The following is a 112,784-nucleotide window of genomic DNA, read 5'->3' as shown; positions in this document are numbered from 1 at the left end:
ACTGAACAGGTAGTATCAGCAAGTTGCTTCACTAACTCACTAATTTTCCATTCGTCTTTCATAGGCATCGCAATATAAATACGGTCAATCCCTCCGTCACGTGCTTCCCTGATTAATTGCGCAAAATTACCGGCATAGGGTAAACCGTTTAGATCATTAGAAATCACATCGTCATATACGCCCTTTACGGCAAAACCCAGCCAGGGAGAACGGGCAAAGCTTTTTAATAACGAAATGCCCGCAGGCATGCTGCCCGCGATGCAGACACGGCGATTGTTATAACCATACTTACGCAATGTGCCAGAAACGTAACGGATCACTATGCGGCTGGCGGTAAATCCAATGACAGCCAACAGAAACCATTGCACCATGGCCTCAAGTGACAGAGAGAAATGCGGAAAGCAACGAAGCACCAGCCAGCTTGATGCCGCAGTCACTATCCAGTTTCTGGTGACTGACAATAGCTCAGCATAAATATGTATACCTCGCCACGAGCGATAGAAATTCGTAAAGCCTGCAATCGTCACAAAAGCAATGAAGGCCGTCATCAGTAACAATAAATATTGATCATCAAAAGCAGTGTGATGCAGAACAGAAACCAGATATAGCCCGATAAAAATAACAACCATATCAGAGAGGCGCTGGACAATAGAAATCACTGAGATATTAGAGTGAATGTGGACGCGATGCTGCAATTTATTCATAATCGTCAACCTGCCTGGTTTAGCCGTCAAATGAACTGTTGAATGAAGTTATACTCACAGGTATTTATTCTACGAGGATGATGTTAATAATTTATATTTATAAGAGAAGAGATATCAGCGCTGCAGTTTTAAGTACTGGAAAATAAATAATCGGGTACTTCTGGAGATCAAAAATAATGAACCCATATAAGTGATAACACAGCAGCTACAGATCAGTGCCAACACAAAAAAGTTTTTTATCTCAGATAAAGGGTATTCATATTCAATCGAAAAAATAGTCATCATCATTACGCCAACGGCAATGAATATTTGATAGACTTTGAGGAATACATTGATTAAATTTCCCGATATTGTTTTCATCAGAAAATGCATTAATGGAAAAAACATAAATATGTTGGCGAACATGTAAAATTCTGCAAACGTGGTTATGTCAAATCTTACGCCACACAGGAAGGTTGAAACCATAACAACCGCGTTTAAGACCCCAAGCCTTAACATGATGTTAGTTCGGTTTTTCACCATAAAAACAGCACCAGTAGTACTGAGTACTGACTGAATGATAGCAGTGGGTGCCAGCCATTTCAGTATCTCTGCAGTTTTGAGCCACTGCTCACCAAAGAATATTTTTATTATAGGAAAACTGTAATACCCAATTAACGTCATGAGCGGCGCCGTCAGAGCCAAAACAACAAAGATGGTATTGAGATAGGTTGCCTGGATACGCTTATTATCATCCTGAAAACGACTCAAAACCGGATAAAGCGATCGCGTTGCCACATATGTCATACTTTGCAAAGGAAACAGCATAATGCGGTACGCCAGGTTATATTGCCCCAGTATCGTTGCTGACATATATCGACCGATAATGAAACTATCGGTGTTTCTGGAAAAATAGTTGATGAAGTTGTACAAAGAGAGTTGCGTACTAAATGTAAAGATCTCTTTGATATCGCAGATCCGAATAAAATAACTGAGTGACGGCCGCCATTTGGATAACTGCCAAAATTGTAGTGCTGAGACCAAATTCTGAATTAATGCCTGTGCCACCAGACTGTAAACACCAAAGCCACAATTAGCCAATATGATCGCAATAATAACTGAACAAACAGATGATGTAACTTCTACTCGTGAAATTGACTTGAACTGGTTGTCTCTTTCTAATAATGCCAGGTGAGTTGCGGCGCAACTGGAAAGCGGAAAGGTTAATCCCAGCAGTATGAGAACCTGTACCAGTTCCGGTTGTTGATAGAGTAATGATAGTGGATGCGCAAGGCAGCCAACTAAAGCACACAAGAACGCCCCCAGCAGAACATTAAGCCAAAAGATTGAGTTGATTAACGGGTTACTCAGCTCTTTTTTCTGAATGAGTGCCGCAGAAGTCCCGAGATCCCTTAATAAAACACCCAGATTGATGACGACCACTGCCATCGCCATGATGCCGTACTGCGCAGGGGGAATGATTTTAGCCAAATAGATCAGATTGACAACTTGCACCAGCATTTTTAAAAATTGCGATACTGCATTCCATTTGGCGTTTGACAACACACTCATCGATGCACCAACCTTTCAATTGAAATAACCACATCCGGTTTATTCCTGCCAGGCAAAGAAAAGTTAAACAATAAACACATGGTAATTCTTCCTGATCATCCTCAAAATATTATATCGACAAATCAACAACGTGGATGCTTTCCTTCAAAGTAAATTCTGAATATCAATTCTAAATTTGAGAATCTAAACCTGATAAGTTGCTGAAATGAAATCTTTAACAACCTTAAATAAATCACAAGCTTATTCTTTGAATAATATTTCCCTGATAGCACCCGGTCATAAAGTCTTTCCACTTCCTGAGAGAGTTCATTCTGCTTGTCTGTCACTGGCACTGAGGATTCAATGGTATTGACAACTTGCACACAAATTTTATATTTGGCCTTTTTCAAAATTTCCAGGCGGTTAAAAAAATTGTAATCAACACCATACAAAGCAAACCGATTATCGAACACCTCAATGTTGCACTCAGAAAATTTTTCGACCAAACTCCGGTAGATAACCAGTCCAGAATTCATGGACAGTAAATTATACTGCGAATCAATTTTCATCCCATCCGGGATTTTCCTTGTAACTTTATTTAAACGTGGATAAATGATCTGCTTTGAGATGCTGTCACGTATATTAGGTATTTGTAAATCGACCCCTTCGCTATAACAGTCGATTAAGTTACCAATGTAGTTGCCTTCTAAAAAAGAATCATAACTAAAAAAGATAAATCTATCGTATTGATAATACTCATTGAGCACGCCATTATAGATCCAGCTGAGTGGCCTGACATCAAAGAAATTTTTAACGTTGACTTTCTTAACCTGCAACCCCATATCCTGAATCTTGTCTTGATCAATCGTGCTTATTTCCCCACCGTTGTTCACAATTAGCAGTTCATCTAAACAACGCTCTGATGTCTTTAATGATTCAAGTGTATTTGATTCAAGGGCACTGCAGTCACTTAATACAACCACCATAATCGTACGCATAATAAATCCTGCATCATGAAAATTGACAATTCTTCTAGGAGAGCCGAATACTAAAAACGTAACCTACAATCATTTCTTTTCATAAAGCCAGGAAAGATATCCTCGCATAATGTCTTTCTCATTGCCTGACTCATCAAGCATACCAAAATTTGATTCATAGGCATTGTGTGGAATTTTTACGTCCTGTAACGAGTACCACCAAATGCCTTTTATGAAATCTTGTGATGCAGCCAGTTGATAATATCTTTTCGTATAAGATCTTTGCTGGAAAGGTAATAGCTTACCACGCAGTGAGTTTGAATATCCCATTTCGGAGATATACAAATCTACCTTTCGCCCCGCATTCATAGCCCGGAGATGCTGTTCGAAATCTTCAATTGCTTTAAAATCTGACTCTGGTGTATGCGTGGAATATGGGTGTATAGAAATACCATCCACGTCCTGTAATATCCCGTCCCTGAGCATCACATCTAACCAGTTAATATGGCGTTGTGACAGAGGGTTCATACTGCCTGCAATAATCACAGCATCGGGATTGTGCTGCCTGATGACTTTAGCTGCCATTTTGATCATGGTTGCATATTGATGAGCTGAAATATCATCATAACTTTCGGGATGATTTTTCATGTCGTCGTGCCACCACTCATTATAGATTTCGTAAACCACTTTTTTGCGTGGAAACTGGTCAACATTCCATGCGACAAATTTACTGAATGCCATAAGCTGATCGGCACGGACCGGCTTGTCATTTCCATACAAAGCATTGGTGTTGCCCAACACCAGGAGTGGGGTAATTCCTGCCTGCAAAGAATCGTTAACAAATTGTGACAGTTTCTCGTCAGGTATACGGTAAACCCCCTTCACCTGCTCTACCTGTCGCCATCTAAAACCGCTGCGGTAGGAATTAAAATGATATTTTTTTAGTATCTCAATGGTCTTATCGCCTTGTTCAATCATGCGTTCCGGCTGAAAGAACACCCCGGTATACATAGTGTCAGAGGCTCTGACGCAGCCACTAATAAACACGCCTAGCATTGCCAATAGACATAACTTTTTCATTATGTGACCCGGATAATGAGTTAAGAAAGTTGAATTTATTTGTTTGATTGATTTTTAAAAAGCAGGAAGGCATCAACAAGGTAAAAATAGGGTTTGCTATTAGCACGCAGTCTGGTTAAAAACAATGCGTTACTAACCTTAATACCGTAACTTACCAATTGAGCCTCCAATATATCCTGGTATTTTCCGGACACCCGATTACGTTCGCAAAACAAGGTAAAAGCACGGTTAATTTTATCCTTATTACTGAGTGTAATTCTGTTTAAATCGTGTGAGGTATCCTGAACATACAGAGATTGCCTTAACAGCTTTGCCTTCTTTTGATCGGTATTCATGAGCAGGCGATAGAAAAGGTCCATATCTTGCCATGCTGGCATGTCAGGGGTAAATTTCCCGGCATCCTTTATTCTTTTGGTATAAGTAAAACACTGATTACCTATAATATTCTTGAACAAGAGATCCTGTGGCGTTATTTCATCTGGCATTACCATATCGAGGTATCTCGTTTTTTTATACTGCCCACGTTTAGTCAATGTCAAAAAGTGAGTGTATAAAAAACTGTACTTATTTAATAAATGGCGATTTTCGACAAAGCAGGAAACCCTGCCCGGCAAAAAATAGTCATCATCATCAAGTCCGGTGATAAACTCACCCGTGGCGCTTTCAATAGCCAGATTTCTGCTGATACAGGCTCCGGAATTTACCTCTTTAAGGATGGATTTGACGCGCGGATCTTTTTTAACCAGCTCAGTTAAAAATGCCTGCGTGCCATCAGATGATTTATCATCAACGACTATCACTTCGATGTTTTGGTAGTTTTGACTAAGCACTGATTGCAAAGCACGTTTGAGCAATTCAATTCTGTTATAAGTGGGCACATAGATTGAAACCAGTGGCATATCATTCATTTCATTTTCCTTCAAAATTTCGCGAATATAGATCCAGTGTCATATTGTTCATCCTGTCTCTGGTGTAATTATCAACCAGCTTTTGCATTAATCTTTTCTTCGCGTTATCTAAATCATAAGTGTTGATTCCGGAAAGCAGACTCGCCAGCGAAGCACTGTTGCCGCAATTAAAGAAAAGCTTGCTCACTTTGTTCAACTCTTTAAACGCGACAATATCACTGGTTATGATGGGCAGGTTGAAGCTTATTGCCTCAAGCGGCACCATCGCGAAGCCTTCCCAGCGGGACGGAATAATCAGGCAATTAGCTTTTCTGTAATATTCACTGATCTGTTCTTTCTTGATCCATCCTGTATAGGTAATGGCAATTTTTTTGAACACATAGTGTGATTTGTCACTTGCCTGGTTTACCGAAGAACCCACCATGATAACGTTAAGTTTAAAATCCAGGTTTTTTTCGTCCAGGGTGCGCAGGGCCTCCATTAACGTATCGGTGCCCTTTTGATAATCAAAGCGTCCAACATACAACAGGGTATATTCATCCAGCTTATTATGTGTCAATGCATTCATTGTGCTGGGTAACTCTACCCCATTGCTGATCAAAAAAAGTTTATTGCTGGCGAACCCTTTTTCTAAAGCTTTTATGTATTCAAACTCACCAACACAGATGATGCCCTGCGTAAAGTGTGATAACACCCGCTCGCAGAACGTGAACATCAGGCGTTTTAAAAAAAAGGTATCGACCAGGAATGAAAAGCCATGGGGACAATAGATAACCCGAATTTTTCTATTGCGGAAGAATATCATTATGATTAACCGACCAATAAAGCCAGCGAAAGTACTGTGCAAATGAACAACATTTGGTTCCTGACATTTAACCTGCCGATAAAAACAAGTGGCAAACGATAACAGTCCCGAAAGTCCCCTTTTACTGCGATTAAATGTGGTGATATCAGGCCGCAAACTGGCCGAAAGCTCGGACACATGTTGCTCAGGCACTACGATGCTTAACTTTGCTACCTGGTTATTCTCTTTTTGATAACTCGCCAAACTATCCAGTACCGTGGCAACGCCACCCTTGATGGTCTCAGCAGCATGAAGCACTTTCATCGCTCATTCCTTAAATTATCGCCATTAGAAAATAGTGAACGCATCATTTAATACGTAGGGGTAAATCCCACCAATGTTGCTCGAAATCAACATGATAAAATAAACCAACGCACACAGGGAAAACGCGGCAGTAATGAGTTTATTATTTATTTTATTAATAATGATTGGCAGGATAAGCATTAAATAATAAACAAAATATTGTGCTATTCGCTGCGGTCCTGCCGGGTCAGTTCCCAGCATAGTCACCGGCAACAGTGCTGCTATTCCACATAGATAGCTACATTCCATCACACGGTATTCAATATTTTCTCTTCGTAACGCTTTACCGAATATATAAATAGCTATCGCTATCAGTACATAGAGAACAACAGTCATAAGCCCATTCCTGCCGTTTGTCGCTCCCTCGGTATAGTGCTGATAACGCTCATTACCTGCTGCCATCATAGTGATGATGAGTGAGGTGCTGAACATACCGCATAAAAAAGTGCCTAAAACCTTGAACTCCAGTCTTACTTTCGCATGACAGAGAAAATAAAAAACAAGCATCAACGCAGCACTGATATGAAACTGGCACGCTATCGCAATACAAATGGAGTATTTTAATGGTTTTTTCTCCACTAAAAACTTCAGAGCCAGAAAGCAAATCCCCATTGCGATGGTTTGCCGAACCTGGTTATATAGCGCAAAGTACAGGCCAAACGTGATATAAATATAGAGTGACAATGTATAATCAGGCGAGCGTTTTTTTAAGACCCAAAGCACCGGAAATACACACACCAAAGCCATAATAAAGAAATAAAAAGAATAATCGTTATCTATACCTCTGACCCACATTGCCAAAATCTGATATCCCTTTTCCACATCCGGATTTAGCGTTAGCGGATAGTGATTAAAAGGGAAACGAAAGTCTCGCGTGTAGCTTTTAGCATCCGTGCCAATAGTATAATCCCGCAATGCAGCAATAAGTGTTAATACCAGCAATGGAAAAATAACCGAGCGACCACTTAATGCTTTATCCTGAATGTAAACAAAAGACACGCAAAAAATAGCAGCAAGTAAATATATCAACATAAAATTTCCCGGAGTTTCAGTTTTATTTTTCCACTGAACTTATCTTTGATTAGCTACCAGATGCTCTTTAATCCCTTTTTTAATGCCTGTGAAGTTACCTGGTCTCATCGTATGCGTAAGTATTATTCCCATAACCGTAGGTATAATAATTCCTGAAACTATTAGTGATCATATTGAGTACGCAAGCCTGTACAGTGATATTGCACTGAGTGAAACGTTTAATACTCAGTTCAATTTCGCGCACAGTGTTAGTTTGATAACGCGCCACCAGCAGTAACGTCCCAATGTGTTTTCCAATCAGCACTGCATCGGTAACAGCCAATACAGGCGGTGTATCGATAATCACAAGATCATAATTGTTTGACGCCCATTTTATGAGCTCCGGCAGAATCGGCCCCATCAATCTTTCTGCTGGATTAACCGGGGTTTTTCCTCGTGGTAAGAAATCAAAATCGTAATTATCTTTTTGGACGCGGGTTATCGCCGTTGGAAATGGTGCCTCTCCCGAAAGCACTTCAGCCAGTCCCGTTGCGTTGCTGACCCCGAACACCTTGTGTCCAGTACCCCGGCGCATATCGGCATCAATTAACAGTACTCTTTGCCGCGTCAGCGACATAATGGCAGCGAGGTTTGAGCTAATAAATGTTTTACCCGCCTCTGGTGTTGCGCCAGAGATCATCACCACATTATTATTCGCCTCCTGCATATTGAAATGTAGACTGGTGCGTAAGCTACGAATTGCCTCAATGGCGAGATCCGCTGGATTCTCGGCTGCTAAAAAGTTGAAACTATTTTTCCCCTGCTGGCGGAACGACTTTATACGACCGCCAGGTGTGCTTTTTAACCACTCAGATTTAGGGATACTGGCATAAACATGCAATCCCGCCTGTTCGAGTTGATCGGCTGAATCAATCCCGCGATGAAAGAAAATCCGCAGCAGTATCACGCTAACCGAAAGAATAAACCCGAGCACAGCGCCAGCCAGGGTCAACAGAATTTTCTGCGGCCGGACGGGTTTTGGGGCCGCGACAGCAGCATCAACAATTCGCACATTGCCAATCGCACTTGATTTCGCAATGCTCAACTCCTGCTGGCGATTCAGTAATTGCATATAGACTGCGCGACCTGACTCCACATCGCGGCTGAGACGCAGCACTTCCTGCTGAGTTGATGGCATTAACGATACTTGTTTAGTTAATTTCGCTTTCTGCTGCTCCAGGGTGCTTCTTTTTTCCAGCAACGCTTTATAGGTGGGGTGCTCTTTTGTATAGAGTTGCGAGACTTCAGCCTCACGGAAGGTCAATTCGTTTAGCTGATTATCGACATTGACCACCTGATCGAGAACTGACTTCGCTTCTAACGATAGATCCACCGAGTCTTTCTGCTGGCGGTAAGCATTTAACTTATCTTCAGCATGATCGAGTTCGCTACGCACCTGCGGTAACTGCTGATTTAAAAACTGGAGACTCTTCGCATCCTGAGCGGCTTCACGATCAATATTTTGCGCCAGATAGTGGTAGCTCAGGTTATCGAGAATCCTGCTAATCTTCTCTTTATCATCACCTGTCAGCTCAAGCTCGAGCATCCCGGTATCTTTACCCTGATCAGCCACCGTCAGAATTGACTGCAATCTATCCACCGCAGCCAGTCGGGTGTACTCCTTTACGATAAAGCGTTCCCCCGGCTGGGCATTAATCTGTTCAACTAACAGTGAGAGTCCTGCCTTGTTTAATGGCTGACCGACGCGGCCGGTTGCAGTTTGATCATCATAGTCAACGCTAAAATTCTGACTATCGATAACGGTTATCACCGCTTTACCGGGTTCGATGTCTGTAGTGGTGGATAGACGCAGTTTTGCGACAGTCAACGTGCCCGCCTCTTCCCCTGACAATCTTGCAATCCCTTTACCTACCAGCGGAAAGTATTTTTTATGTACCTGAATGCGTAGATTCAAATCGTCAACCGTTTGCCCTACCACCATTCTCGACTGGATCAGGGAGATTTCCGGTGCCGATATGGGTTGGCTGTCGGGTAACATCTGGCTAAGACTGTCAAGAATGGCATTTCCCTGTTTCTGCTCAACCTGTATTAACGCATCAGCCCGGTAAACCGGCGTCGCCAGCAATCCATACAGTACAGCCAGTAACGTGCAACAGCTGGTAATGGTAATGATGAGTTTCCTGTGGTCCAATAACTCAGCAATGTATCTCCCCAGTTCGCCTTCATCCTGGCTTCTGACACTTTGCTTATTGGTCATCATTGTGGTCATCTTTATTTCCTGATTTTTTATTGCCGAGTCTACTGACCCATTGATCGCAGGCCTGAACGATCAGATTGAGCACTGATTCGTATGCGGCATCACTTTTTTTGTAAGGGTCAGGGATGTCCCGATTGCCGTTCCAGCGCCCCAACAGCATGACTTTTCCCCTTAACTGAGGTGCCATAAGGCAAATCTTTTCCAGTTGCTTCTGTTCCATGACCAGCAATAAGCCATATTGATTGGCCTCAGTGATATCGAAACGTCGGGCGATGTGCCCTTCAAGGGAAATGCCCAGTCTGGCGGCAATGCGTGCAGCGGTGGCATCAGCCGGGTGACCGACCAGCGCCTCAAGACCGACAGAGGCAATTAATTTGTGTGGAAATGCCTGTGACAAAATACGTTCTGCCATCGGTGACCGGCAGATGTTCCCAGCGCAAATGAGCAAAATTGATTCAAACATGGTGATTACCACTGGCGTATATCGCGCACAGCATCGGCAAGGTCATAGACACCACCGATGGTGGGAACCAACTGTGAGATGACACGATTCCAGCGTACAACCGGTGCAGTCGTGACATATACGATGTCATAAGGCTGCAGTTGAAATGCTGTACTCAGAACCATTGCCGCAGCATCTTTGGCATTCAATTGATAAATATTCGCCAGTTTACGGCTGCCTGTATTTTTACGTAGTGGGCGAATAACAAAGATTCCCGATGCATCTGCCATTTCTTGTGACACACCTTGTGCATTACCCAGCGCTTCAGCGAGAGTCATGCCACTTCGGTCCATTTTGAGCGTCGATTGTTTGTTCACTTCCCCCATGACAAAGATCTTGAGATCATCATTACGCGGTACGAATAAAATATCGCCGGGAGACAATAACCGGTTTTGCCGTAAATCCCCCTGCTGCATTAATGCCTGGAGGGAAATCAAACTGTCTTTCCCGTTGTGTGTCAGCACCACATTGCGCCAGTCTGCATCGGGTGCTAAGCCACCTGCAGCATTGATAGCATCCATCACGGTTAACGGGATATTGCTGATCGCCTGCTGACCGGAACGAACCACCTCGCCAGTCACATAAGCTTTTTGGGAACGGAACGCGGCAACACTGACATCCACTTGCGGGCTTTCAATGAAGGTTTTCAGGCGCGACGTTATTTCGTCACGTACCTGTTCAATTGTCCGACCAGCCACCTTAACTTTACCGATGTAAGGGTAAAAAATGGTGCCATCGGTGTTGACCCAGTTGCCAGTATCGCTGGCACTACGATACTGCCCTGCCGGTGTAGTCAATTCAGGATGGTCCCACACTGTCACCATCAACACATCGCCAATACCTATACGGTATTGGTATTGCTTAATTGCATCATCGAGTTGTGTGTTTTCACTTGAAATAACGCTTTTAGGTTTGAGAGATTCAATTAATCCGGGAGTCATAGGTATAACGCTAACATATTCATCAATATTAGTATAAGAATCCATTTGCTCTACCACATCTTTGTTATTGGTAGATAAAGTCTGCCCGGGGATTAGCGTACAAGCGGAAAGTAATGAGACAGCCAGCGCGATTGCGCATAGACGTAAAGATGATTCAATCATGAGTTAAATTATTAGCCTATTAAATAAATTAAATACCCTACTTACCTTTAATAATAAATAAACAGGCATGACAAACATCATCATAAAACTGCATTTTTAATTCCAGAGTTCTCTGGCAACGTATACAAGAGGTTTTTAAAGGCCGACATATCCCGATGAAGCATCGGCAAGTTACTCACTTTTAACTTCCTTAGAGCTGAATTCTTTTGCGCACTAATGGTTTTAGGACTTAATCCTCTCACGCGAGAAATTTCCAAAATGTTTTCGCCCTTAAGTAATGCTCTCATAACATCGATCTCTCGCGGTGTCAGATACATAGTTTGTCTCTCTGCGATTAGTTTGTATATATTATGAAGCAGAGATGTAAGACCCTGACTAAGATTATGGCTCAATATGAAACCAGCAAGAAAACTTTGAATAAAATATATATCATCAGAGTAGACACTGATGTTTTTATACATCCTTATTGTTTTTAGATCTGAACTCATTGAAATGGTTACACCTTCCAGTCCCGCTTTATGAATTTTGAGCAACTCGCTTAGCCCCAGATTAAAATAATGGTCTTCGGATAAGATCCTCATGTCTTTTAACCTCAGTAAAATTCCGTCTGACCTTGAATCGTCGTTACTTCCCAGGGATGGTGCTTGTCGTCGTTGTTGTGCTCGTGTTACTCCCTCCTGCATTCAATGTTGCCAGGGCGACTCCCGTCAGCACTGATATTGCAGAAATCCCGATAGCAAGTGAGCTACCCACTGCGTAGGCTGTAGCAGCATCTCCGGCCGCTACACCATTATTCTGAATATAAGCGGCTCTATCTTTACTGTTAACGTCTTCCGCGATCGCGTTCTTGCTGACAACTACCGCCATCAGAAATACAACAATTAATGAATTCCTCATGATCTTCCCTTTTAAGGTGAGATAAAATTAAGTGAGCTGTAGTAATTTCGGATACGCTACCGCCCCTGGTTTACTGGCACCAATGACCTTTGAAACAAAGCTATTCTTTCCACTTATTTTTACTAACTTAAAATTTAAATACATGCTGCAGTATTTATGGGATACAGAACTTGCAAAGCTAATGGTTATTTGAAATGAATATCAAACCAGGTATCAAGCTGCTCTATCTCTTCCAGAGGCACACTTTTAAAACACTGTCCCTGCATGGCGCTGATCTCTTTTTCAAGAGAAACAATTTCACTTTGATCGCTTATATCGGCAACGATAATAAAGTTGCAGTAGCGCATGACATTTTTAGTGATCACCGGCCATATGACAGATTTAGAATAAGCATTAAAAAAATCGCTGCTTATTCTCACCCCGTCATACAACTTTTCCTGTAAAGCCTTTAGATTCGCGCTGCCCGATCCAAGATCTCCCAACCATAAAATATAATTATTGGATAGAATTTCCAGCAGACGATTATTTTTCCCATCAGAGAGATTCGGGAAATCTTCCGAAATTTCTAAACGTAAAAAAGGCTGTAGTTTTGCTAAGGATGCAATTTCAGCATCCTGTATTAAAAGGCACGCCCTCTCGAAATCAATTTCAATGGAGCATAAAATACCCTTACTCAGGAAATACTCTTTTTTTTTCTCGATCAGATTTAGTTGTTCCCTCAACAGCTCTGCTGTTGTCCTTCCATCTCCCCAATACCCGAAGAGTTTCCCTGGTAAGGCACGCTTCTTTCGAATCCTGACCGCTAGCACCATGCCGTCTCTTCCAACAATCGGCTCAGCAAACCATCCGCGACCTGCATTACAGATTAGTGATTCGGAATGATACATATGCAGCATATTCCATAATGAGCATCAGATTGTTCTCATTTTATGATCACTTTAACCAATCAATAAACCACTTATGATCGGAATAAACTATGTTTTTACCTATCAAATTTGAGATTTTGATCGAGAAATCCATTTTAAACTGCAATTATCAGATTAATAATCCACAAATAATTGAAAATATAGTTATATATATTATTAAATATATTAATAATGACTTATTATTCTGGCAAATAACCATTACCACAAATAATACAAGCACTTAATCAGGCGCTTCTGTGATGGCTTTTCACTTATATCCATACGAATAGTCAGTTATTTAATAAAAACAATCGACAGGAGAACCCTGACAGGATTCATTTAAGAATGGATGCCTGATTAAAAAGCATAAATAACCTTTACGTTTTTATAACGCCGGGTAAATATCATTTTTAAAACCCTTCCCTCATCTATCAATTCGAGTAGTCATTTAAGCTCAGCGTCATGCTAATACTTTGACATGTGAAAACTTTGAAAGATTCTGCACGATTACCATGGTACTCAACCGTTACTCATTAATTTTATCCAGGTAAGAAAGGGTGAACACAACCTGAGGTCCGATCCTTACGCACAGCAGATGACGCATCCTGTCGTCACGCAACTTTCCGACGTTGATGTTTGTGCCATTTGTACTTGTTTGATTGTTCCCGGCAGGTTGCATTTACAATTTCGCTACCTGGCTGCTTTTAAGAGATCCCCGCCCCTGCAGTCCACCCGCCATCCCAGACATTTCTCAGCCTTTTCCTACAACCTGACGCAGGCCGTCTGATATCGGCTCAGCGCGGTTTCCGTTCAAATGGGTTAACCGCGAGCACAGGAGGAAACAATGCTGAACATCTTCACTATGGATAGCGACCGCTGGATTACGGAAGGTCTGCGCCTCTACTTTTCCGGGCAGATGATAAGCTGCCTGACGCTCACCTCGCCGGATGACCCGATCCCTACCGGACGCGGGCGTAACGTGGTGATCAGCGAGCTGCATTTTGCCAGTAAAAACCTGGAAGAGACGCTGCGTAGCCTGCTGCTGATGCAGCTCAAAACACCGGGCGTCGAGCTGGTGATTCTCACCGACATCAGCGATGAAGCCGTACTGAATTACGTGGCCCGCCACCTGAAGAAAGCGCTGATCCTGAGTAAAAAATGCCCGCTGGCGACACTGGTCAGTGCGGTGCTGACGCCGGAAAACGTTGCCGCCGTCGCCGTACCGCACGGCAACGCCGATGTGCTGACCGAGCGCGAGTTCACGCTGCTGCGCTGGCTGGCGGGTCCGCGCCGCATGACGGAGATCGGGCATGCGCTGCACCTCAGCAATAAGACCATCAGCCACTACAAGAACACCATCTCACGCAAGCTGGGCTGTAAAAACCACATGGATTTTTACCATCGCCTTACCAGCTACGGCTTTTAATTCGCGCCACCCGCCTCAATTCAGGATGTTCAGCCCGCTGGACATCCTGCGCCTGCCTCCTTTCCCGTTAAAAAATCAAGACATTCAGCCAACATCCTTACCGTAAAAGGGATGACACCCGGTTTGATTCGCGCATAATGACGGGTCACCTGTACGGGCAGGATGCCCGCTGACATCCCCACTCTGCCGTAACGCAGGATAAAACATAAAAACTGAAGGAAGACTGGCATGGAATTCACCATACGCAACGCGCAGCCTGATGATGCCGAACTGCTGCATCAGCTGGGGCGCATGACCTACAGCGCCCACTTCAAACATATGTGGGTATCCGAAGCCGAGCTGGATGAATTCATCGACAAAGAGTACGGCCTGGCCGAACTGCGCAGCAGCCTGGTGGCCCCCAACGAAAGCTGGCTGATTGCCGAAACTAACAAACCCATCGGCTTTGCCAAAGTGACCTGGAACACGCCGGTACCGGACTCCGGCATGAGCGGTGCCCAGCTGAATAAGCTCTATCTCAATCCGCAGGAAACCGGTAAAAACTATGGCCGGCGCATGTTCGAAAGCATTATCCACGCCGCACGCGATAAGCAGGAAGGCTATCTGTGGCTGGAAGTGATGGGCGAGAACGTGCGCGCACGCAAATTTTATGAAGCCTTTGGCATGCAGCACATCAAAGACATTCCTTTTATTACTGCTTCGCAGCAGAGCATCCTGCAGATTTTAGGCATGGTTATTTAGCGTGGCTCACGGCGCCGGGTCAGCTGTCTGGCCCGGCCGGTTGAGTGCGCTGGAGTGTTTCATTTTATTACTTCACTGCTGAAAAAAGTTTAAATAAGCGCAGCGACATCGCAGAATTATTGTTATTTCAACAAACTAAGATAAAAAATAAAAACGCCTTTTTATGCGCCGTCACGCTTGCGGAAATAGCACCAGCGATTACTATTAAATACGCAACACGCACATGACAGCGCAACAACGTCATGTTATTTATTACTCATGAAGAGGATATATTATGACTCAGCATCGAGGCGGTTCAGGTAATTTCGCAGAAGATAAACAGAAAGCATCAGAAGCCGGTAAAAAAGGCGGACAGCACAGCGGCGGCAACTTTAAAAACGACCGCGAAAAAGCGTCCGAAGCCGGTAAAAAAGGCGGTCAGAGCAGCAATCGCGGCTCGTGATTAGCCGGCCAGCACAGGATGAGGCGGCCATGGCGCAGGGAGCGCGCCGTTACCCCACGGATTATTGTCTTACCCTGCGCTGATTTTCCTCACGTTTAACAGATAACTCTGAAACCGCCTGAATCTGGCAGAAAACGTTATATGATCAATTAACTATTTATTGCCTACAGGAACAGCCTGACGTGATATTGCGCTATTTTACCTCTCTTTTTTCCAGTCCGGAATCATTACTGCAGGTGATGAGCCGCCAGGATATTCGTGAATCCATTCAGGAAGGTGACCGGATTATTATTGACGAAGACGGTAACGCTTCGGTTAATCCCCTCAGTCCGCAGGTACAGCAAGACTTCGCCGATCATATTAAGCGCTTAAAGGATATCTGATGGGAACCGCGATATTTATGGTGCTGATGGTCTGCGGCTACTGGTACACCAGTCGCGATATGTCCAGCCGCCTGAAAATAAAACGCTCCTTTGGCTGGGACGTCTATTTTCTCATTGCGCTGTACGGCTGCATTTTTGTCGTTCAGGGCGTGGTCGCCACCGGCCTGGTCTGGCTGCTACTGCTGGCGGCCTCGGCCATCAATAACAGCCTGGCGCTGTCTGCCGATCTCCATGCGCGCTGGCACGTCGATTTCATGACATGGAGTTTTCTCGGCATTCAGGCACCGGTGGTGATCATGCTGGCGTTTGCCGTGCTGTTTTGTGTGTATCGTTCCAATTCCGGCAGCGCGCGGCTGACCGCCGGCAGTCGCAAAGAGCTATATCAGCGCCTGTCCCGCTCTAACGGTATTGAACAACTGCTGCTGCACTGCATGGAAGAAGGCGAACTGGCCTGGGTCACGCTGAAATCGCGCCGTATCTACATCGGCATGATTCACGCTGCCACCTTTGAATATCCCAGCACCGCCAATATCGTGCTGATTCCGATGCTCAGCGGCTACCGCGATTCGCGCACGCTGAATCTGGCGATTGAGCATAACTACAGTCGCTGGTATCACCAGCACGAGATTAGCTTTGTCTCCAAACCCAAAAGCGCGCTGGAGTTCCGTAAGGTGCTGATGGTCGACCAGATTGAAAGCCTGTCGCTGTTCGATCCGGCCAGCGCCAGCGCACTGGCTATGGGGAAACCTCAGCACACAGAGAAGCGGCAGAATGTTCCGGGCTGAGCCGCGCAGCCACCCTTTACATCCGCGCAGCTGGCAACGGTGGCGCGGGTTCACATGGTAACCGTTAAGGAGTATACAATGACCGATCGTCCCGTTCACGGCGACCAGCCGGATTACGATCCGCGTAAAAACAGCCCCGACCAGAAGCCGAAAGATGACGAAACCAGCGCGCCTGAATCCGGGGATAAACAGGCCGAATAAACCATAAACCGCCTTTTCAGGCGGTTTTTTTCGCGCCCGGGTCGGGTTAGCCCGGCCACAGCCAGTTACGTACTTCCGGCACGTCTTCACCGTATTCGCGCACATAGCGATGGTGCTCCGCGATGCGCTGCTGCAGGTCGTCGAGCAATTCAGGATGGCGATCGGCCAGGCCCGGCACATGCAAAATCGCCGCCTGCGCCAGATGATAGCGGTCCAGCTCGTTGAGCACCGTCATATCAAACGGCGTGGTGGTGGTGCCCTCTTCGTTGAAGCCGTGCACGTGGAAATTGGCGTGATTGCTGCGCTGATAGGTCAGACGATGAATCAGGCTGGGATAGCCATGAAAGGCGAAAATTACCGGTTTGTCGCGGGTAAACAGCGCATCGAAATCTTCTTCCGACTTGCCGTGCGGGTGCTGCTGCTGCGTCTGCAGCGCCAGCAGATCCACCACGTTTACCACGCGAATGCGCAACGTGGGCAGATAGTTTCGCAGCAGATCTACCGCCGCCAGCGTCTCCATGGTGGGCACATCGCCGGCGCAGGCCATCACCACGTCCGGCTCGCCGTCATCGCTCGCCCAGCGCCATTCGCCCATACCCGCCTCACAGTGGGCAATAGCGCTGTCGATGTCCAGCCACTGCGGTGACGGCTGCTTGCCGGCGACAATCACGTTGATGCGATCCCAGGTGCGCAGACAGTGATCGCCCACCCACAGCAGGGTGTTCGCGTCTGGCGGCAGATAAATGCGCACGATATCCGCCTTTTTGTTCGCCACGTGATCGATAAAACCGGGATCCTGATGGCTGTAACCGTTGTGATCCTGGCGCCAGACGTGTGAAGACAACAGATAGTTGAGCGACGAGATCGGCTGGCGCCAGCCCAGTTTGCGCGTCACCTTCAGCCATTTGGCGTGCTGGTTAAACATCGAGTCGACAATATGGATAAAGGCTTCATAGCAGTTGAACAGCCCGTGTCGACCGGTGAGCAGATAGCCCTCCAGCCAGCCCTGACACTGATGCTCGCTGAGAATTTCCATCACCCGGCCGTCACGCGCCAGCTGCTCATCATACGGTTCGATGTCTGCCATCCAGCTGCGGCTGGTGACGTCAAAGATCGGCGTCAGGCGATTCGAGGCGGTCTCATCTGGCCCGAACAGACGGAAGTTATCGGCGTTGCGCTGAAAAATCGCGCTGAGGTAGTGGCCGAACTGCTTAGTGGCTTCGCCGCGCTGGCTGCCCGGCGCGTCGGTGTCGAGCGCAAACTCGCGGATGTCCGGCGTGTTGAGCGTGCGGCGCAGCCGTCCGCCGTTGGCATAGGGTGAGGCGCTCATGCGTTTATCCCCCTGCGGCGCCAGCGCACGCAGTTCCGGCCTGAGTTTACCTGCCTCGTCAAACAGATCTTCCGGCTGATAGCTGCGCAGCCACTGCTCTAACACCTGCCGATGCGACGCGTCTTCGCGACATGCCGCCACCGGCACCTGATGCGCACGCCAGAAATCTTCCACCTTTTTACCGTCCACCTCTTTCGGGCCGGTCCAGCCCTTCGGGCTGCGCAGTACAATCATCGGCCAGCGCGGGATCGCCTGCTCTGCCTGGCCGCTGCGTGCCTGCTGCTGATAAGCGGCAATCTTATCAAACGCGTTATCCAGCGCTGCCGCCATCTGCTGATGCATGTCGGCCGGCTCGTGCCCGCAGACAAACAGCGGCTCATAACCGTAACCGCTGAACAGCTGCTGCAGATCGTCATCACTGCTGCGCCCCAGCAGCGTCGGGTTGGCAATTTTGTAGCCGTTCAGATGCAGAATGGATAGCACCGCACCATCACGCTGCGGATTGAGGAATTTGATGCCGTGCCAGCTGGCGGCAAGCGGCCCGGTTTCGGCTTCGCCGTCACCAATCACGCAGGGTACGATCAGCTGCGGATGATCGAAAACCGCGCCAAACGCATGCGACAGCGAATAGCCCAGCTCGCCGCCTTCATTAATCGAGCCCGGCGTTTCTGGTGCCGCATGGCTGGGAATGCCTCCGGGAAACGAAAACTGCTTAAACAGCCGCTGCATACCGGCGGCATCTTCACTGACGTGCGGATAGATTTCGCTGTAGCTGCCTTCGAGCCAGCTGTTCGCCACCATGCCCGGCCCGCCGTGCCCCGGGCCGCAGATGTACAGCAGATCCACCTCGCGCTGGCGGATGATGCGGTTGAGGTGCGCATAGATAAAGTTCAGGCCGGGCGTCGTGCCCCAGTGGCCGAGCAGACGTGGCTTGATATGCCCGGGCTGCAGTGGTTCGCGTAACAGCGGGTTGGCCATCAGGTAGATTTGCCCGACGGACAGATAATTGGCGGCGCGCCAGTAGCGATCGATCAGCGCCAGTTCATCGGCGGCACTCGGATTGGTCATGCCTCTTCTCCTTTGGTTAGCCATCAGTTAACCCTAATAGAGGATAGGCGATGCTGCGAGCCAGACGGTATTTCTGCACTGTTGCTATTAACCGCTGCGCTTATTCAATCTTTCACGAAAATATAAGCGCAGCGGTAAAAGCTGTACACGTAAATATTTTTTTCATTTTGTGCACTATTTAATGGGTCGTGACCCGCAAAACTGGCGCTTTTTCACTTTTGGTCTATTGTGCCTTTTACAGGTAATACCAGTAGAAAATAGAAAAATAAAAGGATCCTAAAATGGACTATAAAATGTTCGCTAACCGACTGCAGCAGTGGCCGCAGTTACATTTTACGGCGATTGAACTGCAGCAACGCGAGATGGCCTGCGAGATCTACGCCACGGCGGCTGAGCACCAGACCATGAGCCAGCTGTTTATTTGTCGCGTCAGTGATGAAAAAAATGCGCAGGAATTAATCAGGCAGTATCGCAGCTGGCTGCATAAATTTAATCTCGGTCGCAGCAGGCGCGATAATTCCCGCCCGCCGCGCAGCGTGTCGGTGAATGTTCCGGGCGCAATAAGCGCAGCGCTAAAATAGAGTTATCGGCATGCTTAACCATTTTTTAGTTGCATGAATCTGCTACAGCAGCGTATTACTATTCGCGCAGCGTGATAACACCTGGCAATGTGTCTGACTAATAACCTGTGCCATTTTCACTGACAGCAGAAAAAGGTGTTGGGTTGTTATCACCTGTGTAACACTGTACGGATATACAAGTCCCGGAGGTGACGTGAAACAAGTTAACCGTCCTGCACCGGATCTGTATGCGCTGATAGGCATCGCGGTGACGGAATTTATCAGGGAAGGTAGCGTATTCAGGATACATGACGTGACGCAGGTGCTGCATACGATGAAAGCAGAAGCGCGTGATGAGGATTTCCGGCATCGCTGCGATGCCGCAATAAGGCTACTGGCAGATCTTATGCACTGAACCGATCCCCCCTGCGCGGGGACCACTACCTCAGGCGTCGTCTGGCGTATAACCCACCACAATTTCCAGCGTTCTGCGCAGCACACTTGCCTGCGCTTCGTCCTGTGTCGCTTCCAGCGCCATAATCAGACATAGAATGATGGATTTGTTACTGACGCGGCCTTCGCTGGCCAGCACGCTACGAATGACATCATTCAGTACCGCGGCCTCTTCACTCAATGCCACTCCGGCATCGCGAAAATGCGCCGCCAGTTCCGTGTCCGGCAGCGCAGAATAGAGAGAGTGATTCTCCGACATCGTTCTTTTCCCGTACTGTGAGCAATACAGTCAGATTATAATTTAACTGTCAGTCAGTGCTTGCGGCTGCCGCCACCCTGACCGTTGTGGCCAAACAGCGGATGCACATTATCGCGATCCGATTGTTCGCCACGCCGCTTTTGTCCAGCCGTCATGCTCGACCGGACTTCATCGATTGCCGTGCGAATCGCAGCCGCCTGCGCATCATCGCTGGCCTGCTGCTGCATAATGTGGAGCTCATCAAGCAACGCCTGGGTGGTGACCGGCCCGGAACGCTGCAGCAGCGTTAACGCCGCTTCGCCGATGATCTCATCAATAAGAGTCTGGTGTTCGCTTCTGTTCATATCATAAGAAATCTCTGCATGCTGCCTGCCCCGACCGGGAACGCGACAGAAAAACAGCGCCGCTATCCTGCGGCGCGATACAGCCCGTCACAAGTCATACATGCAGTGATACGTTATCAGAATGGCGTTTTCGTGTGTACAACCTGGACGCTTTCGCTTCGCTCTCAGCTCTCGCGTTCAAATAGCAGGCCAATCAGCTGGTGATAATGGTGCTCTTCTTCCGTGGTAGAAGCGAGCTCCAGACGACGCAGCAGCTTAGTACACAGCGATTTACGGTTCAGATTACGGCCTTCACGCAGGATTTCGACCACGACCTGGCCCAGCGTCTCCTGCTGCGAAGGCAGCGTGGCTTTGCTAAAATAGTTGGCAATCGCCTCGACTGAGTTCGGAGTGTATCCGTTCTGGCGCATAAGTGACTCCCGTTAACATTAAATTGTCAGAAAAATGTTCTGGCTAAGTTGTACAAGTTTTTCAAAATCTGTACAAGAGGATAAACAAGAGAATGGGGTTTTTTTATTGCAAAAAGTGCTACCGAAAAGTTATTAACCCATGCATAAATTGAAATTTTTTAACATCGCCAACGCCCGATCAGGTCCACATTAATAATGAGTCGATAACGTATCGCTTCGTTATCGGTGCCACCTAATCTGCCTGTTACTTATTTCCTCTCGCGCTAACAATCGTTATTGGTGGTTGCAACCGCTGCGCTTATCAGATATTACCGCGCGTCATTTTTTCGTTCCCTGCAGCACGGCAGCTGGTGATATAAAATGCGTGCGGCGCAATGGACCACTCCCTGAATTGCGCCGCTGCGTTACCGATTAAGCCGCCTCAGGGAAGCTTAACTGATTACGCTGACTGCATTTATATTAAAGAAGGCAGTTTAAGCTTCCGCCGCTGCGGTTTTGCCGCGACGACTTACTTTTCCACCGCGTCTGCCCGCTTCTACTGCCCTTTCAGGACAGTTTTTAAAATTCCCGCTGCTGACGCTGCCGCCTTTTTTACCCGCTTCGCGAGCACGCTCGGTATTTTCTGCAAAATTACCTGCACCACCACGTCGTTGTGTCATATGTCACCCCATTGATAAAAATAATTAAGTAGTTAAACGACAGAATATCTCCACACAGGAACAATATGGATGGGATTGGAGATAAAACAACATTTAATATGCATATTTGCGCTGACAAAAAGCCATGCGCAAATGGTTATTTTCACCGCTGCGCTTATAGCGGGTTGCTTGTAAAGATTTTTTTTCAAACTTGTACAAAATAATTTTAGTGGTATAAAATCAATTAATTAACAAAAGTGTGATCTTTATCACAAACAAGTATTGAGAGATTATTGCTATTTTTCAGTTTTATCTGAATTTTCCGGGATGATGGAAATATGACCGCTCACTTCCAGCACCGCGTATTTAATTTGATCGATGCGTTCCAGCCCCTGACCTGAACGCGCGGCCTCGAGGATATCTTCCCGACTGATGCCCGACATTTTTAGCCGCTGCGTTAATATCCGGCCATGCTCCACCAAAATCAGCGGTCCTCCCTCCGCCATTTGTTCGAATAGCGGAAAGCGCGCTTTGAGTTTGCCCAGCACAATATCAATAGTGATTAAGGTAATGATGGTGAGGCTGGCACCGGTAACGGAGAAGTCATCACCCAGCAATGCCTGCTGTGTGGCTTCGCTAATAATCAGCAGCAGAATCAAATCGAATGAGGTCATTTGCAGCAGTGTGCGTCGACCGGCAATTTTAAATACCACCATTAACAACAGATAAATGGCGGCTGCGCGTAATACCGTTTCCATAACGCTCTCCTTTTAGGGGTAAATCCACTGCGATACCTTTACCGGTACCTGATGATTGACGTGCACGCTCAGCGCAACCCGTCCCGCCGCCTGCGGCTGGATCCCCAGCCAGATCACATGACCTTCTGCCGCCTCGCTGGCGTAAGTAAGCTGCAGCGTGTTATCCCGCGTGATGGCCTGCTGTGGCTGTGGCTGTAGCGTCTGGATCTGCAAATCGTCTAACGCGCCGCTGCCTAGCGTGACGGTGAAACGTTCGCCGCTCTGCGGTGCCACGCGAATCCGCAGGTTCATATTGCTGTCGATGCGACCAAAACGTTCATAGCGCAGGCTGACGGAACCATCAGCCGACTGCGCCTGCCCGTCACTTAATATGCCTTTGGAAAACAGCCCGCAGGCACCCAGGATCACAATCACCATCAGCACGTATTCACCGATACGCTGTATAACACTCTCCCTGCGTTGCCAGCGCATATCCTCCTGTACCGGATAATCACGGCTGGCTAACTCATCTTTCTTCATGGCGTTATTCCTCTTACAGTTAATTAGCTGACATCTTATCGCTACGGTTATTTCCTCTTCGTCCTGAATTTTAAGCTTAACGGTAAACGCCGGGATCCTTGATAACAGTTTAATTCGGCTAAGCAGCGGTGCAGAAATTACGCCTATAATTCGGATGCCCGCCGCTGGCAATGCCTGTGAGCAGCGCCAGAGACGGGGTTTATTAATTTTACTCTGACAAGGAATACAGAATATGGATGAAGAACTGGTTAATTTAGCGACCGAAGTGGGTAATAAATTACTGGCCGCCGGCCTGAGCGTCACCACCGCCGAATCCTGCACCTCTGGCTGGGTCGGTTCCGCGCTGGCGGCCGCCAGCGACAGCAGCCGCTTTTACAGCAGCGGCTTTATTACTTACACCAATCAGGCGAAGCAGCGCGTGCTGGGCGTCAGCGCGGAGACGCTGGCGCGTGACACCGCCGTCAGTGAAGCCGCGGTACGGGAGATGGCCTGCGGCGCGAAAAAGCTCTCCGGGGATACGCTGGCTATTGCCGTCAGTGGCTATGCCGGCCCGGACGGCGGTGAGGACGGCACGCCAGCCGGCACCGTGTGGTTTGCATGGTGTCTGGCAGATGGCAGCGTGCACACCAGCCGGCAATGGTTTTCAGGTGAAGGTGAAGAAGTGGTGCGCAAAGCAACCCTTTTTAGTCTGGCGGAATTGAACCGTCTGCTCGACGCTATTTAGCGCCGCTTCGCCGTTCAATGATTAAACGTAAATAAATAAGCCGGGCGGATAAAATTCCCACCGGAGGAAAATGTGTTGAGCATAAATAATCATCAGGCGGGTTAAAAGCGAGACCGTAATATGGACCGGCTCGCTAAAAATAGCGTGGTTATTTTACACCACAATCTCCAGCCTTCTCATTAATATAGCGTTAGCGAGGCGTGAAAAATATAACCGTCGCGCTTGTCAGTGAGGCAGCCTGCATTAGTATTAAGTGTGCAAAACATGCATGGCGGCAGATGCGTCATGTTATTTATTACTCATCACGAGGTAATAGTATGACAGAGCATAGAGGCGGTTCAGGTAATTTCGCAGAAGACAAAGAGAAAGCATCTGAAGCGGGTAAAAAAGGCGGACAAAACAGCGGCGGTAATTTCAAAAACGACCGTGAGAAAGCGTCCGAAGCCGGCAAAAAAGGCGGACAGAATAGCCATCGCGATTCCTGATGCGCTGTAACGCAGAGTAAGGAATGTCTCGGAGCAGGGAATGCTCCGTCATCAACAGGATGACAGGGATTTATTGCTTCGTTTCATTCCCTCTCTTAATCGCGTTATCACTAAATGGCTTCAGCCTCCCGTTAATCACCGATTCGGAGAATATTCCATGAAAGTTAAATCGCTACTCGATCTTTTTATTCACGATCTTTCGGACGTTTACAGCGCGGAGAAACAGATCACCCGTGCGTTACCCAAACTGGTCCGGGCAGCCTCCGATGAAAGTTTAAAAAACGCTTTTCAGCAACATCTGGAAGAGACCCAGGGACAAATTGAGCGCCTCGATCAGGTCGTAGAGAGCCACGATGAGCTGCGCATCATGCGTATGAAGTGCCACGCGCTGGAAGGCCTGGTCGAAGAAGCGCAGGAGCTGATTGAATCCACCGAAGCCGGCCCGGTGCGCGATGCTGGCCTGATCGGCGCAGCGCAGAAGGTTGAGCACTACGAAATTGCCACTTACGGCACGCTGGTGGCCATGGCGAAAAAGCTGGAGCTCAACCAGGCCGCAGAGTTGCTGGCTGCCACGCTGGCAGAAGAAAAATCCACCGATGAAAAACTCACGGATATCGCGGAAAAACAGTAACGCGACTGCCGTACAACGGAGGTAGATATGACGACCACATCCGCACTCTCGCATTATCACGACTGGCTGCGCGACGCTCACGCCATGGAAAAACAGGCCGAAACCATGCTCGAGCAGATGGCAAAACGCCTGGAAAACTACCCGCAGCTGCGGGCCCGCATTGAGCAGCATATCGAAGAAACCCGTCAGCAGCAGTCTCTGCTGGAATCCATTCTCGACCGCCACGGTATTTCCCACTCCAGCGTGAAAGACGTGATGGGGAAAATGGCCGCTATGGGCCAGGCCTTTGGCGGTACCTTCGCGGAAGACGAAGTGGTGAAAGGCGCTATCAGCGGCTACGTGTTCGAGAATGCCGAGATTGGCAGTTACACCAGCCTGATTAGCGCCGCCACGCGTGCCGGGGATCAGGAGAGCGTGGCCATTCTCAAACAGATCTGTGAGCAGGAGATCGCGATGGCGGACTGGATGTTAACGCACATGCCTGAACTGACCGATCAGTTCCTGCTGCGCAGCGAAGACCCGGACGCGAAAGCGAAACGCTGATTTTCTCCTTTCGTAAGAGACTTTTTGAGGTGAGCTATGTTTCGACACGTTAAGAAACTGCAGTACACGGTGCGCGTCAGTGCGCCGAACCCGGGCCTGGCCAATCTGCTGCTAGAGCAGTTTGGCGGTCCGCAGGGCGAACTGGCTGCGGCCATGCGCTATTTTACCCAGGGCCTCGGCGATGAGGATTTAGGACGCCGCGACCTGCTGATGGATATCGCTACCGAGGAGCTCAGCCATCTTGAGATTATCGGCTCGCTGGTTGGCATGCTCAATAAAGGCGCCAAAGGCAAGCTGGCCGAAGGCACTGAAGAGGAAGGCGAACTGTATCGCTCAATCACGGGTGCCGGTAACGATAGCCATCTGACTTCAATTCTTTATGGCGGTGGTCCGCCGCTGACCAACTCCGGCGGCGTGCCATGGACCGCGGCTTACGTGGATACTATCGGGGAAGTGACGGCCGATCTGCGTTCAAATATCGCCGCCGAAGCGCGCGCCAAAATCATCTATGAACGCCTGATCAACGTCACTGACGATGTCGGCGTGAAGGATGCGTTAGGCTTCCTGATGACGCGTGAAGCCGCGCACCAGCTTTCGTTTGAGAAAGCGCTGTACTCCATTCGCGACAACTTCCCACCGGGCAAGCTGCCGCCAATTGAGCAGTATGCGCACAACTACTACAACATGTCGGAAGGTGATGACGTGCGTGGTAGCTGGAACTCCGATGACAACTTCGATTATGTGGCCGATCCGCAACCGGCGGTGGATGGCGGCGATGGTCTGCCTTCTGTGACGCTGTCGCCGGATGAGCAGCGCGACATTGACGCGCTGGCCGCACGCACCGCGTCCGATCCGCTGATCGACCCGATTACCGGCGCGGAAGCGGGCAGCAAGAAGGCGCCCTGACGTTCAGTCAGACCAGGCAGTGACACGTTTTTTCTCGCGCAGTAACTGACCCCTGGCCCACGGCGTTTCCCTGACGGGAACGCCGTTTTTTCGTCCTGCTGTCTGTAACCACTCTGTTCTTTTCCCCCACCAGCAACCTGGCCGGACAGATCGATTTCTGCTTCTCATTTTTCCTGCATCTGACCTATACTGTTTTTATATACAGTATTCTCAGGGTGCCGATGATGTATGCATTGGTCGACGTAAACTCTTTCTACGCCAGCTGCGAAACCGTGTTTCGCCCGGATCTGCGCGGCAGGCCGATCGTGGTGCTGTCAAACAATGATGGCTGCATTATCTCGCTGAGCCGTGAAGCGAAGCGGCTGGGCATAAAAATGGGGGCGCCGTGGTTCAAGCATCGCGACGAGCTGATGCGCCATCAGGTGGTGGTGTTTTCATCCAACTATGCGCTGTACGGCGACATGTCGGCGCGCGTGATGGAGACGCTCGACCGGCTGGCGCCGCGCGTAGACGTCTATTCGATTGATGAGGCCTTTCTTGATGTCAGCGGAATTGAAGGCTACACCTCGCTGACGCGCTTTGGACAGCAGGTACGTGACTGCCTGTGGAAAGAGACGCACCTGAAAGTGGGCGTCGGCATCGCGCCAACGAAAACCCTCGCCAAGCTGGCTAACTGGGCGGCCAAACGCTGGACCAAAGCCGAAAACGTCATGGACCTCTCTGATCCGGCGCGCCAGCGCGGCCTGATGCAGCGGGTGGGCGTAGAGGAAGTGTGGGGCGTCGGCCGCCGTTTATCGAACAAGCTGAACCTGATGGGCATTCAAACCGCTCTGCAGCTGGCGGAGACGCCCACTGCGCTGATCCGCAAGCATTTCGGCGTGGTGCTGGAGCGCACCGTGCGCGAGCTGCGCGGCGAACCCTGCCTGGCGTTTGAAGAGGTGATTCCGCACCGGCAAAATATCCTCTGCTCGCGCTCGTTTGGCGATCGCATTACCGATTATCAGGATATGCGCGAAGCCATCGCCAGCTATGCGGCACGCGCAGCGGAGAAACTGCGCAGCGAGCGTCAGTATTGCCGCTACATCGGCACCTTTATCCGCACCAGCCCGCACGATCCGCATCAACCCTACTATGCCAACGCCGCCAGCCAGACGCTGATTACCCCTACCGCCGACAGCCGCGACATCATTCAGGCCACGCTCAACTGCCTGGATCGCATCTGGATCCCCGGCAAGCGCTACCTGAAAGGCGGCGTAATGCTGGGCGACTTTTTCAGCGACGGGGTGGCGCAGCTTGATCTGTTTGCTGACTATCAGCCGCGCCGTAACAGCGATCAGCTGATGGCGCTGATGGATAAGATCAACGCCCACCAGCGCGGTGCCTTGTGGTTTGCCGGTCAGGGCATCCAGAAACCCTGGGCGATGAAACGCGACATGCTGTCTCCGGCTTACACCACGCGTATTAGTGACGTGCCGCGCGTGAAGGCCAAATGATGCTGCATGCGATCAGCCCAGGCCGTTTACGCGTGATGAGCGAGCAGCGGCGGGCTAAGCCGCGCCAGGTTGCGCCAGAAATGTTAACAGAAAGCGGCTTGAATTCAGCGTGCTGAACCCCCACTCTAACGCTTTCGCCCTGACAGGAGTAAAACAATGGCAACCGAATATGCGATTATCGCGGGTGGCTGTTTCTGGTGCACCGAAGCAGTATTCAAAGATGTGATTGGCGTCGAGTCAGTCGAAAGTGGTTACACCGGCGGTGAACGTCCTAATCCTACCTACGAGCAGGTGTGCAGCGGTGCGACCGGCCACGCCGAAGCGATTCGCGTAGGCTTCGATCCGGAGAAAGTGAGCTACGGCGATCTGCTGGACATCAGCTTTGCCACCCACGATCCTACCCAGCTGAACCGTCAGGGTAATGATGTCGGCACCCAGTACCGTTCGGCGATTTTCCCGGCTAACGCGGAACAGGAAGCCGAAGCGATTGCGGCAATTGCCCGCGCGCAGGAAGATCACAGCGTGCCGGTGGTGACCACCATCGAGCCGCTGAAAGCCTGGTACCCGGCAGAAGATTATCATCAGGATTACTGGGACGGTGCCGGCCAGCGCAACGGTTACTGCCTGGCGGTGATCCCGCCGAAGCTGCAGAAACTGCGGAAAAGCTTCGCGAACCGGGTGAAACAGGCTTAACCCGCCCGCCCTCCCTCACGAAAGGTCGTCATCGCTGACGGCCTTCCTGCATTTAGCGCGACCCGCTGCGGATTATCCGTCATAATAGCCCCCCGTTTTCCGCAGAGCACGACCATGATCTCACCACAGCAAGCCACGCCAGTGCGCAGGCGACCGATGAAGCTCAACACCCTGGTGACGCTGATGCTCAGCGCGGTGATTGTGCTGGTGCTGCTGAGCGTACACATGTTTTATTTCTTCCAGATTGGCGCCGCGACGCGCAGCCAGCTGGAGGATAAAGCCATGGCGGTAGCGCGCACGCTGGCGAAATCCCCCGAAATTCAGCAGGCGCTGCGCCTGCCGCCCGATCGGGCCGCTATCCAGCCCATCGCCAAAGCGGTGGAAGAGAGCAACCATCTGCTGTTTATCAGCATCACCAACATGGATGGCATCCGCTACTCGCACCGTAATCCGGAGCTGGTGGGCAAACACTTTATCGGCCCGGACATCGAACCGGCGCTGCGCGGCAACGAGAATGTCTCCGTGAATCAGGGCTCGCTGGCCAAATCGCTGCGCGTGTTTACCCCGGTGTATGACGCCCAGCAGCGGCAGATTGGCGTGGTGGCTATCGGCATCTCGCTGGAGGCGGTCACCGACCAGATCAACCAGAGTCGCTGGAGCATTCTGTGGACCATTCTGATCGGCACTTTTGCCGGCGCGGTTGGCACCTTCATTCTGGTGCGCGTGCTGAAGCGTATCCTGTTCGGCCTCGAGCCATACGAAATTTCCACCCTGTTTGAGCAGCGCCAGGCGATCCTTAACTCCGTCAAGGAAGGCGTGGTGGCGATGGACGATCAGGGCGAGGTGACGCTGGTCAATCAGGCGGCGCGCCAGTTGCTGAGCGATAAAATGGGCAGCAGCGTAGTGAGTACCGCGCGCATTTATGATGCCTCGGTGATCGACCAGCATCTGCAGGAAGTGCTCAACGGCGGTCGCGCACGGCGCGATGAGGAGCTCAACGTCAATGGCCGTCTGCTGCTGAGCAACACCGTGCCGGTGCGCAGTCAGGGACGCATTATCGGCGCGGTCTGCACCTTCAGGGACAAGACCGAAATCAGCCAGCTGATGCAGCGCCTGACCGGCATGGTAAACTATGTTGATGCCCTGCGTGAGCGCTCGCACGAGTTCATGAATAAGCTGCATGTGATCCTCGGCCTGCTGCACATGAAAAATTATGCGCAGGTAGAAGCCTATATTCTGAAAACCGCCAATAACTATCAGACGGAAATCGGCTTCCTGCTGGAGAAGATCAAATCACCGGTGATCGCCGGTTTTCTGCTCAGCAAAATTAACCGCGCCTCTGATTGCGGCCATCGCCTGACCATCAGCGATGCCAGTTACCTGCCGGACAGCGGCAACGAGCAGCAGATGGCGGCGCTGATCACCGTGGTCGGCAACCTGGTGGAGAATGCGCTGGATGCGATGAGCGAGCAGACCGAGGGCGAAATCCACGTCATGCTGCATTATCAGAACGGCTGGCTGACCTGTGAAGTGAGCGATGACGGACCGGGCATTGCGCCGCAACATCTGGCAACCGTGTTCGACAAGGGCTTCTCCACCAAAGGCGAGGATCGCGGGGTCGGCCTGTTCCTGCTCAAACAGCAGACGGAGCACCTCGGCGGCAGCGTCAGCGTGGAGTCCGAGCCCGGCGTGTTCACCCAATTTTTAGTCCAACTTCCGTGGGATGGAGGAACCAAACCGCATGATTAACGTGTTAGTGGTCGACGATGACGCCATGGTGGCCGAGCTGAACCGCAGCTTTATCGGCCAGGTACCGGGCTTTCACTGCGTGGGTACCGCCGCGACGCTGCAGCAGGCGCGCGAGTTCCTGTTCAATAGCGAAACGCCGATCGACCTGGTGCTGCTGGATATCTATATGCAGCAGGAGAACGGGCTCGATCTGCTGCCGGAGCTGCGCCAGGCGCAGAGCTCAGTGGAGGTGATCATTATTTCGTCAGCGGCCGACGCGGAGAACATCAAAACCTCGCTGCACTACGGCGTAGTCGACTACCTGATCAAACCGTTCCAGTTCCCGCGTTTTGAAGAGGCGCTGACCGGCTGGCGGCAGAAAAAATCGCTGATGGATAACCAGCACTACTATCAGCAATCGGATCTCGATCTGCTGATGCACGGCAGCCCGGCCACCCAGCACGACAACAAACGGCTGCCGAAAGGCTTAACGCCGCAGACGCTGCGCACGCTGTGTCAGTGGATTGACGCCCATCCCGGCCATGAGTTTTCCACCGACGAGCTGGCGGCCGAAGTGAACATTTCACGCGTTTCGTGTCGGAAATACCTGATCTGGCTGGCGCAGATTAATATTCTGTTCACCAGCATTCACTACGGTGCCACCGGCCGCCCGGTATATCGCTATCGCCTGCAGCCGGAGTACCATTCGCTGCTGCAGCAGTACTGTCAGTGACGCAGCTGCCAGCTGAAATCCAGCTGGCTGAAGCGGAAATGGCGCGCCGGCGAGCAGATAATCTGCCGATCGCGGGTGACAAACACCGCGTCGATATCAGGCTGGCCGGCGAGATACGCCAGCCCTTGCTCTACGCCCATGCCGTACAGCAGCGTGGTATAGATATCGCCATCCAGCGAGCGATCGGCAATCACCGTCACGCTCAATAACGCATTGTCCAGCGGATAGCCGGTGCGCGGATCAAAGATGTGATGCCAGCAGCGGCCGTCGCGTTCAAAGTAGCGCTCATAAATCCCGGACGTCACCACCGATTTGCCCTGCACCTGCAGCGTCCCCAGCAGCTCATCGTCCCGGCCAAACGGTTTTTTGAGTCCGATGCCCCAGCCCTGCGGCTGATGCGGCGGGCTGCCGAGCGTCTGCACATTGCCACCGAGATTAATCAGCGCCTGCGCAACACCCTGCTGACGCAGAAATGCCTGCACCACATCGGCGATGTAGCCTTTCGCGATGGCGCCCAGATCGATCTCCATGCCCGGCAGCGGCAGAAACACCGAGCGCTGTTCGGCATCCAGCACCACCTGATGCGGATCGGTCAGGCGCAGCAGCGTCTCAATCTCCGCTGCAGGCGGCACTTCACGCCCCTGAAAACCAATTTTCCAGCGTTTCACCACCGGACCGATGGTGAAGTTAAACGCGCTGTCCGGCAGGATGCTCACCGCGTGCGCCACGCTAATCAGCGCAAATACCGGCGCGCTCACCACCACCGGATGGCGTCCGGCGGCCTGATTAATGGCCATCACTTCAGATGCGGCGCGGTTGACGGTAAACAGATTTTCCTGCTGTTTGATCAGGCGAAAGACCTGGCTGGCCAGCGTGGGATTGTCTTCGAACAGTTTGAGCAGAATGGGCGAACCCATGAGGACGGCAGAATAGGAATGGACGCCAGCGTCGCTTGTCATTGTGGCCCCGCAAGAGAACGATGCCCGCAGGGCGCGGGCATCGTGATAGCTTAGTTACCTAACGCCAGTTTAGCGGCATTACGACCCGCTTTGATACCAAAGATAATGATATCGGCGACGGCGTTACCGCCGATGCGGTTCGCACCGTGGATGCCGCCGACCACTTCACCCGCCGCCCAGGCACCAGGAATCACCTGTTTCTGTGCGTCAAGCACCGCGGTCTCAGTGTTGATGGTCACGCCGCCCATGGTGTGGTGCACGCCCGGTGCGATACGAATCGCGAAGAACGGACCCTGATTGAGCGGATGACGCAGCGCGGTGGCACGGCCAAAGTCTTCGTCTTTCTGGTTAATCACAAACTCATTGTAACGGCCCAGCGTGCTTTGCAGCGTTTCCTGATCCATGTTGAGTTTCACCGCCAGCTCGTGAGGCGTTGGCGCGCTAATCACAAAGCCTTTGGCGATGTATTCGTCCGCCGCTTTGTTGTTGGCACGTACCTGCTCATCGAACACAATCCACGCGCTTTTTTCCGGCAGCGCGATAATCTCGGCAGAAACTTTGTCACGGGTTTCCATTTCATTATAGAAACGCTTACCGGCCTGGCTGACCAGAATCGCCCCGCCGCCGCGCATCGCTTCGGAAATCAGGTACGAGGTGGTCTGCTCAACCGTTGGGTGAATCTGGATTTCGCCCATGTCGACGGTCTCAGCGCCAATTTTCTGCAGCATGGCGATACCGCTGCCGGTGGCGCCTTTGTGGTTGGTGGTGACGAAACCATCCAGCTCCGGACGGTATTTCACCACCATCTCGCGGTTGGCACTGAAGCCACCGGTGGCCACAATCACGCTTTTCGCATTCAGGATGCGGCTGTCGTTATATTCATCGACCACTTTCACGCCGGTCACCGCACCGTTTTCAAACAGGATCTCGGCCACTGAGGTTTCCAGCAGCACTTCGATGTTGCGCTGGTTAACGTTTTTCACCAGGCCGCTAATCAGGAAGCCGCCCACCGCCGAGCGATCTTCCGGACGGTGCGTACGGTCAATGCTCATGCCGCCGGTAATGGTGATATCGCTCAGCTCAATGTCTTTCGCCGCCAGCCATTCAATGGCTTCTGGCGCACGCTCAACGAACTCACGCAGCAGCACCGGGTTGTTTTTGAACTTGCCGCCTTTCAGCGTTTCCTCGTAGAACAGCTCTTTGCTGTCTTCGATGCCTTTCAGTTTCTGATAACGGGTTTCCGCCGCGTTCATCCCCACCGACGCTTTGATGGTGTTACCGCCAATGGTGGGCATCTTCTCAATGATCACCACGCGCGCGCCGTCATCGTGTGCCTGAATCGCCGCCGCCAGACCGGCACCGCCGGTACCGACCACCACCACATCGTAGTTGACCGGCGCATTCGGGTTACCGCCCTCTTCAATCACATACTCTTTGCTGGAAGTGGTGAGCGCGCGCGATACCGCTTTCTTCAGCGCCTCACTCTGCGTGGTAGCGCCGGTAATGGCATCGACGTGCGGACTGTTCGCCACCAGAATACGTTCACGCAGGCTTTCAAAGGTGCTGGTGAAATCGACGTCGAGGTTAGGATCCGGCACCAGCGAGATGTCGGTGATACGGTCGGTGTCGAGCGTCACGTTGATTTTCAGCTTCAGCGCTTCGGCTTCCACTTTCGCCTGGTAAACGCCGGCTTTGTACTTACGATGGCCATCGCTGACGTCACGGATCATCGCATCCACCAACGAGAAGCGCCACAGCGGTTCCGGAATGGTCAGCGCTTCGCGTTTGGTGCTGTCGATGTACAGATCCATGTGCTCGTTTTTGATGATGCGATCGGCCCAGTCCGGATAGGCAATACAGGCTTTACCAATCGCCACCAGATCGAAGCCCGAGGCCAGCGCCAGTTCGGCATCCTCTTTGTTCACCACGCCGCCAACGCCAATCACCGGCACTTTCGCCAGCGTTGCCGAGCGCTGTTCAATGTATTTGCTGATTAAAGGCGTCGGATCCTGGGTATCGACAATCGACGGACGCAGCAGCTGGCCGACAGAGAAGTGCACGTAATCCAGCCCGCGCGCCGCCAGTTTTTCCAGCAGGTACAGCGTGTCGTCCCAGCGGATACCGGGCACTTCCAGCTCTTCCGGTGAGAAGCGATAGCCGATGATGAAATCCGCTGCGGCGAAGCGCTCCGCCATTTTGTGGGTGATTTCCAGCACTTCCAGCGGGAAGCGCGCGCGGTTATCGCGGCTGCCGCCCCATTTGTCGTCACGCTGGTTAGAGTTAGGCGAGTAGAACTGCTGAATCAGGTAGGTGTTAGCGCCGTGGATCTCCACGCCGTCGAAGCCGGCTTTGATGGCGCGGTTCACCGCATCACCAAACTTGGTGATCATCACCTCCACTTCTTCCGCCGTCAGCGCCTGCGGGGTGCTGGCACCTTCACGCGGCGCGGCGATAGCGCTGGGCGCGACCGGAGTTTTCCCGCCGATCAGCGCGGGCTCAACCATGCGGCCGCCGTGGTAAATCTGCAAAATGGCTTTAGAACCCTGGGACTTGATGGCGTGCGCGATTCTGGCCAGGCCAGGGATTTTGTTGTCGCTGTCGATGCCGATAGCGCCCGGGAACGCCGGACCGCGGTTATCGATAAAGGCGCACTCGACGATCACGGTGCCGATGCTGCCGGCACGCACGCGATAATACTCAACGAGATCGCTGGTCACGCCGCCGTCGTAATAGCCGGTACAGGTGGTCATCGGGGCCATCACCAGGCGGTTTTTCAGCACCGCCCCTTTCGGTAAGGTCAGCGGATTAAGAATCGGGGTGAGCGTATTCATGATGAGCAACTCCAGAATTAAGAAATCGTGTATTCAATTCTTTGGCAGTTCGGAGGTCTTTATAATTAATTTAAGTGGTCCGACTTCATGGTATAAATATACCATTTTATTTAGTTACATAACCCAGAATGTTAGTTATATAAGTTTTACGCGTGAAAATACTTTTTATTGCTCATTGCTGAAATCCGCGCTCCGCTAAGTTTTAACCAATACTTGACAAAAATCAACTTTTTCCTTACATTTAAAACAAATTAAATAATATCAAAGAGATAAAAAGAGCTTTTCGACCGATTCTGGCGGTATTTTTGCCGTTTCGTTCACTTTTAACACATATTTTACACCTGTTGGTTCATTTATTACGGCGCAAAACGTTAAAACAAAAAACCCGCTAATAATTTTATTGATCCAGATCAAAATAGATATTTTAATTAATCGCATCATAGCGTCATTCAATTGATAATTCGCGAAGCAAAATTGCAATAACGAAGATTCATGTAAAAGACACTTTAAAACGTCCCGGTTGATCTGCTACAAGCGTTTCGTAACTAAAAAAATCAACCCGACCGGGCCGTCAATCGCATTCCCATAACTTGCAGACCAAAACTATGAATACACAAACAACCCAGAGTGAACCCCTAAAGGCGCCACCTGCCGCACCGGGGAAAAAGAACCGGCTAGTCATGTTGTGCCTGCCGATCGTGGTTGCCGTGCTGTTGCTGCTGGTGCCCACCCCTGCCGGGCTGGAGCCGTACGCGTGGCACTTCTTCGCCATCTTCGTCGGGGTGATTGTCGGCCTGATCTTCGAACCGCTGCCGGGCGCGGTCATCGGCCTGACCGGCGTGGTGATCATCGCGCTGTTCAGCCAGTACGTGCTGTTCAGCCCGGCAGAACTGGCCGATCCGAAGTTCAAAACGGCCGGACAGGCGTTTAAATGGGCGGTGAGCGGCTTCGGCAACTCCACCGTGTGGCTGATTTTCGGTGCCTTCATGTTTGCCGCCGGCTACGATAAAACCCAGTTCGGTCGCCGCCTGGCGCTGATTCTGGTGAAATATCTCGGCCGTCGCAGCCTGACGCTCGGCTATGCCATCACCTTTGCCGACCTGCTGCTGGCACCGTTTACGCCGTCCAACACCGCGCGCAGCGGCGGGACGATCTATCCCATCATTGCCAACCTGCCGCCGCTGTACGGTTCTAAACCTAACGACCCAAGCGCACGCAAAATTGGTTCTTACCTGATGTGGGTTGCTATCACCGCCGCCTGTATCACCAGTTCAATGTTCCTCTCCGCGCTGGCCCCTAACCTGCTGGCGCTGGCGCTGGTAAAAAGCGTGGTTGGCTTTGATATCTCGTGGGGCATGTGGTTCCTCGCCTTCCTGCCGCTGGGTATCCTGCTGATTCTCACCATGCCGCTGCTGGCTTACTGGCTCTATCCACCAGAAGTGAAAGTGAATGACGAAGTGCCACGCTGGGCTAAAGCCGAGCTGGAGAAACTGGGTCCGCTGTCGCGCAATGAAATTCTGCTGCTGGTGTTCGTGGTCGCTGCGCTGATGATGTGGATCTTCGCGACCGCATGGATTGAACCGGCGATGGCCGCCCTGCTGGTTATCGTGCTGATGCTGTGGACCGGCGTGCTGAACTGGAACGACATCACCAGCAACAAAGCCGCCTGGAACACCTTCGCCTGGTTTGCCACGCTGGTCGCACTGGCTGATGGTCTGGCGCGCGTGGGCTTCATCGCCTGGCTGGGTAAAGAGGGGGCGCTGCTGCTGCACGGCTACGACCCGCAGGTATCCGCGGTAGTACTGCTGGTGGCCTTCTACCTGCTGCACTATCTGTTCGCCAGCACCACGGCGCACACCACCGCCCTGCTGCCTGCCATGCTGACCATTGCCGCCTCGATTCCGGGCATCAACATGCCGGTGTTCTGCCTGATGATGTGTACCTCACTGGGTGTGATGGGCATTATCACCCCGTACGGCACAGGCCCAAGCCCGATTTACTACGGTAGCGGCTACCTGCCAACCAAAGACTACTGGCGTCTCGGTACCATCTTTGGTGCCCTGTTCCTGGTGGCGCTGATGGTCATTGCCTACCCGTGGATGGTGATGATGTTCTGATGATGTTGCTTTGATGTTAAAAACGCAGCCGCGTGACAACCTTAAAGTGGTATGATACTCGCCAGTCAGCTCTTGCCGCGGACTGGCGAGAGAAAATCGAATAACAGATCGCCTAATTTGTCGCCCGTCATGCTGGCGGGCAACACGAAGCTAAGTGAGCCAACATGTCGAACAAACCCTTCTACTACCAGAATCCCTTTCCTCTCGCCAAAGATGATACCGAGTACTATCTGCTGAGCCGCGACCATGTTTCGGTGGCCAACTTTGACGGTGAAGAAGTCCTGAAAGTCGACCCGAAAGCGCTGACGCTGCTGGCGCAGCAGGCGTTCCACGATGCCTCTTTTATGCTGCGCGCCTCACATCAGCAGCAGGTGGCGTCGATTCTGGCGGACGATGAAGCCAGCCAGAACGACAAATACGTGGCGCTGCAGTTCCTGCGCAACTCGGAAATCGCCGCCAAAGGCGTGCTGCCGACCTGCCAGGACACCGGTACCGCCATCATCATGGGTAAAAAAGGCCAGCGCGTCTGGACCGGCGGCGGCGATGAAGCCGCGCTTTCTCAGGGCGTTTACAACACCTTTATCGAAGATAACCTGCGCTACTCGCAGAATGCGCCGCTCGATATGTACAAAGAGGTCAACACTGGCACCAACCTGCCAGCGCAGATCGATCTCTACAGCGTTGACGGCGACGAATACAAATTCCTGTGCATCGCCAAAGGTGGCGGTTCTGCTAACAAAACTTATCTGTATCAGGAAACCAAAGCGCTGATCACGCCAGCGAAGCTGAAAAACTACCTGATCGATAAAATGATGTCGCTCGGCACGGCGGCCTGTCCGCCGTACCACATTGCATTTGTCATCGGCGGCACTTCCGCTGAAAGCACGCTGAAAACCGTGAAGCTGGCGTCAACCCACTATTACGATTCGCTGCCGACCGAAGGCAACGAACACGGTCAGGCGTTCCGTGACGTGCAGCTGGAACAGGAACTGCTGGAAGCCTCGCAGAAACTCGGCCTCGGCGCGCAGTTTGGCGGTAAATATTTTGCTCACGATATCCGCGTGGTGCGTCTGCCGCGTCACGGCGCATCCTGCCCGGTAGGCATGGGCGTTTCCTGCTCGGCTGACCGCAACATCAAAGCCAAAATTAACCGCGAAGGCATCTGGATCGAGAAGCTGGAAGACAACCCAGGCCGCTATATCCCGGAAGCGCTGCGTCAGCAGGGCGAAGGCGAAGTGGTCAGCGTCGATCTCAATCGCCCAATGAGCGAGATCCTCGCCCAGCTCTCCGCTTACCCGGTGGCAACGCGTCTGTCGCTGAACGGCACCATCATCGTGGCGCGTGATATTGCGCACGCCAAACTGAAAGAGCGCATCGACAACGGCGAAGGTCTGCCGCAGTACATCAAAGATCACCCGGTGTACTATGCAGGCCCGGCGAAAACGCCGGAAGGTTACGCGTCCGGTTCACTCGGTCCGACCACCGCCGGCCGCATGGACTCCTACGTCGATCTGCTGCAGGCTAACGGCGGCAGCATGGTGATGCTGGCCAAAGGTAACCGCAGCCAGCAGGTCACTGATGCCTGCCATAAACACGGCGGCTTCTATCTGGGCAGTATTGGCGGCCCGGCGGCGGTGCTGGCGCAGCAAAGCATTAAGAGTCTGGAGTGCGTGGAGTATGCCGAACTGGGCATGGAAGCGATCTGGAAAATTGAAGTGGAGAACTTCCCGGCGTTCATCCTGGTGGATGACAAAGGCAATGACTTCTTCCAGCAGATCCACAACCAGTGTGCTGCCTGCGTGAAATAAGCCGGCCTGCAATAAAAAAATCCGCGGCGTAAAAGCTGCGGATTTTTTTTGTCTGCCAGCCCCTGCTGCGCTCACACACCGCGCAGCTGCACGTCCAGCAACAGATCGGCATCGTCGTCGTTCTGGCCAATCACGTAGATTGCCTGGCGGCCCGGCAGATTTACGGTAATGATATTCTCTTCGACCGCATCCAGCACTTCGTCGTGCTGCTCCTGAAAGTGGTACAGGGTGTTCATCTTCTCTCCTTAAAAACGGTGCGTTACTGTATAAACTCACGCCTCTTAATATCGACAAGACGCGTCTTAATAACAGGGGGAATAATCTGTTTTTTCTGTCAGCACTGTGACAGGGCTGTGTGACGTTGCCATGAAGGCGGCAGCGGCGCGCACCGCTGCCGGTTAAATCAGAAAAAGCCGAGAGGCTGCGTGCTGTAGCTGACCAGCAGATTTTTGGTCTGCTGATAGTGATCGAGCATCATTTTGTGAGTTTCACGGCCAATACCGGATTTTTTATAGCCGCCAAACGCGGCGTGCGCCGGATAGAGGTGATAGCAGTTGGTCCAGACGCGACCGGCTTTAATCGCGCGACCTACGCGGTAAGCACGGTTAATATCGCGCGTCCACACGCCCGCACCGAGGCCGTAAATCGAATCGTTGGCGATGGCAATCGCTTCCGCTTCATCTTTAAAGGTCAGCACGCCGACCACCGGTCCGAAAATCTCCTCCTGGAAGACGCGCATGCTGTTATCACCTTTCAGCAGCGTCGGCTGAATGTAGTAACCGCTGGCAAACGCCTCACCGATTTTCTCCACCCCGCCGCCGTGCAGTACCTGCGCGCCCTCCTGCTGAGCAATCTCCAGGTAAGAGAGAATTTTGTCGAACTGCTGCTGCGACGCCTGCGCGCCGATCATGGTCTCGGTATCGAGCGGATCGCCACGTTTAATGGTCTGGATGCGCTTCATCACCGCCGCCATAAACGGCTCAAAAATCGACTCCTGCACCAGCGCGCGTGACGGACAGGTACAGACTTCGCCCTGATTGAGGAAGCCCAGCACCACGCCTTCGGCCGCTTTTTCGATGAAGCTCTCCTCCGCCCGCATGATGTCTTCGAAGAAAATGTTGGGCGACTTGCCGCCCAGCTCGACGGTGGACGGGATCAGGCTTTTTGCCGCCAGCTCAAGAATGTGGCCGCCGGTGGCGGTCGATCCGGTAAAGGCGATTTTGGCGATACCCGGATGCGAAGCCAGCGCCTCGCCGGCCTCTTTGCCGTAGCCGTGCACCACGTTAATCACGCCCGGCGGCACCAGGTCTTTAATCAGCTCCATCAACAGGGTGATGGAGAGCGGCGTCTGCTCGGCGGGCTTCAGCACCACGCAGTTACCGGCACCCAGCGCCGGCGCCAGTTTCCACGCCGCCATCAGCAGCGGGAAGTTCCACGGAATAATTTGTCCGACGACCCCAAGCGGCTCATGGAAGTGGTAGGCGGCGGTGAATTCGTCGATTTCTGCCGCAGTACCTTCCTGGGCGCGCACGCAGCCGGCAAAGTAGCGGAAGTGGTCAACCGCCAGCGGCAAATCAGCCGCCAGGGTTTCACGCACCGGCTTACCGTTATCCCAGGTTTCATTGACCGCGATGGCTTCCAGATTGGCTTCCAGCCGGTCGGCAATTTTCAGCAGCAGCAGCGAACGCGCCTGCGGCGAGGTTTTGCCCCATGCGTCCGCAGCGGCCTGTGCGGCGGCGACGGCGTTGTCGATATCCTGTTTATCCGAGCGCGGGAATTCGCCGATAGTCGAACCGTTGATCGGCGTGGTGTTAACAAAATAGTTACCGTTTACCGGCGGAACAAATTCGCCGTTGATGAAGTTGCCATAACGCGATTGCAGATGGATGAGAGAACCGGTTTCTCCCGGAGCAGCGTAACGCATGGTGTTTCTCCTTGCGGGACAGAGTGGCGATTAACAACATTTAAACTTGTTATTAACATTGAGCGAACAATGCCAGCCTGTCAGATCGCTCAGCGGGAAACTGTGACCGCATCGAAGGAAAAGAGGGCATTAAGAAACGGCCCTGCCGTCACGCCATAACCTGCGCCTGTCGCAGACAGATAATTCCGAGTTTGGCCATAAGCGTGATGAAAAGCGGAACATGTGCGATTTGTGCGGTCAATATGAAGCAGACCCGTGAACAGGAGAACAAGATGCTGGCTTCAGCCCTGATGGTAATGCGCGCCAAAGCGAACTTCGTTCAGCAATTTATCCGCAATCCGCGCAAAATGGGCAGCATCACGCCCTCTTCAGCCGCCCTGTGTCGCGCCATGTGTGAAACGGTCAACTGGGAGCACAGCCTGCGCATTGCCGAGCTGGGCGCCGGCGACGGCGTGCTGACCCGTCATCTGCTGGCACATATGGCACCGCAGGCGCAGCTGGATGTGTTTGAAATCAGTCCCGAACTGGTAAAAGGGTTACGCCGCTGGAACGATGCGCGCATGCAGGTGCGCGCCTGCTCGGCAGAATATCTGTCCGGGGAGTACGACGTGATTTTTTCCGGCCTGCCGCTGCTGTCGCTGTCGCCCGCAACGCGCGACGCCATTCTCAGCGCGGTGCATGAAGGACTGGGGCCGCGCGGCGTGTTTGTCCAGTTTCAATACACCTCGCTGACGCAGCCCAGCCTGTCACGCTACTTTACCTGGCAGCGCCAGCGGGTGCTGAAAAATATGCCACCCGCCTGGGTTTATCGCTGTACGCGGCATTACGCGCCCTGAGCCTGCGCCTGCGGGCGCGTTTGCTGCCAGAAACGCTGCAGCAGCTCGCGCGCCCAGTCTTCGCCTGACAGCTGCGCGCCATCATCGCTGACGCCGGAAGGCAGACAGGCGGTCATGATGTTATGGTCGAACTCCGGATGGAACTGCACTGACAGCGCCTGCGGCGAATAGCGCAGGATCTGGCAACCATCCAGCGCTGAACGCGCCAGCACCTGTGCCTGCGGCGGCGGTACCAGCACCGACTGGCGGTGCGACAACCACGCCGGGAAGGCCTCCGGCAACTGTGCCAGCCACGGATCGCGGTGCGGAGTGCGCGTCAGGATTTTCAGTCCGCGCTCCCAGCCGTTCGGGTTATCGCCCACTTTACCGCCCAGCGCATAGGCCATCAGCTGATGACCATAGCAAACGCCGAGCAGCGGCAGTTGCGCGTCGATGGCCGCACGAATCCAGGCGGCGGTGCGCTCGCTCCAGTCGGCGTGATCGGTCACCATCGCCCACGAACCGCTGAAAATCGCACCGCTGATGCCAGAGAAAGCCGGCAGCTCTTCCCCGAGATGCGGCCGCACAATGACATAATCATCCGGCTGTAGCGCCAGGGCTTCAATAAACCACTGTGGTTGTTCACCAATTTTTGCCACCACCTGCGGCGGCGGCGTTTCGAGTTGAATCAGAGCAAGGGGTAAGGTGCGGATCTGTGTCATGCCGAATACGGTCCTCAAATGATCGTGTTTCGGACATCCACTCTGACAGTAAATTTGCTCTCTGTCCTGGATTTTTCGGCATAAGCTAATGCCATTACGAAAAAAAGCGTCGCCCGCGTGCGCCAACCGATCGCCTTCGTGCCATCATTAGACGGTGACAACATCGATAAAACAAAGGACAGCAGCGTGGCGGTGCGGCATTTTTTTCTGGTTCTGATGGTGGTGTGCATCTGGGCGTTCAATAACGTGGCGATAAAGTGGGGATTGCTGGAGCTTCCGCCACTGTTTCTGACCTGGATGCGCTTTGTGGTGGTGGCTATTGTGCTGGTGCCGTTTTGCCGCATCACGCGCGCCCAGCTGCCGTGGCTGCTGACGCTGGCGTTTACTTTTGGCTTCATGCACTTTTCGCTGCTGTTTGTCGGCATGCGCTATACCGATGCCGGCACCGGGGCCATTGTGGTCCAGCTGGGCACGCCGATTGCCATGCTGCTGGCGATGGTGGTGCTGAAGGAGAAACTGCGGCTGGTGCAGCTGTGCGGTATCGCCATCTCGCTGGCCGGGGTGGTGGTGCTCTCCGGCAGCCCGACAATTCCGGCGTGGTGGGTGCTGTGTATTCTGCTGTGCAGCGCCACCGGCTGGGCGGTGAGCAATATGATTGTGAAAAAGTCGCCGCCGATTAAACCGCTAACGCTCACCGGCTGGATCTCCTTCCTTGCGGTGCCGATTGTCGGCGCGGCCTCGTGGCTGACTGAATCGCAGCAGTTTACCGCGCTGAGCCACGCCGGCTGGCGCGGCTGGTTTGGCATCCTGTACAGCGCCCTCGCCTCATCGATTGTCGCCTATACGCTGTGGTACGCGCTGCTGAAAAAATATAACGTCAACCTGATCATGCCCTACTCGCTGCTGACGCCGGTGCTGGCGGTACTGATGGGCGTGCTGGTGCTGGGCGACAGCATGAACAGCTTCAAAATTCTGGGCGCCTCGCTGGTGGTGCTGGGGACGGCGATTGCGGTGATTAACCTGCGTAACCTGCGCATGCATGCCCGCTTTCCGCGCCTGCGCCGTCGCTGATCCACTCTGCTATGCTTGAAGCTCGCGTGTTTTCCGGAGGTTTAGCATGGATTCTCAACGCGCTGCCGCATTGTGGCAGCAACTGTGGCAGGGATTGCGGGGTGCGGAACACGCGCCGACGATCCACTTTCTTCAGACCGACAGCTTCCCCTCGGCTTTTGCCGTTAGCGAACTCGCCGCCACCAGCATCGGCCTCGCCAGCCAGGCGCTGAGCGATCTGCTGGAGCGCCCGGCCCAGGTCAGCGTTAACGTCCGGCTGGCCTCGCGCTGGTTTCAGCACAGCCTGACGCCGCTGAACCGTCCGCCAGCCGCCCAGTGGGATGCGCTGGCCGGTGACTATCCGTGCGAGGATGGCTGGATCCGCCTGCACACCAACGCACCGCACCATCGCGCCGCCATGGCACGCGTGCTGGGCGAGCACGCCGATCGGTCATCGCTGGCGGCGGGGGTGGCACGCTGGCAGGGACACGCGCTGGAGCAGGCCGTGGTCGACGCCGGCGGCTGTGCCGCCTGGATGCGCAGCGCACAGCAGTGGCAGCAGCACGCGCAGGGGATGGCGGTAAGCGAAGAAGCGCTGATTGCCCAACGGGCAACCGGCGAAGCGCCCACGCCGGGCTGGGCGCTGCTGCCGGCGCGACCGCTGCTGGGCGTGCGGGTGCTGGATCTGACGCGCATCATTGCCGGACCGGTAGCGACCCGCTTTCTGGCCAGCCTCGGCGCGCAGGTGCTGCGCATCGATCCGCCCGGCTGGCGTGAACCGACGCTGGAAGAGGAGATCAACTGCGGCAAACGCTGCGCGCAGCTGGATATCAAAACCCGCGCCGGGCGCGATCGGCTGATTACGCTGCTACAGCATGCGGATGTGCTGGTGCACGGCTACCGCGCGGACGCACTGGAAAAGCTGGGGCTGGATGCGGAGAGTCGTCAGCGGCTGGCGCCGGGGCTGGTGGATGTCAGCCTCAACGCCTGGGGCTGGCACGGGCCGTGGCGCAACCGGCGCGGTTTTGACAGCCTGGTGCAGATGGCCTGCGGCATCGCCGAACAGGGTATGCGCTGGCAGGCAGGCGTTAAACCGACGCCGCTGCCGGTGCAGGCGCTGGATCACGCCACCGGCTATATGATGGCGGCCGCGGTGCTGGAAGGATTACGCCAGCGCCGCGTTAACGGCACCGGCTGGCAGGCGCGTTTGTCGCTGGCGCGTACCGCGCTGCTGCTTCAGCAGCACGGCGCAGCGCCACAAGGCGAACAGCGCGGCATTACGCCGCAGCCGCACGATGCGCTGAGCGCGCTGGAGATCAATCGCTGGGGAATTGGCGAGCGCCTGCGCGCCGCGGCTTATCTGCCCGGTACGCCGATGCTGTGCGCGGCACCGGCGCAACTGCCCGGCAGCAGCCATCCCTGCTGGTGACGACTCAGGCGTCGTCGCCCTCTTCACGCAGTTCGTCATACATCGCCTGAATCGCCTCACGGCTCAGCGCCGCCAGCGTGCGATAAAACGCGGTGGTGGCGTGGGCTTCCACTTTACCGAGGAAGGCGCCGCACCACGGCAGCAGGTAGTCATCGAACAGCGCCAGCTGGGCCGCCGCCTCATCTTCTGCAGACTGATCTTCCAGCCAGGAGGCCGCCAGCAGCAGCACGCCAAAGTGATCGGCCGGCGACTCGCTCAGTGGCATACCGCGTGAGGTTAAAAACGCCCGCACCTCGGCTTCCTGCGGTCCGTTCGGCCACTGTGAGGCGTACGGCGGCACGCTGCAGTCGCTGCCGACGAACAGCGCGTTGTAATCCGCCGCCAGCGCCTGCGGATCGCTATTCTGCTGCAGCCGGGTCAGCAGTTCATCCTGCTCCAGCGGCCACTGTTCTTTCAGTTTGCCTTCACGCAGCAGGGTGAACAGCGGCACCAGCAGCGGGTCCTGCGGCTGGCGATTAAACAGCGAGCCGATGACGCGGCAGAGAATGGAAAACTCATTCATGCAACAGAATTCCTTGAGGCAAAAAAGTTAAAAGTCGGCAAATTCCGCAATGTGTTTGCCGGTGCGCTGTTCGAGAAAGTCGAGCAGGCGACGCGGCGTGACATTTAACACGCGATCCTGCGGAAAATCCACTTCGCGCGTAATACGCAGGCAGTGCTCGAAATCGCCGAGCGTAAAGGCGGTGTGCGAATCGGAGCCAAACGCCAGCCGGCCACCGGCGTCACGCACCGCTTCCGCAATCGCGCGGCAGTTAGGTTCACTGCCCGGGCGCGAATGGGTGAACGACGAGTTGTTGATCTCCAGCGCCACATCGTAGTGCGCGGCGGCTTCCGCGATGGCGCGAATATCCACCGGGAATTTAGGGTTGCCCGGATGGCTGATGATGTGCACCAGTCCGCTGGCCATGGTGGCGATCATCGCTTCGGTGTGGTGAGCCTTGTCGCGCGGCGCATAGACCGGCTCATGGAAGCCAGCGACGATCAAATCCAGCGCATCCAGCATCGGCCCGCTGCAATCAATCTCACCCTGCTGATTTTTGATGTTGGCTTCAATGCCGCGCAGCACGCCGACGCCATCAATCACGCGCGGCCAGATGCGCATATTGACAAAATGCCAGTAGTGCGGCGCATCGGCCATGTCCGGACCGTGATCGGTAATGGCGAACAGCTTCAGGCCGTTCTGTTTCGCCTGCGCGACGTAATCGTGCAGCGTGCTGTAAGCATGGGTGCTGGCCACGGTGTGCATATGTAAATCGACGGGATACATCCTCTTCTCCTCTGCTGAATTAATAGCCACGCTGGCGATCGACCAGACCGCGCGGCTGTTGGCCCTGCTCCAGTGCCGTGATGGCACCGGCAATATAGTCCATCGCCTCATGCGGCAAGGTGGTGGCGGCATTATGCGGGGTAATCATGACACGCGGATGAGACCACAGCGGACTCGCGGCCGGCAGCGGTTCCACCTGGAATACGTCCAGCGCGGCGGCGGCCAGCTGACCGCTCTCCAGCGCCGCCAGTAGATCGGCCTCAACCACGTGCGCACCACGCGCGAGGTTGAGGAAACAGGCGCCGCGCGGTAGCGCGCTAAGAAACGTGCCATCGATCAGGTTGCTGGTTTCCGGCGTGGCGGGCAGCAAATCAATCAGTATCTGCGTGCCGGCAAGAAATTCAGTTAGCTGCGCGCGGCCATGAAAGGTGCTGACACCGGCAATCTGCTTCGGCGAGCGGCTCCAGCAGCGCAGCGGGAAGCCCCACTGCTGCAGGCTCTCCAGTACGCTGCGGCCGAGCACGCCGGCCCCCAGCACGCCAATGGTAAAATTAGCACGTTCGCGGTCCGGCAGCGGCTGCCATAGCGCCTGTCGCTGCTGCTGGTGATAGTCGGCGAAGCGGCGGAACCAGTCCAGCACGCACCAGTTCGCATACTCCTGCATCTGGCGTGCCATGCCGGTGTCTTCCAGCCGGTAGAGCGGCACCGCGTCAGCCAGCATCTCAGGGTGCGTGCGCAGCTGCCGCAAAATTTCGTCCACGCCGGCCCCCATGGCGAATACGCCACGCAGCGCCCGTCCCGCCAGCATCTCCACCGGCGGCGATCGCACAATGGCGTAGTCGGCAGGCGCACTGTCGCCCGGCTGCCACTGGCGGATGCGCACTTCCGGCAGTCGCTGGCGCATGCCGTCCAGCCACGGCTGCGGATTCAGTGACGGGTGATACCAGATGATCTTCATACTGCTCTCCTTTTTTTCTTTCAGCCTCAGTCAAATAGCGGCGCAGGGCAAGTAAAAACCCGCGCGGCACCGCAATTTTCCGGCGATTAATCGCGAAGGCTTCACATTTCCGCCGCTGCAAAAGGCTAAGCGGCGCGTTAACGTCTAAAGTTGTTCGGGTGGTCAATGCGTTAGCGCACCACCTTTTCGGACAAGGAGAAAAACCGATGATAAAAAATGTAGTGTTTACGCCTGCGCGTCTTACCCTGTTGCTCAGCGCGACGCTGCTGAGCGCGTCTGCTGTGCACGCTGAGGATAACAGCCGCATGCTCAGCGCCCAGCCGCAGCCGCCGGATGTGCGACTCGGCCCACTATTCAGTGCCGTGCAGCAGGCCAGATTTTATCCGGACCAGAAAACCTTTGCCGATGCGGTCCCCAAATATGACCCGGCGTCGATTCTCGCCGACTGGCAGATGCAGAAAAATCAGCGTAATTTCGATCTCAGGCGCTTCGTGGACACCAACTTCACCCTGCCCAAAGCGCAGGATAAATACGTGCCGCCCGCCGGCCAGAGCCTGCGCGCGCACATTAATGGCCTGTGGCCGGTGCTGACGCGCAGCACACCAACGGCCAGTCAGTACGATTCGCTGCTGCCACTGCCGAAACCGTACGTGGTGCCAGGCGGGCGTTTCCGCGAAGTCTATTACTGGGACAGCTACTTCACCATGCTCGGGCTGGCAGAGAGCGGCCACTGGGATCGGGTGCAGGATATGGTGGACAACTTCGCCAGCGAGCTGGACAAGTACGGCCACATCCCTAACGGCAACCGCAGCTACTATCTCAGCCGCTCGCAGCCGCCGTTCTTCAGCCTGATGGTGGATTTGCTGGCCAGCCATAAGGGAGACGATGTCTACCGCCAGTATCTGCCACAGCTGCAAAAAGAGTATGACTACTGGATGGCGGACAGCGACAAGGTGGCTGCCGGCCAGGCGAGCAAGCGCGTGGTGAAGCTGAGCGACGGCACCCTGCTCAATCGCTACTGGGATGACCGTGACGTGCCGCGCACCGAATCCTGGCTCGACGATGTCAACACCGCGAAAAAAGCGCCTGAGCGCAATAAACAGCAGGTGTACCGCGATCTGCGCGCGGGCGCCGCCTCGGGCTGGGACTTCAGCTCACGCTGGTTCACCGATGCGCACAATCTGGCCTCGATTCGCACCACCCAGCTGGCCCCGGTGGACCTCAACAGCCTGCTGTTCCACCTGGAGCAGACGCTGGCGAAAGCCGCGAAGCTGGCAAAACAGAATGATAAAGCGCAGCAGTTTGCGGCGGATGCAGAGAAGCGCCAGGCAGCGATCAATCGTTACCTGTGGGATGACAAACAGGGCTGGTATGCCGACTACGATTTCCAGAAAAAGCAGGTGCACAATCAGCTCACCGCCGCCACGCTGTTCCCGCTGTATATGCAGCTGGCGGGCGACAAACAGGCGGAACGCACCGCTGCCGCAGTGGAAAAACAGCTGCTGAAACCAGGCGGGCTGGTCACCACGACGGTAAACAACGGCCAGCAGTGGGATGCGCCTAACGGCTGGGCCCCGCTGCAGTGGGTAGCGGTCGAAGGTCTGGAGCACTACAAGCAGAACCAGCTGGCACAGCAGATCGGTCAGCGCTTCCTGCAAAATGTGCAGCAAACTTACGATCGCGAGCACAAGCTGGTCGAGAAGTATGTGGTCGACGGTGCCCAGCTGGGCGGTGGTGGCGGCGGCGAGTATCCGCTGCAGGACGGTTTTGGCTGGACCAACGGCGTAACGCTGAAGCTGCTGGATAAGTATTGTCCGAAAGATAAAACCTGTAACAGCACACGCGACATCCCCTCAATGCCGACGCTAAACGCGGCGAAATAACCCTGACGTCAGGTGCGCCGCCGTGCGCACCTGCTTCTCAAGCCCGATGCCACAGCCAGGCGATGGCCACGCCCGGCGCTGCGGCATCCCCCTGCGCATCACACTTTTCCATTACTTATCTTTTACATCTTGAAACACCCCTTACTAAAAGATAATAATTCTCAATCTTAAAATTACTCTTTTTCTCATCATTAACCGCCGCGCTGGTGTGGTGCGGCTTTTGTTCTCAGCCAAAGGAATCATTATGACCGCGCTGTTCCCCCTCAACCGTGGCCGGCTGCTGTGCGCGCTGGCGCTGGCGTTTCCGGCACTCGGCGTTGCCGAACCCTCTCTGGTGGTCACCGCACAGCCGCAGGAGAGCGCCACCTCGCCCACGGCGGGCTATCTCGCCACCCGCAGCGGCGCCACGAAAAGCGATCGTCCACTCGTCACCACGCCGCAGTCCATTTCCGTGGTGACGCGTCAGCAGATTGACGATCAGGGCGCGCAGGATCTGAACCAGGCGCTGGGCTATACCCCGGGGGTTTTCACCAACTTTGGTGGCGCGGCCACGCGTTACGACACCATTTCGCTGCGCGGTTTCCACGGCGGTGACGTCGACAACACCTTCCTTGACGGTCTGCGCGTGATGAGCGACGGCGGCAGCTTCAACATCCTGCAGGTGGATAACTGGTTCCTTGACCGCATCGACGTAATTAAAGGCCCCTCTTCTGCCCTTTATGGTCAGACGGTGCCGGGCGGGCTGGTGAACATGGTCACGAAGCGGCCGCAGTTTGCTTCGCAGGGCCATTTACGCTTCGCCACCGGCAGCAATGCCAGTAACAGCGCCGCCTTTGATTACACCGACGCGATTAACGATCAATGGGCGTACCGCCTGACCGGCATCACGCGCAACAGCGATACCCAGTACGACCACACGCGCGAAGAGAAATACGCGCTGTCACCCCAGCTGCTATGGCAGCCGGATGAAGACACCAGCCTGCTGCTGCGTGCTTATCTGCAAAAAGATCCCTCAGGCGGCTATCACGGCTCGGTGCCGGCGGAAGGCACGCTTTACAGCCACAATGGCCGCTGGCTGAGCGACGGTTTTTATGAGGGCGACAGCGCGCTGGATCAGTTCAAACGTCATGAGCAGATTTACGGCTACGACTTCTCGCACCGTTTCGATGAGGTATGGTCGGTGCACAGCACCGGCAGCTACAGCCATTCCAGCGTGGCGCTCGACCAGGTGTACCAGATTGGCTGGAACAGCGACAATCCGGACCTGCTCAACCGCTACTACTCCGGTGAGCGCTCTTCGCTCAGCGCATGGGCGACTGATAATCAGCTGCAGGCGGAGTTTGCCAGCGGTGCGCTGCAGCATCGCGTCACGCTCGGCGCGGAGTATCACCGCTACAAAAATGATCTGAGCGACGCCAGCGGCGCTGCCTCACCGCTGAATGCCTGGAGCGGCGAGGCCATCGGCAGCCAGCCGGATTACCTCTGGACAGCGCAGACGCGCCGCTACTATCAGAGCGGCCTCTATCTGCAGGATGAGATGGCGTGGCAGCGCTGGCATCTGGATTTGTCTGGTCGCTATGACCGCATCGTGTCAGAGAATGGCAATAGTCGTCGTCAGGACGATCACGTCAGCGGCCGCGCCGCGCTGCTGTACGCCTTTGATAACGGCGTGTCGCCGTACGTCAGCTGGAGCCAGGCGATTACCCCGGCTTCGCTGACCGATCCCGACGGGAATCAGCTAAAACCGACCACCTCAGAACAGTATGAAGCCGGGGTGAAATACCAGCCGAACGGCACGCGCGATCTCTACAGCGTGGCCCTGTACGATCTGACACAGAACGATGTGGCCAACCGTAACGTGCAGGACGGCACCTACACCCCGTCCGGCAAAGTGCATGCGCAGGGCATTGAACTGGAGGCGCGCAGCCAACTGACCGAACGGTTCAGCACCATTGCCGGTTATACGCTCAACCATCTGCGCTTTAAGGATTCCGTGGACGGCAACGATGGCCATACGCCTTACGTCACGCCAAATAGCATGGCGTCGCTGTGGGGGCATTATCAGTTTGATTACGGCCTGAGCGCGGGTGCCGGGGTGCGCTATATTGGCCGCCAGTGGGCCGATAACGAAAACACCACCCGTTTGCCGTCGGTGACCCTGTTTGACGCCTCGCTGCGCGCCGATCTGGGCGCGTGGCAGTCGAGCCTGAAAGGTGCCTGGCTGCAGCTGAATGCCCGCAATCTGACGGATAAAAAGTATCTGGCAGCCTGCTACGGCACCGGTTACTGCTATCGCGGCGCGGAGCGGACGCTGACCGCCACAATCGGCTACGATTTCTGACGACATAAAAAAATCCGCAGCCCCGGACGGGACTGCGGATCTTGTTGAATCGTGATTTGGCGTCAGCTGCGGACTTTACGGTAGATCCACAGCACCACAATGGCACCGATCACCGCGACCACAAAGCTGCCAAAGTTGAAGCCGTCAACCCGGCCAAAGCCGAACAGGGTACTGATCCAGCCGCCCACCACCGCACCGACAATCCCGAGTACCACGGTCAAAATAAATCCGCCGCCATCTTTACCTGGCATGATCCATTTAGCGATAATCCCGGCAATCAGACCAAAAATAATCCATGAAAGAATACCCATTTGCTGCTCCTTACGTTATGAATCAAGGTGTTCATCGCGCTAAGTATAGCCGGGAATTTTTTCTCTGCTACATCAACATCATGATGAATTCGTTCACGCCGGCTAAAGCTTTTACCGCCCCGGTCGATAACCGACGAAGAGCAGTGGCACTCGTAAAATAGCAATCGGACAGGTGGAGCAGGACGTGAAAGACGCCGATAAAGAACAATATCTCAAGCGCGGTACGCTGGCGGTGTTGAACGTGATGAAGGATTTGTTGCGTTATCAAACCCTGCTGATGGTCAATTTCTCCCGTGGTCAGTTCATCAGCCGGCTGCTGGCCGCGGATGAAGATCGGGTGATTTTTGATCTCGGCAGCAACGCGCTGGACAATGATTTGGCACTGCAGGGCGGCGAAGTGAATATTGCGGCCGAAACCCACGGTGCCAAAGTGGAGTTTGGGCTGCAGGGATTAACCCGCATCGATTATGACGGCCTGCCCGCCTTTGCCGCCGCGCTGCCCGACCTGGTGTGGCAGATTCAGCGCCGGGAATTCTTTCGCGTCAACGCGCCGCTCGAACCGGTATTTTACTGCCACAGCCAGTGGCCGGACGGCAGCAACGCGCGCTTTCGCCTGCAGGATCTGTCGCTTGGCGGCGTCGGCGTGTTGCTGGATGAGGCGCTGCCGGAAGGTCTTAACCGTGGCGATACCTTCAAAAAGCTGCGCGTTGAGCTGGGCGAATATGGCCAGTTCGAAGTGACCGCACAGCTGCTGCACATCGGCGAGCGCAGCACCGTGACCAGCAAGAACGAAACCCGCATCACGCCGCGACTCAGCTTCCGTTTTACCGCCATCGAACCGGTGCAGGAGCGTCAGCTGCAGCAGGTGATTTTTGCGCTGGAGCGGCTGGCGCGCGACAAGGCCAATCGCTTTCAGTAAACCGCCGGCATCCCGCGCGACGCCAGCGTAGTCTATGCTTTCTCCTTGCACATTCTTTTCACCGGCTCCCAGCAAGGAGATGCTCCCCAATGGAAAACTGGCTTTCTGCCCACCATTTGCAACTTATCTTTCTCAATCAAAACTTCTGGATTAATAGCGCCATCATTGTGTTCGGCACGCTGATTGTTTACTGGCTGCTGCGCACCGTCATTCGTTTTGTCTCTAACCGTATCGCCCACTACAGCGAACAGCGCCACGTGCGTTTCACCGGCATTCTGGTGGAGATTCTGCGCAGCACCAGTCAGCTGCTGCTGCTGATCTTCTCGCTGCTTATCACCCTGAAATTTGTCGATCTGCCGGACAGCTGGAGCGTCGCCATCGCCCACGGCTGGTTCCTGGCGCTGATTCTGCAACTCACGCTGTGGATTGACGGCGGCATTCGCCTGTGGCTGCACTCGTTGCTGCGCGATCCGCTGCACGTGCGCAATCCGGTCACCACGGTGATCCTTGGCATTCTGCTACGCGTCGTGGTGTGGGTGATGATGCTGCTGGCGATCCTCTCCAATATGGGGATCAATATCACCGCGCTGGTGGCCAGCCTCGGCGTCGGCGGTATCGCCATCGCGCTGGCGATTCAGACGGTGCTGAGCGATGTGTTCGCTTCGCTGGCGATTGGCTTCGATAAGCCCTTTGAGCACGGTGACTTTATTGTGTTCGGCGACATCGCTGGCTCTATTGAGCACATTGGCCTGAAAACCACCCGGCTGCGCAGTCTCGGCGGCGAACAGATTGTCTGCTCCAACACTATTCTGCTGCAGCAAACCATCCACAACTACAAACGCATGCAGCAGCGGCGCATCGTGTTTAAGTTCGGGATTAATTACGGCACGCCGGCGGAGAAAGTGCGGCAGATTGGCGGCATGGTGCAACGCATCATTGAAGGCGTGCCGGACACGCGTTTTGATCGCGCCCATTTCCTGTCGTTTGACGAATCGCAGCTGACGTTTGAGGTGGTCTATTTCGTGCTGAGCGCCGATTACAACAAATACATGGACATTCAGCAGGAGATTAACCTGCAACTAATGGCGCAGCTGGAGCAGAAACAGATTCGTTTCGCCTTCCCGATGCGCCGCGTGGAGTTCACCGGCGGCGTGCTGCCACGCATTAACCTCAGCGATGCCTCGAATGAGGCTGCGGCAGAGCGCGCACAGCACTGAGCCCCGCCAGCGGCATTAGCCGATGGTGCGATAGGCGGTGGTGACTTTCCACAGGTAGCGCGGCGCCTGGGCGGCCGGATGCTTGTTCTGCACGTGCTGGTAGAACTCATCCGGCGTCATGGCGTTGATCATTGCAATGGCGCGATCGCGGTCGCGCGAGAAGGTGCGCAGCAGCGCGCCGGCGCCGTTGGCATAGGAAACAATGGTGGCATAGCGCAGCGTCAGCGGATCGCGAATGCCCGCCAGCGCGGAATCCTGCAGAATCCGGATATAGGCCGCGCCGATATCAATATTTTTCGCCGGGTCGCGCAGCTCGGAGTTACTCGGCTGGCCGTGGCGTCCCTGTGCGCGATACACCTCGCGCCCGGCGGTGGCGGCTTTGATCTGCATCAGCCCGACCGCGTTAGAACGGCTTACCACGGTTGGGTTGCCCCCGGATTCGACACTAATAATGGCGCTGATCAGCTTCTCATCAACGCCATAATGACTGGCGGCATCTTCGGTAAACAGTGACCATGCATCATTCACTTTCGACGGCGGCGCCTGGGTTAATGGCGTATTTCTCTCCGGCGTCACCGGTTTTTCCGGCTCGCTGGCACAGCCAGCCAGCAGCAAAGCAGACAGCATAAGTAGTCGAATTTTCACTGATTTTCGGTTCCGCTATAAGATTGGCGCAAGCTATCATAACCATGACGGTAAAAGGTAAAATTACCGTTTATCCTAAATACGTAAAAAACCTTGTGCTACCGTGACTTCGGTAACGCATTTCGTCATCATCGGCAGGCCAACAGACAGCAGGATGGAAGTTATGCTCGCCCCTCGTTCAATACGCCTCATCGCCCCTTCCGGTTATTGCCACAATCAGGACGCCGCCCGGCGCGCGGTGGAGCGCCTGCAGGCGGAAGGCCATCAGTTGCAAAACCCGGAAGCCATTACGCGCCGCTGGCAGCGTTTCGCTGGAGATGACGCGCAGCGCCTGCAGGACGTGAATGCGCTGGCGTCGCTGGCGTCGCTGCCGGATATCGTACTGGCGGTGCGCGGCGGCTATGGTGCCTCACGCCTGCTCGATCACCTCGACTATGTGGCGCTGCAGCGTCGCCTGCTTAATCAGCCTGTCGCGCTATGCGGCCACAGTGATTTCACCGCTATTCAGCTGGCGCTGCTGGCGCAAACCGGGCTGATCACCTTCAGCGGACCGATGCTGGCCGGCAATTTTGGCGCGGAGGCTTTATCTGAATTTACCGTCAGCCACTTTTGGCTGGCGCTAACATCTCCTACAGTCAATCTGGCGTGGCACAGCGCCAGTCCGGATCGCGGCCGCTGGCAGGGCACGCTGTGGGGTGGCAATCTGGCGATGATCTGCTCCCTGATTGGCACGCCGTGGCTGCCGCAGATTGAAGACGGCATTCTGGTGATCGAGGATGTGAATGAGCATCCGTTCCGCATTGAGCGTATGCTGATTCAGCTGCAGCAGAGCGGTATTCTGGCGCGCCAGCGCGCCATTGTCACCGGCAGCTTCACTAGCACCGCCCTGTCCGATTACGATAACGGCTTTGATTTCGCCACGGTGTGGCAGCGGTTGCGTGACGAGTACCAGATTGCAGTGATCAGCGATCTGCCGTTTGGCCATGATGCCGATACCGTGACGCTGCCGCTCGGCGCCAGCGCCACGCTTGAGATTGACCAGGGCGCCGCGCGGTTAGCCTTTACCGGCCATCCGACGTTGCGCTGACGTGTTGCCGCAGGAGACCGCTATTGAAGCCGCTGTACGAAGACTTGTGGATCTCCACGCCGGAATTTCCCGCCGAAGAGACGGCAAATGATTTAATGATGCACGGGTTTATGCTGCGCCATCCGCGCGGCAACCTGTTGATTGGTCGCGTTGAGCAGCTGCTGGATCATGAAGTGCTCGCGGACGCGGGCGGCGTGATTCGCCACTATTTTACCCACTGGCACGAAGCCGCGCCGGGCGCGCGGGCCATTCAGCAGCGCTTCAATAGTGCGCTGTATTGCCACAGCCGATCGCTCGGCCCGGTGAGCCTGGTGATTGAGCCGGACGAAACCTTCACGCATCAGGACGTGCACTTTGGCGACTTTCACCTGCTGCCCACGCCGGGCCATACGCCGGGCAGCTGCAGCTACCTGTACCATTCACCGCTCGGCCAGACCTACCTGTTTGTCGGCGACACCCTGACGCGGGATTACCATCGCTGGATCAGCGTGCTGGTGCCGGACAGTAATCCTGCGGAGCTGCAGCAGTCGCTGGAGCTGTACCGCTCGCTGCGTCCGGATGTGGTGCTGATGAGCACCACGCGCGGACATCTCTCCTGGGCGAAGGTCGATTTACAGAGCTGGCTGGCCGCGATTGATGAAGCGGAACAGTCGCCGCTGGATCTGCGCCAGCAGCCACTGCTGTGATTACAGCGTCTTGCTCAGATAGTGACGCTGATGTTCGCGCGGATAGTGATCAAGGCTAAAACGTAGCGTATAGCCAAGCTTTTCATAAAACGGCCGCGCCTGAAAGCTGGCGGTATCCACCTGCGCGTAACGGCAGCCGCGTGCGCGGGCTTCCTGTTCGGCAGCCTGAATCAGCTGGCTGCCGGCGCCCTGCCCGCGTAACCCATCGCTGACCCACAGCATATCAATGCGTAACCAGTTGCCATAGGTTGAGCCCGTCAGCCCCGCCAGCTTTTTCCCGGCGCCGTCTTTAATGAACACACCGATGGCTTTCATCTCATTGATGTCAATAAAGCGGCTGTTGAAGGCGTTCAGGCCGAGGCGCATTTCATCCAGATCCTGATGCGTGACGCTATCCGTAACGCTTAATTGCATGGTCGGCTCCTTGTGGCGGCATTATGAAGAGGGGTGCTGGCGGTCGTCGTAGCGCTCCAGCGACAGAATATCAGCATCGCGTTTTTCCGTACGGTTGCAGGGCAACAGCTTATCGCTGTCGGCGTAGACGAAAAAGGTTTCGCCGCTGTTTTTATTCACGATCAGCTGATCGCCATTGCGGAAACGGGTAATGGCGACCTTATCGCCGTCCTGCAGATGCGTGCGCTGCTGCCCGGCGGCAATCTGGAAATGCCGGGTTGGCCACATCAGCGTGCTGAGCCCGTAAGCGGCACGCGATACCGTCATGGTGGGGCGGCCCGGGCAGGTGATCTGGAATTCGCTTTCGCTCCACGCGGGGGCAATCTGGCAGGCCATCAGGAGCGCGGCAAGGGTTATCGCCTTCATGGGGGGTTCTCCACTGAGGTTAGATTATGATTTTGCAGGAATTTAATTGGCCAGAGGGTAACATACAACCTCCGCCGGTGCGGTAATCTGCGACCGCAGGTCAGCCACTGCGGGCAGGAAGAACGCCTCCACATCTCTGATTTTGTGAGGTTTTATGTGATCGGGATATCTTTGTAACGAGTTAAGTAAAATGCGCTAAGATCGCGTCAGGAGGATGTTATGCGAGATGAACAGGCATTATTCGCGCGGCTGGCGCAATCGCCGTTTCGCCGCCGCTTCCATTTAGGCGCGAAAGAGCGGCAGTACTGTATTGAGAAAGGCCCGGCGGTGATCGATCAACATGCGGCCGATTTTATCCAGCAAAGACTGGCCGCAGCCGAACCAAAGAATGATGGCAAACAGACGCCAATGCGCGGCCATCCGGTATTTATCGCCCAGCACGCCACGGCAACCTGCTGCCGCGGCTGTCTGGCAAAATGGCATGGCATTGCTGCGCATCAGCCGTTAACGGCAGAGCAGCAGCAATATATGGTGCGGGTGATTCACCGCTGGCTGGTGGGTGAAATAAATGGTTAAGACCGGGATGGGATGGAGCTACTCTGCCGCGACCTGCGCGGCCACCAGCATCAGCGCCAGTCCGGCATCGTCTGGATCGAAACGCTGCATAACTTCATGGATCGCCGTCACGCAGTTCATCACCTGCTGTTTTTTGTCGGCGTCTAACTTATCAATCGCGTGCTGAAGAATCATTAAACTGGCTTCTTCTTCTCTCATGGATTTACCCTTGTTTTGCTTACCTGGTGCGCAACGCTGGCAAGAATAACGTTTATCTGCTAGCAAAGTCACCCCTTTACATGCTTACCGCTTAACGATTAAACAAATGGCAAATGGGCAGTGGCGTCAGACATGCTATGATCGGATCAGTGGCGCGCATCGTCAGGCCAGCATAAATCAGGGAATGCACCAGGAACAGGACCATGTTAAGACTCAGTTTTCTACTCACAGTTATCCTGCTGGCTGGCTGCAGCTCCACGCCGAAAGGCGTCGATTGCCCCGGCGAGGTCGCAACGCTCTATGGTCAGTCGCTGGGCCACACCGAAGGGCGCATTTTCGATTTGGTGAATTCGTTTTCGGTGGCGCGCGATGGCGTAACGCTGAGCAGCGGCGCACTGCACTCCACCGACCGTTTCCGCTATGTCCCTTCTGCCGTGACGCCGGAAGGCTTTTATGCACAGCGGCTGAGCGACAAGCAGTTCCGCCTGATCAACCCGGCGCGTAACACCATGATTACCTGGACGTGTCCATAAGCCGTGCGTGGCGCGCGCAGATGGTTTATTGTCAGCGTTTGTCATGCTGCGGACCTGCATTATGGAAAAGAGTCTGGACAATAACGGTTATATCGATTTCCCCTTTCCGGCCACCCGAGACGCGGATGGCTCGGTCAACCCGTGCGGTTTTGACCTGACGCTGGAAACCGATCGCATTGATGAGATCGCCGCCGGTAAACATTCTGAAAATTTGCGTCGTCTGCTGGAAGAGGTCAATCTGCAGGAGGGCCTGTTTATGACGCTGGCCTGTGACTGGCAGCAGCGCGCAGATGGCGTGTGCGGCTTTCTCGACGTGGCGTTCCGCCCCACGCTGGACAGTAGCAGCGAAGAGACACAGAGCCTCGATCAGTTCTTTGAGATGTATCTGCGCCGCCAGGAGCAGCAGCACAGCATGCCACGCGACGCGCTGGTCAACTATGCGCGCGCGGTGCTGGACTGGAGCTGGTCGCCGCTGCAGCAGCGCCATCGCCGCTATGAGAAGGTCACTATTCGCTATTACTGCCAGCAGGCGGACGATGCCGAATGGTGTTTTGATCATCTGCGCCACTTCCTGGTGAGCTGGTACCCGGCGTATCGCGGCCAGCAGTGAGGGCGTCCGCGTGACGCCCTGCGCTTACGGCCGTACCAGACGAATCGCGTGTTCAAGCATTCGCTGTTCATCGCGTTCGTCGTGGGCGCGATCGTGGCGCGTACGCTGCAGCAAACGGGCAATCTCCTCCCGTCTGGTTTCATGACCGCACTCGGAAAGGACAATTACCGCATCGCCAATCACCCGGCAAACTTCATCGTAATCGTCTTCATTCAGGATATCGCGTTTCATTTCTCCTCCGTTCAGTGAGCGCTGCGTGAGGTTCGTGCAGCTTAACGTGGTCCTTACCAGGTATGGACAGCAATGCCGATTCCTGCAAACCACTGTTACATCCTGAAAAGCCACCAGGTTGCTGGTCTGCACTTCTCTGTCTACGCTGAAAGAGACATTCACCACTCTCAGGGAGTCAATATGACCGATAAAGCGGAAGCAAAATTGAATGAAGCGGCGGGTGCCGTACAGGAAAAATTTGGCGAGTTCACCGGTTCACGCCGCCATCAGGCACGCGGTGCCGCGCGACGCTATCCGGCGCAGGCCAGTTATGCGGTGCAGGATGCAGCAGACTGCGTGGTGAGATCGGTACGCGACAACCCGGCGACCGGACTGGCCGTTGCCGCCAGCATCGGCGTGATTGTCGGTTTCCTGCTGGGCCGTAAATAATCCCCGGCAATCGGGGCCCGTGCGGCCCCGATACTCAATGCCGCGCCGGCACGCCGTCCCGCCGTTCCTGAATATGTTCATCCGGCGTCTCGGCGACATCTGCCGTACTGCTGTGCCCGGCCAGGTGGCGCCCATGCTGCCCCGCTATCACCACAGGCCCCACCGGTAATTGTGCACTGGCCGCCAGTGATAGCAGCAATAAAAACCATCCCGTCAGTAACGTTCTTCCCATCCTGCCCGCCTTACACGCTGATTAGTGAGCGCTCAGCTTGCCGGATGTCATGCAAATTAGCGTCAGCGCGACGCAAAGCTATGTCGGCAGTTGTGAATAATCAGGCCTGTGCGCGCCGCGCTTTGTAACGCGCCACCATGGTCATTAATGCCTGATAAATCAAACCGGCATACAGGCTCATGACAATCATCATGCCCGGCGTTTTGCCCTGTGCCTGCCAGGATACAAACCACATAAAAATGCCCCACAGCAGGGAAAAAATCAGCCAGCCTTTTACAAACTTGATCACACCTTGCATAGCACCTCCGGATTGATGAAGGCAGAAGATAGCGGTTCAGCCAGCAAATGGCACGCGCGCCGGTGCCGGGATGTTAACTGTTTCAAAGTTTTACGCAAACCGCTATCGCAGCGGGAAAAAGCCGTGGAAAACAGTCCGCAGAACGCAGCATCAATGGGTGCCTGTCGCGGCCGTCCCGGTTAGTTTGGCCATGGCCCGCCGATGTGATGGCAGAGACCGCCTTGCATCAGTGTGTATTATGTGTATAATTTCACCTACAGGAAGTCCGATGAAGAGCGCGACGCTGATTAAACTGCTGCAAAAGAATGGCTGGAAGCTGGAACGCATACGCGGCAGTCATCATCAGTTCTCGCACCCGGATTTTGCTCATCTGATCACCGTGCCGCATCCGCAGAAAGATATGAAGACAGGCACGCTGATGCAGATTCTGAAAGACGCCAGGCTGGATTGATCCATGCTGGTTTTATTCCGCTTGCTCAGAGGTGACATGATGCTGTTTCCCGCTTTGGTAGAGATTGACGCTGACGGCTCGGCCAGTGGTTATTTCCCGGATGTCACCGGCTGTTATTTTGCCGGTGATACGCCCGAGCAAACGCTGCAGGATGCGCAATCTGCGCTGCATGCCCACTTTGAACTGATGGCGGAGAAAGGCTTGTTGATTCCGGAACCGGCGCAGCACTGGCAGCAGGAATTTAGCCAGCCTGGCGTGTGGATCTACGTTGATATTGATGTCACCCGCTATCTGGGCAAATCCGAGCGCATCAACATCACTATGCCGCATCTGCTGATTGAGAAGATCGATAAGATGGTCAGTAATAACGCGCGCTACAGCAGCCGCAGCCATTTTCTTGCCGAGGCGGCGCGCAAAGCGCTGGTTTCTTAGCCGCACGATTGCGCACGCGTCGCTTATCGTCCGCGACAGCTTTATGTTTGAATTCCCGCCTCAACCGGCCGGCATGTGGTTAAAATGAATTACTTACGCGACATACAAACGTTTATTGAAGGCAATACGGTGCTCTCCGCCACCTTCAGCCTGCTGCTGTTACTGGTTGCCGGCATGGTCACCCATCTGATCTGTAAGTTCTTCGTGGTAAAAGTGGTGCGCCGCGTGTTCTTCAGCACGCATAAAAACCAGGTGCCGCTGGATAAAGACGTCCGGCTCTCAGAAAAGCTGTCGAATTTTATTCCGGTGATCACCGTCTATTACCTGCTGCAGTTTATGCCGGACCTGCCCGAGCATCTGCTGATCGCGGTGAAAACCATCTGCGGCATTCTGTTTTTTGTTTATCTGTCGCTGTTCTTTAACGAAGTGCTGGAGATCGTTAATAACTCCTATTCGCGTAAGTCGAAGCGTAAGAACCACTCGATAAAAGGCTATATCCAGATCGGTAAGATCCTGGTGCACATCATTTCCGCCATCATGATTCTGGCTATCATGTCGAACAAATCGCCGGTGATTATCATCTCCAGTCTGGGTGCGGTCGCGGCGGTATTGATGTTAGTGTTTCAGCACACCCTGCTGTCGCTGGTGGCCAATATTCAGGTGTCATCGAACGATGTGCTGCAGCTCGGCGACTGGATTGAAATGCCGGATAACGGCATCAGCGGTGAAGTGATTGATATCGCTCTGCATACCATTACCATCCGCAACTGGGACAATACGCTGTCGCGGATCCCGACCAAAAATTTCCTGACCGAAACCTACACCAACTGGCAGGCGATGTTCTCTTCCGGCGCGCGGCGTATCATGCGCAGCTTTCATCTCGACCAGACCTCGATTCGCTTTCTCGATCAGCAAATGGTGCAGCAGATGAGCCAGATTCGCGGCGTCAGTGAGCAGCTTTCAATCCTGATGGATGGCCGCGATAGCAGCGTGGTCGGTGACCGCTGGTTTGCCGAAAACGGCATCACCAACCTCACGGTGTTCCGTCACTATCTCACCGCCTGGCTGGCGCAGCGCGACGATATTAAAAAAGATATGTATATCGTGGTGCGCGCGATGAAACCCTCACCGGAGGGATTGCCGGTAGAGGTTTATTGCTTTACCTCCTCGGTGCTGTGGGTTGATTACGAGAATTCCCAGTCGGCGATATTTGAATTCATCTACGCCATCGTCGGTCAGTTTTCGCTGCGGATTTACCAGCATCCGGCCGGCAATGATTTCTGGCGTTTGTCGCAGGCGCGCGATAGCCAGATCGGTCAGTTACAGCCTCCGGCGGAATAAAGCCACGCATCGCACGGTCGTCATGCATGGCAAACCGGCGGTGACAGAAGTCCTTCCCGCTGCCAGCATAAAAAAAGGGAGCCCTGCGGCTCCCTTTCATGTTGCATTTGCTCAGGGCAAATTACATGTTCGCGATGATCGCGTCACCAAACTCAGAACATTTCAGCAGTTTAGCGCCGTCCATCAGACGCTCAAAGTCGTAGGTCACGGTTTTGGCAGCGATTGCGCCTTCCATGCCTTTAACAATCAGGTCAGCCGCTTCGAACCACTCCAGGTGACGCAGCATCATTTCTGCAGACAGGATCACGGAACCTGGGTTCACTTTATCCTGGCCCGCATACTTCGGTGCCGTACCGTGGGTAGCTTCGAACAGTGCGCACTCGTCACCGATGTTGGCGCCCGGTGCGATACCAATGCCGCCTACCTGTGCCGCCAGGGCATCAGAAATGTAGTCACCGTTCAGGTTCATACAGGCGATAACGTCATACTCGGCTGGACGCAGCAGGATCTGCTGCAGGAAGGCGTCGGCGATCACATCTTTAACGATGATCTCTTTACCGGTGTTCGGGTTTTTGAACTTCATCCACGGACCGCCATCGATCAGCTCGCCGCCGAACTCTTCTTTCACCAGCTGGTAGCCCCAGTCTTTGAAAGAGCCTTCGGTGAACTTCATGATGTTGCCTTTGTGCACCAGCGTCAGGGAATCACGGTCATTGGTGATGGTGTATTCAACCGCGGCACGCACCAGACGTTTCGTGCCCTCTTCTGAACACGGCTTCACGCCAATACCACACTGCTGCGGGAAGCGAATTTTCTTCACGCCCATCTCTTCACGCAGGAATTTGATCACTTTGTCCGCTTCCGGCGTACCGGCTTTCCACTCGATACCGGCATAGATATCTTCGGAGTTTTCGCGGAAGATCACCATGTCGGTATCTTCAGGACGTTTAACCGGGCTTGGCGTGCCTTTGTAGTAACGTACCGGACGCAGACACACGTACAGATCCAGTTCCTGGCGCAGTGCCACGTTCAGGGAACGAATACCGCCACCTACCGGGGTAGTCAGTGGGCCTTTAATGGCCACGCGGTACTCTTTGATTAAATCGAGGGTTTCCTGCGGCAGCCAGACATCCTGGCCATAGAGTTCGACGGATTTTTCGCCGGTGTAAATTTCCATCCAGGAAATTTTTCGCTCGCCGTTGTAGGCTTTCTTCACAGCGGCATCAACCACTTTCAGCATCACCGGGGAAACGTCAACCCCAATACCGTCACCTTCAATGTAGGGGATGATCGGGTTATTCGGGACATTCAGTTTGCCCTGATCCAGGGTGATTTTTTGACCTTCCGCCGGAACAACTACTTTGCTTTCCATTAACCTCTCCTTCGAGCGATTTTTTGTTAATGATTTGTAAGATGCGCGTCAATACTACTTGAATATTTCCGCCACGCCAATCACCGCAGTTTCGCGCTATAATGCGCCGATTGTTACCAACTGCAAAGCCCATGCGAAAAACTTCTCAACGAATTCACCAGCATAAGCGCCCTGCTGCCCCGGCGCGCCAGCCTGCGCGGCGTGACACGCGGCCAAAAGGTCCGCGTCGCGTCATACTCTTTAACAAACCTTTCGATGTTCTGCCGCAGTTCAGCGATGAGGCTGGCCGCCGCACGCTGAAAGATTTTGTGCCGGTGAGCGAGGTGTATGCCGCAGGCCGTCTCGACCGCGACAGCGAAGGGTTGATGATTCTGACCAACGATGGCGCACTGCAGGCGCAGCTGACGCAGCCGGGCAAGCGCACCGGCAAAATCTATTACGTTCAGGTGGAAGGCGTACCGCAGGAATCAGATTTATCCCGCCTGCGCAGTGGCATCACCCTCAACGATGGCCCAACGTTGCCGGCGGGCGCAGAAGTGGTGCCTGAACCCGCGTGGCTGTGGCCGCGCACCCCGCCGATTCGCGAGCGCAAAGCTATCCCCACCTGCTGGCTGAAAATCACGCTGTATGAAGGGCGCAATCGCCAGGTCCGAAGGATGACGGCGCACATTGGCTTTCCAACGTTACGCCTGATCCGTTTTGCCATGGGTGATTACCAGCTGCAGGATTTGGCACCGGGCGAATGGCGCGACATCAGCGACCGGACGTAGTTTATACATTTCGATAACGTCAGGTTAACTATTTGGGAGGAACGATGTTTAAACCTCATGTAACCGTCGCCTGTATGGTGCACGCGCAGGGCAAATTACTGGTGGTAGAAGAGCGCGTCGACGGCCGCGTTACCTGGAATCAGCCGGCCGGTCATCTTGAGGCCGATGAAACGCTGCTGGAAGCCGCGCAACGTGAGCTGTACGAAGAGACCGGCATCAGCGCGCAGCCCGACTATTTTCTCGGCGTGCAGCAGTGGATCGCCCCGGACCATACACCTTTTGTGCGTTTTCTGTTTGGCCTCGATCTGCCTGCCACCGTCACCACCACGCCACACGACAGCGATATTGACTGCTGCTGGTGGCTGTCGCCCGCGCAAATTCTCAGCGCAGAGACGCTGCGTTCGCCGCTGGTGGCCGAAAGCGTGCGGCTGTGGCAGCAGGGGGCCCGCTATCCGCTGCAGCTGATAGCTCCGTATCAGTGGCCGTTTCATGAGGGTGCGCACAACGCTTCCGCGTGATAGAATGCGCCGCCTGTTTTTATCGTAATCAAGAGTGCGTCATGTCTGACAACAGCCAGAAAAAAGTGATCGTCGGGATGTCCGGCGGCGTCGATTCTTCCGTTTCCGCCTGGTTACTGCAGCAGCAGGGCTATCAGGTTGAAGGCCTGTTCATGAAGAACTGGGAGGAAGACGATGGCGAGGAGTATTGCACCGCCGCTGACGATCTGGCCGACGCACAGGCCGTGTGTGACAAGCTCGGCATCAAACTGCACAAAATTAATTTTGCCGCTGAGTACTGGGACAATGTATTCGAGCACTTTCTGGAAGAGTACAAGGCCGGACGCACGCCGAACCCGGATATTCTGTGTAACAAAGAGATTAAGTTCAAAGCGTTTCTCGAATTCGCTGCAGACGATCTCGGCGCAGACTACATTGCCACCGGCCACTATGTGCGCCGTGCCGATGTCAACGGCACCAGCCAGCTGCTGCGCGGTCTCGACGGCAACAAAGATCAGAGCTATTTCCTCTACACGCTCAGCCACCAGCAGATTGCACAGAGCCTGTTCCCGGTCGGCGAACTGGAGAAGCCTGAGGTGCGCCGCATCGCCGAACAGCTCGATCTGATTACGGCGAAGAAAAAAGACTCCACCGGTATTTGCTTTATCGGCGAGCGTAAATTCCGCGACTTCCTCGGTCGTTACCTGCCGGCTCAGCCGGGCGTCATCGAAACCGTTGACGGTGAAGTGGTCGGTGAACACCAGGGGCTGATGTATCACACCCTGGGTCAGCGTAAAGGGCTGGGCATCGGCGGACGCAAAGAGAGCAATGACGATCCGTGGTATGTGGTCGACAAAGATGTCGCGCGCAATACGCTGATTGTGGCACAGGGCGGCGATCATCCACGCCTGATGTCGGTGGGCCTGATAGCACAGCAGCTGCACTGGGTCGATCGCCAGCCAGTGACCGCTGCGCTACGCTGCACGGTGAAAACCCGCTATCGTCAGAGCGACATTCCCTGCGAGATCATTCCGCACGGCGACGATCGCATTGAAGTGCGTTTCGATGAGCCGGTCGCGGCCGTCACCCCGGGTCAGTCCGCGGTATTTTACCTCGGTGACGTGTGCCTTGGTGGCGGTATTATTGAACAGCGCCTGCCGCTGACAGAAGCCTGAGTCGGCACTGCCGACGCGTCTACAGGAGTGAAGCGTGGCTAAAAACTATTATGAGATAACGCTGGCGCTGGCCGGCGTTTGCCAGGCAGCCCATCTGGTGCAGCAGCTGGCACACCAGGGGCACTGCAACAACGCGGCGCTGCAGGTGTCGCTGCGCAGCCTGCTGGATTTGAACCCAGGTTCAACGCTGGCGGTGTTTGGCAATGATGAAGCCAACCTGCGCCCCGGGCTGGAAGCGCTGATGGCGGTGCTGAACAGCGGCAGCCGGCAGGGTGCCAGCGCCGATTTGACGCGTTATACCCTGAGCCTGATGGTGCTGGAGCGTAAACTGCACGGTAACAAAACCGCGCTAAACACCCTGGCGCAGCGCATCGGCCAGCTTGATCGTCAGCTGGCGCATTACGAACTGGAATCAGACACCATTACCAGCGCCATGGCCGGCATTTACGTTGATGTGATCAGCCCGCTCGGCCCGCGCATTCAGGTGACCGGCTCACCGCAGGTGCTGCAGAATTCGCAGGTGCAGAGCAAAGTTCGCGCTGCGCTGCTGGCCGGTATCCGCGCGGCGGTGCTGTGGCAGCAGGTCGGCGGCGGTCGGCTGCAGCTGATGTTTGCGCGCCAGCGTCTGCTGCGCGAAGCGAAAACCCTTTTATCCCGGCTGGGTCCGGCGTATTAAGCGCCGCCCTGCCCTATATTGTTAACGATTCAGGAGTTGCACTGATGGAATTATCCTCTCTGACCGCCGTCTCACCTGTCGATGGTCGTTACGGCGATAAAGTCAGCCCGCTGCGTGCGATTTTCAGCGAGTACGGTTTGCTGAAATTCCGCGTTGAGGTTGAAGTTCGCTGGTTACAGAAACTGGCCGCGACCGCAGAGATCAAGGAAGTTCCTGCATTTGATGCCGACGCAAACGCTTTCCTTGATGCAATTGTCGCCGGTTTTAGCGAAGAAGATGCAGCGCGTATCAAAACCATTGAGCGCACCACCAACCATGACGTGAAAGCCGTCGAGTACTTTCTGAAAGAGAAAGTAGCCAACGTGCCGGCGCTACACGCGGTGTCTGAGTTTATCCATTTCGCCTGCACCTCCGAAGATATCAATAACCTGTCACACGCGCTGATGCTGGAAACCGCACGCCGCGACGTGATCGTGCCGTTCTGGAACCAGATCATTACCGCCGTGAAGGGCCTGGCGCAGGAGTATCGCGACATTCCGCTGCTGTCGCGCACCCACGGTCAGCCGGCAACGCCGTCCACCATGGGCAAAGAGATGGCCAACGTGGCCTACCGCATGGAACGCCAGTTGCGTCAGCTGAGCAAGGTGGAAGTGCTGGGCAAAATCAACGGCGCGGTGGGCAACTACAATGCGCACATCGCCGCGTATCCGGAAGTGGACTGGCATCAGCTGAGCGAGCAGTTTGTGACTTCACTGGGCATCAGCTGGAACCCGTACACCACGCAGATCGAGCCGCATGACTACATCGCCGAGCTGTTTGACTGCATCGCGCGCTTCAATACCATCCTGATTGATTTTGACCGCGACATCTGGGGTTACATCGCCCTGAACCATTTTAAACAGAAAACCATTGCTGGCGAAATTGGCTCTTCAACCATGCCGCACAAGGTTAACCCTATCGACTTCGAAAACTCCGAAGGGAATCTGGGGCTGGCCAATGCGGTGATGCAGCACCTGGCCAGCAAACTGCCGGTATCACGCTGGCAGCGCGATCTGACCGATTCTACCGTGCTGCGTAACCTCGGCGTCGGCGTCGGCTATGCATTGATCGCCTATCAGGCCACGCTCAAAGGTATCTCCAAGCTGGAAGTGAACCGCGATCGCCTGCTGGACGAGCTGGATCACAACTGGGAAGTCCTGGCTGAGCCGATCCAGACCGTGATGCGCCGCTACGGCATTGAAAAGCCGTACGAGAAGCTGAAAGAGCTGACGCGCGGCAAGCGCGTGGACGCAGCCGGTATGCAGGCATTTATCGACAGCCTTGAGCTGCCGGAAGCAGAGAAAGTGCGCCTGAAGCAGATGACGCCAGCCAACTACCTCGGCCGCGCGATTCAGATGGTTGATGACCTGAAGTAATTCCTTGCTCTGAAAACTCAGGCTATGGCAAGTTGGTGTTCCCTCAGTCACGCACGTCACGTGGTGGCTGAGGTTTCCCTGCCAGTGCATCACAGCGGAGTGTTAATCTGCGGTTTAGCTGGCGTAGCGTATACTTTTCGCCATCATCACTGAGTTGAAGGTAAGGAAATTCTATGCGTGTTCTGGTTGTGGAAGATAATGCCCTGCTGCGCCATCACCTCGCAGTCCAGTTACGTGACATGGGTCATCAGGTGGATGCCGCCGAAGACGCCAAAGAAGCCGACTATTTCCTGCAGGAACACATTCCCGATATCGCGCTGGTCGATCTCGGCCTGCCCGACGAAGACGGCATGTCGCTGATTCGCCGCTGGCGTGGCGATGCCATTCGTCAGCCGATTCTGGTGCTGACCGCGCGCGAAGGCTGGCAGGCGAAAGTTGAAGCGCTGGAAGCCGGTGCCGATGACTACGTGACCAAGCCATTCCACATTGAAGAGGTCGCCGCCCGCTTACAGGCGCTGATGCGCCGCAACAGCGGGCACGCCTCGCAAATTATCTCCATGCCGCCGTTCCAGGTTGACCTGTCGCGCCGCGAACTTACGGTGAACGACGCGCCGGTCAAGCTGACCGCTTTTGAGTACACCATTGTTGAAACGCTGATCCGCAATGCCGGTAAAGTGGTCAGCAAAGACTCGCTGATGCTGCAGCTGTATCCCGATGCGGAACTGCGCGAAAGCCACACCATTGATGTACTGATGGGGCGGCTGCGTAAAAAAATTCTCGCGCTGCACCCGACCGAAGTGATCAACACCGTGCGTGGCCAGGGATACCGCTTTGATCTCTGATTTATGAAGCTGCTCCGCCGTCAGCGCCCTTTCTCCTTACGCGCGCGTTTTCTGCTGGCGACGGCGGCGATCGTGCTGTTTTTGTCGCTGTCGTATGGCATGGTGGCGGTCATTGGCTACGTCGTCAGCTTTGATAAAAATACCTATCGCGTGATGCGCGGCGAGAGCAATCTGTTCTTTACCCTCGCGCAGTGGAAAGACAACAAGCTCACCATCGCCCAGCCGGAACGCATGACGCTCAATTTCCCGACGCTGGTGTTCATCTATGACGAGCGCGGTAAGCTGCTGTGGCAGCAGCGCGACGTGCCGGAAATCCGCAAAAACATTCGCCGCGACTGGCTGATGAAGCCAGACTTTTACGAGATCGATACCAGCAATCGCACCAGTATGGCGGCGATGGGTAACAATCCGCAGGCACAGCAGCGGCTGCACGCGCTGGACAGTGACAGCAACGACACCTTCACCCACTCGGTGGCAGTGAACCGCTACGACGCGACCACCAATTTGCCGGCGCTGACCATTGTGGTGGTGGACTCGATCCCGCAGGAGCTGCAGCACTCAGACGTGGTGTGGTCGTGGTTTAGCTATGTGCTGGCAGCCAATCTGCTGCTGGTGATTCCGCTGCTGTGGCTGGCGGCACACTGGAGCCTGCGCCCGATTGGCCACCTGACTTCGCAGGTGCGCGAGCTGGAAACCGGTCACCGGGAAAATCTCGATGACAACCCGCCGCAGGAGCTGCGCAGCCTGGTGCGCAATCTCAATCTGTTGCTCACCAACGAACGGCAGCGCTACACGCGCTATCGCACCACGCTGTCGGATTTGACGCACAGCCTGAAAACGCCGCTGGCGGTGCTGCAAAGCACGCTGCGCTCGCTGCGCGGTGGCAAAGAGCTGACCATCGAACAGGCTGAGCCGGTCATGCTCGAGCAGATCAGCCGCATCTCGCAGCAGATTGGCTACTACCTGCATCGCGCCAGTATGCAGGCGGATCACAACCCGCTGCAGCGCGATCTGCACTCTGTCTCGGCCCTGCTGGATAGCCTGTGTTCCGCGCTCAATAAGGTGTATCAGCGCAAGGGCGTTGAGATCACGCTGGATATTTCGCCGGAGCTGACCTTTATCGGCGATCAAAATGACTTTATGGAAGTGCTGGGCAACGTGCTGGATAACGCCTGCAAATACTGCCTCGAATTTATTGAGGTCAGCGCGCGCCAGACGGAAAACGCGCTGCATCTGTTCATTGACGACGACGGCCCCGGCATTCCCGAAAGCAAGCGTGATCTGATCTTTGTGCGCGGCCAGCGTGCCGATACGCTGCGTCCCGGTCAGGGACTGGGACTGGCGGTAGTGCGTGATATTCTCGAGCAGTATGCCGGTCAGGTAATCGCCACGACCAGCCCACTCGGCGGCGCACGCATGGAGGTGATTTTTCAGCGGCAGGAAGTTGAACATCACCGCGAGTAGAACCGGGCGCGGGCTGTTATACTTGGCAGCAATTATGGCCCTAACCGGAATCCTCGCATGGACTATCAGCTCGACATCAACTGGCCCGACTTTATTCAGCGCTACTGGCAAAAACGCCCGGTGGTGCTAAAACGGGGTTTCAAAAACTTCATTGATCCGATTTCTCCGGATGAGCTGGCCGGTCTGGCAATGGAAAACGAGGTGGACAGCCGCCTCGTCAGCCACAACAACGGCAAATGGCAGGTCAGCCATGGTCCGTTTGAAAGCTACGATCATTTGGGTGAAAGCAACTGGTCGCTGCTGGTACAGGCAGTGAACCACTGGCATGAACCTTCTGCTGCGCTGATGCGCCCGTTCCGCTTTCTGCCCGACTGGCGTATCGACGACCTGATGATCTCGTTCGCTGTGCCCGGCGGCGGCGTTGGCCCGCACTTTGATCAATACGATGTGTTTATTATTCAGGGCACTGGCCGCCGTCGCTGGCGCGTGGGCGAAAAAGTGCCGATGAAACAGCACTGCCCGCATCCGGACCTGCTGCAGGTTGAACCGTTCGACGCCATCATCGATGAAGAGCTGGAACCGGGCGACATCCTGTATATTCCACCGGGTTTTCCGCACGAAGGCTATTCGCTGGAGAACGCGCTCAACTATTCAGTCGGCTTCCGCGCACCTAACGGACGCGAGCTGATCAGCGGCTTTGCGGATTACATGCTGGCGCATGAGCTGGGCAGCTACCGCTTCAGCGATCCGGATGTGCCAGCGCGCGATTGTCCTTCGCAGATTCTGCCGTCGGAAGTGGAAGGGATCCGCAAAGTGATGCTGGATGTGATTAATCAGCCGGAGCAGTTTAACCAGTGGTTTGGCGAATTTATTTCCCAGTCGCGTCACGAGCTGGATGTGGCTCCGCCGGAACCGCCGTATCAGCCGGATGAGATTTATGACGCGCTGCAGCAGGGTGATGCGCTGACGCGCCTCGGCGGCCTGCGCGTGCTGACGCTGGGCGACGCGGTGTACGTCAACGGTGAACGCGTCGAGTGCGCGCATCCGTCGGTTCTGGCTGCGCTGGCACACAAACACGTATTGACGCTGGAAGATTTCGGCGATGCGCTGGACGATCCTTCGCTGCTGGCTCAACTGGCGGCACTGGTGAACAGCGGGTACTGGTTTTTTGCTGATTGAGTCTGGTGGGTCCTCTGCGCCAGTTTCCCTCACCCCGGCCCTCTCCCGCCCGCGGGAGAGGGAGAAAACCGTGCGACGATTACGATTACAGTAAAGCGCCGGCGACGGCATGGGCAAATGAAGAGCCTGATTCTCGCTCGATCGGTCCCCTCTCCCGCGCGCGGGAGAGGGAGAAAACCGTGCTCGCCTTGCGACAAGATGGGTAAAGCAGTGATTAAGGCAATAAACAAAACCTGATACCCGCTCGATCGGTCCCCTCTCCCGCAGGCGGGAGAGGGTTAGGGTGAGGGCAAGCCCCTCTCCGCCCTACTTCTTCTCCGCCGCGAGCGCGGCCAGGCGCACGATCACCTCAACCGACTTCGCCATCACATTCAGCGACGCAAACTCATGCTTGCCGTGATAGTTGTAGCCGCCGGTAAACAGATTCGGACACGGCAGTCCTTTCCATGACAGCGCCGATCCGTCGGTGCCGCCGCGGATCGGCTTCACGTTCGGCTCGATACCGCAGTCGCGCATCGCCTGCAGCGCCAGCTCAATGATGTGCGGATGCGGTTCCACCTTCTCCCGCATATTGCGATAGCTGTCGCTGATCTCCACCTTGATGGAGCACTCAGCCTGCAGACCTTTACTGACGCGGCGGCCAATCTCCTGCAGCAGCTGCTTACGCTGTTCGTAGCTGTCGGCATCAAAATCACGAATCAGGTACATCAGCTCGGCGTGCTCTACCGATCCCTTAATAGTGTGCAGGTGGAAAAAACCTTCGTAGCCGTCGGTAAACTGCGGCTTCTCTTTGGCCGGCAGCTCGGCGTGGAAGCGCATTGCCAGGTCCAGCGCGTTCACCATCACGTTTTTCGCACTGCCGGGATGCACGTTGTTGCCGGTGATTTTGACCAGCGCCGTCGCGGCATTAAAGTTCTCGAACTCAAACTCGCCAAGATCGCTGCCGTCAACCGTATAAGCCCAGTCAGCCGCAAACCCCTCAACGTCGAAGTGCGACGTGCCGCGACCGATCTCTTCATCCGGAGTAAAGGCCACGCGAATGGCGCCGTGCGGCACATCTCCTTTGGCCAGCTCGGCCATTGCCGTCATGATCTCAGCGATACCGGCTTTATCATCAGCGCCCAGCAGCGTTTTACCGTCGGTGGTGATCAGCGTATGCCCGGTCAGCTTGTGCAGCACCGGGAACATCACCGGCGAGAGCACTTCATCCCCGTTGCCCAGCGCGATGTCACCGCCACGATAGTTTTCAATGATCTGCGGATTGACATTTTTCGCGGTGAAATCCGGCGAGGTATCCATGTGGGAAATAAAACCGATCACCGGCGTCGGCCAGTCGACGTTTGCCGGCAGAGTGCCCATCACACAGCAATGATCGCTTAAGGTGACGTCCACAAAACCCAGCGCAATAAGCTCTTCCTGTAACTGACGCGCCAGCGTCCACTGCCCTTCGCTGCTCGGCACCTGCCGCGCCTGAGGTTTTGCCTGGGTTTCTACTGCCACATAACTGAGAAAACGCTCAAGTAATTGATCCATCTGTCATCCCTCTAAAGAACCTGCATTATTATCATGGGGCCTGATTATCGCCATGTTGCGTCAAATCATTATCCTTCAGGTTAGCCCTCTCAGCCCAATCGTGCGCTGAAATTCGCCCTGCCAGCCACCCGTCCGGCTGGCCCGATGAGCATACTCCAGCAATTTGCAGACTTTTCAAGGTTATTCCGTGTCTGAACATGGCAATGGCGCATTTTTCAGGTATTATCGCGCCCTTCATCACGGCAAGCTGTCGCCGGCGGCTATGCTGTAACCTGATTCTCATCAGACTGAGTGACTAAAATGACGCAAACACGCGCGCAGCAGGCGCTGGTTACGCTTTCTGGCATCAGTAAAGCTTTCGATGGCAAAACCATCATCCCGGATTTCGACCTGACCATCGGTCGTGGCGAATTTATCACCCTGCTTGGCCCCTCCGGCTGCGGTAAGACCACGATTCTGCGCCTGATCGCCGGGCTGGAAAACGCCGACAGCGGACGTATCCATCTGAATGAGAGCGACATCACTGAAACGCCCGCCGAGCATCGCCATATCAATACCGTGTTTCAGAGTTACGCGCTGTTTCCGCACATGTCAGTGTTTGAGAACGTCGCGTTTGGCCTGCGCATGCAGAAAACCCCGGCGGCAGAGCTGACGCAGCGCGTCAACGAGGCGCTGGCGATGGTGCAGCTGGAAAGCTTTGCCGCGCGCCGGCCGCACCAGCTCTCCGGCGGCCAGCAGCAGCGCGTGGCGATTGCGCGCGCAGTGGTCAACCGGCCCAAAGTGCTGCTGCTTGATGAGTCGCTCTCCGCGCTGGATTACAAACTGCGCCGCCAGATGCAAAACGAGCTGAAAGCACTGCAGCGCAAGCTGGGCATCACGTTTGTGTTTGTCACGCACGATCAGGAAGAAGCGCTGACCATGTCCGACCGCATCGTGGTGATGCGCGACGGGCGCATTGAGCAGGACGGCACGCCGCGCGAGATCTACGAAGAGCCCGCGAACCTGTTTGTGGCGCGCTTCATTGGCGAAATCAACGTGTTTGATGCAGAAGTGATCGGTAGCGCGCACGCGCCGCAGGTACGCGCTCGCGTCGAAGGCCGCGAGTGTGATATTCACTGCCCGTTCCCGGTCAAACCCGGCGATCGGCTGCATGTGCTGCTGCGACCGGAAGATTTGCGCGTCGAGGAGATCGATCACGACAGCCGCAGCGAAAACCTGATCGGCTATGTGCGCGAACGCAACTATAAAGGCATGACGCTGGAATCCACCGTCGAACTGGAGAACGGCAAGCTGCTCACCGTCAGCGAGTTCTTTAATGAGGACGATCCGGATTTTGACCACTCGCTGAACCAGAAAATGGCGGTCAGCTGGGTGCCAAACTGGGAGGTGGTGCTGCCGTATGAAACGGATGCGTAATCGTCTGCAGAAAGCCATTGTGGCACTGATCGTCGGCTGGCTGACGCTGTTCGTGTTGCTGCCGAATCTGATGATCTTCGTCACCAGCTTTCTGACGCGCGACGACGCGCACTTTGTCAGCATGGTGTTCACCCTGAACAACTACGGCCGGCTCCTCGATCCGCTGTATGCCGACGTGCTGCTGCACTCACTCAACATGGCCTGCATCGCCACGCTGTGCTGCCTGCTGCTCGGCTACCCTTTTGCCTGGTGCCTGACCAGACTGCCGGCGCGTCTGCGTCCGCTGATGCTGTTTCTGCTGATTGTACCGTTCTGGACCAACTCTCTGATTCGCATTTATGGTCTGAAAATTTTTCTCAGCACGCGCGGCTGGCTCAATGAATTTCTGCTGTGGCTCGGCGTCATCGACAAGCCGTTTCGCATCATGTTTACCCCGGAAGCGGTGATCCTCGGGCTGATCTATATTCTGCTGCCATTTATGGTGCTGCCGCTCTACTCCAGCCTTGAGAAGCTGGACAAATCCTGCCTGGAAGCGGCGCGCGATCTTGGCGCCAGCAGGCTACAGACCTTCATCCGTATCATTTTGCCGCTGACCCTACCCGGTATCGTTGCCGGCGCGCTACTGGTATTTATCCCGGCGATGGGGTTGTTCTACGTAGCGGATTTAATGGGCGGGGCAAAGAACCTGTTGATCGGTAACGTAATCAAAAGCCAGTTCCTCAATATTCGTGACTGGCCGTTCGGCGCCGCCACCAGCATTGTCATGACGCTGCTGATGGGGCTGATGCTGCTGGTTTACTGGCGCGCAGCGCGTCTGCTGAATCACAAGGCGGCATTGCAATGATGGCGCGCGGATTACGCTACGGCTTCATGGCCGTGATTTATGCCTGGTTCTACATTCCGATCATCATCCTGATCGTCAACTCCTTCAATGCCTCGCGCTTCGGCATCAACTGGCAGGGCTTCAGCACCCAGTGGTATCGCCTGCTGGTCAATAACGACAGCCTGATTCAGGCAGCGCAGCATTCGCTGATCATGGGCGTGCTGTCGGCCAGTTGCGCGACGCTGATCGGCTCGCTCACCGCCGTGGCGCTGTACCGCTACCGTTTTCGCGGCAAGCCGTTTGTCAGCGGTATGCTATTTGTGGTGATGATGTCGCCGGATATCGTGATGGCGATTTCGCTACTGGTGCTGTTTATGCTGCTGGGGATTTCGCTCGGCTTCTGGTCGCTGCTGTTTTCCCACATCACTTTCTGCCTGCCGTTTGTGGTGATTACCGTCTATTCGCGCCTGAAAGGCTTTGACGTGCGCATGCTGGAGGCGGCAAAAGATCTCGGCGCCAGCGAAGTGACTATTCTGCGTAAGATTTTACTGCCGCTGGCACTGCCGGCAGTAGCCGCGGGCTGGCTGCTGAGTTTCACCCTGTCGATGGATGATGTGGTGGTGTCGTCATTTGTCACCGGTCCCGGCTTCGAAATTTTGCCGCTGAAAATTTATTCCATGGTGAAAGTGGGCGTGTCGCCGGAGGTGAACGCGCTGGCTACCATTTTGATGCTGCTGTCGCTGCTGCTGGTGGCAGCCAGTCAGCTGTTGCTGCGTGATAAAACCAAATAGAGGATAACCGATGAAAAAATGGTCTCACTGGCTGGCGGCTGGGGCGCTGGCACTGGGTATGCAAAGCGCTCAGGCGGATGACAACAACACGCTTTACTTCTATAACTGGACCGAATATGTGCCGCCCGGGCTGCTGGAGCAGTTCACCAAAGAGACCGGCATCAAAGTGATTTATTCCACCTATGAATCCAATGAAAGCATGTACGCCAAGCTGAAAACCTGGAAAGCGGGCGCTTACGATCTGGTGGTGCCGTCGACCTACTTCATCGCCAAAATGCGTAACGAGGGCATGCTGCAGAAGATCGACAAGTCACAGCTGAGCAACTTCCGCAACCTCGATCCCGACCTGCTGAACAAGCCGTTTGATCCGAACAACGACTATTCCATTCCCTATATCTGGGGCGCAACCGCCATTGGCGTGAATACCGACGAGGTGGATGCGAAAACCCTGACCCAATGGGCCGATCTGTGGAAACCACAGTATAAGCAGAGCCTGCTGCTGACCGATGACGCGCGTGAAGTGTTCCAGATGGCGCTGCGCAAGCTCGGCTACTCCGGTAATACGCAGGATCCAAAACAGATTGAAGCCGCCTATGAAGAGCTGAAAAAGCTGATGCCGAACGTACTGGCGTTCAACTCGGATAATCCCGGTAATCCGTTTATGGAAGGCGAAGTCAACGTCGGCATGATCTGGAATGGCTCCGCCTGGGTGGCGCGCCAGGCTGGCACGCCGCTGCAGATTATCTGGCCAAAAGAGGGCGGGATTTTCTGGATGGATAACCTGGCGATCCCGGCGAATGCGAAAAATAAAGCAGGCGCGCTGAAGCTGATTAACTTCCTGCTGCGCCCGGATGTGGCGGCTAAAGTGGCGGAAACCATCGGTTATCCGACGCCCAACCTGGCGGCAAGAAAGCTGCTGCCGCCCGAGGTGGCCAGCGATCCGTCACTCTATCCGCCGGCTGAAGTGATCAAAAACGGCGAGTGGCAGAACGATGTCGGTGCCGCCAGCGTGCAGTACGAAACGCTGTTCCAGAAGCTGAAAGCGGGACGGTGAGGTTCTGAGGTGGGGATTCGGTGCGGCCTGGCCCTCACCCTGCCCTCTCCCAGAGGGAGAGGGTTCATTCGTGCCGGTTTTAGCTGAGTTTCAGTCGGGCGCGTTTTTCCCCTTCTCCCGCCGGGAGAAGGCCGGGATGAGGGGAAACGCGCAGTACGCTGACTATTTATACAAGCCGCGCAAAAAAGTATGCACGAATTCGGGCACCACTTCGCTGGCTAAGCCGTAATGTGCTTCAGCGAATTCGTTACCGACCTGACTGGGCGCCAGATTCAGCTCCACGGTGTGCGCCCCCTGCAGTTTCGCCTCGTGCACAAATCCTGCCGCCGGATAGACGTGGCCTGAGGTGCCGATGGCGATAAACAGATCGGCCTGTTCCAGCGCCTGATAAATCTCCTCCATGCCGAGCGGCATCTCACCAAACCACACCACGTGCGGACGCAGCCGCGACGGGAACTGGCAGCAGGTACAGCGATCGTCCGGACCGACGTCCTCCGTCCACGCCAGCACCTGACCGCTATGCTCACAGCGCACCTTCAGTAATTCACCGTGCATATGCAGCACGCGCTGGCTGCCGGCGCGCTCGTGCAGGTTATCGATGTTCTGCGTAACCAGCAGGAAATTATCGCCCAGCACCTGCTCCAGTTCGGCCAGCGCTTTGTGCGCCGCGTTAGGCTGGATCTCTGGCTGCTGCAGCTGACGCCGGCGCGCGTTGTAGAACCCCTGCACCAGCGCCGGATCGCGGCGAAAGCCTTCGGGCGTCGCCACATCTTCCACGCGATGCTCTTCCCACAGGCCATCTTCCGCGCGGAAGGTGCGAATGCCGGATTCTGCCGAAATTCCGGCACCGGTCAGCACCACCACGTGCGGCTGCGGATGGGCGGCAAGTTCGACCTGACGATCGCGCTCAAAGATGCGCTGGCGAAAGCGCTGATGCACTTTGCGGCGGTTCTTTTTGTAGCGGGCGAGTCGAAGGCGGCGGCGCGGTTGGCGCATAAAGGCTCCTTAATCTGCGGCGCTGAACGCCGCGCTGCGGGTGTTTTCCGGGTTACTCAGACCCGATAATAGCGGCTGGGTATGACGGCTGCATGCCGCAGACGCTGAAAATGTGCGCAGCCGCGAAGGCGGCTGCGTGTTTTGTCTTTACTGACCGCTCAGCACGCGGGCAGGATCGATGCGGCTGGCGCGCCGCGCCGGATACCAGCTGGCAATCAGGCTCAGGCCAATCGCCGTCGCCAGCACGATGGCCACATCCAGCCAGTGCAGCTCAGACGGCAGAAAGTCGATAAAGTAGATGTCGCCCGCCAGCAGCTGATGCCCGGTAAAGTGCTCCACTACGCGCATCACCGGCGTCAGATTAAGCGCCACCAGCACGCCAACCACCACACCGCTGACGCTGCCCAGCAGCCCGGCCAGCAGGCCATACCAGATAAAGATGGCACGAATCAGGCCGTCTTTCGCGCCCAGCGTGCGCAGCACGGCGATATCGCTGCTCTTGTCCTTCACCGCCATCACCAGCGTCGACACGATATTAAAGCAGGCCACGCCAATCACCAGCACCATCGCCAGATACATGATGGCGCGAATCATCTGGATGTCACGATACATGTAGCCGTAAGTGCCAATCCAGCTGCGGATGGTGACATAGGAGTGGGTGGCTTCGCCAGCATCGCGCACCAGCTTCTGTGCCTGGAACGGATCGCTCATCTTCAGCGCAATGCCGCTGACGCTGTCGCCCAGATCCAGATACTTTTGCGCATCGGCCAGCGGCACCAGCGCCAGACTGTGATCCAGCATGCCGCTCAGCTGCAGAATACCGCTCACCTGCAGACGAATGCGTTTTGGCTGCAGCAGTTTGTTCTCGCCATCATTATTCGGGATCATGATGGTGATCCAGTCGCCCTGCTTCACGTTGAGCGATCTGGCGATGCCGCCGCCCAGAATGATCTGCTGCCTGCCGGCGCTGAACTGCGACCAGGCATCACCGCCGACAAAACGCGGCAGCGCGCTGAGCCGCGGCTCCTGCTGCGGATCAACGCCCTTCACCTGCAGCGCCTGCAGCTTCGCACCGCTCTCAATCAATCCGGTAAAGTTAACGTAAGGCGCCGCCGCGGCGATGCCCGGCACCTGTTCGATGGGCGCAATCATCGGCTGCCAGTTGCGAAATGGCTGGTTAACCGCCTCAATTTCGCCGTGCGGTACCACGGCCAGAATACGGTTGTTGAGCTCCCGCTCGAAACCGTTCATCGCGCTCAGCCCGATGATCAGCACCGCCACGCCAAGCGCAATGCCGATGGTCGAGATGATGGAGATCAGCGACACCATGCCGCCGCGCCGCCGGCCGCGGCTGAAGCGCAGCCCGAGCAGCAGGGATAAAGAGGACGCCATCAGATCGCTCCCAGCGTCAGGTGATCGCTCAGCTGGCCGTCGCGCATTTCCATCTGACGGCTCAGGCGCTTCGCCAGGTTGAGGTCATGCGTCACCACCAGAAACGCGGTGCCCTGCTGCACGTTGAGCTCGCCGAGCAGTTCAAAAATGGCGTCCGCGTTGCGCGCATCGAGGTTACCGGTAGGCTCATCGGCCATCACCAGCCGCGGCCGGTTCACCAGCGCCCTGGCGATCGCCACACGCTGACGTTCACCGCCCGACAGCTCAGAAGGCCGGTGCGCCGCGCGCTTTTCCAGGCCAACCGCCGCCAGCATCTCGCGTGCGCGCGCTTCCGCTTCGGCTTTGCCGGTTTTGCCAATCAGCAGCGGCATGGCTACGTTCTCCAGCGCGCTGAAGTCCGGCAGCAAATGGTGAAACTGATAAATGAAGCCGAGTTCCCGGTTGCGCAACTCTGCTTTGGCCGCCGACGACATGGCGTTGAGCGATTTCCCGCCAAACACCACGTCACCGGAGGTTGGCGCATCCAGCCCGCCCAGCAGGTGCAGTAAGGTACTTTTGCCGGAGCCGGAGCTACCGACGATGGCCGTCAGTTCGCCCGGCTGCAGGCTAAAAGCCACATTGCGCAGCACATCGGTCTGCACGCTGCCTTCCTGATAGCGTTTGCACAGGTCACGACACTGCAACAAAGGGGTATTACTCATAACGTAAAGCCTCAGCGGGTTGAACGGCGGCAGCGCGCCATGACGGATAAAGGGTAGAGAGCAGCGCCACGGCCATCGAGACCAGCGCAATGGTGATCACCTGCCAGACATTGATATCCACCGGCAGCGCCGCGCCATCAAGGAACAGGCCGATCACCGGCATTAAATTGTTGAGCTGGCTGGCCAGCAGCACGCCCAGCAGCGTACCGAGCAGCGCGCCGATAATACCGGCGCTGGCGCCCTGCACCATAAATACCGCGACGATTTGCCGCCGCGTTAAGCCCTGGGTTTGCAGGATCGCCACTTCCGCCTGCTTCTCCATGATCAGCAGGCCCAGCGAGGTAATGATATTGAAGGCGGCCACGGCAATGATCAGGCTGAGCAGCAGCCCCATCATGTTTTTCTCCATGCGCACCGCCTGGAACAGGTCGCCCTTGCGTTCGCGCCAGTCTTTCCACGTCAGCCCCTGCGGCAGCGGCTGCTGGCTCAGCGCATCGACATTCAGCGGCTTATCCAGCCACAGGCGCCAGCCGGTAATGTTGCCGAGCGGATAGCGCATCACGCGCGAGGCATCCTGCTGGTTCACCAGAATCTGATAGCCATCGACTTCGCTATTGGCCGCGTAGGTACCGGCAACGGTAAAGATGCGCTGGCTCGGCACGCGCCCCACCGGGGTAAACTGACTGACCGATGGCACCATCAGGCGCAGCTGATCGCCGCGCTTCACGCCCAGCTGCGAGGCCAGCAGTTCACCGAGAATGACCTTATACTGGCCCGGCTGCAGCACGCTCTGGTGGGTGTTGACCAGATAAGGCGTCAGCGGATCCGGTTCGTCAGGATTGATGCCCAGCATCACGCCCACCGACACGTTGCGCGCACTCTGCAACACCACATCGGCGGTGGTTAGCGGCGCAATACGCGTCACGCCCTGCAGTTTGAGATCCTGCGCGCGCATCTGCTGCGGATTGATGCTGCCGGTGTCGCTGGTCACCAGCGCCTGCGGCATCAGGCCGAGAATGTTGCCTTCCAGCTCGCGCTCAAAGCCGTTCATTACCGACAGCACCGTCACCAGTGCCAGCACGCCGAGCGTGATACCAATAGTCGAGAGCCAGGAGACGAAACGACCGAAACGGTCTGAAGCACGTCCACGCATGTAGCGCAAACCGATGAATAACGCGACTGGTTGATACATGAGATCCGTCTTGGCCGTTGCTCAAAATTAAGTAGAGCGATGATAAAGGAGCCGTCTGCTTTATGAAACCTCTAACCCGCTGAGTCAGTTGCAAAGTTGCGTCAAAATGCGTCCTCCTGCGCGACAATGCACAAAATTACGACAAAATAGTGACGCTATTAGTACGATTATTCATCAGCAGGTGGGTTAGACTTAGCTTGCAGTACCGGTTTTCGCATCACAGTAAGCGCAGTACGGAGGTTCTTACCATGAGCAGGTTTCCTAAAGGCAGTATCGTTAAACATAAATCTGGCGAGATCAAAGGCGAAGTGGTCAATGTCTTTGAGCAGGGAGACGCGCTAACCGGTTATTATGTGAAGTGGGACGATGGCAACAACAGCTACCATGTCGAGCGCGAGCTGTCATGGGCCAATGTGGATCGTCCACGCATGCACTACACACAGCAATCCAGTAAATAACGTGACGCGGCCAGGTCGCCATCAATGACGACCTGGCAACTGGCCATACTGGCGGCCCTTCAGGGTGCCGCTGATGTAAGGTGCGCATTCATGCACCCTGACATAAACTCAGAAAGGAGAGATGATCCTCACAGCGGAATGTGGAATGATGACGCCCTGGAAACTGAGGAGAGAATGTCGGACCTTATGTCGGAACAGCGTCGTTATACCCTGCCTGCTAAAGCAGGCGACCATCGTCAGCTCGGTCAGCTGGTCGGCGCCGCGCAGGCGGTTGAGTGTGCCAGCATCACCGAACGCCACAGCGGTCCGGTGTTAATGATCACCCCGGATATGCAATCGGCCCTGCGGCTGCAGGAGGAGATCAGGCAGTTTACCGATCTGCCGGTCACCAATCTTGCTGACTGGGAAACGCTGCCCTACGACAGCTTCTCGCCCCATCAGGACATTATTTCCGCCCGTCTTTCTACGCTGTACCAGCTGCCCACCCTGACGCGCGGCATGCTGATTCTGCCGGTCAATACGCTGATGCAGCGCGTTTGCCCGCACAGCTTCCTGCACGGTCATGCGCTGGTGATGCAGCAGGGCCAGAAACTGTCGCGCGATGCCCTGCGCGATCAGCTGGAGCAGGCCGGTTATCGCCATGTCGATCAGGTGATGGAGCATGGCGAGTACGCGACGCGCGGCGCGCTGCTCGACCTGTTCCCGATGGGCAGCGATCAGCCTTACCGCATCGATTTCTTTGATGATGAGATCGACAGCCTGCGCCTGTTTGACGTCGATTCACAGCGCACGCTGGAGGCGGTGAGCGCCATCAACCTGCTGCCGGCGCATGAATTTCCCACCGACAAAGCGGCCATTGAGCTGTTCCGCAGCCGCTGGCGTGAAACCTTCGACGTGCGGCGCGAACCCGAGCACGTCTATCAGCAGGTGAGCAAAGGCACGCTGCCGGCCGGGATTGAGTACTGGCAGCCGCTGTTTTTCGAGCAGGAACTGCCTACCCTGTTTAGCTATCTGCCCGCCAGCACGCTGGTGCTGAACAGCGGCGATCTGCACGCCAGCGCTGAGCGTTTCTGGCAGGATGCTAACGCACGCTATGAAAATCGCCGCATCGATCCTATGCGCCCGCTGCTGGAGCCGGCCACGCTATGGCTGCGCCCGGATGCGCTGCTGAGCGAGCTGAAAAACTGGCCGCGCATGCAGCTCAGCGCTGAGATGCTGCCGGAGAAAGCCGCGAACAGTAATCTGGGCTATCAGCCATTGCCGGAGCTGACGGTGCAGGCGCAGGCCAAAGCGCCGCTCGATCTGCTGCGTCAGTTCCTCGAGCAGTTTACCGGTCAGGTGATTTTCTCAGTAGAAAGCGAAGGTCGCCGCGAAAGCCTGCAGGAGCTGCTGTCCCGCATCAAACTGCGCCCGCAGCCGATCGATCGCTTCGAGCAGGCCGATGAGCAGCCGTACAGCCTGATGATTGGTGCCAGCGAGCGCGGTTTTATCGACACCCAGCGCCAGCGCGCGCTGATTTGCGAAAGCGATCTGCTGGGTGAGCGCGTCAGCCGCCGCCGTCAGGACAATCGCCGCACCATCAATCCGGACGTACTGATTCGCAACCTCGCCGAGCTGCACCCGGGCCAGCCGGTGGTGCATCTTGAACACGGTGTGGGGCGCTACATCGGCCTGACCACGCTGGAAGCCGGCGGTATCGTGGCTGAGTATCTGATGCTCTCTTATGCCGGCGATGCCAAACTTTACGTTCCGGTGTCATCGCTGCATCTGATCAGCCGTTACGCCGGCGGCGCCGATGAAAATGCGCCGCTGCACAAACTGGGCAGCGATGCCTGGTCACGTGCGCGCCAGAAAGCCGCGGAGAAAGTGCGCGACGTGGCCGCTGAGCTGCTGGATATCTATGCCCAGCGCGCGGCCAAGGCTGGCTTTGCCTTTAAGCACGACCGCGAGCAGTATCAGCTGTTCTGCGAAGGTTTCCCGTTTGAAACCACGCCGGATCAGGCGCAGGCAATTAACGCCGTGCTCAGCGATATGTGCCAGCCGCTGGCCATGGACCGCCTGGTGTGCGGCGATGTTGGCTTTGGTAAAACCGAAGTGGCGATGCGCGCTGCCTTCCTTGCGGTGGAGAATGGCAAACAGGTGGCGGTGCTGGTGCCAACCACCCTGCTGGCGCAGCAGCACTATGACAACTTCCGCGACCGCTTCGCCAACTGGCCGGTGCGCATTGAGATGCTGTCGCGCTTCCGCAGCGCCAAAGAGCAGGCGCAGGTGCTGGAACAGGCCAGCGAGGGCAAAATTGATATTCTGATCGGCACCCACAAGCTGCTGATGAGCGACCTGAAGTGGCGCGATCTCGGTTTGCTGATCGTCGATGAAGAGCATCGTTTCGGCGTGCGTCACAAAGAGCGCATCAAAGCGATGCGCGCTGACGTCGATATTCTGACGCTCACCGCAACGCCGATTCCGCGTACTCTGAACATGGCGATGAGCGGCATGCGCGATCTGTCGATTATCGCCACGCCACCGGCGCGCCGTCTGGCGGTGAAAACCTTCGTGCGCGAGTATGATAGCCTGGTGGTGCGCGAAGCGATCCTGCGTGAAGTGCTGCGCGGCGGCCAGGTTTACTATCTCTACAACGACGTCGAGAACATCGAGAAAGCGGCACAGCGGCTGGCCGAGCTGGTGCCGGAAGCGCGCATCGCCATCGGCCACGGTCAGATGCGCGAGCGCGATCTGGAACGGGTAATGAACGATTTTCACCACCAGCGCTTCAACGTGCTGGTGTGCACCACCATCATCGAAACCGGGATCGATGTACCCAGCGCCAATACCATCATCATTGAGCGCGCCGACCATTTCGGTCTGGCGCAGCTGCATCAACTGCGTGGCCGCGTCGGCCGTTCGCATCATCAGGCCTATGCCTGGCTGCTGACGCCGCATCCGAAGGCGATGACCACCGATGCCCAGAAGCGACTGGAAGCGATTGCCTCGCTGGAGGATCTGGGCGCTGGCTTTGCGCTGGCGACGCACGATCTGGAGATTCGCGGTGCCGGTGAACTGCTGGGTGAAGATCAGAGCGGTCAGATGGAGACCATCGGTTTCACGCTTTACATGGAGCTGCTGGAAAACGCGGTGGATGCACTCAAGGCCGGACGTGAGCCGTCGCTGGAAGATCTCACCAGCAATCAGACCGAGATTGAGCTGCGCATGCCTGCCCTGCTGCCGGATGATTTTATTCCGGACGTCAATACGCGCCTGTCGCTGTATAAACGCATCGCCAGTGCGGCCGATGAACAGGAGCTGGCCGAGCTGAAAATTGAGATGATTGACCGCTTCGGCAAGCTGCCCGACGCCGCGCGTAACCTGCTCGATATCGCCGCGCTGCGCCTGGTGGCGCGCCAACTGGGGCTGCGCAAAATCGAAGCCAGCGAAAAAGGCGGCTTCTTTGAGTTCGCGCCGCAGAATCAGGTCGATCCCGGCTGGCTGATCGGCCTGCTGCAGAAAGATGCGAAGCAGTGGAAGCTGGATGGCCCGACACGACTGAAATTCACCCGCGATCTCAGCGAACGGAAAACACGCATGGAATGGGTGCAGAATTTTGTCGCCGAGCTGGCGAAGAACCGGGTTTAAGGAGCGAGCTCGCAAACTTAGCGGAAAAAATTAAATCACCGCTTGATCCTGTGATATCACAAGGATGGCATCACAGGATTTATTCATGGAAGGAGCTCAATGATGAGCAGGCGAGAGGATATTCTTGACGGCAGTAAAGCAGAAAGAAGTGCTTACGGCCTGGTTTACACAGAAGTATTGGGCTGGATAGATCTCGGTCACGCCCAGGGCAATGACATCAGACAGTTATGGGCGCAAATGCTGTGCGGCGAAGCACAGAGCGGCCTGACGTATGACGTTACCTATAAACAATCAATGGCTGGCCTCAAAAGGCGCCTGACTGTGGGAAAATCAATCACCTGGCGTCTCAAAAAAGGTCTGTCATATCACCAAAAGCAAAGCATAGCTCTTGCCATGATGATGACGCTGGCGCGCAGGTTTGAAGGGCTGCAGAATTCTTTCCCTTTTTAGCTGGGCTACTGACAGCGGATTCAGTGGCGAAGACCTTGTATCGGATCTCCTGGGTTTTTACCGGGTTGTGGCATGCATGAGCGGCATTTTCAGCCACCTGAAACCAGTGAGTCAGGCGGATGCATTAAGACGCTGGGACCATTATGGAAAAATTGGCTCCTGGAAAAACGAAACCTTTAAGCCACTGCTTTTCCCTGACCCTCTTCAATTCCCTAACGCCAAACCTCACTTTGGTCAGTTACCGATCTTCATGCGAAGCGTAACGCCCTATAATCGGTGGACATCAGAAGATGTTAGCATCATAGACCCGGACCGTGGCTTTATCCATTTTGGTAAGGGCATATCAAAACTATGAAAAAATCGCTCAGGATTCTACTTTGCGTTCTCATTGCGGGTGTGGTCGGTATGGCCTATGGCTTGAATTATCTCCGTATGGAGTTTGCAGATAGCGCTAATTATACAGAGCACGACACGCTGGATTACGACTTTTATACGCCTGATTTACTCAAAAAGATGCCGCGCATTACTGATAACTATAGCTTTTATTACAGTAACGTATCAGGTCCCAACCCCGCACTGATTTTTCAGCTGAGGTTTATTGGCGCGACCAACGCAGATAAAATTAATGCGTTTATGAAAGAAAAGGGTTTTAAACAAAGCGAAGCGTGCAGTTTTGCAGGTGACTGCTGGACTGGCGACGATCCGCTTGTCACCGTGTCGATTGAAATTGAGGAACAACCGCGCACAGTTCTCGTTTCGATGGTAGATAAGCGAACCTGATTACCTCATAACATGCCTGCCAACAGATAATAAGCCAGACCGGTGATAGCTGATGAAATTCGTCATGAGGTATAAGCTCCGGATCTCTTTTCTTCACCCTGAATTAAAAAAACCAACGTAAAAAAAGCGCCTTACGGCGCTTTTTTTGTTACTGCTGCTGTGAAGTAGCTTTGCCCAATCAGGCCTGATTCGAATTCAGGATCAGCTGACCATTTCGGTCGAGCGGGATGCGGGTGCCAGGGTCATTCTCCATGCGGATTTTGCCCTGCTGGTCGCCTATTTTATAGGTCACGTCATAACCCAGCATTTTTTCCTGTTTATCGTACACGGTTTTGCAGCGCTGCTCGCTGGTGGTGTATGTGTCACGATCCTGCAGCGCACCCTGTACCTGGTTACCGCCGTAGCCGCCTGCCAGCGCACCGGCTACGGTCGCGATATCCCGGCCGCGGCCACCGCCGAACTGGTGACCAATCACCCCACCGGCCACGGCACCCAGTACGGAACCGGCGATGCGGTTCTCATCCTGCACCGGGCGACGGTGCGTGAGGGTAACGTTGCGGCACTCCTGACGCGGCTGCTTGATGCTCTCTTTGATTGGCGTTGCCGAAAGCACCTGAGCATACTGCGGGCCACGATCAAACACATCCATGCTGGCGACGGCGGCCACGCCCAACGCTGCTGCTACGCCGATTCCAATACCCGCTAACATTGATTTATTCACAGGAATGTCCTCCTGAAGTTGTTACCGCGCATTCCTGCCGCAACCCGATCCCGGGTTACCGAGGCATAACCGGCGTGCGCGCCGCGCCGTGTTCGTTGGCATAAGTTTTACAGATGGTCCGAAAATGCAACATCAGATTAATGGAGGAAACGCAGCGGAAAGCCAGCAGGACCAGCTTTTAGGAGAGTTCTGAGCGGCAGTGTCATTGCGCCGTAATCTGGCGCTGATTGAACGGCAATCAGCCGGTTACGGCAGCCGGGCGCGCAGCGGGCGGGGATGACCGCCCGCCAGCCATCAATGCAGTTTGAGACGCGGACGCAGCACGCGGTTGAGGCTGCCGACCAGCATCATCAGACCGGTCTTGAAGTATCCATGGAGCGCAATCTGGTGCATACGGTACAAGGAGATGTAGACAAAACGCGCAATACGCCCTTCCACCATCATCGAACCGCGCATCAGGTTCCCCATCAGGCTGCCGACGGTACTGAAGCGGGACAGCGACACCAGCGAGCCGTGATCTTTATACACGTAGGCTTTGAGCGGCTTGCCTTTGCGCTGGGCGAGGATGTTTTCCAGCGCACGCGACGCCATCTGATGCGCCGACTGCGCGCGCGGCGGCACGAATCCGCCGCCCGGCAGCGCGCAGGAGGCGCAGTCGCCGATGGCGTAAATATCGTCGTCCAGCGTGGTCTGCAGCGTCTCTTTGACCACCAGCTGATTAATGCGGTTGGTCTCCAGCCCGCCAATCTCTTTCATGAAGTCTGGCGCTTTAATACCCGCCGCCCACACCATCAGATCGGCTTCGATGAATTCGCCCCCTTTGGTATTCAGACCGTTGGCTGCTGCGCTGGTGACCATGGTTTGCGTCAGTACGCGCACGCCAAGCTTGCTCAGCTCCTGATGCGCCGCTGCGGAGATGCGCGGTGGCAACGCAGGCAGAATACGCTCGCCGGCTTCCACCAGCGTAACGTTGAGCGCGCTGCTATCGAGACCTTTATAGCCGTAGCTGTGCAGCTGTTTCACTGCGTTATACAGTTCTGCTGACAGCTCGACGCCGGTCGCGCCGCCGCCGACAATGGCGATATTGACTTTCTGCAGCTGCCCTTCGCTGGCAGAGAAGCGCAGGAACAGGTTGAGCATCTCATTATGGAACCGACGCGCCTGATGCGGGTTGTCGAGGAAGATGCAGTGATCTTTCACGCCTGGCGTGCCGAAATCGTTCGAGGTGCTGCCCAGCGCCATCACCAGACGGTCATACGCCAGTTCGCGCTGCGGTACCAGTAGCCCACCCTCCGCGTCGCGGATCTCCGCCAGTTCAATGGTTTTTGTGTCGCGATTAATTTGCGTCAGCGAACCCAGCTGGAACTGGAAACCGTGGTTGCGCGCATGCGCCAGATAGCTGAGCGCATCAATACCTTCATCCATCGAACCGGTCGCCACTTCATGCAGCAGCGGTTTCCACAAATGGCTGTGGTTACGATCGACCAGGATGATCTCCGCCTTTTTCCTGCGGCCGAGTTTATGGCCGAGCTGTGTTGCCAGCTCCAGCCCTCCGGCACCGCCACCGACGATGACGATTTTTTCCATACTTGTAGTCAATGAAGACCCCCTCAAAGTTGTAAACCAAAAGTTAATTAATGGTTATATAAAACCTTAATAAACATAGGGTTGGCGACATTTAATCGCGAGCTGAGGGCAGAATAGCACGGCATAATCATCCGGACATAAGAAAATTGATGTACATCAATCTTTGCACTGCATTATCAGAATGTTACACGTTTTGTGCGCCGCATCACACGGCGCAGCAGCACTCAGGCAAGGGTTTTGAACGCTTTGATGCGTTGCAGATGCGGGGCAATATTTTTGAATTTGTGGCTGGCCTCCTCGTCCCACACGATTTCGTAGTACGGGTGCAATGCGGCCGCGCTGCGCTGATTATCCAGCGCTTCATCGTGACGTGACAAAATGGTCAGGCAGCGGTCGCGGTTCTTTTCACGGAAGTTGCTGACGCATTTGGTGGCGATATCAAGATACTCTTCCGGCCGGTCGATCTTGCCTTCCATGTTTTCATCAGGAAACAGGTTGGGATTGAATATCGCCTGGCGCATGCCGCAAAGGAAGCCGATGCGTTCCGCCCAGTAGCCGCCCAGGCCGACGCCACAAATCAACGGATGCGCATCGCTGCCCTGCTGGAGCAGTTTGTCGCACTCTTTGAGCAGAAACTGCATGTCGTGTTTCGGATGGCGGGTGCTGTAGCTGATAAGTCTGACGTCCGGGTCAATAAACTGCAGCTGCAGCACCTTTTCATGGTTGCCCGGACTGTTGGAATCAAAACCGTGCAGATAGATGATCATGATTATCCTCAGCGTGGAGTGAGATCCGGGCAGCGGCGATTATCTGCCCGACGCTTTGTGCGCCAGCCAGCGATCCTGCAGGTCGCTGAGCTGACGCTGATTTTGCCGCCAGCGCTCGCTGGCCTGCAAACTCTGACGGTCAAAACTTCCCTGATGGTATAACTGCGTGACGCGCGTCGCCTGGATCGGCGTCAAATTATCCAGCACGCTCACCGCGCCAGCACGCTGATTGCACACCAGGATCATATCGCAGCCGGCATTCAGCGACTGCTGAGCCCGTTCCGCGTAGCTGCCCATCACTGCCGCGCCCTCCATCGACAGATCGTCTGAGAAGATCACCCCGTTGAAGCCCAGCTCCTGCCGCAGCACCGTTTGCAGCCAGTAAGGCGAACCACTGGCCGGCAGCGGGTCCACTTCAGTATAGATAACATGCGCGGGCATCACCGCATCCAGCAGCTGCTCATCAATCAGCTGCTGGAAGATTGCCATGTCGTGCTGGCGCAGCGTGGCCACATCGCGCGTGTCGCGCGGCGTCTCTTTGTGCGAATCCGCGCTGACCGCGCCGTGGCCCGGGAAGTGCTTGCCGGTGGTTTTCATGCCGGCTTCGTGCATGCCGTGGATAAACTGGCGCGCCATCTGCAGCGCAATCGCCGGATCGGCATGGAAAGCGCGATCGCCGATGGCCGCGCTGATGTGGCCGATATCCAGCACCGGCGCAAAGCTGATATCGATATCCATGGCGATCATTTCCGCCGCCATTTGCCAGCCGGCCTGCTGCGCCAGCTCGCCGGCGCGTGCCATGTCATGCAGCGCGGCGAACGATTGCATCGCCGGCAGCTGAGTAAAACCGTCGCGGAAGCGCTGCACGCGTCCGCCTTCCTGATCTACCGCCACCAGCAGCCGGTTGCGCGACGCCGCGCGGATCTGGCGTACCAGCTCCGCCAGCTGCGCAACATCATGGAAGTTGCGGGCGAACAGGATCAGTCCGCCTGTCAGCGGATGTTGCAGAATTTCGCGCTCTTCGGCGTCCAGCTCGTAGCCTTCGACGTCCAGCATCAGCGGTCCGGGCGTTGTCATCGTCATGTTTCGGTTCCTGAATTAAAGATCCTGCCAGCTGGCCTGCGCCAGCCGTTGCAATGTTTGGTCATGGCTCTGCTCCGCGCGCAGCTGATACCAGCTGGCCATCAGCAGCTGCAGCCACGGCTGCCAGCGCCGGCTTTGACGCCGCAGCGCCGTTGCCGACAGCCGCGCCTCGGCGGCATAGTCGGTTATCCAGTGATCGTGTTCAGCGCCATCCACCGCGCCGACAGCGGCCAGCTCCAGCGCCACATCGCCATCCGCAGCATATTCCCAGTCAATTAAACGCAGGCCATCCGGTGTGGCAATCAGATTGCCAGGGTGGACGTCCATGTGCAGCGGTGCCAGCCGCAGCGGCGACGGTTCGCCGCGCTGCAGCAACTGGTTTAAGCGCCGCTGCCAGCGCCAGTGCCGCTGCTGACACAGCTGCCAGTAGCGCTGCAGCAGCGGTGCCAGCCGTAAGCGATAACCGGTCAGCGGCTGGTGATGCAGGCGCAGCAGCAGCGTCAGCACCGCTGCGCGCTGCGCGCTGAACTGATCCGGCGACAGCACCTCGCCCGGCAGCCAGCGCTGCAGCAGCCACGGCGCCTGCCACGTCAGCGGCTGCGGCGCCAGCGCCGTAGTACGCAACTGACGCAGGATGCGGTATTCGCGCTGACGATCGACAAACGGGATGGGCTGCGACGGTGTCCGGCGCGCCAGCAGATCGCCCTGCTCGCTGCGTACCTGCACGCTGTTACCGCTCAGTCCCGGCAGCGCGAAAAAATGACCGGCAGCTTGCGCCGTCGGCCATTGTTGCTGAACCAGATGCTGCAGCCGGGGATCAGGGTTGTGCAACGCCGTTGCCCGACCAGATGATTTCGCCGGTCTGCACCAGCATCAGCTGCATTTGCAGCGCAGGGGCTTTCACATCGCCCTGCGCGTTGCTGTACAGCACATACTGCGCGTTGACGATGCGCGCCAGGCCAATCGCTTTGCTGCGCGAGTTGAGGCTATCCTCTGGCGACAGGCCGAGCGTTTGCTTCGCCTGATTGAGCTGATCGTTTGAGACCAGGCTGAACTTGCCGTTATTGGCCAGCGCGTTCTCAATCGCTGCCGTGGCTTTTTCCGTTTGCAGCGAGCCGTTGGTGCTGTTTTTGATGCGATCCACCAGCAGCACGCTGCCCGGATTGACGCCCGCCGACTGCACCATATTGGCGACTAACGGCTGGACGCTGGCATTCCAGTTGATGGTTTTCAGCTTCGGCGGCTGCGGCACAGTTTGCGGCGGCGGCACCGGCTGCGCGGGTGGTTGTTCTGGCTGGGTTGGCGTGGTCGGCTGCGTCGGTTCAACCGGCGCCGGGGTTTGTTGTTTCACCACACAACCGGTGAGCATCAGCGCAAACAGTAGCGCGCCGGAACGTTGTACACTGCGAATCACAGGTTACTCCTCAAAGATAAAGATAGAGACGCACCTTGCTGGCGGTCGGGTTACCCATTTGCGAGGCCACTTCTACGCTGCCGTGCGCCGGTAAGGTTTGAGTCTGCGCCGGCTCCTGCGGCTCAATCTCCAGCCCTTTGTCATCGTACCAGTAGAAACGATAGTGCACGGTGACCGGCGTTTCACGCAGATTTTGCAGCACGCTGGCAGCGCGCTGCTGGCCGTCTCGGCTGGTCAGCGCGGGCTCATCGGTGATGATGCCCGCCGACAGTACGGCAGACTCCATCACCAGCGACTGGGAGGTGTTGATCATCGGCTTATCGCTGCTGCAACCCACCAGGGTCAGCAACAGCAAGCCGCTCAGCCATTGACGCATCACAAGGTCCGCCTGAGGTTAGATGGCCAGCATCGGGCCCAGCGGCTGTCCGCCGACCAGGTGCATATGAATGTGGTAAACCTCCTGCCCACCGTGACGGTTGCAGTTGATGATCAGGCGATAGCCATCCTCGGCGATGCCTTCATCACGGGCAATTTTTGCGGCGGCGGTCACCATGCGGCCCAGCGCCTGCTCATGCGCCGCCTGCGCATCGTTGGCGGTCGGAATCAGTACATTGGGGACAATCAGTATATGGGTAGGCGCTTTAGGCGCGATATCGCGGAAGGCGGTGACCAGTTCGTCCTGATAAACCACGTCGGCGGGAATTTCGCGACGAATGATTTTACTGAAAATGGTTTCTTCAGCCATGGTGCAGTTCCTTAAGCCTGAGTTCAGTCAGGCAGTATGCGTGAGGAATTCCGTTTCTTTCAACCTCAGGACCACTTTTCTTCATTAAATGGCTGCCTTTGCATCACTTTTTCACGCTGGCGCGGCGCGGCGGGCGGTGGCTGGCGGCACTAAAATAAAAAACCCCTCGGATGAGGGGCTGTGCTTGCGCAGTAAGAGGCGTCAGATCGTAAAGACGCCATAAACATCCCTGGGGCTTGGCCCGCGACATCCCTGTCGCGGGACACTTTACTCCTCTGCCGCCTCTTACTGCTTGTCACCATCGTGCGCGCTTCGTGCACGATAGCTGCCTGATTACATACTGCGGATATAATCATCCATCTCGGTTTTCAGGTTATCGGACTTGGTGCCGAAAATCGCCTGCACACCGGAACCCGCCACCACCACACCACGCGCGCCGAGGTTTTTCAGTTCAGCCTGATCCACCTTCGCTACGTCCGCCACGCTGACGCGCAGACGGGTAATACAGGCATCAAGGTTAGTGATGTTCTCTTTGCCACCGAACGCCGTGACCAGCTTGCCCGCCATTTCACTGCCGGTCGCGCTGCTCTGCTCCATCGCCGTATCTTCACGACCCGGGGTTTTCAGATTCAGTTTTGCGATCAGCACGCGGAACACGGTGTAGTACACCAGACCGTAGATGATACCGACAATCGGGAACAGCCAGATTTTGCTGCTGTTGCCGCTCAGCACGATGAAGTCGATCAGACCGTGTGAGAAGCTGGTGCCATCACGCATGCCCAGCAGAATACAGATTGGGAACGCCAGGCCCGCCAGGATGGCGTGGATCACGTACAGGATCGGTGCCACGAACATGAACGAGAACTCGATCGGTTCGGTGATACCGGTCAGGAACGAGGTCAGCGCGGCGGAGATCATGATGCCGCCCACTTTGGCGCGGTTTTCAGGTTTAGCAGAATGCCAGATGGCGATAGCCGCAGCCGGCAGGCCGTACATCTTGAACAGGAAGCCGCCAGACAGTTTACCGGCAGTCGGGTCACCCGCCATGTAGCGCGGAATGTCACCGTGGAAGACCTGACCAGCCGCGTTGGTGAATTCACCAATCTGCATCTGGAAAGGAACGTTCCAGATGTGATGCAGACCAAACGGCACCAGCGCACGCTCAACCACACCGTAAATACCGAACGCCACCACCGGGTTCTGATAGGCCGCCCACTGGGAGAAGTCCTGAATCGCGGTACCAATAGGTGGCCAGATGAAGGACAGCACCACACCGGTGAAAATCGCGGTCAGACCGGAAATGATCGGCACAAAGCGCTTACCGGCAAAGAAGCCGAGGTATTCCGGCAGCTTGATGCGGTAGAAGCGGTTGAACATGTAGGCTGCAATCGAACCGGCAATAATGCCGCCCAGCACCCCGGTATCGGCGAGGTGTTTGGCTTCGATCTCGGCTGCCGGCAGATGCAGCACCAGCGGCGCGACCACAGCCAGGGTTTTCACCATAATGCCGTAGGCGACCACGGCGGCCAGCGCCGACACGCCGTCGTTATTGGTAAAGCCCAGTGCCACACCGATCGCAAAGATCAGCGGCATGTTAGCAAACACCGAACCACCCGCTTCGGCCATCACGTGGGAAACCACTTCCGGCAGCCAGCTGAAGTTAGCAGAACCAACACCTAACAAAATACCGGCAATCGGCAGAACCGATACCGGCAACATCAGCGATTTACCTACCTTTTGCAGGTTCGCAAATGCGTTCTTGAACATAGAAGCTCCTGAGTATGAGTGCATTTTTTAGCGCAGTGCGCATGGCAAAGGGGGAGGATCCTTAGCCGGGGTGACGCTAAGCGTCTTTTGATTTATTACGAAGGGTAAAATAAATGACGACACGTTACTTTGACGGCTATCACGTTTCACCAAACACAGCGCTGAAATTTCAGTCATTTCTTACTGACTTGCTGCTATAAACAGCAATAAATCACTGCCTGCGCCGCGAAACACGCAGCGCAGATGAGTGATTTCAGATTAATTACAGAGTTTGAAATAAAGCGCGTTAGCCGCCGAGTCGGCTCATCGGCACCTTAAACAGGCGGGAGAAGTTTTCCGTGGTGGCGGCCGCCAGGGTAGCAAGATCGACGCCCTTCACCACGGCCATATACTCAGCTACGTCGCGGGTGAAGGCCGGCTGGTTTTCTTTGCCGCGATGCGGTACCGGGGCCAGATAGGGTGAATCGGTTTCAACCAGAATGCGATCCAGCGGTACATAGCGCGCTGCTTCGCGAATCTGTTCGGCGTTACGGAAGGTCACAATGCCGGAGAAGGAGATGTAGAACCCAAGATCCAGCAGCTGCGCCGCCGTCTCTTTGTCTTCGGTGAAACAGTGCAGCACGCCGCCGCATCGCTCTACCTGCTCTTCACGCAGAATGGCCAGCGTGTCTTCTCGCGCATCGCGGGTGTGGACAATAATCGGCTTATTCAGCGCAATGCCGGTGCGGATGTGCTCACGGAACGAGGCCTGCTGCTGGGCTTTGGTCTCCTGCTGGTAAAAATAATCCAGCCCGGTTTCGCCCAGCGCAATCACCTGCGCTTCCGCCGCCAGACGGCGAAACTCTTCCACGTCATACGGCGTTTCCTGATTGAGCGGATGCACGCCGCAGGCCAGCGCGATGTTGTCACGATCGCCAACCAGCTGTTTGATTTTGTAGTAATCCGGCAGCGTGGTGGCAATCGCCAGCATGAATTTCACATCCCGCGCCGCCGCTTTGGCAATCACGTCATCCAGATCGCGGTGCTGGGTTTCATAATCAAGGCCATCAAGATGGCAGTGCGAATCAACAATAAACATAGATCTCTCTTTTACCCTTAGCCGACCGTCGCGGGAGACAGCAAACGTCCCCAGGCAAGCAGACAGTCGGTCAGAATCAGTTCACGATTAAGCGCCGCCACGTGCAGCAGCTGCTCGCGACACTGCAGCCACTGCTGCACGCTCGCATTCAGCGCGCTGCTGCTGAACTGCTGCGCCAGCTGCGTCACCACGTCCGGGCGATCGCCATTACTCAGCCAGTTGCTGGCGCCCTGCTGCACCTTCATCGCATCCACCAGTAGCGAAAGCAGCCAGCCGAGGCGAACCGCCACATCGTCGCTGTTGAGCGCCGGCAATAGCTGCAGAATATCGCCGCTCAGTGCGCTGTTCAGGCTGTCGCACAGCGTTTGCCGTGCCTGCCAGCGGTCCGGCTGTAACAAGGCCAGCGCCGCAGCAGGTGCCCCGTTGCTCAGACGCAGCGCCGCGCGCAGAATCGCTTCCGGCTGCGGCTGCTGTTTCTGCAGCCATTGCAGGCTGTGCGTCTCTTCCGGCGGCGACAGATGCCACGTCATACAGCGGCTGCGCAGCGTGGCCAGCAGTCGCGACGGCTCGCGCACGCTGAGGAAAAACCAGCAGTTGGCGGGCGGCTCTTCCAGCGTTTTCAGTAGCGCGTTGGCCGCGGCTTCGGTCAGTTGCGTCGCATCCGGCAGCCAGACAATTTTCGCGCCACCCTGCTGGGCAAAATGGTACAGCTTTTCACTGACGTCGCGAACCGCATCAATGCCGAGCGAGGCTTTCCCCTTTTCCGCTTCCAGCCGATACCAGTCCGGATGGGTGTGTGCCTGCATCAGCTGGCAGCCGTGACACTGGCCGCAGCTTTTCAGTCCCTGCGGCTGCTGACACATCAGCCAGCGGCTGACGCCCCACACCAGCGCATCGTCGCCCATGCCGTCGATGGCCTGAATCAGCAGTGCATGATGTGCCTGTCCACTCTGATGGCGGGCAATGATCTGTCGGTACGGCTGGTTCAGCCACGGATACCAGTTCATGCCGCCTGACCTGCCAGCCACTGACGCAGCACGGCTTTAAGTGACGCTGTCACATTCTCAATCGGTTGTGTCGCATCGATGGTTTTGATGGTTGGATCGGCAGCGGCCAGCGCCTGGTAGCGTTCGCGCGTGCGGGTAAAAAAGTTCAGCGACTCCTGCTCAATGCGATCCAGTTCGCCGCGCGCCCGGGCACGCTGCAGGCCAATCTCCGGCGTGACGTCGAGATAGAGCGTCAGGTCGGGACGAAAATCGCCCAGCACCGCATCGCGCAGCGTGGTCATCAGCTGAGTGTCGAGCCCGCGGCCACCGCCCTGATATGCCTGCGACGAAAGATCGTGACGGTCGCCCACCACCCAGGCACCGCGCGCCAGCGCCGGTTTGATGACGTTTTCTACCAGCTGCACCCGCGCGGCATACAGCATCAGCAGCTCGGCTTTATCACTCACCTGTTCGCCATCAATGCCCTGTTTCACCAGCACGCGCAGCTGTTCGGCTAAAGGCGTGCCGCCCGGCTCACGGGTAAAGACCACGTCTTCAATGCCCTGCTCATGCAGGACCGCAACCACCGCCTCACGCGCGGTGGTTTTGCCCGCCCCTTCAAGACCTTCGATGACGATAAACTTACTTTTCATTTTTTTCCTTCATCGCCAGCCGGTAAACCTGCACGGCTTTATTATGACTGGCCAGATTGGTGGTAAAGGTGTGACCGCCTTTGCCATCCGCGACGAAATAGAGGTAATTGGTCTTCTCGGGATGAGCCGCCGCTTCCAGCGAGGCGCGCCCCGGCATGGCAATCGGTCCCGGCGGCAGACCGCTGATGGTATAGGTATTGTACGCGGTCGGCGTCTCAAGATCCTTGCGCGTCAGCGTACCGGTATAGCTGTCGCCCATCCCGTAGATCACCGTGGGATCGGTCTGCAGTTTCATACCGGTGCGCAGGCGATTGATGAATACCGAGGCAACGCGCGCACGCTCTTCACTGACACCGGTCTCTTTTTCGATAATCGACGCCATGGTGACCATCTGCTGCGGTGTTTTATAAGGCAGACTGGCCATCCGCCCCTGCCAGATCTCATCCACCAGCTTGTTCATGCGCGCGTGCGCCCGCTCCAGCAGTGCCACATCGCTGGTGTTGGCAGTATACAGATAGGTATCCGGATAGAAACCGCCTTCCAGCTGGCTGACATCAAGCTTAAGCGCGGCCGCAACGCTGGCAAATTCATCATCCGGCAGCGTGTGTTTGAGGTATGGGGCTTTACGCAGCTCAGCCAGCCACTCTTTCAGCCGGGAACCCTCGACAAAGCGCAGCGGAAATTGCGCCTCTTTGCCGCTGGCCAGCAACTGCAGTAGCTGGCGCACCGTCATGCCGGTCTCAAGGCGATACGTCCCGGCTTTGAAGTTAGCCAGATCGGGCTCCAGCTTCAGCAACGGGCCAAACCAGATGCTTTGCGGAATGATGTGCTGGCTCTCCAGCTGCGCTTCCAGCACCACGCGACCGCTGCCGGCCGGCAGGGTGTACAGGGTTTCCTGGTGAATGGTTAATGGCGTCGCGGCAAAGCGTTTAATCTGCCAGTAGCTCAATGCGGCAGCCAGGCCAGCGATGACTACGGCGCCGGCAACTATTTTTTTCATTCGGGTCATGATGCTTCCATCGTCTGGCAACTGGCGAGCAGTTGCTGGTACAGCGTACGTGCGGCAAAGGTGACATCGTCAATTTGCCGCACGGGTAATACTGGCATCAGCGCGTTACAGATTACCACTTCATCGGCGCTTAACACCGCCGTTCGGCTGGCCTCCACCTGCTGGCAGTCGTGACCGGCCTGGGCCAGCTGCGCCAGCAGATAACGACGCATGATGCCATCAACGCCGGCCTGCGCGAGGCGCGGCGTGAAAATGGTCTTACCGCTGCGCCAGAATAAATTGGCCGCACAGCATTCCACTACCGTCCCGGCGGTGTCAAGCACCAGCGCTTCGTCAGCGTCGCACGCGTCCAGCTGCTGGCGAATCAGCACCTGCTCCAGCCGGTTGAGATGTTTGATGCCGGCCAGCAGCGGGTTCTGCGCCAGCCGCACCGGGCTGGTCACCAGCCGCGCGCCCTGCTGCTGCAGCGTGGCGTAGTGCTGTGGCCAGGGTGCGAGCGCGATGATACGCGTGGGTTGCGTGCAGCCGGCGCGACTGTAGCCGCGTCCGCCCGCGCCGGGCGTCAGGATCACTTTGAGCACTGCTTCGCGCTGGCCCGCCGCCGCGCGGCGCATCTCTTCCGCCAGTAAGGCGCGGTCCGGCGCGGCCATCAGCAGGCGCTGACAGCCCTCATCCAGACGCTGCAGGTGCGCTTCCAGCAGCTGGATGCGGCCCTCTTTGACTGCCGCCGTGGTGAAACAGCCGTCACCAAACTGCACCGCGCGATCGCGGGCAGAAAGGGTGTCCTGTGCCACTCCGTTAATCCACATGCGCTTCTCCTCTGCCGCTGGCGTCAGCGTTGAATAGCACTGTAGCGCGTAACATTCCACGCCACTGCGTGACAAAATATAAAAAAGGCCCGCATTGCGGGCCTCTGTTCGGCTGGATAGCGCTTAAACCTTGCGGAAGATCAGCGAGCCGTTGGTGCCGCCGAAACCGAAGGAGTTACACAGCGTGTACTCCAGTCCGCTGACCTGGCGCGCCGTGTGCGGCACAAAGTCCAGATCGCAACCTTCGTCAGGATTGTCGAGGTTGATGGTGGGCGGAACCGCCTGGTCGCGCAGCGCAAGAATCGAGTAAATCGCTTCTACCGCGCCCGCCGCACCCAGCAGGTGACCGGTCATCGACTTGGTCGAGCTGACCATCACACTGTGCGCTGACGCACCAAACACTGACTTCACCGCCTGCGCTTCGGCTTTGTCACCGGCCGGCGTTGAGGTGCCGTGCGCGTTAACATAGCCAATCTGCGCCGGATCCAGTTGCGCGTCACGCAGCGCGTTGACCATCGCTGCGGCTGCACCTGAACCGTCTTCCGGTGGAGATGTCATGTGGTAAGCGTCGCTGCTCATGCCGAAACCGACGATTTCCGCATAAATCTTCGCACCGCGTTTCTTCGCGTGTTCGTACTCTTCCAGTACCACAATACCGGCACCGTCGCCCAGCACGAAACCGTCACGATCTTTATCCCACGGACGGCTTGCCGCCTGCGGATTGTCGTTACGGGTAGAGAGCGCACGCGCCGCGCCGAAACCGCCCACGCCCAGTGGCGTACTGGCTTTTTCAGCACCGCCGGCCAGCATCACATCCGCGTCGTTGTACGCGATGATACGGGCAGCGTGACCAATATTGTGCACGCCAGACGTACAGGCGGTCGCAATCGAGATGCTCGGGCCTTTCAGGCCGTACATAATGGTCAGGTGGCCAGCGACCATGTTAACGATGGTTGAAGGCACAAAGAATGGGCTGATTTTGCGCGGACCGCCATTGACCAGCGAGGTATGGTTATCTTCGATCAAACCCAAACCGCCGATGCCGGAACCGATAGCCGCACCGATGCGTCCGGCATTCTCGTCGGTTACGACCAGACCGGAGTCCGCCATAGCCTGAATACCGGCCACAATGCCGTACTGGATGAAGTCATCCATCTTGCGTTGATCTTTGCGCGAGATGTATTCATCGCAGTTAAAATCTTTCACCAGACCCGCAAAACGCGTTGCGTAGGCACTGGTATCAAAATGGTCGATCAGGTTAATGCCGCTCTGACCGGCAAGGAGAGCACGCCAGGTAGACTCTACGGTATTGCCGACAGGAGACAACATGCCAAGACCGGTCACAACTACACGACGCTTAGACACGTTCGTCCTCCAAGGAGGGAAATAATGACGCTATGTGGGGCAAACATAAAACTCAGGCGGTCGAATGACCGCCTGAAGATATTCATTAACCTTTATGGTTATTGATATAGTCGATCGCTGCCTGAACGGTAGTGATTTTCTCAGCTTCTTCGTCTGGAATTTCAGTATCAAACTCTTCTTCCAGAGCCATTACCAGCTCAACGGTGTCAAGAGAATCTGCACCCAGGTCTTCAACGAAAGAAGCGCCGTTAACCACTTCGTCTTCTTTAACGCCCAGCTGCTCAGCTACGATTTTCTTAACGCGTTGTTCGATATCGCTCATACTATTTAATTTCCTATCAAAACTCGCTTTCGCGATGGTTTTCGTAGTGTATAAAATGTTGAAAAAGATGCAACAAAATCCCGGCTGGTCGAACCACGATTTTGCGTTATTCTGCGGTGTTTACCGCAGATAATGCAAATGATTTCGTGATTATCAGACCATGTACATGCCGCCATTGACGTGCAGCGTCTCACCCGTGATGTAGGCGGCTTCGTCAGAGGCTAAGAATGCAACAGCATTGGCAATCTCCTGCGGGTCGCCTAAACGACCTGCCGGCACTTCTGCCAGAATGCCCGAGCGCTGATCTTCGTTCAGTGCACGCGTCATGTCCGTCTCAATAAAGCCCGGAGCCACGACGTTTACGGTAATGCCACGTGACGCAACTTCTCGCGCCAGTGATTTGCTAAAGCCAATCAAACCTGCTTTTGCTGCAGCATAGTTTGCCTGACCCGCGTTACCCATGGTTCCAACTACCGAACCGATGGTAATGATACGGCCCACGCGCTTTTTCATCATGGCACGCATGACCGCCTTCGACAGGCGGAACACCGATGTCAGGTTGGTATCGAGGATATCCGCCCACTCATCGTCTTTCATGCGCATCAGCAGATTGTCACGCGTAATGCCTGCATTATTGACCAAAATGTCAACTTCGCCAAATTCGGCGCGAACTTTCTCGAGCACGCTCTCAATAGAGGCCGCATCGGTCACGTTCAGCAGCAGACCTTTGCCCTTGTCGCCGAGGTAAGCACTGATGGCTTCCGCGCCGCTTTCGCTGGTGGCAGTACCCACCACTTTTGCACCGCGTGCCGCCAGCGTTTCCGCGATGGCACGTCCGATACCGCGGCTGGCGCCGGTCACCAGCGCTACTTTACCTTCAAAGCTCATGATTTTCCTCTTATTCCTGGCCAGGCGCCGCAGCCAGTGACGACGGATCGTTCACCGCTGCAGCCGTCAGGCTGTCCACAATTCGTTTGGTCAGGCCGGTCAGCACTTTACCCGGGCCGATTTCCAGCAGTACGGTCACGCCCTGCGCAGCGATAAACTCAACCGCCTCAGTCCAGCGTACCGGGCTGTAAAGCTGACGCACCAGCGCGCTGCGGATTGCTGCAGCGTCGCTTTCGCATTTAACGTCAACGTTATTCACCACCGGCACCGAAGGTGCATTGAAGGTCACGCTTTCCAGCGCCACCGCCAGCTTATCAGCGGCCGGCTTCATCAGCGCACAGTGCGACGGCACGCTGACCGGCAACGGCAGCGCGCGTTTGGCGCCTGCGGCTTTACAGGCGGCACCGGCACGTTCTACCGCTTCTTTATTGCCGGCGATCACCACCTGGCCCGGCGAGTTGAAGTTGACCGGCGAAACCACCTGGCCCTGCGCGCTCTCTTCACAGGCTTTGCGAATTGCCGCGTCGTCGAGACCGATAATCGCCTGCATGGCGCCCGTGCCTTCCGGCACCGCTTCCTGCATCAGTTTGCCGCGCAGTTCAACCAGCTTGATGGCGTCAGCAAAATTCAGTACGCCCGCACACACCAGCGCAGAGTATTCACCGAGGCTGTGTCCGGCCATCAGCGCGGGCTGCGCGCCATTTTTGCTCTGCCAGACGCGATAAATCGCGACCGAGGCTGCCAGCAGCGCCGGCTGGGTCTGCCAGGTTTTGTTCAGCTCTTCAGCCGGGCCCTGCTGGACCAGCTGCCATAAGTCGTAACCCAGCGCGTCAGAAGCTTCACGGAAAGTGGCTTCAACCTGTGGATTTTCCGCTGCCAGATCGGCCAGCATGCCGACGGTCTGCGATCCCTGTCCCGGGAAAACAAAAGCAATTTGCGTCATCTTGCGTTCCTGTCAATCAAAAGCGAACCAGCGCCGAGCCCCAGGTGAAACCGCCACCAAAGGCCTCGAGCAAAATCAGGTGTCCGGGCTTGATGCGGCCATCACGTACCGCTTCGTCCAGCGCGCTTGGCACCGACGCTGCCGAGGTGTTGCCGTGTCGATCCAGCGTCACCACCACTTTATCCATGCCCATGCCGAGCTTTTTGGCGGTGGCGCTGATGATGCGCAGGTTGGCCTGATGCGGCACCAGCCAGTCAAGCTGTTCACGATCGAGATTATTCGCCTGCAGCGTTTCATCGACGATATGCGCCAGCTCAGTGACCGCGACCTTAAACACTTCGTTGCCGGTCATGGTGAGGTAAGCCGGCTCATCCTGATGCGCGCGATCCTGGTACGGCAGCGTCAGCAGCTTACCGTAGCGGCCATCGGCATGCAGATGCGTGGAGAGGATGCCCGCTTCTTCGCTTGCGCCGAGCACCACGGCACCCGCGCCATCACCAAACAGGATGATGGTGCCGCGATCGTCAGGATCGAGGGTGCGAGCCAGCACATCCGCGCCGATCACCAGCGCGTGCTTCACCGCACCGTTTTTGATGTATTGATCGGCCACGCTCAGTGCATAGGTAAAGCCGGCACAGGCGGCTGCGAGATCGAAGGCGGCGCAGTCGTTGATTTCCAGCATCTGCTGAATCATGCACGCTGAGCTCGGGAAGGCGTGGCTGGAAGAAGTAGTTGCCACGATGATCAGGCCAACGTCGCTGGCTGCCACGCCCGCCATCTCCAGCGCACGCTGGGCAGCGGTGAAGCCCATGCTGGCTACCGTTTCATCCGGTGCCGCAATGCGACGTTCACGAATACCGGTCCGGGTGACAATCCACTCGTCCGAAGTCTCCACCATTTTTTCCAGGTCCGCGTTGCTGCGAACCTGCTCAGGCAAATAGCTGCCCGTACCGATAATTTTGGTAAACATCTACGCTTTGTCACTCCTGGCTAATACAGCGTCAAGGCGCGCGGCAATTCTCTCGGGAACTTGCTTGCGCACCGCCTGCTCTGCCTGTTCTATCGCCACGGCAAACGCGCGTTGATTCGCCGCGCCGTGGCTCTTGATCACTGTCCCGCGCAATCCTAACAGACAAGCGCCATTGTACTGGTCGGGGTTGAGATGACCGAAACGTTTAGCCAGACGCTTTTGGATCCAGCGTCCCAGCCATTTCAGCCACCAGGCCCGTTTTTTTCCTTCACCTGACGATTTGAGCAGAGAAAGAAACATTCTTATCACGCCTTCCATGGTCTTCAACGTGACATTACCCACGAAGCCATCACAGACCAGCACATCCGTCTTGCCGGTGAGGAGATCGTTCCCCTCAAGGTAACCAATATAGTTGATCTGCGGCGAGGCCCGCAGCACCGCCGATGCGGCGCGAATCGTCTCCAGCCCCTTCGTCTCTTCCTGACCAATGTTGAGCAGCGCGACGCGCGGCTGGCTGATTTCCAGCACTTCTTCCGCCATCACCGCACCCATCACGGCAAACTGCACCAGCATTTCACTGTCGGAATCGACGTTAGCGCCCAGATCCAGCACCACCGTCTTGCCGTGCTGCTGATGCGGCAGCACGGTCATCAACGCCGGACGCTCAATGCCATCCAGCGGCTTCAGTAATAATTTTGCCAGGCCCATCAGCGCACCGGTATTGCCGGCACTGACGCACGCCTGCGCTTTCCCCTCTTTCACCAGCTCTAACGCCACGCGCATGGAGCTGCCGCGGCTGTTACGAATCGCCTGCGAGGGTTTGGCATCACTTGCAATAACCGATTCGGCAGGGATTACCTGCACACGCCCCAGTAACGAGGAATCCGCTTTGGCAAGAAATGACGAGATGATGTCGGGATCGCCGACCAGAAGAAGAACCAGCTGCGAATGAGAGGCCAGTGCCTGCAAGGCTGCAGGCACTGTCACGCAGGGACCGAAGTCCCCGCCCATGGCATCAACTGCCAGGGTCAAACGTGTCAAGGTATCGCCTTGCGTAACCGCAAAGAATTACTTGGTGATAACCTTGCGACCGCGGTAGTAACCATCCGCAGTGATATGGTGACGCAGATGAGTTTCACCAGAAACTTTATCTACTGACAGAGTGGTAGTGGTCAGCGCATCGTGCGAACGACGCATACCACGCTTAGAACGGGTTGGTTTATTCTGTTGTACGGCCATGGACCTTACTCCTATTACTTACGCTTTAAACTGGCTAATACGGCAAATGGGTTTGGTTTTTCCGCCTCTTCAGGCAGCTGGCCAAAGACCATGTCCGCGTCGGACACTTCACAGTGTTCAGAATCATGCACCGGAACGACCGGCAGCGCGAGGATGAGTTCATCTTCGATCACCGCCAGCAGGTCGATTTCACCGAAATCGTTGACATCGACCGGCTCGTAGGCTTCCGGCAGTGCCTCGGCCTGCTCATCAGAAGAGACAGGACTGAAGCAATAGCTTACGTGCACAGCATGCGGGAACGGTTGGTTGCAGCGTTGACATAACAACGTTACCTGCACATCGGCTGTTCCTTGCAGAACCGCGAGGCGCTGGTTGTCAACCGCAAACGACATGGCACATTCCACATCACTGTCCACACTCACGACCGTTTCGGCCAGGCGCGCCACCAATTCAGGTGCGTAAACACCGTGATAATCCAGGCGTTTTTGCGCGGCGCGGACCGGATCGAGCGTCAGGGGTAATTTTACCTTTTGCATAGGGCGCGCATATTAACTTTGTAACGTCATAGAGTCAAAGAAAAAGGCCGGTTTACAGCATCTTTCACCCGTTAGTCGCATCCAGTGCGGCGCATAGTTTAAAATGCCTGTCATCTTTACGCTATCACTTCTGCAAAAAAATGATGACACCGCTGGTTTTAGCCTCAACCTCTCCGTTCCGTCAGGCGCTGCTGCGCAAGCTCGGCCTGCCGTTTATCACTGCCGCCCCTGAAAGTGATGAAACGCCGCTGCCGGGAGAAACCGCGCCGCAGCTGGTGCAGCGTCTGGCCATTGCCAAAGCGCAGGCGCTGGCCGCGCGCTATCCTGCGCACTGGATCATTGGGTCCGATCAGGTCTGTGTACTGGACGGCCGCATCGCCGGCAAGCCGCATACCGCAGAGAACGCATGCCAGCAGCTGGCGCTGGCGAGCGGCAAAGCCATTACCTTTCACACCGGCCTGGCGCTGATTCACCCCGCCAGCGCGCAGCAGCATGTGCTGTGTGAACCCTTTACCGTGCATTTTCGGCAACTGAGCACGGCTGAGATCGCGCGCTACGTCGAGCTGGAGCAGCCGCTGCAGTGCGCCGGCAGTTTCAAAAGTGAGGGACTGGGGATTTGTCTGTTCGAACGGCTGGAAGGGCGCGATCCCAATAGCCTGATTGGCTTACCGCTGATCGCGCTGAATGGCCTGTTAAGGCAGGCGGGCATCAATCCGCTGGGCTGATGCCACGCTGTCAGGCTTTTTTCTGCTGGCGCAGCTGGGACAGGCAGTGCTTTAGTGCCTTATCCAGCGGCGCTTCCATACGCAGGCTTTCGCCGGTGTTGGGATGGGTAAACGTCAGCGCGGCAGCATGCAGGAACAGCCGCGCCAGACCGGTTGGTGCCAGCTGGCGATCGAATTCGCGATCGCCATAGCGATCGTCAAAGGCAATCGGGTGCCCGCCATGCAGGGTATGCACGCGAATCTGATGCGTGCGTCCGGTCACCGGACTGGCTTTAACTAATGTCGCCAGGCCAAAACGTTCTTCAACTTTAAAGCGCGTTTCTGACGGCTTGCCCTCGGCGCTGACCCGCACCACGCGCTCGCCGCTTTGCAGAATGTTTTTCAGCAGCGGGGCCTGCACCACTTTCAGGTGCGATGGCCAGTCGCCGCGCACCAGCGCCAGATAATCCTTCTGCATGCCCTTCTCACGCAGCTGCTCGTGCAGCGAACGCAGCGCCGAGCGCTTCTTCGCCACCAGCAAAATGCCGGACGTGTCACGATCGAGACGGTGCACCAGTTCAAGGAAACGCGCCTCCGGGCGCAGCGCGCGCAGCCCTTCAATCACGCCGAAGCTCAGCCCGCTGCCGCCGTGCACCGCAGTGCCGGACGGTTTGTTCAGCACCAGCAGATAATCGTCTTCATACAGAATGCACGACTCCAGCGCCGCCACTTTATCCAGTTTGGGCGATACCGCCTGCTCTTCACGCTCGGCCACGCGCACCGGCGGCACGCGCACTTCGTCGCCGTCTTCCAGCTTGTATTCAGGTTTTACGCGCTTCTTATTCACCCGCACCTCGCCTTTACGCAGAATGCGGTAAATCATGCTTTTCGGCACCCCTTTCAGCTGGGTACGCAAAAAGTTATCAATGCGTTGACCGGCATTTTCAGCCGTGATGGCGACAAATTGTACGCCGGGATTCTCTGTTTTCATGGCGGCGATTCTAAATAGTGTCCCCGGATAGCGCCACCCCTTTTTCTGTGCTTAACTCTGACTTTATTGCCGCGTTACGCGGCCAGAATGCTGGCTTTTTCAACGATGCGATGATTACCCCTGCAAATGAACAGGTTAAGGATGAACAAACTTCACAGCTCGGTAAAAGTCGCCTTGCTATAAGTTGCTAAGCAATGGAATAATGCAGAGGTTTCTGTCCTGGAAAGAGTCAGGCAGGAAAAAGAGCGAAATTAAGGTATTTTGCCGGATGAAACGGACACGCAGCAATGGCGTAAGACGTGATGTTTAATCAGGCACTTAGCGGGCTGCGGGTTGCGGCCTGGACGACAGACTGGGATGTGTGGATTTTTGAATACTCTGTAGCACTTCCACCTTCAGGCGCTGGTTTTCCTTATGAAAAACAGGCCACCGACAAGATTTGCGCCCCTTTAGCCGCCGACAACCGTGAGGTTGACGTCAGTGCATGCAGACACGGGGCCATCGGTTGATTCTCGTCCAGGGTAACGATGCCCGCAGCTTTATCACTCATGTGAGAATAACGAGTAAGTCACGATGAAAAGAATGTTAATCAACGCAACTCAGCAGGAGGAGTTGCGCGTTGCCCTTGTTGACGGACAACGTCTGTACGATCTGGATATCGAAAGCCCCGGACACGAGCAGAAAAAAGCCAACATCTACAAAGGTAAAATCACCCGTATTGAACCCAGCCTCGAAGCTGCGTTTGTTGATTACGGTGCCGAGCGTCACGGTTTCCTCCCTCTGAAAGAAATTTCCCGCGAATACTTCCCTGCTAATTACAACGCGCATGGCCGTCCGAACATCAAAGATGTGCTGCGTGAAGGCCAGGAAGTGATCGTACAAATCGATAAAGAGGAGCGCGGTAATAAAGGGGCAGCACTGACCACCTTTATTTCGCTGGCCGGTAGCTATCTGGTGCTGATGCCCAACAACCCGCGCGCCGGCGGCATTTCCCGCCGTATCGAAGGTGATGACCGTACCGAGCTGAAAGAGGCGCTGTCAGCGCTGGAGCTGCCGGACGGCATGGGCCTGATCGTGCGTACCGCTGGCGTCGGCAAATCTGCCGAATCGCTGCAGTGGGACCTCAGCTTCCGTCTGAAGCACTGGGAAGCCATCAAAAAAGCCGCAGACAGCCGCCCGGCACCGTTCCTGATTCATCAGGAAAGTAACGTGATTGTCCGCGCCTTCCGCGACTACCTGCGCCAGGATATCGGTGAAATCCTTATCGATAACCCGAAAGTGCTGGAGCTGGCGCGTCAGCACATCGCCGCGCTCGGTCGTCCGGACTTCAGCAGCAAAATCAAACTGTACACCGGTGAAATTCCGCTGTTCAGCCATTACCAGATCGAATCGCAGATTGAATCGGCGTTCCAGCGCGAAGTGCGTCTGCCGTCCGGCGGTTCTATCGTTATCGACAGCACCGAAGCGCTGACCGCCATCGATATCAACTCCGCCCGCGCTACACGCGGTGGCGATATCGAAGAGACCGCCTTCAACACCAACCTGGAAGCCGCCGACGAGATTGCCCGTCAGCTGCGCCTGCGTGACCTCGGTGGTCTGATTGTTATCGACTTCATCGATATGACGCCGGTGCGCCATCAGCGCGCCGTGGAAAACCGTCTGCGTGAAGCGGTACGTCAGGATCGGGCGCGTATCCAGATCAGCCATATTTCACGCTTTGGTCTGCTGGAGATGTCGCGTCAGCGCCTCAGCCCGTCACTGGGTGAGTCCAGCCATCACGTCTGCCCGCGCTGTAGCGGCACCGGCACCATTCGTGATAACGAATCGCTGTCGCTGTCGATCCTGCGTCTGATTGAAGAAGAAGCGCTGAAAGACAACACCAAAGAAGTGCACGCCATTGTGCCGGTTCAGGTGGCCTCATACCTGCTGAACGAAAAACGTGAAGCGGTCAGTGCGATTGAGAAACGTCAGGGCGGCGTGCGTGCCATCATCGTGCCAAACGATCAGATGGAAACGCCGCACTACTCGGTGCTGCGCGTGCGCAAAGGTGAAGAGACGCAAACCCTCTCCTATCACCTGCCGAAACTGCATGAAGCTGAGATGGCGCTGCCTTCGGAAGAAGAGCACGCTGAGCGTCGTCGTCCGGAGCAGCCAGCACTGGCCGCCTTCGTGATGCCGGATGCACCACCGGCTCCGGTTGAAGTGAGTGAAGAGAGCCAGCCGGCAGCGGTTGACGTCAAAGCCAAACCGGCGGTCGCAGCACCCGCGACCGTCAGCACCGGTTTTGTTGCGCGCCTGCTGGGTGGCCTGAAAAAACTGTTTGCTGGTGATGCACCCGCCGCGGCCCCTGCTGAAGAGAAGACCGAAGCGAAAACGGCTGACGGTGAGAATACGCAGCAGCGTGGTGAGCGTCGTAACAATCGTCGCAACAACAACAATCGCCGCGAGCGCACACCGCGCAACGGTGAGCATGCGCAGAGCCGTGAAGGCCGTGAGCCACGTGAAGCGCGCGAGCCGCGTGAACCCCGTGAGCCTCGTGAAGCACGCGAGCCACGCGATCAGGATAACCGCCGTAACAAGCGTCAGAATGACGCGCGCGGCGAGCGTCCGGCGCTGACTGAAGAGCAACTGCAGCAGCGTGATGAGCAGCAGCAACAGCGTCGCGAACAGCGTGCTGAGCGCCAGCGTCGTCGTCAGGAAGAGAAGCGTGCGCAGCAGGAGCCGCAAGTGGCTGAGCAGGTGCCTGTTGTTGATAGCGTTGATGACAGCGTTGCGCAGGAAGACGAACGCGTTCAGGTTATGCCGCGTCGCAAACAGCGCCAGCTCAGTCAGCGCGTGCGCGTAGGTGACAACGCTGAGGCGATGCCAGCTGAGCTGCCTGCCGCTGCCGTTACTGAAGCGGTGCAGGAAAACAGCCAGCGCGCCCAGCTGAAAGAGCAAGCCGAAACCGCTCAGGATGAGCAGGATGACAGCGAGAACCGTGACGGGGCCAACATGCCGCGCCGTTCACGTCGCTCACCGCGTCATCTGCGCGTCAGCGGTCAGCGTCGTCGTCGCTATCGTGACGAGCGTTACCCTACGCAGTCTGCGATGCCGCTGGAAACAGCTGCAGCCTCACCAGAGATGGCGTCAGGCAAAGTGTGGATCACTTATCCGGTCACGCAGACTCACGAGCACTTCACCTCTAACCAGGCGCTGAACGAAATGCCAGACTATGGCTATCAGGATGCCGCGCCGGCGGAAGAACTGCCTGTGGCTGTCGAAGCCGCAGCCGTGGCACAGTCAGAAACGCCAGCGCCAGAAGTGGTGCATCAGGCTGAACCGCAGGCGCACACTGAAGTGCCGGTGGTGAATACTGATGACCTGACGCCAGTGGCGGCACCGGTTGATCACCAGCCAGCAGTGATTTCCGCCGCCGATGAAGCGGTTGCACAGGAAACCGCAGCAGAAGCACAACCGGCTGTTACGCCTGCCGAAGAGACGCAGCCAGTGGTTACCGAAGCGGTTACCGAAGCGGTTAGCGCAGCGGAACAGGCTCCAATCGAGGTGTCACCCGCAGTCGAAGCGCAGGTAGAAGAAGTGCTGTCCGCGCCGGTAGCGGCCGAAGCACCTGTCTCGCCGGTCACCGAACCGCACGCACCGGTTGCCGCCCGTGATACCGGTGTCAGCCATGCTGAGACCCGCTTCAAGCATCACGCTACGGCACCGATGACCAAAGCACCAGCACCGGCATGGGAACCTGAGCCCGTGCGCCACAGTGACTGGGTCCGTCCGGCCTTCAACTTCGAAGGACGCGGTTCAGCCGGTGGTCACAGCGCCACGCATCAGGCTACCGCACCGGCTACCCGTCCGGAAAGCGCGTAAGCCTCTGCTGTAGCACTACCGTCTCCAAACCCCGGCTGGTCCGGGGTTTTTTATTGCCCGCATTCTCCCCTCCCACCTGACTGAACACTCTGAATAAAAGCCAAAAAAAATCCCACGGCCCTCGCAGGCAGTGGGAAAAACTAAGCGTACCCGGTTTAAGTACGCTCAAACAGTCAGGTTTATTTATTCATCTGGAACAACGACATCTTCGACATATCGCTGAAGGTGGTGTACGACGCCTGCAGCAGCTGCTGCTGCATGGTATAGGTAGAAATGGCTTCGGTGTAATCGACGTTAACCAGCGTGCTCATCTGATCTTTCAGCGTCACCTTGCGGTCGTCACCTTTTGCATCCAGCGTATCCAGTTCGTCCAGCTGGGTACCAATCTCAGAACGCACCGCCAGCACATTGTTCAGCGAGTTGCTGAAGCCACGGTTGGCTTTGTCCATCGCCGCGCTGAAGGTCTGTTTAGTGGCATCGTCAGCGTCATTCTGCGGCACTTTCAGCGCCGCAATGGCGTTATCCAGCATATCGAACAGGTTAGTCTGGCTGGCGCTGCCATCCGGCTCCGGCTTGGCGTTGCTGGTCAGCTGGTCAAAAATCGAATTACCGGTATGGCCCACCGTCATGGTGCGTTCGCTGTCGACTTTCTGGGTGATCGCGTCGCTGCCACCGCTATAGATGATTTTACCGCTGGCATCTTCGGTGAACGGCGGCTTGTCGGACTCATAGCCGGCAAACAGGTAGCGGCCGTTGCCGTCTTTGCTGTTGGCCAGGTTGAGCAGCTGCGAGCGAATGCCCTCCAGCTGGGTAGCATAAGAGGCGCGGTCATCGTCACTCAGCGAGCCGTTACCGGCGCTGATCAGCGTGGATTGCGCCGACTGAATCGCCGTCGTGACATCACTCAGCGTGCTCTCTTCCAGCGACAGTCCCTGATTCGCGAACGAACGCGCCAGCGCGAACTGGCTGTCGCGCGCCTGCGTCTGCGACAGCACCACGGCGCGCGAAGCGGCGATCGGATCGTCAGACGGATTGGTCACGCGGCGACCGGTTGACAGTTGTTCACCCGCTTTCAGCCAGGAGGATTGCGCGTCAGTGACGCCGCGCACCTGCTGGTCGAAAATCATGTTGGTACTGAGTCTCATCGGTCAGGCCTCCCGTATTAACCGCGAATGCTCATCAGAGCATCGAAAATGGTATTGGCGGTTTGCAGTACCTGCGCGTTCGCCATGTAAAATTGCTGATATTTGCTCAGGTTGGCGT

119 protein-coding genes and 1 pseudogene (2 of these 120 cut by a window edge) are annotated in these 112,784 nt (G+C 55.8%); 53 read left to right on the top strand and 67 right to left on the bottom strand.

The window, feature by feature from the left end; genetic code table 11:
* The 13 genes from wcaJ to C1Y42_RS03860 form a co-directional block, all read right to left on the bottom strand.
* A protein-coding gene (wcaJ, locus tag C1Y42_RS03920) for an undecaprenyl-phosphate glucose phosphotransferase (protein ID WP_021506302.1) crosses the window boundary here: on the bottom strand, window positions 1-704 show its 5' portion. The gene continues 694 nt to the left of window position 1, outside the view; the window shows 704 of its 1,398 coding nt (coding positions 1-704); the start codon lies at window positions 702-704; the stop codon falls past the left edge of the window.
* 114 nt (window positions 705-818) lie between these two features.
* Window positions 819-2,255, bottom strand: a complete 1,437-nt coding sequence (locus C1Y42_RS03915) for a lipopolysaccharide biosynthesis protein (RefSeq protein WP_104092845.1) — start codon at window positions 2,253-2,255, stop codon at window positions 819-821.
* A gap of 122 nt (window positions 2,256-2,377) precedes the next feature.
* Window positions 2,378-3,232 (bottom strand): hypothetical protein, encoded by an 855-nt coding sequence (locus tag C1Y42_RS03910; protein ID WP_021506304.1) that lies wholly within the window; start codon window positions 3,230-3,232, stop codon window positions 2,378-2,380.
* 69 nt (window positions 3,233-3,301) lie between these two features.
* Window positions 3,302-4,291, bottom strand: coding sequence for a cellulase family glycosylhydrolase (locus C1Y42_RS03905; RefSeq protein WP_104092844.1), 990 nt, complete (start codon window positions 4,289-4,291; stop codon window positions 3,302-3,304).
* Window positions 4,292-4,326: 35 nt separating this feature from the next.
* Window positions 4,327-5,199 (bottom strand): glycosyltransferase, encoded by an 873-nt coding sequence (locus C1Y42_RS03900; protein ID WP_021506306.1) that lies wholly within the window; start codon window positions 5,197-5,199, stop codon window positions 4,327-4,329.
* A 1-nt stretch (window position 5,200) separates the two neighbouring features.
* Window positions 5,201-6,307, bottom strand: coding sequence for a glycosyltransferase (locus tag C1Y42_RS03895; protein WP_058757645.1), 1,107 nt, complete (start codon window positions 6,305-6,307; stop codon window positions 5,201-5,203).
* A gap of 24 nt (window positions 6,308-6,331) precedes the next feature.
* Window positions 6,332-7,378 (bottom strand): EpsG family protein, encoded by a 1,047-nt coding sequence (locus tag C1Y42_RS03890; protein ID WP_021506308.1) that lies wholly within the window; start codon window positions 7,376-7,378, stop codon window positions 6,332-6,334.
* A gap of 94 nt (window positions 7,379-7,472) precedes the next feature.
* Entirely contained in the window at window positions 7,473-9,647 is a 2,175-nt protein-coding gene (locus C1Y42_RS03885; RefSeq protein ID WP_104092843.1) for a polysaccharide biosynthesis tyrosine autokinase, read from the bottom strand.
* Window positions 9,625-10,098, bottom strand: a complete 474-nt coding sequence (locus C1Y42_RS03880; protein WP_058757644.1) for a protein tyrosine phosphatase — start codon at window positions 10,096-10,098, stop codon at window positions 9,625-9,627. The genes C1Y42_RS03885 and C1Y42_RS03880 overlap by 23 nt, the downstream gene beginning before the upstream one ends.
* Window positions 10,099-10,103: 5 nt before the next feature.
* Entirely contained in the window at window positions 10,104-11,240 is a 1,137-nt protein-coding gene (locus tag C1Y42_RS03875; RefSeq protein ID WP_031279219.1) for a polysaccharide export protein, read from the bottom strand.
* An 80-nt stretch (window positions 11,241-11,320) separates the two neighbouring features.
* The gene (locus tag C1Y42_RS03870) at window positions 11,321-11,821 is read right to left on the bottom strand and encodes a helix-turn-helix transcriptional regulator (RefSeq protein WP_021506312.1); all 501 of its coding nucleotides are present in this window, start codon (window positions 11,819-11,821) and stop codon (window positions 11,321-11,323) included.
* Window positions 11,822-11,864: 43 nt separating this feature from the next.
* Window positions 11,865-12,137 carry an exopolysaccharide production protein YjbE gene (gene yjbE / locus C1Y42_RS03865; protein ID WP_370445681.1) on the bottom strand — a complete coding sequence of 91 codons (273 nt, stop codon included), beginning with the start codon at window positions 12,135-12,137 and terminating at the stop codon, window positions 11,865-11,867.
* Window positions 12,138-12,322: 185 nt separating this feature from the next.
* Entirely contained in the window at window positions 12,323-13,024 is a 702-nt protein-coding gene (locus tag C1Y42_RS03860; RefSeq protein ID WP_058757643.1) for a hypothetical protein, read from the bottom strand.
* Between the two features lie 862 nt (window positions 13,025-13,886).
* Between C1Y42_RS03860 and C1Y42_RS03855 the strand changes: the two genes are divergently transcribed.
* The 6 genes from C1Y42_RS03855 (at window position 13,887) to C1Y42_RS23955 (ending at window position 17,020) form a co-directional block, all read left to right on the top strand.
* A complete protein-coding gene (locus C1Y42_RS03855; RefSeq protein ID WP_058769665.1) occupies window positions 13,887-14,468 on the top strand; it encodes a LuxR C-terminal-related transcriptional regulator in 582 nt (193 codons plus the stop codon).
* Window positions 14,469-14,696: 228 nt separating this feature from the next.
* The gene (locus C1Y42_RS03850; protein WP_021506315.1) at window positions 14,697-15,209 is read left to right on the top strand and encodes a GNAT family N-acetyltransferase; all 513 of its coding nucleotides are present in this window, start codon (window positions 14,697-14,699) and stop codon (window positions 15,207-15,209) included.
* A gap of 274 nt (window positions 15,210-15,483) precedes the next feature.
* Complete coding sequence (locus tag C1Y42_RS03845) at window positions 15,484-15,651, top strand: general stress protein (protein ID WP_021506316.1); 168 nt, start codon at window positions 15,484-15,486, stop codon at window positions 15,649-15,651.
* A 185-nt stretch (window positions 15,652-15,836) separates the two neighbouring features.
* Window positions 15,837-16,034: a hypothetical protein gene (locus tag C1Y42_RS03840; RefSeq protein ID WP_031279223.1), complete on the top strand. Its 198-nt coding sequence runs from the start codon at window positions 15,837-15,839 to the stop codon at window positions 16,032-16,034.
* Window positions 16,034-16,819 (top strand): hypothetical protein, encoded by a 786-nt coding sequence (locus tag C1Y42_RS03835; RefSeq protein ID WP_104092842.1) that lies wholly within the window; start codon window positions 16,034-16,036, stop codon window positions 16,817-16,819. The genes C1Y42_RS03840 and C1Y42_RS03835 overlap by 1 nt, the downstream gene beginning before the upstream one ends.
* Before the next feature lie 78 nt (window positions 16,820-16,897).
* A complete protein-coding gene (locus C1Y42_RS23955) occupies window positions 16,898-17,020 on the top strand; it encodes a hypothetical protein (RefSeq protein WP_255412066.1) in 123 nt (40 codons plus the stop codon).
* A gap of 46 nt (window positions 17,021-17,066) precedes the next feature.
* Here the strand turns inward: C1Y42_RS23955 and C1Y42_RS03830 are convergent, their stop codons facing one another.
* Window positions 17,067-19,418, bottom strand: a complete 2,352-nt coding sequence (locus tag C1Y42_RS03830) for a phosphoketolase (protein ID WP_104092841.1) — start codon at window positions 19,416-19,418, stop codon at window positions 17,067-17,069.
* A gap of 281 nt (window positions 19,419-19,699) precedes the next feature.
* Here C1Y42_RS03830 and C1Y42_RS03825 point away from each other — a divergent pair, with 281 nt between their 5' ends.
* Together C1Y42_RS03825 and C1Y42_RS03820 are read left to right on the top strand one after the other, a co-directional pair.
* Entirely contained in the window at window positions 19,700-19,999 is a 300-nt protein-coding gene (locus tag C1Y42_RS03825) for a hypothetical protein (protein WP_021506321.1), read from the top strand.
* 193 nt (window positions 20,000-20,192) lie between these two features.
* Window positions 20,193-20,393, top strand: a complete 201-nt coding sequence (locus tag C1Y42_RS03820) for a hypothetical protein (RefSeq protein ID WP_058769662.1) — start codon at window positions 20,193-20,195, stop codon at window positions 20,391-20,393.
* 30 nt (window positions 20,394-20,423) lie between these two features.
* Here C1Y42_RS03820 and C1Y42_RS03815 read toward each other — a convergent pair whose 3' ends face one another.
* The 6 genes from C1Y42_RS03815 to C1Y42_RS03790 form a co-directional block, all read right to left on the bottom strand.
* Window positions 20,424-20,690 (bottom strand): biofilm development regulator YmgB/AriR family protein, encoded by a 267-nt coding sequence (locus tag C1Y42_RS03815; RefSeq protein ID WP_021506323.1) that lies wholly within the window; start codon window positions 20,688-20,690, stop codon window positions 20,424-20,426.
* Window positions 20,691-20,743: 53 nt separating this feature from the next.
* A complete protein-coding gene (locus C1Y42_RS03810; RefSeq protein ID WP_058769661.1) occupies window positions 20,744-21,034 on the bottom strand; it encodes a hypothetical protein in 291 nt (96 codons plus the stop codon).
* Window positions 21,035-21,198: 164 nt separating this feature from the next.
* A complete protein-coding gene (ycgZ, locus tag C1Y42_RS03805; RefSeq protein ID WP_021506325.1) occupies window positions 21,199-21,444 on the bottom strand; it encodes a regulatory protein YcgZ in 246 nt (81 codons plus the stop codon).
* A 473-nt stretch (window positions 21,445-21,917) separates the two neighbouring features.
* Window positions 21,918-22,103 (bottom strand): general stress protein, encoded by a 186-nt coding sequence (locus C1Y42_RS03800; RefSeq protein ID WP_071813571.1) that lies wholly within the window; start codon window positions 22,101-22,103, stop codon window positions 21,918-21,920.
* Between the two features lie 275 nt (window positions 22,104-22,378).
* A complete protein-coding gene (locus C1Y42_RS03795) occupies window positions 22,379-22,840 on the bottom strand; it encodes a DUF421 domain-containing protein (RefSeq protein ID WP_021506327.1) in 462 nt (153 codons plus the stop codon).
* A 12-nt stretch (window positions 22,841-22,852) separates the two neighbouring features.
* Complete coding sequence (locus C1Y42_RS03790; protein ID WP_104092840.1) at window positions 22,853-23,359, bottom strand: hypothetical protein; 507 nt, start codon at window positions 23,357-23,359, stop codon at window positions 22,853-22,855.
* 232 nt (window positions 23,360-23,591) lie between these two features.
* Here C1Y42_RS03790 and C1Y42_RS03785 point away from each other — a divergent pair, with 232 nt between their 5' ends.
* The 9 genes from C1Y42_RS03785 to dcuR all read left to right on the top strand — a co-directional run bounded on the left by C1Y42_RS03785 (window position 23,592) and on the right by dcuR (window position 31,295).
* Window positions 23,592-24,083: a nicotinamide-nucleotide amidohydrolase family protein gene (locus tag C1Y42_RS03785; RefSeq protein ID WP_058769659.1), complete on the top strand. Its 492-nt coding sequence runs from the start codon at window positions 23,592-23,594 to the stop codon at window positions 24,081-24,083.
* A gap of 317 nt (window positions 24,084-24,400) precedes the next feature.
* On the top strand, window positions 24,401-24,568 hold the full coding sequence (locus C1Y42_RS03780) for a general stress protein (protein WP_021506330.1): 168 nt from the start codon (window positions 24,401-24,403) through the stop codon (window positions 24,566-24,568).
* Between the two features lie 157 nt (window positions 24,569-24,725).
* Entirely contained in the window at window positions 24,726-25,199 is a 474-nt protein-coding gene (locus C1Y42_RS03775) for a ferritin-like domain-containing protein (RefSeq protein ID WP_021506331.1), read from the top strand.
* 27 nt (window positions 25,200-25,226) lie between these two features.
* Window positions 25,227-25,742, top strand: a complete 516-nt coding sequence (locus tag C1Y42_RS03770) for a ferritin-like domain-containing protein (RefSeq protein WP_021506332.1) — start codon at window positions 25,227-25,229, stop codon at window positions 25,740-25,742.
* A gap of 36 nt (window positions 25,743-25,778) precedes the next feature.
* Window positions 25,779-26,648, top strand: a complete 870-nt coding sequence (locus tag C1Y42_RS03765; RefSeq protein ID WP_058757631.1) for a manganese catalase family protein — start codon at window positions 25,779-25,781, stop codon at window positions 26,646-26,648.
* A gap of 224 nt (window positions 26,649-26,872) precedes the next feature.
* Window positions 26,873-28,141, top strand: coding sequence for a translesion error-prone DNA polymerase V subunit UmuC (umuC, locus tag C1Y42_RS03760; RefSeq protein ID WP_104092839.1), 1,269 nt, complete (start codon window positions 26,873-26,875; stop codon window positions 28,139-28,141).
* Between the two features lie 156 nt (window positions 28,142-28,297).
* The gene (msrA, locus tag C1Y42_RS03755) at window positions 28,298-28,834 is read left to right on the top strand and encodes a peptide-methionine (S)-S-oxide reductase MsrA (RefSeq protein WP_104092838.1); all 537 of its coding nucleotides are present in this window, start codon (window positions 28,298-28,300) and stop codon (window positions 28,832-28,834) included.
* 114 nt (window positions 28,835-28,948) lie between these two features.
* Window positions 28,949-30,583, top strand: a complete 1,635-nt coding sequence (locus C1Y42_RS03750; RefSeq protein WP_058769658.1) for a sensor histidine kinase — start codon at window positions 28,949-28,951, stop codon at window positions 30,581-30,583.
* Window positions 30,576-31,295, top strand: coding sequence for a two-component system response regulator DcuR (dcuR, locus tag C1Y42_RS03745; protein WP_021506339.1), 720 nt, complete (start codon window positions 30,576-30,578; stop codon window positions 31,293-31,295). Before C1Y42_RS03750 ends, dcuR begins: the two co-directional genes overlap by 8 nt.
* Here the strand turns inward: dcuR and C1Y42_RS03740 are convergent.
* Both C1Y42_RS03740 and C1Y42_RS03735 read right to left on the bottom strand, forming a co-directional pair.
* Window positions 31,289-32,254 (bottom strand): FAD:protein FMN transferase, encoded by a 966-nt coding sequence (locus C1Y42_RS03740; RefSeq protein WP_104092837.1) that lies wholly within the window; start codon window positions 32,252-32,254, stop codon window positions 31,289-31,291. The genes dcuR and C1Y42_RS03740 overlap by 7 nt on opposite strands.
* A 50-nt stretch (window positions 32,255-32,304) precedes the next feature.
* Window positions 32,305-35,085 carry a flavocytochrome c gene (locus C1Y42_RS03735; RefSeq protein ID WP_021506341.1) on the bottom strand — a complete coding sequence of 927 codons (2,781 nt, stop codon included), beginning with the start codon at window positions 35,083-35,085 and terminating at the stop codon, window positions 32,305-32,307.
* 605 nt (window positions 35,086-35,690) lie between these two features.
* On the opposite strand from C1Y42_RS03735, the gene C1Y42_RS03730 reads away from it, so the two are divergent.
* Window positions 35,691-37,202 carry an anion permease gene (locus C1Y42_RS03730; protein ID WP_058769656.1) on the top strand — a complete coding sequence of 504 codons (1,512 nt, stop codon included), beginning with the start codon at window positions 35,691-35,693 and terminating at the stop codon, window positions 37,200-37,202.
* A gap of 164 nt (window positions 37,203-37,366) precedes the next feature.
* Complete coding sequence (gene fumA / locus C1Y42_RS03725; RefSeq protein WP_058769655.1) at window positions 37,367-39,010, top strand: class I fumarate hydratase FumA; 1,644 nt, start codon at window positions 37,367-37,369, stop codon at window positions 39,008-39,010.
* 71 nt (window positions 39,011-39,081) lie between these two features.
* Here the strand turns inward: fumA and C1Y42_RS23640 are convergent, their stop codons facing one another.
* Window positions 39,082-39,246 (bottom strand): hypothetical protein, encoded by a 165-nt coding sequence (locus tag C1Y42_RS23640; RefSeq protein WP_021506344.1) that lies wholly within the window; start codon window positions 39,244-39,246, stop codon window positions 39,082-39,084.
* Window positions 39,247-39,413: 167 nt separating this feature from the next.
* Entirely contained in the window at window positions 39,414-40,934 is a 1,521-nt protein-coding gene (locus tag C1Y42_RS03720; RefSeq protein ID WP_104092836.1) for an aldehyde dehydrogenase family protein, read from the bottom strand.
* A 272-nt stretch (window positions 40,935-41,206) separates the two neighbouring features.
* Here C1Y42_RS03720 and C1Y42_RS03715 point away from each other — a divergent pair, with 272 nt between their 5' ends.
* Window positions 41,207-41,770, top strand: coding sequence for a class I SAM-dependent methyltransferase (locus C1Y42_RS03715; RefSeq protein ID WP_104092835.1), 564 nt, complete (start codon window positions 41,207-41,209; stop codon window positions 41,768-41,770).
* On the opposite strand, the gene C1Y42_RS03710 is transcribed toward C1Y42_RS03715, so the two are convergent.
* Window positions 41,758-42,471: a glutamine amidotransferase gene (locus tag C1Y42_RS03710; protein WP_104092834.1), complete on the bottom strand. Its 714-nt coding sequence runs from the start codon at window positions 42,469-42,471 to the stop codon at window positions 41,758-41,760. The two genes, C1Y42_RS03715 and C1Y42_RS03710, sit on opposite strands and share 13 nt — an antisense overlap.
* A 186-nt stretch (window positions 42,472-42,657) precedes the next feature.
* Between C1Y42_RS03710 and C1Y42_RS03705 the strand changes: the two genes are divergently transcribed.
* Both C1Y42_RS03705 and C1Y42_RS03700 read left to right on the top strand, forming a co-directional pair.
* Window positions 42,658-43,542, top strand: coding sequence for a DMT family transporter (locus C1Y42_RS03705; protein WP_058757622.1), 885 nt, complete (start codon window positions 42,658-42,660; stop codon window positions 43,540-43,542).
* A gap of 46 nt (window positions 43,543-43,588) precedes the next feature.
* Complete coding sequence (locus C1Y42_RS03700; RefSeq protein ID WP_104092833.1) at window positions 43,589-44,950, top strand: CoA transferase; 1,362 nt, start codon at window positions 43,589-43,591, stop codon at window positions 44,948-44,950.
* Window positions 44,951-44,954: 4 nt separating this feature from the next.
* Here C1Y42_RS03700 and C1Y42_RS03695 read toward each other — a convergent pair whose 3' ends face one another.
* Genes C1Y42_RS03695 through ghrA form a run of 3 tightly spaced genes read right to left on the bottom strand, consistent with a single transcriptional unit; the run spans window position 44,955 to window position 47,235 of the window.
* Window positions 44,955-45,512 carry a molecular chaperone gene (locus C1Y42_RS03695; protein ID WP_104092832.1) on the bottom strand — a complete coding sequence of 186 codons (558 nt, stop codon included), beginning with the start codon at window positions 45,510-45,512 and terminating at the stop codon, window positions 44,955-44,957.
* A gap of 27 nt (window positions 45,513-45,539) precedes the next feature.
* Complete coding sequence (locus C1Y42_RS03690; protein WP_021506351.1) at window positions 45,540-46,277, bottom strand: phosphatase; 738 nt, start codon at window positions 46,275-46,277, stop codon at window positions 45,540-45,542.
* A gap of 19 nt (window positions 46,278-46,296) precedes the next feature.
* Window positions 46,297-47,235, bottom strand: coding sequence for a glyoxylate/hydroxypyruvate reductase GhrA (ghrA, locus tag C1Y42_RS03685; protein ID WP_104092831.1), 939 nt, complete (start codon window positions 47,233-47,235; stop codon window positions 46,297-46,299).
* A 206-nt stretch (window positions 47,236-47,441) separates the two neighbouring features.
* Here ghrA and treA point away from each other — a divergent pair, with 206 nt between their 5' ends.
* A complete protein-coding gene (gene treA, locus C1Y42_RS03680) occupies window positions 47,442-49,118 on the top strand; it encodes an alpha,alpha-trehalase TreA (protein ID WP_104092830.1) in 1,677 nt (558 codons plus the stop codon).
* 244 nt (window positions 49,119-49,362) lie between these two features.
* Window positions 49,363-51,459: a TonB-dependent siderophore receptor gene (locus tag C1Y42_RS03675; protein ID WP_104092829.1), complete on the top strand. Its 2,097-nt coding sequence runs from the start codon at window positions 49,363-49,365 to the stop codon at window positions 51,457-51,459.
* A 62-nt stretch (window positions 51,460-51,521) separates the two neighbouring features.
* Here C1Y42_RS03675 and C1Y42_RS03670 read toward each other — a convergent pair whose 3' ends face one another.
* Window positions 51,522-51,770: a GlsB/YeaQ/YmgE family stress response membrane protein gene (locus tag C1Y42_RS03670; RefSeq protein ID WP_021506355.1), complete on the bottom strand. Its 249-nt coding sequence runs from the start codon at window positions 51,768-51,770 to the stop codon at window positions 51,522-51,524.
* A gap of 184 nt (window positions 51,771-51,954) precedes the next feature.
* Here C1Y42_RS03670 and C1Y42_RS03665 point away from each other — a divergent pair, with 184 nt between their 5' ends.
* Window positions 51,955-52,689, top strand: coding sequence for a flagellar brake protein (locus C1Y42_RS03665; RefSeq protein ID WP_058769649.1), 735 nt, complete (start codon window positions 51,955-51,957; stop codon window positions 52,687-52,689).
* Window positions 52,690-52,778: 89 nt separating this feature from the next.
* Window positions 52,779-53,906, top strand: coding sequence for a mechanosensitive ion channel family protein (locus tag C1Y42_RS03660; protein WP_058757615.1), 1,128 nt, complete (start codon window positions 52,779-52,781; stop codon window positions 53,904-53,906).
* A gap of 15 nt (window positions 53,907-53,921) precedes the next feature.
* On the opposite strand, the gene emtA is transcribed toward C1Y42_RS03660, so the two are convergent.
* Complete coding sequence (gene emtA / locus C1Y42_RS03655; protein ID WP_072208615.1) at window positions 53,922-54,551, bottom strand: membrane-bound lytic murein transglycosylase EmtA; 630 nt, start codon at window positions 54,549-54,551, stop codon at window positions 53,922-53,924.
* A 163-nt stretch (window positions 54,552-54,714) separates the two neighbouring features.
* On the opposite strand from emtA, the gene ldcA reads away from it, so the two are divergent.
* Together ldcA and C1Y42_RS03645 are read left to right on the top strand one after the other, a co-directional pair.
* Window positions 54,715-55,638 (top strand): muramoyltetrapeptide carboxypeptidase, encoded by a 924-nt coding sequence (gene ldcA / locus C1Y42_RS03650; protein WP_104092828.1) that lies wholly within the window; start codon window positions 54,715-54,717, stop codon window positions 55,636-55,638.
* Window positions 55,639-55,661: 23 nt separating this feature from the next.
* Window positions 55,662-56,324: an MBL fold metallo-hydrolase gene (locus C1Y42_RS03645; protein ID WP_021506360.1), complete on the top strand. Its 663-nt coding sequence runs from the start codon at window positions 55,662-55,664 to the stop codon at window positions 56,322-56,324.
* Here C1Y42_RS03645 and C1Y42_RS03640 read toward each other — a convergent pair whose 3' ends face one another.
* Together C1Y42_RS03640 and C1Y42_RS03635 are read right to left on the bottom strand one after the other, a co-directional pair.
* Window positions 56,325-56,738, bottom strand: a complete 414-nt coding sequence (locus tag C1Y42_RS03640) for a GNAT family N-acetyltransferase (RefSeq protein ID WP_058757613.1) — start codon at window positions 56,736-56,738, stop codon at window positions 56,325-56,327. It abuts the gene before it with no gap.
* Between the two features lie 21 nt (window positions 56,739-56,759).
* A complete protein-coding gene (locus C1Y42_RS03635; protein WP_058780734.1) occupies window positions 56,760-57,143 on the bottom strand; it encodes a hypothetical protein in 384 nt (127 codons plus the stop codon).
* Window positions 57,144-57,362: 219 nt separating this feature from the next.
* Between C1Y42_RS03635 and C1Y42_RS03630 the strand changes: the two genes are divergently transcribed.
* Window positions 57,363-57,719: a DUF4186 domain-containing protein gene (locus C1Y42_RS03630; RefSeq protein ID WP_010617204.1), complete on the top strand. Its 357-nt coding sequence runs from the start codon at window positions 57,363-57,365 to the stop codon at window positions 57,717-57,719.
* An 18-nt stretch (window positions 57,720-57,737) separates the two neighbouring features.
* Here C1Y42_RS03630 and C1Y42_RS03625 read toward each other — a convergent pair whose 3' ends face one another.
* Window positions 57,738-57,917, bottom strand: a complete 180-nt coding sequence (locus tag C1Y42_RS03625; RefSeq protein ID WP_031279245.1) for a hypothetical protein — start codon at window positions 57,915-57,917, stop codon at window positions 57,738-57,740.
* Window positions 57,918-58,120: 203 nt separating this feature from the next.
* Here C1Y42_RS03625 and C1Y42_RS03620 point away from each other — a divergent pair, with 203 nt between their 5' ends.
* Window positions 58,121-58,450 carry a hypothetical protein gene (locus C1Y42_RS03620; protein ID WP_058776492.1) on the top strand — a complete coding sequence of 110 codons (330 nt, stop codon included), beginning with the start codon at window positions 58,121-58,123 and terminating at the stop codon, window positions 58,448-58,450.
* A 61-nt stretch (window positions 58,451-58,511) separates the two neighbouring features.
* A complete protein-coding gene (locus tag C1Y42_RS03615) occupies window positions 58,512-59,060 on the top strand; it encodes a hypothetical protein (protein WP_104093017.1) in 549 nt (182 codons plus the stop codon).
* Between the two features lie 24 nt (window positions 59,061-59,084).
* Here the strand turns inward: C1Y42_RS03615 and C1Y42_RS03610 are convergent, their stop codons facing one another.
* Window positions 59,085-59,291 carry a DUF2767 family protein gene (locus C1Y42_RS03610; RefSeq protein WP_021506367.1) on the bottom strand — a complete coding sequence of 69 codons (207 nt, stop codon included), beginning with the start codon at window positions 59,289-59,291 and terminating at the stop codon, window positions 59,085-59,087.
* 180 nt (window positions 59,292-59,471) lie between these two features.
* Between C1Y42_RS03610 and C1Y42_RS03605 the strand changes: the two genes are divergently transcribed.
* On the top strand, window positions 59,472-59,720 hold the full coding sequence (locus C1Y42_RS03605) for a DUF883 family protein (protein WP_021506368.1): 249 nt from the start codon (window positions 59,472-59,474) through the stop codon (window positions 59,718-59,720).
* A gap of 34 nt (window positions 59,721-59,754) precedes the next feature.
* On the opposite strand, the gene C1Y42_RS03600 is transcribed toward C1Y42_RS03605, so the two are convergent.
* Together C1Y42_RS03600 and C1Y42_RS03595 are read right to left on the bottom strand one after the other, a co-directional pair.
* On the bottom strand, window positions 59,755-59,952 hold the full coding sequence (locus tag C1Y42_RS03600; RefSeq protein ID WP_104092827.1) for a hypothetical protein: 198 nt from the start codon (window positions 59,950-59,952) through the stop codon (window positions 59,755-59,757).
* A gap of 100 nt (window positions 59,953-60,052) precedes the next feature.
* Entirely contained in the window at window positions 60,053-60,250 is a 198-nt protein-coding gene (locus C1Y42_RS03595) for a DUF6404 family protein (protein WP_021506369.1), read from the bottom strand.
* A gap of 268 nt (window positions 60,251-60,518) precedes the next feature.
* On the opposite strand from C1Y42_RS03595, the gene C1Y42_RS03590 reads away from it, so the two are divergent.
* From C1Y42_RS03590 to C1Y42_RS03580, 3 genes are all read left to right on the top strand, one after another.
* Entirely contained in the window at window positions 60,519-60,701 is a 183-nt protein-coding gene (locus C1Y42_RS03590; RefSeq protein ID WP_058757609.1) for a type II toxin-antitoxin system HicA family toxin, read from the top strand.
* Between the two features lie 39 nt (window positions 60,702-60,740).
* Window positions 60,741-61,133: a type II toxin-antitoxin system HicB family antitoxin gene (locus tag C1Y42_RS03585; protein WP_022548759.1), complete on the top strand. Its 393-nt coding sequence runs from the start codon at window positions 60,741-60,743 to the stop codon at window positions 61,131-61,133.
* Window positions 61,134-61,217: 84 nt separating this feature from the next.
* On the top strand, window positions 61,218-62,474 hold the full coding sequence (locus tag C1Y42_RS03580) for a mechanosensitive ion channel family protein (protein ID WP_021506372.1): 1,257 nt from the start codon (window positions 61,218-61,220) through the stop codon (window positions 62,472-62,474).
* 121 nt (window positions 62,475-62,595) lie between these two features.
* Here C1Y42_RS03580 and icd read toward each other — a convergent pair whose 3' ends face one another.
* Window positions 62,596-63,846, bottom strand: coding sequence for an NADP-dependent isocitrate dehydrogenase (gene icd / locus C1Y42_RS03575; protein WP_010617214.1), 1,251 nt, complete (start codon window positions 63,844-63,846; stop codon window positions 62,596-62,598).
* Window positions 63,847-63,947: 101 nt separating this feature from the next.
* Between icd and rluE the strand changes: the two genes are divergently transcribed.
* The 8 genes from rluE to C1Y42_RS03535 all read left to right on the top strand — a co-directional run bounded on the left by rluE (window position 63,948) and on the right by C1Y42_RS03535 (window position 71,864).
* A complete protein-coding gene (rluE, locus tag C1Y42_RS03570) occupies window positions 63,948-64,616 on the top strand; it encodes a 23S rRNA pseudouridine(2457) synthase RluE (protein WP_072208614.1) in 669 nt (222 codons plus the stop codon).
* A gap of 44 nt (window positions 64,617-64,660) precedes the next feature.
* Window positions 64,661-65,134: an NUDIX domain-containing protein gene (locus tag C1Y42_RS03565; RefSeq protein WP_031279253.1), complete on the top strand. Its 474-nt coding sequence runs from the start codon at window positions 64,661-64,663 to the stop codon at window positions 65,132-65,134.
* A 41-nt stretch (window positions 65,135-65,175) separates the two neighbouring features.
* A complete protein-coding gene (mnmA, locus tag C1Y42_RS03560) occupies window positions 65,176-66,288 on the top strand; it encodes a tRNA 2-thiouridine(34) synthase MnmA (protein ID WP_021506375.1) in 1,113 nt (370 codons plus the stop codon).
* 34 nt (window positions 66,289-66,322) lie between these two features.
* A complete protein-coding gene (gene hflD, locus C1Y42_RS03555) occupies window positions 66,323-66,964 on the top strand; it encodes a high frequency lysogenization protein HflD (protein WP_021506376.1) in 642 nt (213 codons plus the stop codon).
* Window positions 66,965-67,008: 44 nt separating this feature from the next.
* Window positions 67,009-68,379, top strand: coding sequence for an adenylosuccinate lyase (purB, locus tag C1Y42_RS03550; protein WP_021506377.1), 1,371 nt, complete (start codon window positions 67,009-67,011; stop codon window positions 68,377-68,379).
* Window positions 68,380-68,552: 173 nt separating this feature from the next.
* Window positions 68,553-69,221 (top strand): two-component system response regulator PhoP, encoded by a 669-nt coding sequence (gene phoP, locus C1Y42_RS03545; protein ID WP_010617222.1) that lies wholly within the window; start codon window positions 68,553-68,555, stop codon window positions 69,219-69,221.
* Window positions 69,222-69,224: 3 nt separating this feature from the next.
* Window positions 69,225-70,685, top strand: a complete 1,461-nt coding sequence (gene phoQ, locus C1Y42_RS03540) for a two-component system sensor histidine kinase PhoQ (protein ID WP_021506378.1) — start codon at window positions 69,225-69,227, stop codon at window positions 70,683-70,685.
* Window positions 70,686-70,742: 57 nt separating this feature from the next.
* Window positions 70,743-71,864 (top strand): cupin domain-containing protein, encoded by a 1,122-nt coding sequence (locus tag C1Y42_RS03535; protein ID WP_058776487.1) that lies wholly within the window; start codon window positions 70,743-70,745, stop codon window positions 71,862-71,864.
* Window positions 71,865-72,170: 306 nt separating this feature from the next.
* On the opposite strand, the gene pepT is transcribed toward C1Y42_RS03535, so the two are convergent.
* Window positions 72,171-73,397, bottom strand: coding sequence for a peptidase T (gene pepT, locus C1Y42_RS03530; protein WP_021506380.1), 1,227 nt, complete (start codon window positions 73,395-73,397; stop codon window positions 72,171-72,173).
* A gap of 300 nt (window positions 73,398-73,697) precedes the next feature.
* Here pepT and potA point away from each other — a divergent pair, with 300 nt between their 5' ends.
* From potA to potD, 4 genes are read left to right on the top strand one after another with little or no spacing between them, the layout of a single operon-like run.
* Window positions 73,698-74,813 (top strand): spermidine/putrescine ABC transporter ATP-binding protein PotA, encoded by a 1,116-nt coding sequence (gene potA / locus C1Y42_RS03525; protein WP_104092826.1) that lies wholly within the window; start codon window positions 73,698-73,700, stop codon window positions 74,811-74,813.
* Entirely contained in the window at window positions 74,806-75,657 is an 852-nt protein-coding gene (potB, locus tag C1Y42_RS03520) for a spermidine/putrescine ABC transporter permease PotB (protein WP_104092825.1), read from the top strand. Before potA ends, potB begins: the two co-directional genes overlap by 8 nt.
* On the top strand, window positions 75,654-76,427 hold the full coding sequence (gene potC / locus C1Y42_RS03515) for a spermidine/putrescine ABC transporter permease PotC (RefSeq protein WP_088517712.1): 774 nt from the start codon (window positions 75,654-75,656) through the stop codon (window positions 76,425-76,427). The genes potB and potC overlap by 4 nt, the downstream gene beginning before the upstream one ends.
* 10 nt (window positions 76,428-76,437) lie before the next feature.
* A complete protein-coding gene (potD, locus tag C1Y42_RS03510) occupies window positions 76,438-77,481 on the top strand; it encodes a spermidine/putrescine ABC transporter substrate-binding protein PotD (protein WP_088517713.1) in 1,044 nt (347 codons plus the stop codon).
* Window positions 77,482-77,643: 162 nt separating this feature from the next.
* Here potD and cobB read toward each other — a convergent pair whose 3' ends face one another.
* The 4 genes from cobB to lolC all read right to left on the bottom strand — a co-directional run bounded on the left by cobB (window position 77,644) and on the right by lolC (window position 81,762).
* Complete coding sequence (gene cobB, locus C1Y42_RS03505) at window positions 77,644-78,477, bottom strand: Sir2 family NAD+-dependent deacetylase (RefSeq protein ID WP_010617227.1); 834 nt, start codon at window positions 78,475-78,477, stop codon at window positions 77,644-77,646.
* A gap of 147 nt (window positions 78,478-78,624) precedes the next feature.
* The gene (lolE, locus tag C1Y42_RS03500; RefSeq protein ID WP_104092824.1) at window positions 78,625-79,869 is read right to left on the bottom strand and encodes a lipoprotein-releasing ABC transporter permease subunit LolE; all 1,245 of its coding nucleotides are present in this window, start codon (window positions 79,867-79,869) and stop codon (window positions 78,625-78,627) included.
* Complete coding sequence (gene lolD / locus C1Y42_RS03495) at window positions 79,869-80,570, bottom strand: lipoprotein-releasing ABC transporter ATP-binding protein LolD (protein ID WP_104092823.1); 702 nt, start codon at window positions 80,568-80,570, stop codon at window positions 79,869-79,871. Before lolD ends, lolE begins: the two co-directional genes overlap by 1 nt.
* Window positions 80,563-81,762, bottom strand: coding sequence for a lipoprotein-releasing ABC transporter permease subunit LolC (lolC, locus tag C1Y42_RS03490; RefSeq protein WP_104092822.1), 1,200 nt, complete (start codon window positions 81,760-81,762; stop codon window positions 80,563-80,565). The genes lolD and lolC overlap by 8 nt, the downstream gene beginning before the upstream one ends.
* 248 nt (window positions 81,763-82,010) lie before the next feature.
* On the opposite strand from lolC, the gene C1Y42_RS03485 reads away from it, so the two are divergent.
* From C1Y42_RS03485 to C1Y42_RS03470, 4 genes and pseudogenes are all read left to right on the top strand, one after another.
* A complete protein-coding gene (locus C1Y42_RS03485) occupies window positions 82,011-82,220 on the top strand; it encodes a hypothetical protein (protein WP_021506388.1) in 210 nt (69 codons plus the stop codon).
* A 186-nt stretch (window positions 82,221-82,406) separates the two neighbouring features.
* Window positions 82,407-85,850, top strand: coding sequence for a transcription-repair coupling factor (gene mfd, locus C1Y42_RS03480; protein WP_104092821.1), 3,444 nt, complete (start codon window positions 82,407-82,409; stop codon window positions 85,848-85,850).
* Window positions 85,851-85,952: 102 nt separating this feature from the next.
* Window positions 85,953-86,655 (top strand): annotated as a pseudogene (locus C1Y42_RS03475) (hypothetical protein).
* Entirely contained in the window at window positions 86,652-87,080 is a 429-nt protein-coding gene (locus tag C1Y42_RS03470) for a hypothetical protein (protein ID WP_104092820.1), read from the top strand. Before C1Y42_RS03475 ends, C1Y42_RS03470 begins: the two are co-directional and overlap by 4 nt.
* A gap of 178 nt (window positions 87,081-87,258) precedes the next feature.
* Here C1Y42_RS03470 and C1Y42_RS03465 read toward each other — a convergent pair whose 3' ends face one another.
* The 22 genes from C1Y42_RS03465 to yceD all read right to left on the bottom strand — a co-directional run bounded on the left by C1Y42_RS03465 (window position 87,259) and on the right by yceD (window position 105,962).
* Complete coding sequence (locus tag C1Y42_RS03465; protein WP_031279257.1) at window positions 87,259-87,801, bottom strand: glycine zipper 2TM domain-containing protein; 543 nt, start codon at window positions 87,799-87,801, stop codon at window positions 87,259-87,261.
* Window positions 87,802-88,095: 294 nt separating this feature from the next.
* Window positions 88,096-89,400, bottom strand: a complete 1,305-nt coding sequence (locus C1Y42_RS03460) for an NAD(P)/FAD-dependent oxidoreductase (RefSeq protein WP_104092819.1) — start codon at window positions 89,398-89,400, stop codon at window positions 88,096-88,098.
* A gap of 212 nt (window positions 89,401-89,612) precedes the next feature.
* Window positions 89,613-90,155, bottom strand: coding sequence for an alpha/beta hydrolase YcfP (gene ycfP, locus C1Y42_RS03455; RefSeq protein WP_021506392.1), 543 nt, complete (start codon window positions 90,153-90,155; stop codon window positions 89,613-89,615).
* Window positions 90,156-90,194: 39 nt separating this feature from the next.
* Complete coding sequence (gene nagZ, locus C1Y42_RS03450; RefSeq protein ID WP_104092818.1) at window positions 90,195-91,238, bottom strand: beta-N-acetylhexosaminidase; 1,044 nt, start codon at window positions 91,236-91,238, stop codon at window positions 90,195-90,197.
* A 15-nt stretch (window positions 91,239-91,253) separates the two neighbouring features.
* Entirely contained in the window at window positions 91,254-92,069 is an 816-nt protein-coding gene (gene thiK / locus C1Y42_RS03445; protein ID WP_058775433.1) for a thiamine kinase, read from the bottom strand.
* Window positions 92,056-92,652, bottom strand: coding sequence for a penicillin-binding protein activator LpoB (gene lpoB / locus C1Y42_RS03440; RefSeq protein WP_021506395.1), 597 nt, complete (start codon window positions 92,650-92,652; stop codon window positions 92,056-92,058). The genes thiK and lpoB overlap by 14 nt, the downstream gene beginning before the upstream one ends.
* A 10-nt stretch (window positions 92,653-92,662) precedes the next feature.
* The gene (locus C1Y42_RS03435) at window positions 92,663-93,028 is read right to left on the bottom strand and encodes a YcfL family protein (RefSeq protein WP_104092817.1); all 366 of its coding nucleotides are present in this window, start codon (window positions 93,026-93,028) and stop codon (window positions 92,663-92,665) included.
* 18 nt (window positions 93,029-93,046) lie between these two features.
* Window positions 93,047-93,397, bottom strand: coding sequence for a purine nucleoside phosphoramidase (gene hinT / locus C1Y42_RS03430; RefSeq protein WP_104092816.1), 351 nt, complete (start codon window positions 93,395-93,397; stop codon window positions 93,047-93,049).
* Between the two features lie 333 nt (window positions 93,398-93,730).
* Window positions 93,731-95,164 (bottom strand): PTS glucose transporter subunit IIBC, encoded by a 1,434-nt coding sequence (gene ptsG, locus C1Y42_RS03425; protein ID WP_021506398.1) that lies wholly within the window; start codon window positions 95,162-95,164, stop codon window positions 93,731-93,733.
* 286 nt (window positions 95,165-95,450) lie between these two features.
* A complete protein-coding gene (locus tag C1Y42_RS03420; protein ID WP_104092815.1) occupies window positions 95,451-96,242 on the bottom strand; it encodes a metal-dependent hydrolase in 792 nt (263 codons plus the stop codon).
* A 17-nt stretch (window positions 96,243-96,259) separates the two neighbouring features.
* On the bottom strand, window positions 96,260-97,249 hold the full coding sequence (gene holB / locus C1Y42_RS03415) for a DNA polymerase III subunit delta' (RefSeq protein ID WP_021506400.1): 990 nt from the start codon (window positions 97,247-97,249) through the stop codon (window positions 96,260-96,262).
* Window positions 97,246-97,881 carry a dTMP kinase gene (gene tmk / locus C1Y42_RS03410; RefSeq protein WP_104092814.1) on the bottom strand — a complete coding sequence of 212 codons (636 nt, stop codon included), beginning with the start codon at window positions 97,879-97,881 and terminating at the stop codon, window positions 97,246-97,248. The genes holB and tmk overlap by 4 nt, the downstream gene beginning before the upstream one ends.
* Window positions 97,871-98,890 (bottom strand): endolytic transglycosylase MltG, encoded by a 1,020-nt coding sequence (gene mltG, locus C1Y42_RS03405; RefSeq protein WP_104092813.1) that lies wholly within the window; start codon window positions 98,888-98,890, stop codon window positions 97,871-97,873. Before mltG ends, tmk begins: the two co-directional genes overlap by 11 nt.
* On the bottom strand, window positions 98,887-99,699 hold the full coding sequence (pabC, locus tag C1Y42_RS03400; protein WP_104092812.1) for an aminodeoxychorismate lyase: 813 nt from the start codon (window positions 99,697-99,699) through the stop codon (window positions 98,887-98,889). The genes mltG and pabC overlap by 4 nt, the downstream gene beginning before the upstream one ends.
* A 123-nt stretch (window positions 99,700-99,822) precedes the next feature.
* The gene (fabF, locus tag C1Y42_RS03395) at window positions 99,823-101,064 is read right to left on the bottom strand and encodes a beta-ketoacyl-ACP synthase II (RefSeq protein WP_031279267.1); all 1,242 of its coding nucleotides are present in this window, start codon (window positions 101,062-101,064) and stop codon (window positions 99,823-99,825) included.
* A gap of 85 nt (window positions 101,065-101,149) precedes the next feature.
* The gene (acpP, locus tag C1Y42_RS03390) at window positions 101,150-101,386 is read right to left on the bottom strand and encodes an acyl carrier protein (RefSeq protein ID WP_010617251.1); all 237 of its coding nucleotides are present in this window, start codon (window positions 101,384-101,386) and stop codon (window positions 101,150-101,152) included.
* A 153-nt stretch (window positions 101,387-101,539) separates the two neighbouring features.
* A complete protein-coding gene (gene fabG / locus C1Y42_RS03385) occupies window positions 101,540-102,274 on the bottom strand; it encodes a 3-oxoacyl-ACP reductase FabG (RefSeq protein ID WP_021506405.1) in 735 nt (244 codons plus the stop codon).
* Window positions 102,275-102,284: 10 nt separating this feature from the next.
* Window positions 102,285-103,217, bottom strand: a complete 933-nt coding sequence (gene fabD / locus C1Y42_RS03380) for an ACP S-malonyltransferase (protein WP_058775428.1) — start codon at window positions 103,215-103,217, stop codon at window positions 102,285-102,287.
* 16 nt (window positions 103,218-103,233) lie between these two features.
* Complete coding sequence (locus C1Y42_RS03375; RefSeq protein WP_104092811.1) at window positions 103,234-104,187, bottom strand: beta-ketoacyl-ACP synthase III; 954 nt, start codon at window positions 104,185-104,187, stop codon at window positions 103,234-103,236.
* On the bottom strand, window positions 104,188-105,228 hold the full coding sequence (plsX, locus tag C1Y42_RS03370) for a phosphate acyltransferase PlsX (RefSeq protein WP_104092810.1): 1,041 nt from the start codon (window positions 105,226-105,228) through the stop codon (window positions 104,188-104,190).
* Between the two features lie 27 nt (window positions 105,229-105,255).
* Complete coding sequence (gene rpmF, locus C1Y42_RS03365; protein ID WP_016192161.1) at window positions 105,256-105,426, bottom strand: 50S ribosomal protein L32; 171 nt, start codon at window positions 105,424-105,426, stop codon at window positions 105,256-105,258.
* A 14-nt stretch (window positions 105,427-105,440) separates the two neighbouring features.
* Window positions 105,441-105,962 (bottom strand): 23S rRNA accumulation protein YceD, encoded by a 522-nt coding sequence (gene yceD / locus C1Y42_RS03360; protein WP_058759469.1) that lies wholly within the window; start codon window positions 105,960-105,962, stop codon window positions 105,441-105,443.
* A 143-nt stretch (window positions 105,963-106,105) separates the two neighbouring features.
* Here yceD and C1Y42_RS03355 point away from each other — a divergent pair, with 143 nt between their 5' ends.
* Window positions 106,106-106,687, top strand: a complete 582-nt coding sequence (locus tag C1Y42_RS03355) for a nucleoside triphosphate pyrophosphatase (RefSeq protein WP_199188959.1) — start codon at window positions 106,106-106,108, stop codon at window positions 106,685-106,687.
* Window positions 106,688-106,697: 10 nt separating this feature from the next.
* Here the strand turns inward: C1Y42_RS03355 and rluC are convergent, their stop codons facing one another.
* Entirely contained in the window at window positions 106,698-107,657 is a 960-nt protein-coding gene (gene rluC / locus C1Y42_RS03350) for a 23S rRNA pseudouridine(955/2504/2580) synthase RluC (protein ID WP_021506411.1), read from the bottom strand.
* Between the two features lie 573 nt (window positions 107,658-108,230).
* On the opposite strand from rluC, the gene rne reads away from it, so the two are divergent.
* Window positions 108,231-111,521 carry a ribonuclease E gene (gene rne / locus C1Y42_RS03345; protein WP_104092808.1) on the top strand — a complete coding sequence of 1,097 codons (3,291 nt, stop codon included), beginning with the start codon at window positions 108,231-108,233 and terminating at the stop codon, window positions 111,519-111,521.
* Between the two features lie 179 nt (window positions 111,522-111,700).
* Here rne and flgL read toward each other — a convergent pair whose 3' ends face one another.
* Window positions 111,701-112,666 (bottom strand): flagellar hook-associated protein FlgL, encoded by a 966-nt coding sequence (gene flgL, locus C1Y42_RS03340; protein WP_058769624.1) that lies wholly within the window; start codon window positions 112,664-112,666, stop codon window positions 111,701-111,703.
* Between the two features lie 17 nt (window positions 112,667-112,683).
* Window positions 112,684-112,784: the 3' portion of a flagellar hook-associated protein FlgK gene (gene flgK, locus C1Y42_RS03335; RefSeq protein ID WP_021506414.1), read on the bottom strand. It continues 1,543 nt past the right edge of the window; the window shows 101 of its 1,644 coding nt (coding positions 1,544-1,644); its start codon lies beyond the right edge, outside the window — the gene reads right to left on this strand; its stop codon occupies window positions 112,684-112,686.

Origin of the sequence: Pantoea sp. ICBG 985 (genome assembly GCF_002928365.1) — a bacterium.
Lineage (GTDB): Bacteria > Pseudomonadota > Gammaproteobacteria > Enterobacterales > Enterobacteriaceae > Pantoea > Pantoea dispersa.
This window is presented reverse-complemented; position numbering and strand designations above follow the sequence as displayed.

Excerpts from the sequence above, each read along its gene's own strand:
- C1Y42_RS03375 (WP_104092811.1), bottom strand. The coding sequence starts at position 104,187 with ATGTTTACCAAAATTATCGGTACGGGCAGCTATTTGCCTGAGCAGGTT.
- holB (WP_021506400.1), bottom strand. The coding sequence starts at position 97,249 with ATGAACTGGTATCCGTGGCTGAACCAGCCGTACCGACAGATCATTGCC.
- C1Y42_RS03535 (WP_058776487.1), top strand. The coding sequence starts at position 70,743 with ATGGACTATCAGCTCGACATCAACTGGCCCGACTTTATTCAGCGCTAC.
- C1Y42_RS03875 (WP_031279219.1), bottom strand. The coding sequence starts at position 11,240 with ATGATTGAATCATCTTTACGTCTATGCGCAATCGCGCTGGCTGTCTCA.
- C1Y42_RS03485 (WP_021506388.1), top strand. The coding sequence starts at position 82,011 with ATGAGCAGGTTTCCTAAAGGCAGTATCGTTAAACATAAATCTGGCGAG.
- C1Y42_RS23955 (WP_255412066.1), top strand. The coding sequence starts at position 16,898 with ATGACCGATCGTCCCGTTCACGGCGACCAGCCGGATTACGATCCGCGT.
- tmk (WP_104092814.1), bottom strand. The coding sequence starts at position 97,881 with ATGAAAAGTAAGTTTATCGTCATCGAAGGTCTTGAAGGGGCGGGCAAA.
- C1Y42_RS03565 (WP_031279253.1), top strand. The coding sequence starts at position 64,661 with ATGTTTAAACCTCATGTAACCGTCGCCTGTATGGTGCACGCGCAGGGC.
- treA (WP_104092830.1), top strand. The coding sequence starts at position 47,442 with ATGATAAAAAATGTAGTGTTTACGCCTGCGCGTCTTACCCTGTTGCTC.
- C1Y42_RS03625 (WP_031279245.1), bottom strand. The coding sequence starts at position 57,917 with ATGAGAGAAGAAGAAGCCAGTTTAATGATTCTTCAGCACGCGATTGAT.
- mltG (WP_104092813.1), bottom strand. The coding sequence starts at position 98,890 with ATGACCCGAATGAAAAAAATAGTTGCCGGCGCCGTAGTCATCGCTGGC.
- C1Y42_RS03700 (WP_104092833.1), top strand. The coding sequence starts at position 43,589 with ATGGATTCTCAACGCGCTGCCGCATTGTGGCAGCAACTGTGGCAGGGA.
- C1Y42_RS03695 (WP_104092832.1), bottom strand. The coding sequence starts at position 45,512 with ATGAATGAGTTTTCCATTCTCTGCCGCGTCATCGGCTCGCTGTTTAAT.
- C1Y42_RS03355 (WP_199188959.1), top strand. The coding sequence starts at position 106,106 with ATGACACCGCTGGTTTTAGCCTCAACCTCTCCGTTCCGTCAGGCGCTG.
- C1Y42_RS03915 (WP_104092845.1), bottom strand. The coding sequence starts at position 2,255 with ATGAGTGTGTTGTCAAACGCCAAATGGAATGCAGTATCGCAATTTTTA.
- rluE (WP_072208614.1), top strand. The coding sequence starts at position 63,948 with ATGCGCCGATTGTTACCAACTGCAAAGCCCATGCGAAAAACTTCTCAA.
- C1Y42_RS03775 (WP_021506331.1), top strand. The coding sequence starts at position 24,726 with ATGAAAGTTAAATCGCTACTCGATCTTTTTATTCACGATCTTTCGGAC.
- C1Y42_RS03835 (WP_104092842.1), top strand. The coding sequence starts at position 16,034 with ATGGGAACCGCGATATTTATGGTGCTGATGGTCTGCGGCTACTGGTAC.
- fabD (WP_058775428.1), bottom strand. The coding sequence starts at position 103,217 with ATGACGCAAATTGCTTTTGTTTTCCCGGGACAGGGATCGCAGACCGTC.
- hinT (WP_104092816.1), bottom strand. The coding sequence starts at position 93,397 with ATGGCTGAAGAAACCATTTTCAGTAAAATCATTCGTCGCGAAATTCCC.
- potA (WP_104092826.1), top strand. The coding sequence starts at position 73,698 with ATGACGCAAACACGCGCGCAGCAGGCGCTGGTTACGCTTTCTGGCATC.
- C1Y42_RS03780 (WP_021506330.1), top strand. The coding sequence starts at position 24,401 with ATGACAGAGCATAGAGGCGGTTCAGGTAATTTCGCAGAAGACAAAGAG.
- yceD (WP_058759469.1), bottom strand. The coding sequence starts at position 105,962 with ATGCAAAAGGTAAAATTACCCCTGACGCTCGATCCGGTCCGCGCCGCG.
- fumA (WP_058769655.1), top strand. The coding sequence starts at position 37,367 with ATGTCGAACAAACCCTTCTACTACCAGAATCCCTTTCCTCTCGCCAAA.
- ghrA (WP_104092831.1), bottom strand. The coding sequence starts at position 47,235 with ATGAAGATCATCTGGTATCACCCGTCACTGAATCCGCAGCCGTGGCTG.
- C1Y42_RS03825 (WP_021506321.1), top strand. The coding sequence starts at position 19,700 with ATGGACTATAAAATGTTCGCTAACCGACTGCAGCAGTGGCCGCAGTTA.
- phoP (WP_010617222.1), top strand. The coding sequence starts at position 68,553 with ATGCGTGTTCTGGTTGTGGAAGATAATGCCCTGCTGCGCCATCACCTC.
- C1Y42_RS03600 (WP_104092827.1), bottom strand. The coding sequence starts at position 59,952 with ATGGGAAGAACGTTACTGACGGGATGGTTTTTATTGCTGCTATCACTG.
- phoQ (WP_021506378.1), top strand. The coding sequence starts at position 69,225 with ATGAAGCTGCTCCGCCGTCAGCGCCCTTTCTCCTTACGCGCGCGTTTT.
- C1Y42_RS03605 (WP_021506368.1), top strand. The coding sequence starts at position 59,472 with ATGACCGATAAAGCGGAAGCAAAATTGAATGAAGCGGCGGGTGCCGTA.
- icd (WP_010617214.1), bottom strand. The coding sequence starts at position 63,846 with ATGGAAAGCAAAGTAGTTGTTCCGGCGGAAGGTCAAAAAATCACCCTG.
- C1Y42_RS03880 (WP_058757644.1), bottom strand. The coding sequence starts at position 10,098 with ATGTTTGAATCAATTTTGCTCATTTGCGCTGGGAACATCTGCCGGTCA.
- rpmF (WP_016192161.1), bottom strand. The coding sequence starts at position 105,426 with ATGGCCGTACAACAGAATAAACCAACCCGTTCTAAGCGTGGTATGCGT.
- C1Y42_RS03675 (WP_104092829.1), top strand. The coding sequence starts at position 49,363 with ATGACCGCGCTGTTCCCCCTCAACCGTGGCCGGCTGCTGTGCGCGCTG.
- C1Y42_RS03715 (WP_104092835.1), top strand. The coding sequence starts at position 41,207 with ATGCTGGCTTCAGCCCTGATGGTAATGCGCGCCAAAGCGAACTTCGTT.
- ycfP (WP_021506392.1), bottom strand. The coding sequence starts at position 90,155 with ATGATCATCTATCTGCACGGTTTTGATTCCAACAGTCCGGGCAACCAT.
- C1Y42_RS03905 (WP_104092844.1), bottom strand. The coding sequence starts at position 4,291 with ATGAAAAAGTTATGTCTATTGGCAATGCTAGGCGTGTTTATTAGTGGC.
- C1Y42_RS03895 (WP_058757645.1), bottom strand. The coding sequence starts at position 6,307 with ATGAAAGTGCTTCATGCTGCTGAGACCATCAAGGGTGGCGTTGCCACG.
- potC (WP_088517712.1), top strand. The coding sequence starts at position 75,654 with ATGATGGCGCGCGGATTACGCTACGGCTTCATGGCCGTGATTTATGCC.
- C1Y42_RS03785 (WP_058769659.1), top strand. The coding sequence starts at position 23,592 with ATGGATGAAGAACTGGTTAATTTAGCGACCGAAGTGGGTAATAAATTA.
- C1Y42_RS03855 (WP_058769665.1), top strand. The coding sequence starts at position 13,887 with ATGCTGAACATCTTCACTATGGATAGCGACCGCTGGATTACGGAAGGT.
- rluC (WP_021506411.1), bottom strand. The coding sequence starts at position 107,657 with ATGAAAACAGAGAATCCCGGCGTACAATTTGTCGCCATCACGGCTGAA.
- C1Y42_RS03610 (WP_021506367.1), bottom strand. The coding sequence starts at position 59,291 with ATGAAACGCGATATCCTGAATGAAGACGATTACGATGAAGTTTGCCGG.
- C1Y42_RS03615 (WP_104093017.1), top strand. The coding sequence starts at position 58,512 with ATGGAAAAGAGTCTGGACAATAACGGTTATATCGATTTCCCCTTTCCG.
- umuC (WP_104092839.1), top strand. The coding sequence starts at position 26,873 with ATGTATGCATTGGTCGACGTAAACTCTTTCTACGCCAGCTGCGAAACC.
- acpP (WP_010617251.1), bottom strand. The coding sequence starts at position 101,386 with ATGAGCGATATCGAACAACGCGTTAAGAAAATCGTAGCTGAGCAGCTG.
- potD (WP_088517713.1), top strand. The coding sequence starts at position 76,438 with ATGAAAAAATGGTCTCACTGGCTGGCGGCTGGGGCGCTGGCACTGGGT.
- rne (WP_104092808.1), top strand. The coding sequence starts at position 108,231 with ATGAAAAGAATGTTAATCAACGCAACTCAGCAGGAGGAGTTGCGCGTT.
- C1Y42_RS03790 (WP_104092840.1), bottom strand. The coding sequence starts at position 23,359 with ATGAAGAAAGATGAGTTAGCCAGCCGTGATTATCCGGTACAGGAGGAT.
- pabC (WP_104092812.1), bottom strand. The coding sequence starts at position 99,699 with ATGTGGATTAACGGAGTGGCACAGGACACCCTTTCTGCCCGCGATCGC.
- ycgZ (WP_021506325.1), bottom strand. The coding sequence starts at position 21,444 with ATGCGCCAGAACGGATACACTCCGAACTCAGTCGAGGCGATTGCCAAC.
- potB (WP_104092825.1), top strand. The coding sequence starts at position 74,806 with ATGCGTAATCGTCTGCAGAAAGCCATTGTGGCACTGATCGTCGGCTGG.
- C1Y42_RS03910 (WP_021506304.1), bottom strand. The coding sequence starts at position 3,232 with ATGCGTACGATTATGGTGGTTGTATTAAGTGACTGCAGTGCCCTTGAA.
- C1Y42_RS03420 (WP_104092815.1), bottom strand. The coding sequence starts at position 96,242 with ATGTTTATTGTTGATTCGCACTGCCATCTTGATGGCCTTGATTATGAA.
- C1Y42_RS03635 (WP_058780734.1), bottom strand. The coding sequence starts at position 57,143 with ATGAAGGCGATAACCCTTGCCGCGCTCCTGATGGCCTGCCAGATTGCC.
- C1Y42_RS03900 (WP_021506306.1), bottom strand. The coding sequence starts at position 5,199 with ATGAATGATATGCCACTGGTTTCAATCTATGTGCCCACTTATAACAGA.
- C1Y42_RS03585 (WP_022548759.1), top strand. The coding sequence starts at position 60,741 with ATGCTGTTTCCCGCTTTGGTAGAGATTGACGCTGACGGCTCGGCCAGT.
- C1Y42_RS03470 (WP_104092820.1), top strand. The coding sequence starts at position 86,652 with ATGAAAAAATCGCTCAGGATTCTACTTTGCGTTCTCATTGCGGGTGTG.
- C1Y42_RS03630 (WP_010617204.1), top strand. The coding sequence starts at position 57,363 with ATGCGAGATGAACAGGCATTATTCGCGCGGCTGGCGCAATCGCCGTTT.
- ldcA (WP_104092828.1), top strand. The coding sequence starts at position 54,715 with ATGCTCGCCCCTCGTTCAATACGCCTCATCGCCCCTTCCGGTTATTGC.
- mnmA (WP_021506375.1), top strand. The coding sequence starts at position 65,176 with ATGTCTGACAACAGCCAGAAAAAAGTGATCGTCGGGATGTCCGGCGGC.
- C1Y42_RS03690 (WP_021506351.1), bottom strand. The coding sequence starts at position 46,277 with ATGTATCCCGTCGATTTACATATGCACACCGTGGCCAGCACCCATGCT.
- C1Y42_RS03660 (WP_058757615.1), top strand. The coding sequence starts at position 52,779 with ATGGAAAACTGGCTTTCTGCCCACCATTTGCAACTTATCTTTCTCAAT.
- C1Y42_RS03640 (WP_058757613.1), bottom strand. The coding sequence starts at position 56,738 with ATGCAATTAAGCGTTACGGATAGCGTCACGCATCAGGATCTGGATGAA.
- C1Y42_RS03815 (WP_021506323.1), bottom strand. The coding sequence starts at position 20,690 with ATGTCGGAGAATCACTCTCTCTATTCTGCGCTGCCGGACACGGAACTG.
- lolE (WP_104092824.1), bottom strand. The coding sequence starts at position 79,869 with ATGGCGTCCTCTTTATCCCTGCTGCTCGGGCTGCGCTTCAGCCGCGGC.
- C1Y42_RS03870 (WP_021506312.1), bottom strand. The coding sequence starts at position 11,821 with ATGAGGATCTTATCCGAAGACCATTATTTTAATCTGGGGCTAAGCGAG.
- C1Y42_RS03860 (WP_058757643.1), bottom strand. The coding sequence starts at position 13,024 with ATGTATCATTCCGAATCACTAATCTGTAATGCAGGTCGCGGATGGTTT.
- mfd (WP_104092821.1), top strand. The coding sequence starts at position 82,407 with ATGTCGGAACAGCGTCGTTATACCCTGCCTGCTAAAGCAGGCGACCAT.
- C1Y42_RS03730 (WP_058769656.1), top strand. The coding sequence starts at position 35,691 with ATGAATACACAAACAACCCAGAGTGAACCCCTAAAGGCGCCACCTGCC.
- C1Y42_RS03580 (WP_021506372.1), top strand. The coding sequence starts at position 61,218 with ATGAATTACTTACGCGACATACAAACGTTTATTGAAGGCAATACGGTG.
- C1Y42_RS03845 (WP_021506316.1), top strand. The coding sequence starts at position 15,484 with ATGACTCAGCATCGAGGCGGTTCAGGTAATTTCGCAGAAGATAAACAG.
- C1Y42_RS03750 (WP_058769658.1), top strand. The coding sequence starts at position 28,949 with ATGATCTCACCACAGCAAGCCACGCCAGTGCGCAGGCGACCGATGAAG.
- C1Y42_RS03670 (WP_021506355.1), bottom strand. The coding sequence starts at position 51,770 with ATGGGTATTCTTTCATGGATTATTTTTGGTCTGATTGCCGGGATTATC.
- purB (WP_021506377.1), top strand. The coding sequence starts at position 67,009 with ATGGAATTATCCTCTCTGACCGCCGTCTCACCTGTCGATGGTCGTTAC.
- C1Y42_RS03735 (WP_021506341.1), bottom strand. The coding sequence starts at position 35,085 with ATGAATACGCTCACCCCGATTCTTAATCCGCTGACCTTACCGAAAGGG.
- C1Y42_RS03710 (WP_104092834.1), bottom strand. The coding sequence starts at position 42,471 with ATGACACAGATCCGCACCTTACCCCTTGCTCTGATTCAACTCGAAACG.
- C1Y42_RS03795 (WP_021506327.1), bottom strand. The coding sequence starts at position 22,840 with ATGGAAACGGTATTACGCGCAGCCGCCATTTATCTGTTGTTAATGGTG.
- C1Y42_RS03765 (WP_058757631.1), top strand. The coding sequence starts at position 25,779 with ATGTTTCGACACGTTAAGAAACTGCAGTACACGGTGCGCGTCAGTGCG.
- C1Y42_RS03720 (WP_104092836.1), bottom strand. The coding sequence starts at position 40,934 with ATGCGTTACGCTGCTCCGGGAGAAACCGGTTCTCTCATCCATCTGCAA.
- C1Y42_RS03435 (WP_104092817.1), bottom strand. The coding sequence starts at position 93,028 with ATGCGTCAATGGCTGAGCGGCTTGCTGTTGCTGACCCTGGTGGGTTGC.
- C1Y42_RS03810 (WP_058769661.1), bottom strand. The coding sequence starts at position 21,034 with ATGAACAGAAGCGAACACCAGACTCTTATTGATGAGATCATCGGCGAA.
- C1Y42_RS03740 (WP_104092837.1), bottom strand. The coding sequence starts at position 32,254 with ATGACAAGCGACGCTGGCGTCCATTCCTATTCTGCCGTCCTCATGGGT.
- C1Y42_RS03620 (WP_058776492.1), top strand. The coding sequence starts at position 58,121 with ATGTTAAGACTCAGTTTTCTACTCACAGTTATCCTGCTGGCTGGCTGC.
- C1Y42_RS23640 (WP_021506344.1), bottom strand. The coding sequence starts at position 39,246 with ATGAACACCCTGTACCACTTTCAGGAGCAGCACGACGAAGTGCTGGAT.
- C1Y42_RS03770 (WP_021506332.1), top strand. The coding sequence starts at position 25,227 with ATGACGACCACATCCGCACTCTCGCATTATCACGACTGGCTGCGCGAC.
- C1Y42_RS03590 (WP_058757609.1), top strand. The coding sequence starts at position 60,519 with ATGAAGAGCGCGACGCTGATTAAACTGCTGCAAAAGAATGGCTGGAAG.
- fabG (WP_021506405.1), bottom strand. The coding sequence starts at position 102,274 with ATGAGCTTTGAAGGTAAAGTAGCGCTGGTGACCGGCGCCAGCCGCGGT.
- lolC (WP_104092822.1), bottom strand. The coding sequence starts at position 81,762 with ATGTATCAACCAGTCGCGTTATTCATCGGTTTGCGCTACATGCGTGGA.
- msrA (WP_104092838.1), top strand. The coding sequence starts at position 28,298 with ATGGCAACCGAATATGCGATTATCGCGGGTGGCTGTTTCTGGTGCACC.
- C1Y42_RS03885 (WP_104092843.1), bottom strand. The coding sequence starts at position 9,647 with ATGACCACAATGATGACCAATAAGCAAAGTGTCAGAAGCCAGGATGAA.
- C1Y42_RS03595 (WP_021506369.1), bottom strand. The coding sequence starts at position 60,250 with ATGCAAGGTGTGATCAAGTTTGTAAAAGGCTGGCTGATTTTTTCCCTG.
- flgL (WP_058769624.1), bottom strand. The coding sequence starts at position 112,666 with ATGAGACTCAGTACCAACATGATTTTCGACCAGCAGGTGCGCGGCGTC.
- lolD (WP_104092823.1), bottom strand. The coding sequence starts at position 80,570 with ATGAGTAATACCCCTTTGTTGCAGTGTCGTGACCTGTGCAAACGCTAT.
- dcuR (WP_021506339.1), top strand. The coding sequence starts at position 30,576 with ATGATTAACGTGTTAGTGGTCGACGATGACGCCATGGTGGCCGAGCTG.
- C1Y42_RS03800 (WP_071813571.1), bottom strand. The coding sequence starts at position 22,103 with ATGACACAACGACGTGGTGGTGCAGGTAATTTTGCAGAAAATACCGAG.
- ptsG (WP_021506398.1), bottom strand. The coding sequence starts at position 95,164 with ATGTTCAAGAACGCATTTGCGAACCTGCAAAAGGTAGGTAAATCGCTG.
- yjbE (WP_370445681.1), bottom strand. The coding sequence starts at position 12,137 with ATGAGGAATTCATTAATTGTTGTATTTCTGATGGCGGTAGTTGTCAGC.
- C1Y42_RS03890 (WP_021506308.1), bottom strand. The coding sequence starts at position 7,378 with ATGTTGATATATTTACTTGCTGCTATTTTTTGCGTGTCTTTTGTTTAC.
- pepT (WP_021506380.1), bottom strand. The coding sequence starts at position 73,397 with ATGGATCAATTACTTGAGCGTTTTCTCAGTTATGTGGCAGTAGAAACC.
- nagZ (WP_104092818.1), bottom strand. The coding sequence starts at position 91,238 with ATGACGATGACAACGCCCGGACCGCTGATGCTGGACGTCGAAGGCTAC.
- cobB (WP_010617227.1), bottom strand. The coding sequence starts at position 78,477 with ATGCGCCAACCGCGCCGCCGCCTTCGACTCGCCCGCTACAAAAAGAAC.
- C1Y42_RS03850 (WP_021506315.1), top strand. The coding sequence starts at position 14,697 with ATGGAATTCACCATACGCAACGCGCAGCCTGATGATGCCGAACTGCTG.
- C1Y42_RS03830 (WP_104092841.1), bottom strand. The coding sequence starts at position 19,418 with ATGACCAATCCGAGTGCCGCCGATGAACTGGCGCTGATCGATCGCTAC.